The sequence below is a fragment of the Gaetbulibacter sp. M240 genome (assembly GCF_043876815.1).
In the GTDB taxonomy this organism is placed as follows: domain Bacteria; phylum Bacteroidota; class Bacteroidia; order Flavobacteriales; family Flavobacteriaceae; genus Gaetbulibacter_A.
In genome coordinates this window covers 1-102593 of the sequence record NZ_JBAWKA010000006.1, presented here as the reverse complement: position 1 = coordinate 102593, position 102593 = coordinate 1, and the positions used below count along the sequence as shown (strand labels likewise).

Genomic DNA, 102593 nt, shown 5'->3' with positions numbered 1-102593 from the left:
ATAGAGATGCTTCGCTGGCGCTCTGAATGACATGTTGCTGGGAATGACCGCCGCAGCTTAGACCGCGTTAGGGATAGCAGCGGATAGCCCACAGCGAGGTACGAGCGAGGACTTGTAGCGAATAGCCCGACCCGAAGGGAAACGCCCAAATACTAATTAAAAGATTACAGAAAGAAATTCCAGACTACCCCGAAACGCACGATGAAGTCGCGATAAGGGTTGCCGGGAGCTGAGAAATAATCGTAACCAGTAAAGCCCGCATTGAAATGTTCAGCTTTAACAAAAATTCGCGTTTGACGGATCTTGGCGTTTATGAAAAAATCGAGACGTGGGAAGCCACCGAATTTGTCGTCATTCTGCACATAAAATTCGGCCAGAACTGGGTTATAGGCGTCCATGTAATATGTAGTGAAATAATTTAGAGTGATACCGGTTTGCAAATACAAGGCCTTTTGGAACATATTTGTTGAAAAATACAGTGTATTGCGGGTAATTATTTCGGGTACGTTAAATATGGTATCGGTGTCCTGCGCTGTTTGATACATGACGGTATTATCGAGGGCAAACTTACCGAATTTGATCTCCTTTTGAAGTTTTACCCGAAGGTAATTGATGGTTTTATCCGACTGAAATGGGCGTACCTGATTGGTTGCCTGGTCTTCCTTAAAATAGGTATAATCGTTGATAGTTGTATAATCTACACTGATATTGGCAATGCGACTAGACTTGAGTTCGAAAGCTAACTGATCGGTCTCTGTGTTATTAAAACTGTTCTGCCAGTTATATTTGGTGTAATCACTTTGATATAATAAGGTATTGTAATTGGGCGCCTTGCTACTATGATTTAAAGAGGCGATGGCCTTAAAATCCTTATTTAATTGAAAGGAAGCTTGTGCTTTGAGAAAATTACCATCAAAATCGCCAACTAAATTAATACCTACCTGACCCTCGAGCTCAAAGCCTTTATATTTTTTATGGTAGCTTCCTCCGGCTGCATATACATTACCTTTTAAGCGGTTTGTTATTCGGGAGCCATCTGCAAGTACAACCACACGATCATAACCATAATTAAAACTGTTTGCACTGGCATTGAACTGCACGTCGCCCAGTAGATCATTACTGTAGTTTACTTGAAATTGATTGTAAAAATTCCGAAGATCGGCCCGATCTCTTAATCCTGAACTTTTAAAGGTTGAACCGAAATAACTGGTTTCAGCTCTGGCTTGATCGAATTGGAAATTTTTATCTTCGAAGGACATCATATGCCCTACACTTAATTTATTTTTACTAAGAGAATCTTTTTTACGGATAATATTGTACTCGTGCTTTAAAAATAAGCGCTTGCCCTTCAGGATACTTTCGGCGTTTTCGAATTTTACTTCCAGAATAGAACGATCAAGGAATTCAGGTGCTCCGCTTATAAAGTTTTGCACACTTTCTTCATTTAAACCTCCGTTTTCTTGATTAAGAAGGTCTTGGGTTACAATATGCATCCACATGTAATACCGTTTATTCCGGCTTTGGTAATTTGTTGTAAACCTAAAATTTCCTGTACTGGTAAGCAAATGCTGGTACTTACCTATAGACCTGAGTCCTTTGTAGGCTATAGAAAAATTAAACTGTGGCGATGTATTTACCGTAAAGAATGAATCGGCCAGCTGTCCTTGTTCGAAAGCTGTTTTATACATGAGTTCGGTAAGTGGCGTTGGAACTCTGTAATAATTAATGTCCTCGATCTCCATGTAATTAAAATGGCGGGCGCGGGCACCAAATTGCGGCATTAAACGGGTACTCTCAAAATTGTTTGTTAGCGTATTATAAGTCTGCCCCATATTTGAAAACGGCTGGAGACCGAAATTATCCTTTCGCAGGTAATTAAATTTGTAATCCTTTTTTATGGTTAAGGTTGTATCCACATAAGTGGTATCATTTTGATATGATATAATAAGGTAATCTTCAATTTTAGTGACCGGCTTATCACTTTTTGTGACCTTTTGTCGCCTCGTTAGGGTAGAATCCTGTGCGTCGAAGGTTTCACGAGGCGAACCAGAACGCCCTAACTGTCTTTGGGCATGAAGCCCTCCTGCTAGTAGAATAAATAGAAAAACAAAAATTAGTTTTTTCATTGCGAGTTTTTTCTCGAGGCAAAAGTAATTATTTGAACGTAAAGTGCCGTGAATTATTTTAAATAAAGAAAGCCAGCTTAAAAGCTGGCTTTACTTTATACTGATGCTATTTTCTTAATAACAACAATAATTTTGAGTTAGTCGATTGCAAACATCGAAATATTATTTCAATTACGCAACTAATTTATGGTAATAAGGCAATAAATTTTGCATTTTTATTAGTGAAAAATCACAAAAACAAGCTTTTAGGTGATTTATTTGCAACGATTTTTTCTAAGTACTGATTTTTCTTCAAGGCTTGCCTTTTAAAATTTAAGTTGTTTTCTGATTTTGAAATCCTAAATTAGTATGTATTTTTAGGTCATGCTACAAAAAACTTTTTCGGATGGAGATTTTGAATGCGGAACAGATGAAGCCGGGCGCGGATGTTTAGCTGGTCCGGTAACTGCCGCGGCCGTTATACTTCCTAAAGATTTTGAACACGAATGGCTAAACGATTCCAAACAACTATCTGCCGCAAAACGTGACGTTTTAAAACCCATTATTGAAACTCATGCTCTTTCCTTTGGTTTTTCGCATGTTTATGAAGAAGAAATTGATTCGATAAATATTTTGAACGCCTCTATTTTAGCCATGCACAAATCGGTTGCTGCCTTGAATCCGCAACCCGATTTTATTATAGTTGATGGCAATAAATTCAAACCTTACAAAACGGTAAAGTATCAAACCATTGTTAAGGGTGATAGTAAATATTTAAGTATTGCTGCGGCATCTATTTTAGCCAAAACCTATCGCGATGCCTATATGGAAAAAATTCATGAAGAATTCCCAATGTATCACTGGAATCAAAATAAAGGATATCCGACTGAAGCCCATCGAAAGGCTATAAAAAAATACGGTATTACCAAATATCACCGAAAATCTTTTCGCTTATTACCAGAACAACTCAAGTTAGCTCTCTAGACGCTATTAATTCTTTTTAAAAATATGTAGGTTTGTAAAAAATTAATCCATTTATGAGGTTTTTTTCTGCGTTGTTTTTAATCGTTTTTTTGGTAGGTTGTTCCAACTCGAATGAAACCCGAACAGGTCTTGTTGATTATATACCCGAAAACAGTTTTTTAATTGTTGAAAGTCCCAATGCAGCACAGTTTAGAAGTGGGTTGAAGAATAATGATTTCATTCGAAAATTATCGAAATCAGAATCTTATAATATCCTCGAGACGCAGTTAAACTTTTTATCCCTTTTACAAACAGATGCTCCCTTTTTAATATGTCTTTCTAATGATAATTCAGATAGTATTGCTTACACCCTAATCACCAAATATAAAGTAGGTAGTTTCAGAACGGATTCCTTACCGAATTACAGCGAGGAAACTTTTGAATATGGAAATAAGAGTATCACAAAAAGCACCTATGAAGATCAGGTATATTACAGCGCGGTGAGTGATAGTATTTTGGTAGCCTCGACCTCTCAAAAAATTATTGAATCTGTTTTTGATCGCTATCAGGTTGATCCTGAATTGCAAAAACTTTATAAAGCTACTGATAAGCAAAAAACTTCCTTAATATTCGACCTGAAATCGGAACGTATTGATCGGCTTTTTGTTTCGGATTCACTATACCCCAATAGATTTAGTGATTACTTCGCATTAGACGTAACCATGAATCAGGATGCTCTTTACATGCATGGCATTACCCGCGCCGAAGATTCTACCAAACTCATCCAGGTTTTTAGAAATACCATCCCTCAGGAAAATACCCTGGCCGAGATCTGTCCGTCCAATTCGGATGGCTTTATAAGTGTAACCTTTCAGGATTACGGGCTGATCCTAAAAAGTTTATCGAGACTACGACCCATCGACTCCACCCTTTACTCAGAGCCTTTATTTAAAAATATTTCTGAGACCGGAGTTATTTATCAAGGTAACAGCCGTGCGATAGTTTTAAATTCCCTAGATATTATTGCCTCAAACGATGCATTGGTAAGTGAGCAAAATAAAATAGATACTTACAGACAAACCGATATTTTTAGTTTTTCTAAGCCAGACCTCTTTTCAAAGGCTTTAAATCCGTTGATTACTTTTGATAATGCCGACAAATATTGTGTTTTGGATCAGTATTTTGTGTTTTCAGACTCTATGGATCTGCTGCAAAATATTATCGCAAATTATCAAAACAAAACAACCTGGTCTGAAAGGGATGATTTTAAAACGATAAAAACCCACCTCAGTGACGCCTCCTCCTTTTTGCAAGTTATTAAACCTGATCTGATAAAGGACATTTTAAAGTCGAACGCTCTGGATACAAGTGGTGATTTTAGTAAATACCCAACTACCGCGATTCAATTTATTTATGACACAGATTTCGCCCACGTTCACGCGGTTATTCAAAAAAATAAGGCTAAGGCTACGGCGCATTCTGTTAGCGAAGAACTCAATATCAAGTTGGATGCCGATGTTCTGATGCCTCCACAATTTGTTATCAACCATATCACTAATCAGAAAGAAATTGCTGTTCAGGATATCAATAATAACCTATATCTGATCGCCAGCAATGGTAATATCCTTTGGAAGAAACAATTGAACGGTGCTATTCTAGGAAAGATCGAACAGGTAGATATGTATAGAAACGGAAAATTACAGCTTGCTTTTGCAACTAAAAATCGCTTGTATGTGATTGATAGGTTAGGTCGTGATGTGGCGCCCTTCCCGGGTAAATTTGAGGATGACATTACGGAACCACTAGCCGTTTTTGATTATGAGAATAATAAAAAATACCGCCTGGTCGTAACACAAGGCAGGAATATCCTGATGTATAATATGGATCTGAAACCAGTTACAGGGTTTAAATTTAGTGGTGCCGATAGTTATTTACTTACCAAACCTGAACATTTTAGAATAGGTTCCAGAGACTACATTATTCTGAAAACAAGGGATAATATTTACATTTTAAACCGACGCGGCCAAACCAGGGTGACCCCAAAGAACAGCTACAAATTTTCTCAAAATCCGGTTTATTTGTATTTAGATAAATTTACTACAACAACTTCAGATGGCGATTTAGTAAGTATTGATCCAAAAGGTAATACAGCACTTGAAAAATTGAATCTGGCAGTAAATCATAGTCTTGTTTCCACCAGTAAAACCTTGGTGACAGTATCTGAAAATAACTTGACCATTAAAGGAAAAACAATAGCTCTGGATTATGGAAATTATTCCGAACCCAAAATATTCTATATCAACGATAAAATCTATGTAGCTATAACCGATTTGCAGGCGCACAAAATATATTTATTTGACAGTCTTTCCAATTTACTTCCTAATTTTCCGGTTTATGGTAATTCTGCCATAGATCTAAGTCAAATGGATGGCGACAGGAAATTAGAATTCACCGCGCAAGGCGATAATGATGCCGTGATTATTTATCAAATAAATTAGTGTTTGTTAATTTTATTAAAACGCCTTTTGTCGATAAAAAGTAATTTTTATCTTTACAACAGCTATTAATTACTATTTGACACCCTCTCTCAAGAGCAGATTTTTTTTAGATACACATTAATTATGGAACTGAATGGTTTTTAATAAGGCCTTAGGTTACCATTTTTTACGATAACCAAGTCGCAAGTCCTCGAATCTTAAGTGGGAACGTCAAAGATTAGTCTTTGGCGTTCTTTTTTTAGCGGATATTCCTCGCTTGATTTTTATCAGCTTTTTCAAATTTTTTAATCTAATATTTCAGGAGATTTAATAGTATTGCAATTCAAACAAAAAATCTTATGATCTCAAGAAAAAACGCTGCCATTTCAAAATGTATCATCCACAAAGTGGGTAACAAATTTAACAGTACCCGAAACGCCTTTTCTGAGCAACCTGTAGATTTTGATGAAGCCAGCTATGATCTGATGCTTTCCTTCCTATTAAAACCTTTTGGTAATCTGGTACAAAGTCATCGTTTTAATCATCACGCCGATATAAGTTTAAATGAAATCAATAGTTACTCCAAACAGGTGTTCATGGATGAGAAGGCCTTTATCGAGGCCTCAAAGCACATGGTGATGCATTTGTTTGAGCAATCAAATTCGGCCCAGATAAAAACCGGTGATGTTTTGGTTGTATTGTTTGATGGTATTGGATTCAACGATTTTGAAACACAAGCTCTAGGAGTCTTTAAAATTGAAACGAAGGTTAACTTTTTTCAAACCTTTTTAGAAAACAATAGCTATGACATTCTGGTTCAAAAGGGAATTAGCTCCAGAAAACTAGATAAGGGTTGTTTAATATTAAACCAAAGTGATACCGAAGGTCCCGTGGTATTTAGTGTGGATAATAATAGTTATGATGCGCAATACTGGACCGATCATTTTTTGAATATTAAATATGCCGATGATGCCAACAATCATACCCAACAATATTTGGAGCTGTGTAAACATTTCTCTACCGATATCATCAAATCGCAGTATGGCGCCCATGAACACAGTAACTTTTTAGCCAAGACCATTGATTTTTTTAAAGAACATGAGGTGGTAAATGTAGAAACTTTTAAAGAAGACCTGTTTCATGAAGAGGCCCATATTCGTGAGTTTGAAGATTACAAGAAAAGTTACGAAAGTGAACAAAATTTGGTAATGCGCAATCAGTTTGACGTGGCTGAAGCCGTTGTTAATAAAGAAAAACGTAAGTTTAAAACAGACATCAGGTTAGATACGCACATCCAGATAAAACTTGATATTGATGCACCGGATGCTTCCGAGGAGTACTTGGAACGTGGGTATGATGAAGAGAAAAAAATGCATTACTACAAAGTGTTTTTTAATGCGGAAAATTAAAGGACGCAACCTTTTTAGTTGGTGTGTATCTTGTAAGAAAATAACGTGCTATGAAAATATCTTCTCTTTTGTCAACCGCATTATTTATGTTTTTAATTCTATGTGAAAGTATAGAATCACCCCGATTGTTTTGTGGGGTTTCTAATCCCGTTGAAGAACTGATCTGGCTAAAACAGAAAACAGAGGAATTAAAACAAACGGGGCTTTACGAAACCGGGCAAGTTTATATTTGGTATACCGAATACGATGGGGAAACCTATTTTATTATTGATAATTGTTGTCCGAATTGCAACTCCGTATTGCTCATTTATAATTGTATGGGCGAGTATGTTAGTGCGAACACAACGATTTCTGAGTACATAAATAGTTATGACAAAGACATCAATAACGTCATCTGGAATCCAGAGAACTTTAGTTGTAATTTATAAATTCAGCCTCGAAAAGGGCTTTAAAATGTTTTAGAAGTTTCTGTTTTACTTCGGCCTCATTTACTGTTTCTACATCCAGTTCAACATTTAGCGAGGTTACTGCTTTGCCGCGAATACCACAGGGAATAATATTATCGAAAAAGCCCAGATCAGCATTCACATTTAATGCAAAACCATGCATGGTTACCCAGCGACTGGCACGTACCCCCATAGCGCAAATTTTGCGCGCAAACGGGGTGCCCACATCCAACCAAACGCCGGTTTCACCGGGACTTCGCTCGGCTTTTAAACCATATTCGGCCAGGGTTAAAATAATCATTTCTTCAAGAAAACGCAGGTACTTATGAATGTCTGTGAAAAAGTTCTCAAGGTCTAAAATGGGATAACCTACAATTTGTCCCGGTCCGTGATAGGTAATATCTCCGCCCCGATTGATCTTATAATATGTAGCGCCTTTAGCTTTGAGTTGCTCTTCATTAAGAAGCAGGTTCGACTCATCGCCGCTTTTCCCTAAAGTATAGACATGCGGATGTTCGACAAATAAAAAGTAATTCTCTGTCTCGTCTTCAGAATCGCTACGTCGGTTTTTAATCTTGGTGTCGACAATAGATTTAAAAAGATCTTCCTGATAGTCCCAGGTTTCCTTATAATCTTTTAAGCCTAAATCCTGCAGTTTGATACGCTTGTTCATAGGCTGCAAAATTACGACATTTTTAGCGTTAATTTTTAGGATTATTGAGAATAACTAAAGCGGCAATAACACCGGGAACCCAACCGCAAAGCCATAGTAAAAAGACAATAAAAATAGAGCCACAACCTTTATCGATTACGGCTAAAGGTGGACAAATTATAGACAATAAGACGCGCCAGAAACTCATGTGATAGTTAGATTTATGATTGATGTGCTTATACGACGTGATTTTTATGGATTTGTTACAGGATAAATATCGGGATTATTATTGAATTGCTACATTGGTTTTTTTATAGCAGGGTGACGCGTTAGGGATAGTAGAGGAAAGCCCGCAGCGCTTGTCGCGAGGACTTGAAGCGTATAGCCCGACCCGCAGGGTAACGCCCAAAAAATTTTGGAATTGGAAAATGTTAAAACCGCCTACAATTGATTATCTTTGCCGCATTAATTTTTAGATAGCATTTGAGATGTCGCAATTATCAGAACAAGAACTTGTAAGACGAGAAAAATTAGGAAAAATCCGGGAACTAGGTATTAATCCTTATCCGGCCGATTTATTTGAGGTAAAGAACAGTTCGAAATCGATCAAGGATCATTTTGTAGAGGGCGAAACAGTGGTGATAGCCGGACGTTTGATGTCGAGACGGATTCAAGGTAATGCGAGTTTTGCTGAATTACAGGATGCTGAGGGACGCATCCAATTATACTTTAACCGTGATGAAATATGCCCGGGTGATGATAAGACACCATATAATACGGTGTATAAAAAATTACTTGATATTGGCGATTTTATTGGCATTGAAGGCACCCTTTTTAAAACAAAAGTGGGTGAAAAAACCGTGATGGTTAAAAACTTCACCTTGTTAAGCAAGGCTTTAAGGCCTTTACCGCTGCCAAAACTTGACGCCGAAGGTAATATACATGATAAATTTGATGATCCTGAGTTACGATACAGACAGCGTTATGCCGATTTGGTGGTTAACCCTCATGTGAAAGAGGTATTTGAAAAGCGTACCAAATTATTTAATGCCATGCGTAAGTTTTTTAACGATGCGGGGTATTTTGAAGTAGAGACACCTGTACTGCAACCCATTCCGGGTGGTGCAGCGGCGCGTCCGTTTGTAACCCATCATAACGCTCTAGACATTCCTTTGTACATGCGTATTGCGAACGAATTGTATTTAAAGCGTTTGATCGTTGGTGGATTTGATGGGGTGTATGAATTTTCTAAAAACTTTAGAAATGAAGGTATGGACCGCACACACAATCCAGAGTTTACGGCTATGGAAATTTATGTAGCCTATAAAGATTACAACTGGATGATGGATTTTTGTGAGCGCCTTTTAGAGCATTGTGCTTTAGCAGTAAACGGTACTACCAAGGCCACTTTTGGCAAACACGAAATAGACTTTAAAGCACCTTATCCGCGCGTTACCATGGCGGAGGCTATTAAAGAATTTACCGGTTTTGATATTACCGGGAAAACGGAATCCGAGATACGTCAAGCTTCTGTAAACATGGGAATCGAGGTTGATGACACCATGGGTAAAGGTAAGTTGATCGACGAAATTTTTGGTGAAAAATGTGAAGGCAATTACATTCAGCCAACATTTATAACGGACTATCCAAAAGAGATGAGCCCATTATGCAAGGAACATCGCGAAAATCCTGAATTGACCGAGCGTTTTGAACTGATGGTTTGTGGTAAGGAGATTGCGAATGCCTATTCGGAACTCAATGACCCAATCGATCAAAGAGAACGTTTTGAGCATCAATTAAAATTGGCTGCCAAAGGGGATGACGAAGCTACCGAATTTATTGATTTTGATTTTTTAAGAGCGTTGGAATACGGTATGCCTCCTACATCTGGTATGGGTATTGGTATGGACCGTTTGGTCATGTTCTTAACCAATAATCAATCCATCCAAGAAGTACTGTTCTTCCCACAAATGAAGCCTGAGAAAAAACCTTTAGCGATAAGTGAAGATGCCAAAGCTGTTTTGGAATTATTGAATAAGTCTGAAAACATAACCTTAAACGACCTAAAATCGCAAAGTGGTTTGAGCAACAAAAAATGGGACAAAGCCATAAAAGATCTTACAAAAAACAAGGTGGCTAAAGTTGAAAAAACATCGGATGGCTTAATTGTGAGCAAGATTTAAAAACGAATCTTTTAATGTGAATTTTATATTTCCGGGCTAACATTTATTGATTTAGCCCGGATTTTTTTGGTCTAAATTTCTATCAATTAATATAAATCTTCCAATTCCAACACCATAATCCATAGGTAAAAAACATCGGAACAAAACTTTTCGACAAAAAGATAAAGGTATAAAGTGCTACTATTTAATTTAATAAAGAGTTGATTTACAACGAACTAGTAAATCTATACAAATTCAATAATATAGATAAAGTGTTAATTTTTATCGATGTAATGCATTTTTTGTTGTGTGTTTATAATAAAAAGACTACTTTAGGCGTGATTTAAAATGACGATCCCTGAGTTACCATGGCCAAAAAAAAGTTTTTAGATATTAGTATACCATTGATGGTTTTTGTAGTTCTTACAACCATCATTTCACTTATCTATATAATTGCTTTAAATAAACATCATGATGTCATAGACGAGCAAGTTCATGATACCGGAAAATTGTTGTCTAAGGAATTTCATGGCCAATTTATTACTGAGGTTTCAAAACTTGAAAATTTAAAAAAGCGCTTAGAGTATACTGAGGGTTCTTATTTTTCAAATTGGGAATATGATGCCAATTTGTTGCTTGAGCAGAGCAGCTCCTTCAAGTTTATTGAATGGATCGACAGCTCTATGGTGATAAGAAAAATAGTGCCGTATTTTGGGAATGAAGCTGCTATAAATCTGGATATCTCAAAAATTGAATATCGCCGTGACGAGTGGTTACATCATAGTTCAATGGGAAGAACTAATATCACCCCTTGGGCCAAACTTACTCAAAAAGGATATTCCTTTTTGGTAGATGTTCCCGTATACTTCAGCAATGATTTCCAGGGCACGATATCCGCAGGTATGGATTTTACACTAGCGTTTGATCGCTTGGTAGATTACCAAAAGAATCAGTATTCTGTTGAATTATATGATCATGAAGGCACTCTTTTTTACAGCGTAAATAAAGACATAAAACTTGAAGGGGATAAAACTATTTTTGATGATTCTTACATTGAAGTAGATATGTTAGACCACCAAAAATGGCATTTAAAAGTATACCCTTCTGAAAATTTGATGCTTGCTGAGGGACGTGATATTATTGATACCGCATTTATTTTTGGAATCGTTCTTTCACTTTTAATTACAGGGTTGTTTTATTTTTATATGCAAGCAAGAAGGGGAACCCGACTAGCCTTTAATGCTTATTCGAAACTCATGGATACGAATAAAATCCTTAATATGGAACGGGACCGTGCTCAAAAAGCATCTCAGGCCAAAACAGACTTTTTATCAAATATGAGCCATGAGATCAGAACACCACTTCATGCTATTTTGGGTTTTATCGAATTAATAAAAAGTAGTCAACTTAGTAAAACAAATAGAAATTATTTGAAATTGATGGAAAAATCATCAACGAACTTATTGAGTATTGTTAATGATATTTTAGACATTGAAAAAATTGAATCAGGAAAATTAGAGTTACATAAAACACATTTTAACCCTTGTGAAAAAATCAAAGAGTTAATAGATGTAAATCAATTCATATTCTTGAAAAAAGACCTTTATCTTAAAGGGAAATTTCCTAAGGAGTCCCATAATTTCGTTCTAGGCGATGAGACAAAACTGCAGCAAATCATTAACAACCTCCTTAAGAATGCCCTTAAATTCACAAGTATTGGTGGCGTTACTTTAATTTATAATGAAACTAAAACCATTAATAACGAGTTAAATCTTTCAATTACGATCAAAGATACAGGCATTGGTATCCCTCAGGATAAACTTCATGATATTTTTGAACGATTTACACAAATTGAGAATAGCATAAAAAAAGAGTATCAAGGAAGTGGTTTAGGCCTTTACATATGTAAAACCTATGCCAATATGATGGGTGGTAATATTTCTGTTAAGAGCGAAGTAAACAAAGGAACCTCATTCACTTTTCACGTGATTATGCCGCTTGCTGAAAATCTTGAAAGAACAAAAACGATATCTCAAAAATCAGTAAAATTTTCAGATCTCGAGGTATTAATTGTAGATGATAATAGTTTGAATGTTATTGTGCTTAAAAAGTTTTTAGAGGATTTTGGTATAATCCCTGAGGTAGCCAATAATGGTCTTGTAGCTATTGAAAAGTTTAAAGAGAATAGACCTCAGCTTATTTTTATGGATATCCATATGCCTACAATGGATGGTTGGGAGGCTACGCGTGAAATACGAAAATTAGATAAAGACGTTATAATTTTCGGTCTATCTGCAAATGTAACTTCCGAAGCTATCGATAAAGGGATCGAAAGTGGTATGAATAATTATTTATCAAAACCTTTCAAAAAAGAATCGCTTCAAAAACTTTTACATTTTCACTTTGAAAGTAACGAGTTTATTATAAGAGCCGTTTAAATTTAATTTTTAATTCTTTACCTACCAAGTACATTATTTTCAAATCACCTTACTTCTTTCCAGTTTTTATGGATCTGTTAAAAACCCGTTAAAAAATCTTCGGGGTTAAACCTTTTTAAATTTTTCAAGTCCTATATACAAATTAAAAAACGTAAGACATGAAAAAATTAATTCTGTTAGCTGTTCTAGCCATAACTGTTCAGGTTTTTGGACAAGATGCGCCAAAAGCGGAACGCCAACGCGAAGGGAGAGCCCAAAAAATGATGCAACTTTCAACGGAAGAAATAGCCACGCTTCAAACCAAAAAGATGACGTTATTATTAGATCTAAATGCTACCCAGCAGGATCAGATCCAAAACGTAAATTTAGAAAACGCCAAACAAAGAAAGGCTATGATGGCAGACCGCAAAGCGAAAAGAGAACGTGGAGAAAAACCAACTACTGAAGAGCGCTATGCTATGGAAAATATAAGATTAGATCATCAAATTGCTATGAAAGAGAAAATGAAATCTATTCTTAATGCTGAACAATACGAAAAATGGGAAAAAGCACGTGCCCGCATGGCGATGCAACAAAAAGGTGGTATGAAAAAACATATGAAAGAGAACAGACCATAATAATTGGTTAGTTTAGTTTGATTAGTTTGTTGAAAAAACGCATCTCAAATTGAGATGCGTTTTCCTTTTTACAAGGTTTTAGCAACCTCATTTACGGCATTTATTGTAAAATCCAGATCCTCGTAGCTCAGCGCATCTGTAATAAACCAGGTTTCGAAGGCACTTGGCGCAATATAAACGCCTGCATTCAGCAAGCCGTGAAAGAATTTTTTAAAAGTATCATTATTACCCTTAGCTGCAGACTCAAAATCGATTACGGCATCTGGATGAAAATGCACCGAAATCATCGACCCAACGCGGTTAATGGTATGGTCTATTTTACAGTCCAATAATACTTTATGCAAACCTTGGTGTAAATATTCTGTTTTAGCAGCCAGTCTATCAAAAACCTCATCATCGGAATCTAATGCCTTTAACATCGCTAAGCCGGCAGCCATTGCCAAAGGATTTCCACTCAAGGTTCCGGCCTGATATACCGGACCTAAAGGAGATAAATAATCCATTATTTCACTTTTTGCTGCAAAAGCCCCAACTGGTAATCCACCACCAATAACTTTGCCGAAACAAATAATATCAGCTTTCACATTATACAGTTCCTGCGCACCACCTTTGGCTAGTCGGAATCCTGTCATTACCTCATCAAAAACCAGTAATATATCATGCGAATCACACAGATCGCGAAGTTTTTGTAAAAAGTTATTTTTAGGCGGTATACAACCCATGTTTCCCGCAACAGGTTCTATTATGATACAAGCTATTTCACCGGTATTGGCATCAATTAAGTTCTGAACACTATCCAAATCGTTATAGGTCGCTAGTAGGGTGTCTTTTGCCGTCCCTTTTGTCACTCCAGGACTATTAGGTATTCCGAAGGTACTGGCACCACTTCCGGCCTGAATTAAAAATGAATCCGAATGCCCATGATAACATCCGGAAAACTTGATAATCTTATCTTTTCCCGTGAAACCGCGCGCTAATCGTATGGCACTCATGCAGGCTTCAGTTCCAGAATTCACAAATCGAATTTTATCAATATTAGGCACCATAGAAACCGCTAGCTGTGCAATTTTAGTTTCAATCTCTGTTGGCATTCCGAATGAAGTCCCTCTTTTAGCCTTTTCAACAACTGCATCAACCACAGGTTTATAGGCATGACCTAAAATCATTGGGCCCCAGGAATTAATAAAATCTATTAAACGATTTCCATCTTCATCATATAAATAGGCGCCTTTCGCCTCTTTCACAAAAATGGGTGTTCCTCCAACACCTTTAAAAGCCCTAACCGGAGAATTAACGCCACCCGGAATGACTGTTTCAGCTTCTGCGAAAAGTGCACTACTTCGTTTGTAAATCATAAATTGTATATCTAGGGTTTTATAATTAATTCTTGTCCTATGTTTATAGTCGTTCCGGCCAGATCATTTACTCTTTGGATGTTTTCTACCGTAGTATTGTACTTTTTTGCAATAGAATATAAGGTATCCCCTTTAGAAACCGTGTAAACAGTTTCATCAATTTCGGCGATTTCAACATGACGATCATAATCCTGCCCTAAAACTTCTTTGTCAAATTCATATAACTGATACCGTTCAATAAGTGAGATTAATTTCTGAGGATATTTCCTATCCGTGGCATAACCGGCATCTTTTAAGCCCCTGGCCCAACCTTTATAATCTCCTTTTTTTAATTTGAAAAGTCCGGCATAGCGTTTACGTTCCGATAAAAAAAGCGAATGATCCCGAAACGAATATTTTGGATCTTTGTATTTTCTAAAACACTCTTGTCGCTCATCGTCATCGTGATATATTTTTTTACCCGTCCAGCCATGACATTTTATACCAAAATGATTATTGGCCTCGACTGAAAGTCGGCCATTTCCAGACCCCGATTCTAAAATCCCCTGAGCTAAGGTTATACTCGCCGGAATACCATATAAGGCCATTTCACTTTGTGCTATCGCTTTGTAAACATCAATATATTTTTCCGTGGCACTGGCATATACCTTCGGTGTTATTTCAGGAGTTTCGCTTGTATGGCTTTTATCCGAAGTATCCTCAGAACTAATAACCACAACTGGCTTTTCAGGATGATCCTTTTGGCTCACAATACTTTTTCTGGATTTACAGCTGAAAGCTAAAACACACACCAAGAACAAAAGGTAAATTCGTTTCATTATTTTATATTATCAATGGTAAATTTTTCTTTTTTAATTTTAAGTTCATTCCTTCTATACCTTGTAAACCTCCAGTATGCACAGCGAGAATGTTTGACTGTGGTGGAAAATATCCCTTTTTAATCAGATCTATAATACCGAACATCATTTTCCCGGTATAAACAGGGTCGAGTGGAATATCATTTTCAGCCTTAAACCGATTCATAAACTCAATAAGCTCATTATTTATTTTAGCATAACCACCGAAATGATAAGCCGTTTGTAATTCCCAGTTCCGTTTCATTGCAAATTTACTAATTATGTCGCTTAAAAAATCACCTTTCAAGGCTGGAAATCCAAAAATATGCTGATGGGGTTTAGATGCATTAATTATTCCGGAAAGGGTACCTCCTGTCCCGACGGAGCAACAGATATAATCAAACATAGAATCCTCCGGTTTTAAAATTTCCTCACAACCTTTTACGGCTAAAGCATTTGTACCGCCTTCGGGAACGGTGTAAAAAGATCCAAAAGTTCTCTTTAGTTCTTCTAAAAAAGTCTGCGCCGTTTTATTTTTATAAACCTCACGTGATATAAAATGCAATTTCATCCCTTGCGCTTGGGCAAATTTTAAGGTTGGGTTATAATCCTTTTTTGATCTTAATTCATCCCCACGAATAACCCCAATAGTTTTAAAATGATGTAATTTTCCGGCTGAAGCTATCGCAGCAATATGATTTGAATATGCCCCTCCAAAAGTTAATACGGTATCGAAACCCAATGAAGCGGCCTCAATCAAATTATATTTCAATTTTCGATATTTATTTCCCGAAACGAACGGATGAATTCTATCCTCCCGTTTTATAAACAACCGAACCTTTGACGATTCAGGAAGTTTCACCTCTTCATTACTAATATCTTTTAATTCCGGCAACATCATTTATGGTTTAAAAAATCGCATTAAAGCCTTCAATTATAAAAATTTAGAATATTAATGCCGTGTTATAAAAGTATTCCATTTTGTTCAAAATTACAGTATCTTTGTATAACTATGAAACGAATTTTACCTCTGGAAGAAGGTGATTATTATATAACCCCGGAAGGCTACAGGTGTTTTACCGAGCAGTACTTATTAAAACGCGGGTATTGTTGCGAAAGTGGCTGCAGGCATTGCCCCTATGGATATGATAAAAATACCAACAGGCAATATCGTTGAATTTTGAATGATTTTGTTGGTATGATTATTGAGGCTATTGGTAATGAGAACTTTATAATAACCGCTCATTTTGAGAGCCAAGTAAAACTATAACGCTATGAAGACACTATTTAAAACTTTACCACTTATTGTACTATTCCTAACAATAAGTTCCTGTAGTAGTATCAGAGTTGCATCAGACTATGATACTAGAGCCAATTTTGATCAGTATAAAACTTTTGCCTTTTTCAAAACGGGCATCGATAAAGCCGAAATAAACGATCTTGACAAACGCCGAATTTTAAGAGCTATTGAACACGAACTTTTAGCGAAAGGCCTTACCAAATCTGAAACACCTGATCTTTTAATAAGTATTTTCACTAAATCACAGCAACGTGTAGATGTTTACAACAACACCTGGGGAATGGGTGGCTGGGGCTGGGGCGGTTTCGGACCTTGGGGCTGGGGTGGTTTCGGACCCTGGGGCTGGGGCAGCAATTGGAATCAACCCAATGTTTCAACCAGTGTTCAAGGTCACTTATATGTTGATCTTCTTGATGCTGAGAAAAAAGAATTGGTTTGGCAAGGAATGGGCACGGGCCATTTACCTAAAAACATGGAAAAAAAGGAACAACGCATAAAGGAGTTTGTTGCAAAAATCATGGAACGCTTTCCTCCTAATGCTCAGCAATAATTTAGAAAAGCAATTCTATCCGAATTGCTTTTTTTATGCCATATTCTTTTATTTTAAAAACCAAGTTTAAGTTTTCTACAAAAGGCATTAAAAACTCGTTTTTATTAAAAATTTTCATTAATTTCTACGAAGATTAAAGAAATTTCTATTTTTACTTGAGATAAAACCACGAAAAAAATGAATACTGCAATTGAGACAAACCCTATTTTAGATCGCTTACCCAAGCATTTGAAACAGTTTATAAAACCTCAAAACTATGAGCATTATTCTGCCATCGATCAGGCCGTTTGGCGATACGTTATGCGCAAAAATGTTAATTTTTTAAGTAAGGTAGCACACAAATCATATTTAGAGGGTTTGAAGCAAACGGGCATATCTATTGACAGCATTCCTAATATGTACGGTATGAACCGAATTCTTAAAGATATTGGTTGGGCCGCAGTAGCCGTTGATGGGTTTATTCCACCGAATGCCTTTATGGAATTTCAGGCCTATAATGTTTTAGTTATTGCAAGTGATATTCGCCAATTAGAACATATTGAATATACTCCTGCCCCCGATATCATCCACGAAGGTGCAGGACATGCCCCGATTATTGCAAATCCTGAATATGCTGAATATTTAAGACGCTTTGGCGAAATAGGATCAAAGGCCATATCATCAGCAAAAGATTACGAATTATATGAGGCTGTTCGTCACCTTTCCATTATTAAAGAAGCTGAAGACACTCCTGAAAATGAGATCGAAGCAGCTGAAAAAAAGGTAGATGAACTTCAAAAAAATATGGGAGAGCCCAGTGAAATGGCTCTCATCAGAAATTTACACTGGTGGACAGTGGAATACGGATTAATAGGCACACTGGAGCATCCAAAAATTTATGGTGCTGGATTGTTATCCTCTATCGGTGAAAGCACCTGGTGTATGACTGATGACGTTAAAAAGCTACCCTATTCCATAGAAGCTGCATTTCAAGATTTTGATATTACCAAACCACAACCACAACTCTATGTAACACCAGATTTTTCCCGTTTAAGTTTGGTTTTGGAAGAGTTCGCTAATACCATGTCACTTCGTAAGGGCGGTTTGTCCGGTATAAAAAAACTGATTCACTCAAAAGCATTAGGTACCATTGAGCTAAGTACCGGGCTTCAAATTTCAGGAGCATTTAACTATGTGATTGAAGAGCAAGGAAAACCCATTTATATCCAGACAACAGGTAAAACCGCTCTCGCTTATCGCGAAAAGGAATTAGTAGGCCATGGAACCCAAACCCATCATAATGGTTTCGGCTCGCCCATTGGCAGATTAAAAGGCATTAATCTTGCTATAGAAGATATGAGTCCACGGGATTTAGTTGCATATGCCATTTATGAGGAGCAACAAGTGAGTTTGGAATTTGAGGGTGGCATAACGGTATCCGGAGAAATCATTACGGGGAAGAGAAATCTACAAGGTAAGATCATTTTAATAAGTTTTAAAAATTGTAACGTTACTTATAACAACAAAGTGCTTTTTAAACCGGAATGGGGCATTTACGATATGGCTGTAGGGAAAGAAGTTGTCTCAGCTTTTGCCGGACCTGCCGATGTAAATAGCTTTGATCTCATTACCCATAAAATTTCGTCTCAAACTATTAAATCCAAGAAATCAGATGAACGCATCGAACTCGAAAGTCTTTATCAGCAGGTTAGAGATTATAGAAATGGAACAAACAAAACTATTTCTAGAACTAAAGTTTTAGAACTTTTAACGCAAAAATTTCCAAAAGATTGGTTATTAAGTGTTGAACTTTTCGAGTTAGCCTATTTAGCAGATGAAGGTCAGTTATGTAAACAAATCCTGGATCATCTGGAAACCATAAAACAGGAGCGCCCACAAGTGGGGCATCTCATTGATGACGGCATTAGTATCATCAAGCAAAACGTAAAAGTATAGTGCTTTTTATTTGAATCGCTTAAGGGTGTTTTTTGTAAATTCACTCAAAACCAAAGCGCCACTAATTTTCGCTCTTTCTTGAAGCAAATCTTCCCAATGTTCTGTACCTTCCCAAATCACCCGTTTCATTTCAGTCAGAGCCTCAGGATTATAAGTGCTTAATTTTTCAACTAATGCCAATACCCCCTTATCTAGGGATTCATTGGTCTCAAAGACCTCAGCATATAGGCCATGGGTTTCGGCAAATTCGGCAGAATAAAAAGCCTCAGCATTTATGGTCATTTGAGCCATTGTAGGTTTTCCCATCTTTCGTGATACGGCTGGTTCAATCACAAACGGACCTATACCTATGCTTAATTCACTTAACTTTATGGAGGCATACTTAGAAGCCAAACAATAATCTGTTGCTGCTGCCAAACCAACACCACCACCCACAGCCTTACCTTGGACGCGCCCAATAATTAATTTAGAACAGCTTCGCATGGCATTGATCACATTAGCAAACCCGGAAAAGAACTTTTCACCGGTCTTGGCGTCTTCTATAGCAACTAATTCATTAAAACTGGCACCGGCACAAAAGGTTCTATCGCCACCACTTTGAAGAACTATAACCCGAATATTCTGATCTAGATCAGCTTTTTGGATCGTTTCAACCAGCAGATCCAATACCAAAGTAGGCATCGCATTTTTGTTTGGGTGAAAAAACTCGATAGTTCCAATACCATTTTTGGTTTTGAGGGTTACATAAGGCTGATCCATGTGAAAGAATATAACAGTTTTAAAGTATGAAGATACATAAAAGTTAAGAACCTGATGAAAAGAAAATGCTTTACACGAAAGCAAAAAAACATTCGTTTTATTCGACTTAGGTAACCTAAAACTAACCTAATTCAATTTTTGACTTATAGAAACTACAGTTACCACTAAGTCCTCTTTTTAACTTAAGGTTAGATTAACTTTGGATATCAGCGAATTTCTTGTACCCATTTAAAGTTTCAAAAACAAAAACACCAAACTAAAACGGTTGTTTTAAGTCTGGTGTTTTAATATGAACTGATTAATAGCAGAACTAATGTACTTCAAAATCCCTTTTTTTGGGTAAAATTTTCGACTAAATGTTATTAAAAAAGTTCAATCGCAATCTTTTAACACTCCTTGCAGCCCTATATCACGGGTAAGCTGTTCCAATTAAACTACTCAAATAATTAATCAGAAGCGATGATCAAAAACTGATCATCAGAAACTCCTGTGGCGGAACTTTTAGGTATTCCTAACTAAAACTACTGGAATTTACTACATATAATGTAGTCAAACAGCAACCCAATTTTACAGTAAATCTGAGGTGTTGAAATTAGGGCTGGGAGTGTTTCTGGGAGAATAATAGCAATCACTTTTTCATAGCATACTTTTTTAGTTCAATGGATGAATTTTGAGGGATTATCTTTTAATTAATTTTTCTAAAGCATAAACCTTGTTAGTTAAAAGCTTCAGCAAATACTCACCCGAGGGAAGGTCTTTTAGAGAACGCTGAAGCTTTTGAAATTAATTCCTCTTTTTGGTTTTGATTTGGGGCAAAAAAAACCGTTACTGGATTAACACTACGTTTTTGATAAAATTATTTTTTTTATTCTAAACGCATTTTGTTTACTAATTTTTAAAAACTACATACTAAACTTTAACAATAACTATATTCTGAAAAACATGAATTTCTTGTTTCCATGGTGAAATTATATAAAATATTGAGTACTCCTTTACGGTAATCCTCAATAGGAGGTATTTAGTCCTTTTTTAAAAGAAAATATTTCGTCGAAACGCATAATTTAAGTGTAATTCCTTCAAAACGAAATTCTTAAAATTGTGAAATATCTAAAATTTTATGTGCTGATAACGCCTTTGAAGTATGGCCTTTTGTGTTTCTAATTTTTGAAGAAATGCCTTATGAGCAATAGAATCGGCATTAAAAGGTTTGTGTTGCAGACCCCTTTGTATTTTTGAAACGGCTTCCATTGTTTTTTCGGCTTCCGGTGAGAGCCATACCGATTTAAACCGATCCCAAATATATGCAATTGCAGTTTTATTGGGGTGGATCATATCTTCTTCATAGAATCGATAATCCCGAAGCTCGTCCATCATCAATTCATAGGCCGGAAAATAAGAAACCTCCTCTGTTTTAATTTGGTGTATTGCAGCAATTAAATGAGCTTTGCTTTGCATGTTTTCAACAAAACCATCCTTTAAATGTCGGACCGGTGACACTGTAAATATGATACTGGCTTTTTGATTGACAGATAGAATGAGATTCACCATATTCGTTAAAGACTGTTTAACCTCTTTCACCTCAAAAAGTATTTTGCTGAACTGATCTTGTGGCAACTTATGACAATTTGCCACAAGTCGATTGGTTTCATTAAAGCGGTATCCCCGGGCAGTTCCTAGAGTTAGGATGATGTGTGTTGCTTCTAAAATGGCCGCTTTCCCGGAAACACTTTTCGAATTTAAATTTTCAATAAGCACCTCTTTAACAGGTGTGCTAAGTCGGGAGTGTGCGTCTAAACAGTGCCATCGTTCGTTATGGAAAAAAACATCTTTAGCATCATAATGATAATCATCAAGTGACCGCTGAATAAAACGCTCAATAGCTTCGGGATGAAACAAGATCCCAAATGGATTTTGAACCGTTTGAAATTGAAACTCCGAAAAAATTGTTCCAATATTTTCAGAAAAACAAGACCCCAATAATACCAAACGAGAATCGTAATCTATCAGATTTGACGCCTGTTTTAAAGGTATTTTGGTCTGTAGTTTCATATCAAATTAAAATCGCGTGCTTTTTATTGGATATAGGCCAGCGCCTTCTCGAGCACTTCAGGAATGCCGGCTGGATTTTTTCCTCCCGCCGTTGCGAAAAAGGCTTGTCCGCCGCCGCCGCCTTGAATATATTTTCCTAAATCGCGCACAACCTGTCCTGCATTAAGATTTCGTTCTTCCACTAAAGATTTAGAGATATAACAGCTCAACAATGCTTTTTCACCTTGTTCAGAAGCCAAAAGCAAAAAGGCATTTTCGTATTGACTACCAAGTTCAAATGCAACATCTTTTAAGCCTCCGGCATCCAGATCTAGTTTTTTAGCCAAAAACTGCACTCCGTTTACATCTTTGAGTTCTTGCTTCAAGTTGTCTTTAATATTTCCTGCCTTCTCTTTGAGCAAGCTTTCAATTTCTTTTTTAAGATCGGTATTTTCGTCTTGAAGATTCTTCACGGCCTTAACTGGGTCTTTAGTGTTGTTTAGTAAAGCTTTTACCTCAGCAAAAGCCTGACTGTTTTCCACGTAAAAATCTTTGGCAGCTGCATTAGTAATGGCCTCTATTCGGCGTACCCCTGCAGCAACGGCGCCCTCCGATAATATCTTGAAATGCCAAATATCACCAGTGTTCTCCACATGCGTCCCACCACAAAGTTCGATGGATTGTCCAAAGCGGATCGTGCGCACATTATCTCCATATTTTTCACCAAAGAGGCTCATAGCACCTTCAGCTAAGGCTTCCTCTTTTGGAATATTACGGCGCTCCTGAAGTGGTAAATTTTCAGCTATACGAGCGTTTACAAAATTTTCAACTTCCTGTAATTCCTCAGGGCTAACCTTCGAAAAATGTGAAAAATCAAAACGCAAATATTTATCATGAACGGCACTTCCTTTTTGTTGTACATGGGTACCTAGAACCTCGCGCAATGCCTGATGCAATAAGTGTGTTGCACTGTGATTACAAGCTGTGCGGAACCTTGCTGTTTCATTAACTACTGCTGTAAAGCTTTCATCTAAATGCTTAGGTAGGTTTTTAGCCAAATGAATGATAACATTATTCTCTTTTTTAGTATCGAGGATATAAATCACATTACCACGGGCATCTTCCAGATAACCCTTGTCACCAACCTGACCACCACCTTCGGGATAAAACGGCGTAACATTAAATACCAGCTGGAACATATCACCTCCTTTTTTCGAACTTACTTTTCGATATCGAGTAATATTAATATTGGATTCCAGAGTGTCATAACCTACGAAGTTTTCATCAGTATCATCGATAAGCACGGTCCAGTCATCGGTATTCATTTCACTTGCAGCACGTGAGCGATCTTTTTGTTTTTTAAGTTCTTTTTCAAATCCAACCTTATCCAACTTCAAACCTTTTTCAGAAAGGATCAAAGCGGTTAAATCAATAGGAAAACCGTAAGTATCGTATAATTCAAAGGCTTTATCACCTGATACGGTATCACCTTTTGTAGCGTCAACAATACCTTGCAACAAAACCAGTCCTTGGTCGAGTGTTCGTAGAAATGAATGCTCTTCTTCTTTGATCACGTTTTGAACTAAACTTTTTTGATCGCTGATCTCAGGAAAGGATTCGCCCATTTGACGACTCAAAACGTCCACTAATTTATAAATGAACGGCTCCTTTTGTTCTAAAAACGTGAATCCATAACGCACAGCACGACGCAATATACGTCGGATCACATAACCGGCACCCGTGTTGCTTGGCAACTGCCCGTCGGCTATAGAGAATGCCACAGCGCGCACATGGTCGGCAATCACACGAATCGCCACATCAGTTTTGTTATCACGACCATAACCTTTTCCTGTAAGCGTTTCTAATTCCTTGATCAAAGGGGTAAACACATCGGTATCGTAATTAGATTGTTTTCCCTGAAGCACCATACACAAGCGTTCAAAGCCCATACCGGTATCGATATGTTTATTAGGTAAAACCTCAAGTTTCCCACTGGCCTTTCGATTATATTGCATAAATACGAGATTCCAGATCTCTACAACTTGTGGATGATCCTGATTGATCAATGCCTCCCCCGGAATTTTGGCCTTTTCTTCCGCGGAGCGAATATCTACATGAATTTCACTACATGGTCCGCAGGGTCCCTGATCGCCCATTTCCCAGAAATTATCGTTTTTATTACCTTTTAAAATCCGATCTTCAGCGATATAACGCTTCCAGATATCATAAGCTTCAGTATCTAAAGGTAAACCATCTCCTTCATCACCTTCGAACACGGTTACATATAAAATACCTTTATCGATCCCAAATACTTCAGTAAGGAGTTCCCACGCCCAGGCAATGGCTTCTTCTTTAAAATAATCACCGAAACTCCAGTTCCCCAACATTTCAAACAAGGTATGGTGGTAGGTATCATAACCAACTTCCTCCAGGTCGTTATGTTTTCCTGAAACACGTAAACACTTTTGCGAATCGGTAAGTCGGTTACTTTTTGGCTTTGCATTACCCAAAAAATATTCTTTAAAAGGGGCCATTCCAGAATTCACAAACATAAGGGTTGGATCGTTTTTTACCACCATAGGTGCTGATGGTACGATCGTATGTTGTTTATCTTCAAAAAAACTTAAAAACTTTGAGCGAATTTCCTTTGATTTCATTCGTGTTTAATGCTTGGCTATTTTATGATATATTGTATATTTCACAAAACAATGATTATCTTTACTATCTCATTTTTTAAATGAGTGGTAAAAGAATTCTTTTTTTGTTCGTATTACGGTTTTACTCCGAAATACTATTTAAAAAGTTTCATCGTTTGCTTATCGATAAGCTGCTAAATGCATCTTATTTTTCAGCAAAAATACTATAATTTAATGAGTAAGGTAAAATATTATTACGATTCTGAAACATTATCCTATAAGCGGATTGAACGAAAAAAAAGAACAACGTTCAAATACGCCGCAATGTTTTTACTGGCCTCGGCTTTATTTGCCTTTCTGTTTGTTTTTATCGCAGGACAGTATGTAGAATCTCCTAAAGAAAAGGCCCTAAAACGTGAACTGCAAAATATGCAGTTACAATTCAATATTTTAAATAAGAAAATGGACGAAGCAGAGGCTGTTTTGGCTGATGTTGCGGACCGTGATAATAACTTATACCGTGTTTATTTTGAGGCAAATCCGATACCGGAAGAGCAACGTAAAGCCGGATTTGGTGGTGTAAATCGTTATAAAGACCTCGAAGGTTTTGATAACTCGAAACTCATCATTCAAAGCAGTAAGCGTCTGGATATTTTACAAAAAGAGATCGTAGTGCAATCAAAATCTTTGGATGATATTGCCAAGCTTGCTGCTGAAAAAGAAAAATTATTAGCCGCAATACCTGCGATACAACCCGTAAGTAATAAGGAACTTTCGCGTATTTCTTCTGGATATGGCGTAAGAACAGATCCGTTTACCAAAGCTAAAAAAATGCATTTGGGTATGGATTTTGCCGCACCGCGAGGCACCCCTATTTATGCTACAGGTGATGGCGTCGTGATACGCGCTGATTCACGTTCTAGTGGTTACGGAAAGCATATCCGCATTGATCACGGATTCGGTTATGAAACCTTATACGGCCACATGTATAAATTTAGTGTACGCCGAAATCAACGTGTAAAACGAGGCGACTTAATTGGATTTGTAGGAAGCTCAGGACGATCGGACGGGCCTCATGTACACTATGAAGTTTTTAAAGATGGTAGACGCATAAATCCAATAAACTTTTACTACGGCAGTTTAACCGCTGAAGAGTATAACAAAATGATACAACAAGCCTCATTGGAAAATCAATCTTTAGATTAATGCATATAGACTTACCAGAAAAACGATATTATGCCATAGGCGAGGTCGCCAAGGCCTTTGGGGTAAATACCTCATTGATCCGTTTTTGGGAAAAGGAATTTGATGTATTGCAGCCCAAAAAGAACGCTAAGGGAAATCGGAAATTTACACCTGAAGACATTAAAAACCTCAAATTTATTTATCATTTGGTAAAAGAACGAGGTTTTACACTGGAGGGTGCGAAGATCCATTTAAAAGAAGAAAAAAAACAAGCCCTAAGTACGTTTGAAATTATCGACAAGCTCGAAAACATCAAATCAGAGTTGATTAAAATTAAAAACCAGATGTAACATTTTGGTAAGATAATCAACTAATAAGATACGCAACTCACACAAAAAATTAACATAAAACAAATCGAAAATGAAAAAATGGCTTCCATTAATTATTATTGCTGTAATCGTCTTTGGAATTTATTCCTGGGCTAAAGGCTTCAACAACAAAGCTGTTGATTTAAATGAAAATGCCACCAAAACCTGGGGTAATGTAGAAAGCAGTTACCAAAGAAGGAGTGACCTTATTGGTAATCTAGTGAATACGGTGAAAGGTGCAGCAGATTTTGAAAAAAGCACACTAACACAAGTTATTGAAGCAAGAGCAAAAGCTACCTCAACAACGATTGACCCTAGCAACATAACTCCTGAACAGCTAGCCGCTTTTAATCAGGCTCAAAGTGGATTGAGCTCTGCTTTATCGCGTTTACTTGTAACTGTGGAACGCTATCCGGAACTCAAGGCTAATCAAAACTTTCTCGAATTACAAAGTCAATTAGAAGGCACTGAGAACAGAATAAATGTCGCTAGAGACCGCTTTAATGAAGCCGTTGAAAATTATAATAGCCACGTTAAACGTTTCCCTAACTCGCTACTGGCCGGTATATTTAATTTTGATCCAATGGATTATTATAAAGCAGAAGCCGGTGCCGAAAAAGCACCTGAAGTAAATTTTGATTAAAACATAATTTATGTCAAAAGCCACAGAGTATATTTTAAAACCACTTGAAGAAGAGGAGATTATTCAAGCCATTCAGGCTGCCGAATTAAGAACTTCTGGGGAGATCCGGGTTCATATTGAAAAGGAAGCTCAAGGTGACGTTTATGAACGTGCTCTTGAAGTATTCCACCTTCTTAAAATGGATCAAACTAAACTTAGCAACGGGGTTTTAATTTACTTGGCTGTTGCCGATAAAGCTTTTGCCATTTGTGGCGATAAAGGTATTCATGATAATGTTCCTGATGATTTTTGGGATACAACCAAAAATCTGATGCAATCTCATTTTAAAGCCGGTAATTTTAAACAGGGTCTTATAGAAGGCATCCATAAATCAGGGGAGCAATTAGCAAAATTCTTTCCGTGGAAGAAGAATGACGAAAACGAGTTACCTAACGCCATTTCTAAAGGATAATCAGTATGCAAGGCACATTCTTAATAAAACATGTTGTAAAAACGAAACGTCTTTTACTTCTATGTACAACTTTTTTATTTTTTAATGTTGTATTTGCGCAATACAAAATTCCTGATAAACCAGAATTTCAAACTAGTGTTTATGATTACTACCATCTTTTAGATGCGTCTCAAAAAAAACAATTAGAGCAAAAACTCATACGCTATTCAGATACCACTTCAACTCAAATTGTTATCGCTATCATTGCCTCAACGCAAGGTGAAAATATTAATTATTTAGGCGCACAATGGGGAGAAAAATGGGGTGTCGGACAGGCTAAAGAAGATAATGGTATTCTTATTTTACTTGCCAAGGACGATAGAAGAATAGCAATTAATACTGGCTATGGCATTGAGCACCTATTAACTGATGCCCTGTCAAAGCGAATTATAGAAAATGATATCATCCCTTATTTTAGAAATGATGATTATTACGGCGGACTTGTTCGTGGCTCTGATGCTATTTTTGAAGTATTAACAGGCGCTTACGAAGGAAGCCGAAAACCAACAAAAAATAGAAAAGGTAGTAAATTCCCATTTTTCCTTATTGTCGTTTTTATTATCATTATAATCGCAATATCCAAGAATAAACGCAGAGGCGGTGGTAATCGAGGTAGCAGACGGCGTGGATTTGATATTTGGGATGCTATTATTCTAAGCAATCTGGGACGCGGTGGTTTTGGTGGAAGCTCCGGTGGTGGCAGCTTCGGCGGCGGCGGCGGATTCGGTGGAGGATTCGGTGGCGGTGGCTTTGGAGGCGGCGGTGCATCTGGTGGATGGTAATGTTTTAGGGTAAAGTTTAAAAAAAATAAATGGCCTTCCCCTATTATTTTTTCTTGTGAGGAATAGACTTGTTCGAGACCTTACAGCCAGTTAAACACTAAACATTACGGCCCAAAATATAGTCTATTCTAAAATTTTAAAAGCCTTACTTTTTCCGCATATATACGCTTACCGGAACACCTGTAAAATCAAAGTTTTCGCGTAGTTTATTTTCCAGAAATCGTTTGTAGGGTTCCTTAACATATTGTGGCAAATTACAGAAAAAAGCAAACTGTGGCTGTGGTGTAGGCAACTGCATCACATATTTAATTTTTACGTATTTTCCTTTATAAGCCGGTGGCTGATAAGCTTCAATTAAAGGCAACATAACCTCATTAAGTTTACTTGTCTTAATTCGTTTGGTGCGGTTTTGATAAACCTCAACAGCAGTTTCAATCGCTTTATAAATACGCTGTTTGGTAAGCGCTGACATGAATATCACAGGAACATCAGTAAAAGGTTCCATTTGTGCTTTAATTGCTTTCTCGTAAGCTTTTAACGATTTGTTGTCCTTTTCTACAAGATCCCATTTGTTTACCAGAATAACAATACCCTTTCGGTTACGTTCGGCCAACCAAAATATATTTTGAACCTGCCCATCGAATCCACGTGTAGCATCTAAAACGACCAAGCATACATCGGCATGTTCAATAGCACGCACGCTGCGCATTACCGAATAAAATTCCAGATCTTCTTTAACTTTTGATTTTCTTCGAATTCCGGCTGTATCTACCAAATTAAATTCAAAACCAAAACGATTATATTTTGTATCGATCGCATCTCGTGTGGTTCCTGCTATATCGGTAACAATATATCTATCCTCACCAATCAAGGCATTAATAAAAGATGATTTTCCTGCATTAGGGCGGCCAACTACAGCAAACCGCGGTAAGATATCTTCCTCAACTTCCGGTTTTTCGGGTAATGCCTCAACAAGATCATCCAGTAAATCACCCGTACCACTGCCGCTAATACTAGCGATGGTATAATAGTTCCCTAAACCAAGGGAATAAAATTCAACAGCGTCTGCTGCGCGACCTGCATTATCTACTTTATTCACAACCAGAAATACAGGTTTATCAACCTTTCGTAATAGGGCAGCAACATCTTCATCCATACCGGTAACACCACTTTCAACATCAACCATAAAAATAATGGCATCGGCTTCATCGATAGCCAATTCCACTTGTTTATCAATTTCAGCTTCAAAAACATCATCACTACCTAAAACATAACCCCCAGTATCGATAAGGGAAAATTCTTTCCCATTCCAATCCGTTTTACCATAATGGCGATCTCTAGTAACGCCACTAACGGCATCAACAATAGCTTCGCGTCGTTGAATTAAACGGTTGAAGAATGTGGATTTACCAACATTGGGTCGTCCTACAATGGCTACTATATTACTCATTTATAAGGTGTTTACCCCGAAAAACCTAAAGTTTCAACAGGGGTTTAAATTTGTCGCAAAAATATAAAATATAAAGGGACGAGACGTCCTTTTATGGAAAGATTATTTTTTACTTAAAAAAGGCTTGATTTTATTACTGATTGTAACCGAAACGTTTCAACTGGTTTTGATTACTACGCCAATTCTTATTGACTTTAACGTACAGTTCCAAATGGATTTGCTTATCAAAAAATATTTCGAGATCTTTTCGGGCCTCAACTCCTACCAGCTTTAAGGCCGATCCTTTATGTCCAATAATGATCCCTTTCTGAGTCTCACGCTCCACCATGATCACGGAGCGAATACGAATAATTTTTTCTGATTCCTCGAAAGATTCTGTTTCCACCTCAACAGCATAAGGAATTTCCTTTTTGTAGTGCATCAATATTTTTTCCCGAATCTTTTCATTTATAAAGAAGCGCTCTGGTTTATCAGTGAGTTGATCTTTTGGGTAGAATGGTGGCGATTCCGGCAATAATTCAATAATGCGATCGAAAACCAGTTTTACCTGAAAACCTTTTAGGGCCGAGATAGGAATTATTTCAACTTCAGGTAATTTTTCTTTCCACAACTGTACTTGTGTTTCCAGTTGCTCCTGGTTTGAAATATCAATTTTATTTAAAAGGAGCAAAACCGGAATTTTAGAGTTTTTTATTTTATTGAAAAATGCCTCATCTTTTAAAGACTCTTCCCCGATCTCTACCATGTATATAAGGATATCGGCATCTTCAAAAGCCGACTTCACAAAACCCATCATCGACTCCTGTAATTCATAAGCAGGTTTAATGATTCCGGGAGTATCACTTAAAATCACCTGAAAATCATCACCATTAACAATACCTAAAATGCGATGTCTAGTAGTTTGTGCCTTGGAGGTAATTATAGACAACTTTTCGCCTACAAAGGCATTCATCAAGGTAGATTTACCCACATTCGGGTTTCCAATAATATTTACAAAACCGGCTTTATGACTCATTTATTCTTTTTGTATTCGCCACAAAGTTACAACCAATTTTTTTAGTCCAGACTACAAATAAAAAAAACAGGAAGCTAGGACTTCCTGTTTTTTTTAAAAATTAGTATGGTTAACCCTAACTTACTTTTTTACAATATCAACCAATTCAACTTCGAAAACCAAAGCCGAAAAAGGTTTGATCAGCTGACCTCTTTGTTGAAATCCGTAAGCTAATTCTTGTGGGATATAAAATTTATATTTTGAACCTATTGGCATTAATTGCAGTCCTTCTGTCCATCCCTTAATCACCTGATTTACTCCAAATTGTGAAGGTTTACCACGATCGTATGAACTATCGAACACCGTACCATCTATTAACATGCCTTTATAATTAACTGATACAGTTGAGGTTGCGTTTGGCATATCGCCAGAACCTTCCTCGATAACTTCGTATTGAAGTCCGCTATCAGTAACTTTTATACCTTCTTTCGTTTTATTTTCTTCTAAGAATTTTTCTCCTGCAGATTTATTTTCACCAAATTCTTCTGCAGCTTTTTTCTCTGCATCTTCACGTTGCTTTTCCTGAGCTTCCATTTGTTTTTTCTGAAAGTAAGAAGAAATAATTGGTTGTACCTGATCGGCAGCTATTTTTTGGTCAGAGGAATCTAAAACATTCATTAATCCTTCCATGATTAGATCTTTATCCAGTTCAGAAGCATTGGATTTAATGCCACTACCAATATTCGCTCCTAAAGCATAACTCACAGAATCAATCTCTGTTTTTAATGGTTTGTTTGATATTGTTCTATTGTTACATGATGACAAAACAAGGGTCACCATTAAAAAACTCAATACTTTAATTAGTTTCATTGTATTTCTTTGATTTTAAATTGGTCGTAAAAATAACAAATTAAAGCACAGCACAAAATAGGTTTAACGGTATTTTAATAAAAGACTTTGAACGCCTTGATTTCAGTGGAATCTTAGGCTTCAAACCAATTTTTAATGATGTTTTCTTCTAATGCGGGAACGGTTTTGTGAATAAATTCATTTTTTTCAGAATCATATTTATAATCTTTAGCCCAAACCTGATGGTTCTCAGCCACATGTTTAATTGCCTCCGTAATATAATGAGCTTCCTCATTGGTCATTGTTGGATGTATTGACATTCGTATCCATCCCGGGCGTTCGATCAAACATCCCTCCAGAATTTTTTGTTCTATTGATTTTGAGGTGGCCTGGTCTACATTGAGTAAATAGTGCCCGTAAGTACCTGCACACGAGCAGCCACCACGGGTTTGTATTCCAAAACGATCGTTCAGCAGTTTAACTACTAAATTGTAATGTATGTGTTCAATAAAGAATGAAAACACCCCAAGGCGTTCTTTATGCTCAGGTGCAAGAATACTTAGATTTTTAATTTTAGAAAGCTTGGAAAAAATAATGTCATTCAGCTCATGTTCCCGAGCCATAATCTTATCAACTCCCATGGTTTCTTTGAGCTGTATTGCCAAAGCAATTCGAATAGCCTGTAAAAATCCTGGCGTACCTCCATCTTCGCGCGTTTCAATATCGTCAATATAATCATGGTCGCCCCAGGGATTCGTATACCGTACCGTACCTCCACCGGGATTGTCTGGCACGAGATTCTTATACAGTTTTTTATTGAAGATCAAAACACCTGAAGCTCCTGGCCCTCCTAAAAATTTATGCGGTGAAAACGTTATGGCATCTAAATAATCATCTGGATTCTCGGGGTGCATATTGATCGCTACATAAGGTGCCGAGCAGGCAAAATCAACAAAACACAATCCATTATTCTGATGCATCAAACGAGCGATGTCGTGATAGTTGGTTTGAATACCCGTAACATTGGAGCAACCTGTAACCGCTGCTATTTTTATGGGCCGGTCACTATGCTTTTCTAAAAGATGGTCCAAGTTTTCTAAACTTGGCAGTCCGTCATCCCCAGAGGGTATCACAGCTACCTCTGCTATAGTTTCCAACCAGGAAGTTTGATTGGAATGATGTTCCATGTGGGACACAAAGATGATAGGTCGTTTTTCATCGGGAATCTCAGTGTGATCTTTTAGATTTTCAGAAATCTTAAGTCCTAAAATACGTTGAAATTTATTGATTGCACCCGTCATACCGGTACCCACCGTTAACAACACGTCATCTTTTGAGGCATTTACATGGCGCTTAATAATTTGTCGTGCCTCATGGTAGGCTCTTGTCATGGTCGATCCAGTAACTGAGGTTTCCGTGTGTGTATTAGCGACATATGGACCAATAGTTTTGCTCAGCTTTTCTTCTATTGGGTGATATAAACGACCACTGGCTGTCCAATCTGCATAAATGATCTTTTGTTCCCCATACGGTGATTGAAACGTTTGATCAACACCAATGATCTGATCTCGAAACGGTTTAAAATAGGCTTCTAAATTACTAGTTTCTATTGCAGTTTTTTTACCCATGTTAAGGCATTTGAAACGTTGGTTTATTCATTTGTTTGAACACTTCCAATCCACAATTTAGAAAAGCTTCATAATCATCTTCATCCGGAGTATAACCCACCGGTTGATTTAATACTTTTGTTCCATCACTGTTCAGCAGAACATAATACGGCTGTGTATTGGTTTGAAAGAACTGGGTTTGAAAATTAGCCCATTTATGACCATAATTATCAAGTTTTCGCGTACCTCCATTCACCTTGTTCACCATCACTTGCTGATCTTCAGGCAGGACCTTTTTATCGTCAACATATAAAGAAATCAACACATAATCATTTCGTAAAAGCTTATCGATTTTATCTTTAGACCATACGTGCTCCTCCATTTTTCTACAGTTCACACAGGCATAACCGGTAAAATCCAACATAATAGGTTTGTTAACTTTTTTCGCATAAGCAATTCCAGTTTTGAGATCCTTGAAACAGTTTAGGTTATTCGGGCATTCCTCAGGAAAAATAAAACTGTAACCAACAGGAGGCGCCAGACCGCTTAAAAGGGTTAAGGAGGTAAACGTATTTGTTTCTTTATTCACACGGAATCCGGAAATTAGATATAAGGTAAATGCCGCTATTAAAATACCCAATGATATTCTGGAAAATGATAATTTTTTTAACGGGCCGTCATGTGGAAACTTAATTTTTCCAAAAAGATACAGTGCCAATCCACCGAAGATCACGATCCAAATAATCAAGAAAGGTTCAATTTTCAAAATTCCCCAATGCGCTACCAAATCGGCATTCGATAAAAATTTGAAAGCCAGCGCCAATTCCAGAAAGCCTAAAAATACTTTTGTGGTGTTTAACCAGCCTCCCGATTTTGGTAAAGCGTTCATCATATTCGGGAACATCGCAAACAAGGCAAAAGGAAGTCCTAAGGACACCCCAAATCCAGCCATCCCCGCAGTAAGCTGCCAGGCACCGCCATCGGCAGATAAGGATCCTGCTAATAAGGAACCTAAAATAGGTCCGGTACAAGAAAAAGAAACGATGGCCAGTGTTAAAGCCATAAAAAAGATACCTATTAATCCTCCGGCATTTTCCCCTTGCGTGGTTTTATTCGTCCAGCTGGCAGGTAAGGTAAGCTCGTAATATCCAAAAAATGAAAATGCAAAAAATACAAAAATAACAAAGAAGACAATGTTGAGCCAGATATTGGTTGAGATCTCATTTAATATATCCGGATTTACGGAATCCAAGACATGGAATGGTACACTTAAAAGAATATAAACCGCAAAAATAAAGAAACCATAAAGTAAGGCCTTCGATGTTCCAGAGCCTTTACTTTTATCCCCTTTTTTGGTGAAAAAACTAACGGTTAATGGGATCATTGGGAAAACACAAGGCGTTAATAGAGCCAAAAGCCCTCCCAAAAATCCTAATCCAAAAATACGCCACAAGGACGTGTTTGCATCGGTTGGACTCATTTGAACCGTATCACAGGAATTCGAAAGTGTGCTTAATTCCTCCGGATTCAACCCATAAAGAAACTCATTAACAACATCATTATTACCGGTAATAATAGGCTCACTTTCATAATTTAAATTCGCTTCAGTAGGTTTAATGTTGAAAAACAAATCGATAATTGTTGGTGGCAAACAACGACTGTCATCACAAACCATAAACTCGACCTGCCCTTTAACAAAACTCAGATCATCGTTTAGTTTTATTGTTTGTTTGAATACGGCTATTTCCTCAAAATATTTAATTTTCATTTGGAACACAGGATCGTTCACCGTGTGACCTTCCTCTTCGGTAGTTGTGCCCACTAGATCAAAAGCCTTTTCAGGATTTTGATAAGTAAAGGTGGTTGGAATAGGACCACCATCCGGTACATTCTGAGAATATAAATGCCATCCCGGTTCAATTTTGGCAGTACTAATTAATTCGAGCTCTGTGTCAGATATTTTATTAATAGAAGTTTGCCATTTTACAGGCTCTAATATTTGTGAAAAGCCAAAAGTGCTTATGAATAAGAGAACTAATAAAATTATTTTTTTCATTATTGTGTATTATCGATGAGCCAAAATTACACTTTATTCGCGTTTTTGGTGTTCTTTTAAGATAGTTTTAATGTTTACAAATCTAAGGCATTAATTTTAAATTGACTGTAACACTTGTAGCATAGAGAACTCTTTATTAACGCTAGCACCCCTTAAATTTGAACGGAAAAACACCCCTTAGAATCATTCTTTTTGAACATCTTTGAGATTCATAATTGACACTCAATGAACCTATTTTTAAAATACATTACTTTTTCTCTTGCAGGCCTTTTTGGAATCGTTCATACAAGCTGCCAAAATGGAACAAAAAATCCCAGTAAACCAAATGTTATCATTATTCTGGCAGATGACCTGGGTTATGCCGACGTAGGCTTTAATGGAAGTCCGGATATCAAAACGCCTTATATTGATCAAATTGCCAAAAATGGTATTCACTTTACCAATGGTTATGTGAGTTATGCGGTATGTGGGCCTAGTCGTGCGGGATTAATAACCGGGCGTTATCAGGATCAGTTTGGGTTTAGCAGAAACCCGCTTTTCGCGCCAAAAGATGTATCTCAAGGTCTGCCTCTATCAGAGCAAACTTTAGCAGAAGCCCTACATACGGTAGGTTATAAAAATATGGCCATTGGGAAATGGCACTTGGGAGCCCATAAAACACAGCGCCCATTAGAACGCGGGTTTGATGAATTTTTTGGATTTTTGAGTGGTGGTCATAGATACTTTCCAAAAGATCTTAATAGAAATGATATTTCAGAAGTTACGGCACAGTTTGATGCTTACAACACGAAAATTTTACAAAACAACACCCGAATTGATGAGCAGGAATACCTTACGGATGCCTTTTCACGCGAAGCGGTAAACTTTGTAAAAACGAATGCTCATCAACCTTTTTTCCTGTATTTGGCATATAACGCTCCTCACACTCCACTTGAGGCTACCGAAAAATATTTATCACGTTACCCCGAGATAAAAAATGAAAAGCGTAAAACCTTCGCTGCTATGGTAAGTGCCGTAGACGATGGTGTTGGAAATATTTTAAAAACCTTGAGAGAATTGGAAATTGAGGAAAACACGATGATCTTTTTCTTGTCAGATAATGGCGGTAATGAATCAAAAGGTGCAAATAATGGTTCACTTCGAGAAGGAAAAGGCTGGCTTTATGAAGGCGGAATTCGCGTCCCGTTTGCCATGCAATGGCCGAGCGTTATTAAAAAAAGTCAAAAGTTTGAACACCCTGTAATTTCACTAGATATTTTTGCCACGGTAGCTGCACAATCGAAGATTAACCCTAAAAATCCTTTGGATGGTGTAGACCTGATCCCTTATCTAACGGGCCATATGAGTCAGCCACCACACGAGGCCATATTTTGGCGCCATTATGATAGAGATGCCTTTGCTGTTAGAACCGGGGCTTCAAAATATGTAAAGGACAGGAACGGAAAAAAAGGACTATTCGATATCACGAAAGATATAAGTGAATCGAATGCCGTGCCTGATAGTCTGGAAATTCAAAAATTAAAAGCACAGTATGACGCCTGGAATAGCAGTAATATTCCACCTCAGTTTGATGGCCTCATGCAAAATAAATCATATAACCAAACACACCCTAATCGTTTTAAAGATGTTGAAAAGTATTAGTTCTTTTTACACGTGTCTGTTGGTCTTTGCCTTGGTTATCATCAGTTGTCAAAATAACCCTGATAAAACCTCTCATTCCTATTATTTTCATCCTGTTCTGGGAACAGATACCAATTCTGGATTAAGCGAAGATGCACCTTTTAGGTCTTTAAGTACGTTAAACAGGCTGAACTTAAAAGCAGGTGATCATATTTATTTAGCCTCGGGAGAAACCTTTAACGAATCCCTTATCCTCAAAGAAGTATACGGTTCAGAAGCACAGCCAATTGTTATAAGTACCTACGGAGATTCAAAAAATTCATCGGCTTCGATATATGTCAAAGGAGAGTTGAATGGTGTACTTATTGAAAATTGCCGAAACTTAATAATCGAGCACTTAACGATTTCCGCGAAAGCGACAAAAAATAACATAAAATCATCCAAACAAATGATGCGCTGCGGTATTTTGATGCAGATCACCAAAGATGAGATCTATGAAAATATTGTATTAAATAACGTGCAGGTTAAGGATGTTTTTTATGAAGAAGAAGGATTTACCCGTTCTAAAAAGGAGGTAAAAACAGCCAACGGAACTCAAAATTATGGTTGGGGAATTCGTATAATAAATCAAACTCAGAATGGAAATATCAGAAATATTAAAATTCAAAATTCCATTGTGGATAATGTAGCGCATACGGGTATTAAACTAACATCTCGTAATCATAACGACGCCTATGGTATTGAGAACTTTGAAATTTCTGATAATACCGTTACGAATACCGGAGGTCCGGGAATACAAATGTCTGGAGTAAAGAACGGACATATATTTAATAACACAGTGGACCATTCGGGAAGCACTGATGATACTAGAAAATGGGGACGCGGTAGCGGTCTATGGACCTGGGGTTCGAGCGATATCCTTATTGAAAAAAATCGCTTTACTAATGCCAATGGTCCCGGGGATTCTGCTGGTGCCCACATAGATTTTAATTGTAAAAATGTGGTGCTTCAATATAACTTTAGCGCTAACAATGCCGGTGGGTTTTGCGAAATCCTGGGTAATAATTACAATTGCGCCTACCGGTATAATATCAGTGTGAATGATGGTTACCGCGTTAAGGGTGAAAATGATGCCTTTCAAGAAGGGAAAATATTTTGGCTGAGCGGTTATAGCGGAAAAAAACGGCGCGGACCTTACAACAGCTATTTTTACAACAACACTATTTATGTGAAGGATGCAATAACAGCTAAAATAGCTATAGACCGGTTAGCGAAGGGCATTTTAATTGCGAATAATATATTTCAAATTGAAGGCCCCTCAATAGTGGTAAAAGGCGATCAATACAATCCTGAAACGGAAGGTGCCTGGTTAGCTGAGGATGTTATATTTAAAAATAATTTATTTTTCATGGAAAGTAGTTGGCCAAAGGCTTTACAATTACAAGATGCGCATCCCTACTTTGGAAACCCGCAATTTATAAATCCAAATGGCTTAACACCAGAAGATTATATTCCCAAAAACAGAGATCTGGTTCAAAATAAAGGGATATCTATTCCAAAACTCCCTCATGATTCTATTGGAATAATTTATGGATTACAATTACAAAAAGATTTTTTAGGAAATAAAATTATCGACTCACCAGATCTGGGAGCCATAGAAATACAATAAATAAAATTAAGTATCAATGAAAAAAGTAAGTTTAATCATCGTATTATTAAACATATTAACTCTATATCACGCTACATCTCAAAATGTTCCTGATTGGGAAAATCCAAATGTTTTAAGAGTAAACGCAGAGCCTTTAAGAGCCTCCTTCGATCACTTTAACGATCAAGATTTAAAACTGGAACGAAGCGATCTGTCCCATTATCAGGTTTTAAATGGTACGTGGAAATTCAACTGGGCTTCAAAACCTGCTGAAAGACCCACAGATTTTTATAAAAATGATTTTGACGTTTCAAATTGGGACGATATTGAAGTGCCATCTGACTGGCAAATGAAAGGTTACGGTTACCCTATTTACACGAACGTAGAGTATCCATTTCCTAAGAACGCCCCTTATATTCCTCATGATAATAATCCCGTAGGCAGTTACAAAAGAACATTCATTATAGATAAATCATGGGATTCGAAAGAGATCTTTGTTCACTTTGGCGGTATAAATTCGGCATTTTATCTTTGGGTTAATGGTGAAAAAGTAGGATACAGTCAGGGATCGAAAACCCCGGTAGAGTTTAATATAACTTCATTCGTTAAAGAAGGAGAAAATAATATAGCAGTTGAAGTTTACCGATGGTGTGATGGATCATATTTAGAAGATCAGGACTTTTGGAGATTAAGCGGCATTGAACGTGATGTTATTCTCTATGCAACTCATAATCAAAGAATTTTCAATGTTGAAACAGAGGCTAGCCTAAACAAATCAAATTATAAAGAAGGTTTATTGAAGGGTACTATTTCTGTAAAAAATGGAAATAAAAAAGAAGGTAACTTCACAGTCCAATTGAAATTAAAAGATGGTTCGAATGAAATTATTTCAAGGAGTAAAGAAGTTAAAATATCCTCTAATACCATCGAAAGTGTGAATTTTGAATCTACTGACTTGGATATTATACCCTGGTCTGCAGAAAACCCTAAGTTATATAACCTTGAGATCACCATAAGTAATAGTAAAGGTCTTCAATTAGATGCAACAAAATTAAAAGTAGGATTTCGAACTTCCGAAATAAAAGATGGTCAACTGCTGGTGAATGGGCAACCCATTTTACTTAAAGGGGTAAATCGCCATGAACATGATCCCATTGCCGGTCATGTGGTTACAAAAGAAACGATGCTGAAAGATATTCAGGACTTCAAAAAATACAATATCAATGCTGTTCGTACCTCGCATTACCCTAATGATCCTTTATGGTATGAACTCTGCGATACTTACGGAATTTATGTTATCGATGAGGCTAACATTGAATCTCATGGTTATGGTTATGAAAATGGTGTAACTCTCGGCCAAGATCCTCAATTCGAAAAAATGCATCTGGAAAGAATTCAAAGAATGGTAAAAAGGGATATCAACCATCCTTCCGTTATTCTTTGGTCATTGGGTAATGAAGCTGGGAATGGTATTAATTTCCTAAATACTTACGAATGGATAAAATCCTATGACCTTTCAAGACCAGTGCATTACGAACGTTCCGGCCGAAATGGCAAGTGGGATTATAAACCAAGAACAACCGATGTTATTAGTTGGATGTACGCCCCGATATCAAAAATAGAAGAAGATCATCTTAATCATCAAAAAGATTTTTCCAACGCCGACAAACGACCATTCTTTTGGTGCGAATACAGTCACGCTATGGGTAATAGTAACGGTAATTTTGCAGACAATTGGAATTGGATTAGAAGTAACCCTTTAGCACAGGGTGGTTTTATTTGGGATTGGATGGACCAAGGCCTGGAAATGAAAGCGGAAGATGGTACTGTATATTACGGTTATGGTGGTGATTTTGAACCAGAAGGTGTACATCACGACAATAATTTTTGTGCCAATGGCATTATTGGAGCCAACAGAGAACCACATCCAGCAGTTTGGGAGATAAAGAAAGCGCATCAGCCGATTCATTTTGAAAAGGTCGACAATGAAACTTTTAAAATATTTAATGAAAACTTTTTCATAGATACTGCGAATTTGATTTTCACTTACAACGTAATTGAAAATGGATTAGTAATAAAACAGGACACCATACTAATTCCTCCTATCCCTGCACAGCAAACAACAACGATAAAAATAGTTCCGATCGATAATAAGCTTCCAGAAAAGGAATACTTCATAAATTTTAATGTCATGTTAAATAATGATGAACCATTACTTGATAAATACCATGAATTAGCAAGCGATCAATTTTTACTACAAGCACCGGCAAAAGCCCTTCAAAAAGTGGTTGATGGTAAAAAACTCCAGGTAAAATATGATTCAAAATCAGATCAATATACGGTATTCGGTTCAGACTATGAATATGTCTTCAATCGCCAAGGTTTGGGCTTGCAATCTATTAAGTTTAATGGCAAAGAACAGTTATCTGAACCTTTAGACCTCAGTTTTTGGCGTGCTCCTACGGATAATGATTTTGGAGCTTGGAAAGCTAACAGAGATAATGATTCCCATTACTTTAAATGGAGAGACGCTGCAAAAAATCCTAAATTAAAAACTTTTACTTTCGTAAAACCTAAAGGTAAAATTAAGGGCGAAAAGCTTGGGAAAGATGAATGCCGTTTTATATATGAGTTCTATTATCCGCAAATTGAATCAAATAATATTATCACCTACACGGTAAATTCAGCCGGACAAATACACATTGAATCTGAATTGAAAGCCCAAAACCCTGAAACTTTAGAGTTCATGCCTCGTTATGGCCTCCGGTTGGCTATTCAACAAGATATGGATCATGTTGAGTATTATGGAAAAGGCCCTTTTGAAAATTATTCAGATAGAAATACCGCTGCTCATGTAGGGCTTTATAAGGCTAAGGTTGAAGATTTCTATGTGCCCTACATCCGACCTCAGGAGAACGGTTATCGTACTGATGTTCGTTGGGTATCTTTTCAGAAAAAAGAAGGTCAAGGGATTCGTTTTACAGCAAATAATTCCATCTCATTTTCAGCTCACAAAAATCCATTGGAAGAATTCGATCCCGGTAATACGAAAGGGCAAAGGCACACCATAGACATCACTCCAAAAAACAAAGTATGGTTACATATTGATTATAAACAAACCGGAGTTGGTGGCGATAACAGCTGGGATAAAAGAGCTTTGGCTCATAAGCCTTATCGAATAGATGCCAAAAACTGTTCATTCTCATTTACTATTAATCCCTTTTAATAAATGCTTAGAAAAATTGGGGTCATTATTGTTTTAATATTTCTTTTATTAGGGTGTGGTGAAACAGAAGAAAAAAAACATATCTCCTTCCACCCGGGAGCGCTATGGCCCGATACAGAAGGTAATCATATTAATGCACACGGTGGTGGTTTCTTAATTTATGATGACACCTATTATTGGTTCGGAGAGCACAAAGGAATAAACTCTAGAGCCCAGGTCGGTGTTCGCGTGTATGCCTCGAAAGATTTGTATAATTGGGAAAACAAAGGCGTAGCCTTATCAGTGGTTGATGATGAAAATTCTAAGTTACAACGTGGGTGCATTCTGGAACGACCTAAAGTGATCTTCAATAAGAAGACCAACAAATTTGTTATGTGGTTCCACCATGAATTGAAAGATCAAGGCTACAGTAATGCACTTACAGGTGTAGCTATTGCCGATAAGGTTACTGGGCCTTATGAGTATCTTGACAGTTTTAGAATTCACGCTGGCGTATTACCTTTAAATTTTAGCGAAGATGATTTTGAAAAAGCTGAACTAATTACAGATGAGAACACGGAAGAACGCAAAGAAAAAGTAATTTCGGGCGCCTATTTAAAACGGGATTTTGAAGTGGGACAAATGTCGAGAGACATGACACTTTTTGTGGATGAGGATGAAACTGCTTATCATATCACGGCCTCGGAAGAAAACAGAACCTTACTAATTTCTAAACTATCCGATGACTACACCTCAGTTACAGATGAATATATACGAGTACTCCCCGGCGGAAGAAATGAGGCTCCTGCGATCTTCAAAAAAAATGGTAAATACTTTATGTTCTCTTCAGGCCTAACCGGTTGGAAACCCAATCCCGGAAAATTGGCTGTTTCGGATGATATGATGGGACATTGGACCTCATTAGGAAATCCCTGTGTTGGAACCGAAGAAGAAATGAATACGACCTTTTGGTCGCAAAGCACATATGTCATTCCGGTTCTTGGAAAGGAAGATGCCTTTATTTTTGCGGCAGACCGTTGGAACCCAAAAAACCATATTGATGGTCGGTATGTTTGGCTTCCTGTGCAATTTAAAAATGATATTCCGTATATTGAATGGTTCGATTCCTGGAATCTTTCATTTTTCAACCATGATAAGAAATGAGAATTATTAATATAAGTTCCTTAATACTGTTTTTTGGCCTTTTCTGCCTAGCGGGCTGCCAAAAAAACAACCAAGAAGTGGCAAAACCCAACATTGTATTGTTCCTCGTAGATGATCTGGGCTGGAAAGATTTAGGATGCTACGGTAGCGATTTATATCAAACTCCAAATACAGATGCACTCGCAGACTCCGGTATTATGTTTACCAATGCCTATGCAGCCGCACCGGTTTGCTCACCTACCAGAGCAAGTATTTTAACAGGAAAATATCCGGCCACTATTAATACAACCGACTGGATAAAAGGACACCACAAGCCCTTTGCCAAATACCTGCCTCCAAAATGGGATATGCACATTAAGGCCAATGACACGACACTTGCAGAAGTATTACAGAAGATGGGATATCGAACCATTCATATCGGAAAATGGCATTTGGGTGAAGCCGAAACAGACTGGCCCGAACACCATGGTTTTGATAAAAATATTGGAGGTTGGAAAAAGGGCATGCCAAACAAAAAGAAGAATAAAGGAGGCTATTTCTCCCCCTACTTTAATCCCCGGTTAGAAGACGGGCCCGAAGGTGAGTATCTTACTGAGCGTTTAGCCAAAGAAGCATCGAAATTTATTGATAGCAATAAGGACAAACCGTTCTTCTTAAATTTTTGGCTCTATAATGTGCACACCCCATTGCAAGCTAAAAAAGAAAAGATAGCAAAATATAATGGTATTGTGAAGGAAGCATCCTTACAGTCGAACCCTACCTATACCGCTATGGTTGAACATATGGATGATGCTTTAGGGGTTGTAGTGAGCCAATTGAAAAAATCCGGCATATACGATAATACCATAATCGTATTTGCAAGCGATAATGGTGGTTTATTAGGCACAAAAGGTAAAGATATAAAACCCAAAATTACGTCTAATTTTCCTCTGCGTTCCGGGAAAGGCAGTATATATGAAGGTGGGGTTCGTACACCTTTTATTATAAGTTGGCCTAAAAAAATTAAGGCAAGAAAAACGGATGTTGTATCGATTTCTCCAGATATTTTCCCAACACTTATAGGTTTGATTAACAACAAAAATGAGACAAATAACCTCAATTTTGATGGCATAGATTTATCACCATTCTTACTGCAGAACCTACCTGTTAACCGAGACGCCATTTTTTGGCATTATCCACATTATCATGCCCAGGGTGCTAAACCATTTAGTGCCATCCGAAAGGGATCATGGAAGCTTATTCAGGTTTATGAAGAACCAACTTTAAAATTATATAATCTTGAAACAGATATCTCGGAGAAAGTGAATCTTATTCAGGAATATCCCGCGAAGGGTCATGAACTATTAAATGAATTAAATACATGGAAGCAGGAAGTAGGTGCACAGGAGCCCATTTTAAACCCTAACTACGATCCAAAAAAAAGTTAATAAAATTAGTTGGATGCCATTAGACCGAATTCCTTTTTTTTAAACCCTAAGCGATTACTTATTATGTATTCAAAACAATTCTATTTACTTATACTTTTTAATATTGGTTTAGTTTGCTCTGCGCAAGAACAGTATCTGTATAAACAAGTTGATACCACAAAATTATTCGTAGAGGTTTATTCCCCAAAACATAAGGATTCATCTAAAACATATTCTGCTTTAGTTTTCTTTTTTGGTGGAAGTTGGATAAACGGAAATAGATACCATTTCCTAAACCAAGCAAAATATTTTTCAAAACGGGGAATGGTTTGTTTTCTTGTAGATTATAGAACAAAAAATGCCGATCTTTTTGATATTGATCCAAATAAAATTGTTGCTTCTGTTAGTTCTGCGGGAGAACATCTTGCTGCTGCATCTGCTCTAATTGAAGATTACAATGTGGATACAAAAACTGTTTTTCAAACAGATCAATCTTTAGGTTACTTAAGTGAAATATCATTTATATAAATTAAATAAATTCATAAAACTAAACCCAACAAGGAACAATAAAGGAGGCTAAAAACAAAAAACACCAAATGGATAATAATCATTTTGCGAAGAACACCAAAAAACGCTTTAAATTTTAAAAACCTTGAAGAATCATAAATTTAATTCCAACAAAAATATATTATACAATTGGTCTTAAAAATAAAACCAATAAACATAAAAAATTTATATATTTCATTTTTAATAGTACCTTAACACAGGTATTAAAAAAACAAAATCTAATCCTTCTATTCTCATTATTAAGACTTGTTTCGATGACAAAATTCAGTAAAATAGCTTTACTTGTTTTTCTGTTTGGAGCTCTAAATATTTTTGACTTGAATGCTCAGAAGTTAGATAATGCCCAAAAAATCGAATACATAAACTCAGACGTTGGTCTTTCACAAAACGAGGTTACTTCAATTTTAAAAGATAAAAAAGGATTTATTTGGGTAGGTACCAGAGGTGGATTAAATCGTTATGACGGTAATTCAATTAAGGTTTTTCAAAATGAAATAGATAATGCGAATAGCCTTATTAATAATTCTATTGAGGTTCTTTTTGAAGATAGTCAAGGCATCATCTGGATAGGCACAAAATCTAATGGGGTTAGTTTATACAACCCAAAAACAAATCAATTTAATCAATTAAAATCTAAGGATGGCACCATCCATTTGGAAGATAAGCGTGTTATTTCTTTAACAGAAAATGTAAAGGGCGAAATTTGGATAGGCACCTGGCAAAATGGTTTATTCATTTATAATCCGAAAACGAGAAAGTTGCGCCAAGCAGGAAATCTTTACAAAGTTAACGACATTGTACAAGGCAAAGAGGGTAATATGTGGATCACTACGGGAAAAGGTCTGTTTAGCTTTAATGTCGATGGAACTCAATTAGAATATATAACCTTTAAAGAAAGAGCCTTAGAAATGACCTCCGTTGTAGAGGTTAAATCAACAGGTCTTATTTATATGGGAACCTGGGGAACTGGCCTTTTAGAATACAATCCAAAGACCGGAATAATAACCCAGTACAACGGCAATAAGGATAAGAGTTTTGCCATCGCTTATTATTATTTACATGAAGACAATAAAAATAATTTATACATAGGAACCTGGGGAAGTGGCGTACACTATTTTGATACTGAGACCAAAACCTTTTCCTATTTAGACCTTCATACCAAAAACAAAAAGGGTGGTAAAGAACTTTATCAGGATGTTTTATGTGTATTTCAGGATAATTTAGATATTCTATGGTTTGGCACCAATGGTGGTGGTTTATGTAAGCTAGACAAAACCAAAAATTATTTTGAGGATACCGAGGACTCCAATTTACCTAATGAACCTATTCGGTCTCTTATGGAAGACGAGAACAACTATCTCTGGGTAGGAATTAAGGGAAATAGAAATCTTTACTACACTTTAGACCGAAAATCTTTTTACGGATTAAAGGTGCCTAAGGTTCCACCCTATGTAGCCAATAACACGAAAGATGGCGTTCGTGTTATTTATGAGGACCTCAACAAAAGGCGATGGTTTGGTAATAACAGTAGTTTATTTGAAATAAAAAAAGAAAATTCAGATTACAACATTATACCCGTTAAAATAAAAGATGAAGTTGGTGAAGGAAATTTTCTGACAAAGATATCTTCTATTTACCAAACTACGGATAGTATTTTTTGGATTGGCACGCAACAAAAAGGGTTACGAAAATCCATGGGGCCAGGTAACCCAGAAAATCAAAATTTTAAAAGTTATTTAAATAATGATCGAATCAGTAGTTTTTTAGAAGATTCCAAGGGTCGATTATGGGTAGGCACTTATCAGGGTCTAAAATTATATGATAAAAAAAGTGATAGTTTTCAAGTTTTCACTAAAATCCATGGCGACCCTAATACATTAAGTAGTGACATTATCATTAGTTTGTTTGAGGATAGTGAAGGAGAACTTTGGGTTGGTACACCCAACGGTTTAAATAGGGTTATGGAATCTAGAGATCATACTTTTATTTTCAAATCCTTCCAGGAAAAAGATGGCTTATCCAACAGTTATATTCACGCTATTTTAGAAGATGATCAACATAATATATGGATTAGTACCAACAAAGGTCTTGTGAAATACAACAAAAAAGACAATTCATTTTATAGCTACGATATTAATTCCGGTTTATTATCAAATACGTTTATGGAAGGCGCGGCCATAAAAGACCATCAGGGGAAATTGTATTTTGGGAGTATTTATGGTATTAATAGTTTTAAACCCAAAGCCATAAAAAGCTTAAATGTTCCCCCAGTTGTACTTACGGCATTACGAATTTCTGGTCAAGAAATTTTGCCCGGTGAAACTTATAATGATCAAAAAATATTAGATAAAGCTATAGAATACAGTCCGGAAATCACCCTAAAACATAATAACAATTCTTTTACCATTGAGTATACCGCACTGGATTTTTTATCAAATTTAGGATATACCTTTAAATATAAATTGGAAGGTCTGGATAAGGATTGGAATACCACCTCAACAGAAAAGAATATTACCTACTCCAATTTAAATGCTGGAAATTATACATTTAAAGTAAAAGCCACGAATGCCGAAGCAGATCTGGAATCGGAACCAGCTATGTTAAGCATTGAAATACTCCCGGTATTCTGGAAGACCTGGCAGGCGCTATTAATTTATGTTATTATTTTTATTGGCTTGCTTTATCTCTATCGTTACATCATTACGAAACAAAGTGACTTGAAAAATAAATTGGCCTTATCCCGATTAGAGCGTAAAAAAGAGGAGGAACTTATTGAGATGAAAACGCGATTTTTCACCGATATTGCTCATGAATTTAGAACACCACTTTCTTTAATATCAGGTCCTTTGGAAGTATTAATGGACGATACGGTCGATCAAAATCTGAAAAAGAGTCACTTATCTACGATCTATTACCATACCCAGCGGCTTTTGAATCTGGTAAACCAACTTCTTGATTTCAGAAAAATTGAAGGCGGCAAAATGCAGCTTGAGGTAGCAACAGGGAATTTTAAGAAATTTGCTAAAGAAATATTCCTTTCGTTTAAAGAACTTGCCGACAGTAAAAAGGTCGACTTTAAATTTAATGTAAAAGATTCAGAGATCCCACTTACCTATGATAGAAATCGCATGGAGATCGTTTTGTGCAACTTATTGTCTAACGCTTTTAAATATTCTACATCTAAGGGCCAAGTTACACTGAGTATAAAAAATGTAAAGAGCACTAAATTAGATTCCAAATTCCCACAAGGTTATTGTGAAATATCAGTAAAAGATACCGGTCCGGGAATATCAAAGGAAAATCTGAAACTTATTTTTGATCGCTTTTATCAAACCTCTCAGGCTAAATCATCCAATTTGATCGGCACAGGAATTGGCCTGGCCTTGGTAAAAAGTATCGTAGATCTTCATAAAGGAAAAATTAAGGTGCATAGCGTATTGAATAAAGGCAGTGAATTTATCGTGAAACTGCCTTTGGGAAAAGATCATTTTTCAAAAGAAAACTTTATTTCAGATTTCAAAACAGCTGAAGACCCAATCCATTACAAGGTTGAACGTGTTTTACAACCAGATACAGGTGCCACGACTGAATCCGAGTCACAACAAAAGAAATTATTAATTGTAGAAGATAATCCTGAGATAAGAGCCTTTATCAAATCTGTTTTCGCTCATAATTTTGAAATTTTTGATGCTTCAAATGGAAAAATGGGCTTTGAAATGGCTCTTAAAATTATTCCCGATCTCATAATAAGCGACCTGATCATGCCTGAAATGGATGGGTTAGAACTTTGTAAAAAACTACGCGACACTGCAGAAACGGCCCATATCCCTATTATCATTCTTACCGCACGTACCAAAACGGTTTTTCAGAAACAAGGCTACAGTTCTGGAGCCGATATTTATGTAACAAAGCCTTTTAACCCATCGGTGTTGAAGGCTCAAGCGGAAGGTTTATTAAATAACCGGATAAAACTTAAAAATTATTTTTCTAAAAAAGTAACACTGCAACCAACAGATACGGATATTACCTCATTCGATGAAGAATTCATAAACAATGCCATGAAGGTGGTAGAAGATAATTTAATGAACGACAATTTAAATCGTGATTTTCTAGCCGAAAAACTAGCTACCAGCCCGTCTACCTTGTATCGTAAGATCAAATCCTTGACCGATCAGGATACTACAGAATTTATCCGCTCAATTCGCTTGAAGCGAGCCGCCCAAATGATCCTTAAAAAACAAGATAATATTAGCTCGATTGGATATGCCGTTGGATTTAATGATCTGAAATATTTCAGAAAATGTTTTAAAGATCAATTTGGAGTCACTCCTTCTAAATTCAAAAATTCAAATTAGTCACGTTTTTATTTCTCATCATTAGGTGCTTTAACGCGTATTGAGATAAAAAGTATACTTCACTAGCTGTTTTTAACTTCTTAAAATTAAGATAAACACCTACAATTAGTTCACAAAAGAGGGGTTATGAGATCATAGCCTTTTTCTTAATCTGATTACACCCTTATTTTGAACGCGTTACACCTAATACAAGCGACAATAATTATAGAGCTTTGAGTAATAATAAAATGATAAAATGCATAAAAACACAGAAAAAGAGGAAAGTAAGATCAAGTTTCAGGCCTCTATAATTTTTGTAGTGCTCCTAATATTTTTTTCAACCATGCTTTATGTTTTTATGAGGTCATAACAACTAAAAAAGCTAGGGAAATAGTAGGTCACACCAAACCTTAATAAACTAAACTCAATTAATAACTAACACAAAACTAATTTATGAATTATCAAATGACATTTTTTAGTAAACACAGAAATACCTTAATGTGTTTACTGGTAGTTTTTTTAAGTTCGTCTTTTTCGTTTGCTGGAGTTACAGCGGCACCACCAGACGAAGCCAAGGCTTTAACGCAACAAACCATTTCAGGTAAGGTTACAGATGAAACCGGCTTTCCTCTTGCAGGCGCTAATGTTATCGAAAAAGGAACCTCAAATGGTGTGCAAACCGATTTCGACGGCAATTTCAGCTTAACCGTATCCAATAAGGCAATTCTTGTGGTGTCCTATTTGGGCTATGTCACTAAAGAAATTCCGGCAGGAAACCAAGCAACTTTAAACGTTGTCCTTCAGGAAGATCTTTCTCAACTTGAGGAAGTTGTTGTAGTGGGATATGGTACTCAAAAGAAAGTAAACTTAACAGGATCTGTGGAGATGGTAACCTTTAAAGATGAGGTAAATCAGCCGGTAACAAATGCTGGTCAACTTTTATACGGTCGTTTCTCAGGAGTACAACTCACTCAAACATCGGGTAACCCGGGTGCAGATGGTTCCTCCATTACCATTAGAGGTATTGGAACCTTTGGAGGCCAGGCTCCTTTAATTGTTATAGATAATATCCAATATGATGATCTGGCAGCCTTTAACAGTTTAGCCCCTTCAGACATTGAAAGCATCACGGTTCTTAAAGATGCTGCGGCACTTTCTATTTATGGATCGCGTGCAGCAAATGGTGTTGTTTTAGTAACCACTCGTAAAGGTGAGGCTGATAAATTTGAAATAAGCTACAACACCTATTATGGGCTTCAGGATCCTACCGTTAAGCCCGAATTTTTAGGGGCTTACGATTACGCCATTCTGATGAATGAAAAATTCAGAAATGAGGATGGCCCCGGTTTTATACCGCGATATACTGAGGAACAATTAGAGGCTATTCGAACAGGTTCTTCACCAAATTATTTTGCCGATACCGATTGGGCAGATGCTGTATTAAGAACGGCATCTATTCAGAATCATAACCTGTCATTCTCGGGGGGTAGTAAAAAGTCAACCTACCGCGTGTCTCTTGGTTATTTAGGCCAAGACGCGATCGTAAAAAGTAAATTTAAATACGAACGTTATAATTTAAGTTTCAATATTAATTCGAAAGTTAAAGACTGGTTCAAACTAAGCAGTGTAACCAATGCCTTTTGGAGTCATAATGAAGGCCCAACAGGTGGCCAAAATGCCTTTAGTGGGGATAACGGGATCATTTTTCAATTTCAGAGATCAGCACCAACTATCCCTCTATTTTATAGTAACGGAGACTATGGTGTTGCAGATGGTGCTTGGCTGAACGCAAATAATTCTCTGCCAACTCAAAATGCTTTAAGACGTGGTTTTTTAGGGAATTATGAAAGTGACAACATCAATGTAAGTCAAAGAATAGGAGCCACAATTAATTTATCTAAGAATCTAAGTTTCGAAACAAGTGGAAGTGCGAACATTATATACAGAAACACTTCAGATTTCAATCCACGTCAATTACAACGTAACTTTGATGGTGATATCGTGATCCAAGGACTTAACAACAATTTAGATAACTCTACTAACTTTGAGTACACCTTATTAACAGAGAATATCTTAAGGTATAATAAAACGTTTAACAAGGCGCATAATTTTGGAGCATTATTAGGTTATTCCGCGACCTACGTCAAAAATGACGGTTTCAGTGGTACCTTAAGTGGTTTCCCAACGGATAATATTGAAGAATTTAACGGTGGCGGTATTTTAGATCCTGCTGTATCCGGTGGCGCTTATGAAGATACCTGGCAATCCGTTTTTGGAAGGGTAAATTATAACTTTAAAGAAAAATACTTTCTTGAATTTAATTTAAGACGTGACGGATCATCACGATTCGGTCCGGATAACCCTAATAGTAATTTTCCATCGGCTTCTGCAGGTTGGAGAATTTCCAAGGAGGATTTCATGAAAGACGTTGATGCGATTAGCAACTTAAAGCTTAGAGCGAGTTGGGGTATCACCGGTAACGACAGAATTGGCAGAAATATTTGGGAGCAAACCTATAACCCAAACCAAGATTACGTCTTAGGTGATGATACAAGCGTCGTAGGATTGGCTATAACCAGTTTAGCGAACTCAACTATCCGATGGGAAGAGACGGAACAAATAGATATCGGTTTAGATGTCAGCCTTTTGAAAAATAAAATTGAGCTGGTTGCCGATTATTTTAAACGAGACAGCAGAGATATCCTCTATACGAATTTCCCGGTTCCAAATACACTTGGCGTTTCTAATATTGGCGCACAAAATTCTGCCTCTATGGTCAATGAAGGGTTGGAAGTCAGCTTGAATTATAGAGGAAACATCGGCGAGGCCAATTTTAGTGTAGGTGGTAATATGACCAAGTTCTTGAAAAATGAAGTAACCGGACTAGGCGAAGGTGGCGAAGAAACCATTACAGGCAATGATATTATCAGGATAGGCGTACCATTCAGATCTTATTTTGGCCATCAGGCCATTGGAGTATTCCAAAGTTTGGAAGAAATAGCTAACTCGCCAACACAGTTCGGAAATCAGAACACGGCTCCCGGTGATCTGAAGTATGCGGATATATCTGGTCCTGATGGGGTTCCTGACGGTATAGTCGATCAAGATGACAGAACCATTATCGGAAATCCAAATCCTGATTTATTGATTAATTTCAACGGGTCTATAGCATACAAAGGTTTTGATCTGAACATCTTACTTCAGGGCGTAAGTGGTATAGACCGCCTCTTAATGGGTAACGGTAATTTACCAATACCTGATAACAGAAGTAATGTTTTAACCTATTGGATTAATCGTTGGACACCAGAAAATCCTAGTACCAATCTACCTAGAGTTGGAGGTATTGGTAATGAGCGGGTTTCATCATTCTATATTCAGGATGTTTCCTACTTGAGAGTAAAATCGTTAGAATTAGGATATTCCTTGCCTCAAGAGGTTCTGGATAAAATCAACATGTCTAAAGTACGTGTTTTCCTAGGAGCGCAGAACTTATTTACTTTTACAGGACTACAATATTTTGACCCTGAGGGAGCAAGAGGAAGTCAAAGTAACAGAAATGCGCCACTTTATAAAACTGTAACTTTTGGTATCAACTTAAAAATATAAAAAATGAAAAAGATAATATTATTAATATGTATAGTATTCGCATTTAGTTGTAATAACGACTATTTGGTTACTCCTTCATTAACTCAAGTAGCCGAAGGTAATTTTTGGCAGAGTGAAGAAGATGCCTATTTAGCTTTGAACGGAGTGTATTCACAACTTCAATCACGATCTATGTACGGTGGGTGTTTAAACTGCTGGCAAGGATTTCCAGGATTTGATAATTTAGGTGATAATGCCTTTAACCAATATAAGTGGGAAGGTCCCGGAGTTTTTATGGAAGGTAACTATGAACCTTCCGGAGGACAATTCAGAGCCGTTTGGAACGACCATTATCAAGGTATAGCCAGAGTAAATGCCGTAATTAAAAATGTAAAGGAAATTTCTGAAGATCTGATCCCTGCAGAAAATAAAGAAGCCTTGTTAGGGCAGGCCTACTTTTTAAGAGCCTTAATGTATTTTAATTTAGCTGTTTATTGGGAGGATGTACCACTAATTACCGAGCCACAAACGCTAGAAACTGCGTATGTTGCAAAGAATACTTATGAAGAGATCACCGAACAGATCAGAGAAGACCTTACCTACTCTATAGGTACCCTTCCTGAAAGTTACCCTGCTAACTTATACGGTTATGCCACCAAAGGTGCGGCTTTAGGTTTGTTTGCACGTGTACAACTATATAATAAGCAATATGATGGTCCAACCGGAGTACTTGCACTTACTCAGGAAGCCATAGGACTAGGATATTCCCTCCACCCTGATTATGCCGCCCTATTTAAGCCTGAAAACGAGACTTCTCCTGAAATCGTATTCTCCGTGCGTTTTTTAAGAGGTCCCGACACCAACAATGGCGAAATTTTCTCTGGAACTTATGGAGGATCACCAAAAGTAGATCAACGTCCGATGCCGAATCTGGTAAATGATTACTATTGTACCGATGGTTTACCAATAACAGAATCCCCACTATACAATCCTAGTAATAAGGGTTTAAACAGAGATCCTAGAGCAAAGGGTACCATATATTTTGTTGGCGATCAGTTTTTCGATAATCCTGTTCGAAACTTCACTGGGAACTCACCCACAGGATTTGGTATGCGCAAATATATAAGAACTGGTCCCGATGCCGATGGAAACGGTTCTGCATCAGAAGGCTCTCAGGACTTTTATGTGATCCGATATGCCGACATTTTATTAATGCGAGCTGAAGCAATGGCTGAAACAGGCGATGTTGCAGGTGCCATGTCCATGGTGAATCAGGTTAGAGCACGAGTAAATATGCCAAGTGTAGAGAGTGTAGAGGGTGCTGTAGGGCAACAGGAAATGATAGACATTGTTCGTCATGAAAGACGTGTTGAACTCGCATTAGAAGGCTTACGTTTTATGGACCTGAAACGATGGGGAGAAATTGAAAATGCATTCAGCAGAGCGATCGCTGATCCTGTAGGACCTTATAACCCACAATATTTAGGACCTCGATCCGAAGTATTCCCAATTCCACAAGACGAAATTGACGTTAACCCGAATTTAATTCAAAATCCGGTATGGCAATAAATAATTTAAAAACACATAGAAAGATGAAAAAGTATATATCGATAATCATATTTTCAATACTACTTATAGGATGCGAAAAGAACGTTATAGGTGATTTTGGTGGTGAGGCCGCAATACCTGTTGATTTAGAAGATGGGTCGAATCAGATTTCCGAGGAAGCCAAATTAAAAAAGAGAGGTGCTTCTTTCACCAGCGGGAGTAAAGATTGGTCTTATAAGACCAGTGACCTTAAAGCCCATTGGATGTATAGCTGGGGAAGACTACCCCAAGAGGAAATGCCTGCCAATGTAGAGTTCGTGCCAATGTTCTGGGGTAAAGGATCTGTGAATGATGAGAACCTTGCTAATGTTAAGCAATATATTGACGATGGCACAGTAAAGTATGTTTTAGGCTTTAACGAACCAGATGGCGCAACTCAGGCCAATATGTCTGTAGACGAAGCCATTGCCCTTTGGCCTAAATTAGAAACTCTAGGTGTTCCCCTGGGATCCCCTGCAACTGTCGACCCACTAAATGGTTGGATGGACGAATTCATGAGACGTGCAGACGAATTGGGATTACGTGTAGATTTTGTAGCAGTTCATAGCTACGGAGGTCCGAATACTTTAAGTTTGATCAATAAACTGAAAAACACCTATAACGCTTACAACAGACCCATTTGGATCACAGAGTTTGCGGTAGCCGATTGGAGTGCAACTTCACCAGAAAACAATAGGCACAGTGACCAGCAGGTTCAGGATTTCATGACAGAGATCTTACCAACACTTGACCAGATTGATTACATCCATCGTTACTGTTGGTTCCCATTTAGTGGAAATGCACCTCAGGGGACCTCATCTGCGCTTTTTGATGAGGAGTCTAATCTGACACCATTAGGAAATATTTATGCTAATCACAACCCTAATTTGGAAATAGGACCGGGCCAAAACACTGATTATGTACCCCCAGTAGATCTGGGACAGTTGATTATAAACGGAGGCTTTGAATCAGGAAGTACAGACCCTTGGGGAGGTTTTAAAAATCGAATATCAGGTAAAACTCCAAAATCAGGAGCCTTTTGTGGTGAAGTTGAAAATGGTGATGGATCCTTGTTTACGGTAGCACCAGTAGAGGCTGGGAAGACCTATGTTCTAAAATTTTCCTCAAGATGGTTAGAAACCGTTGCAAACTCCTTCCAACCTGTGTTAAGAAATAATGATGGTAACGCATTGCTACTTAGATTGGACCCTGTTCCACTCGGCGACTCCTGGGCAGATACCGTTTTTGAATACACAGTACCCGATGGAGTTAGCGAATTAAAAATTGTGTTCTATAAAGGACAAGGATTCCCTCCTTTCTTTTTAGATGATGTGTCATTGAAGGAAAAGCAATAAAAAAATTTAATCTAGTGCAGCTTTTACAAGTTAGTTTAGTTTGTAGAAAGCTGCACTTTACCTAACTAATTAATTAACCATTAAATACGATTATTATGAAAAAAATTACTTTATTACTATTAATGACCATCGGACTGTTCATGTTTTGTAATGGACAAGTCGTTGTATGGGATGAAAACAATGAAAGCCCCGCCACGGTTGGTGATGGTGCCAATACTTTAGGCTATCAAACCAGTGGGGGTAGTGCTACTATTGAGCTTGGCACTGCAACAGGATTAAATTCAGGCGGAAATCAAGTTGTAAAAGCGATACACGCTACAAGTAATGATTTATATCTAAGATCTAAAAATTTAGCGGTAGCCCCGGGCGACGTTTTTACTGTACAATTTGACATTTCAACCACCAATGGCGTTCATGTGGTATCCATGAGATACACCACCGATGATTCTGCTGTCGGTGCCTTTGCCAATCAACCTGATAGTCCCGCAACGACAACGAATGGTATGCAAAGTGGAGCAAATATTGGTAGAATAGTTGAAAACAATCCGGGAGAAGTTACAACAACTTCAGCTACCTTTACGGCCCCGGCAGGGACTTATAACAATTGCAGAATACAAATTTACAATTTTGGTACTGCAAACACCGTAGAAGTCGACAATTGGAGAATTGAAAAAACATCCGCTTTATCGATCACTGATCTTGAAAAATTCAACTTTAAATCCTATCCAAATCCAACAACAGATTACATTTCTATATCTGCAGCTAAAAACATAAATAAAGTTGAAGTTTATGATCTATTAGGCAAACAAGTACTAACTAAAACCATTACAGACACCAGAGATAACATTAATGTCTCAAATTTAACTGCCGGTTTATATATCATGAAAGCTTATATTGAGGATGCTCAGGGCACCTTCAAATTTGTAAAACAATAAATATATTGAGGTATTAATAGCGTCAATTATTCTGATAGAGGTTTCTCATTTACAGAAACGGAAACCTCTATCTTTTTTAATCCAAAATCGAAAATTAATTCATGTCAAAATATCTTTATCTGTTATTTTTTGCTGTTTTAATGGTTTCCTGTATCAAAAACGTAAAACAGGAATCTTCAACAGCCACAGGTGAAAATAATAAACCAAACATTATCATCATTCTGGTTGATGATGCCGGTTATATCGATTTCGGTTTTATGGGGAGTAAGGATTTGGAAACCCCACATATAGACACTTTAGCTAAAAACGGAGTGACATTTACGGATGCGCATGTGACATCTACTGTATGTGCGCCATCTCGCGCTGGACTTATGACCGGAAAATACCAACAACGCTTTGGTTTTGAAGCTAATGGTACGGGCGACAAAAATACCGGAGATGTTGGTTTATCTGAAGGTGTTACTACAATGGCAGACGTATTTAAGGAACATGATTACAGCACCGTAGCTATCGGAAAATGGCATTTAGGTGCTAATCCATCAGATCAACCTAATCAGAGAGGATTTGAAGATTTTTATGGATTTCTCGGAGGAGGCAGGTCGTATTTCCCGCTGGAGCAGCCATCTGAAGAACATATGTTACAACACAATGGTAAACGCATCTCCTTTGATGGTTACCTCACAGATGTTCTGGGCGATTATTCTGTAAATTATATCAAAGATCATAAGGATACACCCTTTTTTATGTATTTAGCTTACAATGCCGTACACACGCCGATGGAGGCTAAAAAAGTTGATCTAGAAAAATTTAAAGACCACCCGCGCCAAACTCTGGCCGCCATGACCTGGTCCTTAGACGAAAATATTGGAAAACTATATAATAAACTTAAAGACCTTAAGCTTCTGGATAATACCTTGATCTATTTTTTAAGTGACAATGGTGGTGCAGCAAATAACAGGTCTGATAACGGTGAATTAAAAGGTTGGAAAGGCAATGAATTTGAAGGTGGGCACCGCGTGCCTTTTATTGTGAGTTGGCCAAAAGCTTTTAAAGGAAATCGAAAATTTAACGGCTTAAGTTCTTCACTCGATATTTTTCCTACAGCTCTAGCAGCAGCTGAAATAAAAAAGGACAGCAGTATGATACTCGATGGCGTGAATTTACTTCCTTTTTTGAAGAACCAAAAAGAAGGCAATCCACATCGCGAATTATATTGGCGAAAGTTAGATGACGCCGCCGCTCGTTTAGATGATCTCAAATTAATTCGATTGGATAATTACGGAGCTGTTATGTATAATTTATCTGATGATATTGGGGAAACCCATGATTTATCATATCAGGATTCTGTATCCTTCAACCTTCTTAAAAACAATTTACAGACTTGGGAATCACAAATGGAAGCTCCAAAATGGGATGAGGGGAAAGCCTGGATGGATGTGACGTATCACATTCATAAACAACTGATGCAAAACAAAAAGGTCAAATACAAGAGTCCGCGAGAAAAACACGAATAATATTTATGAGAAAAGTTCTAATTTTTAGTCTTGTATCATTGGTATTTTTGTTCTGTAAAAAGGAATCAGCCGACTCAAAGACCTTCACAGAAAAATCCAAACCAAATATCATTATATTTTACGTCGATGATTTAGGTTACGGCGATTTGAGTTGCTACGGTGCTAGTGAAGTTCAGACACCTATTGTGGATAGTTTGGCGAATAATGGCATTCGATTTACCGATGCTCATTGTACTGCTGCTACGTGTACACCTTCAAGATATTCATTAATTACAGGTGAATACGCATTCAGAAAAAATGCCGCTATTTTACCGGGTGATGCACCATTGCTGATTAGCCCGGAAGCTCCTACCTTGCCAAAAATGTTACAAGATGCCGGATATAAAACCGGTGTCGTCGGGAAATGGCATTTAGGTCTTGGAAAAGGTAATGTAGACTGGAATACAGATGTTAAGCCAGGGCCTCTGGAAATTGGCTTTGATTATAGCTTTTTAATTCCCGCAACTCCGGATCGTGTGCCTACTGCCTTTTTAGAGAATCACAAGATCATTAATTTAGATCCGAATGATTCCTTAAAAGTCAGTTATAAAAAGCCTTTTAACAACGAGCCAAGAGGTTTAAAAAACCCTGACATGCTGCGAGTAGAAGCTGACAGAGAACATAGCCAGGCCATCGTAAATGGTATTAGCCGAATGGGATATCAAACAGGAGGAAAATCTGCCCTTTGGACCGATGAAGATTTCCCAATTATTTTAAGTAGTAGAGCCAAGGATTTTATTGAAACGAATAAAGATCAACCTTTTTTCTTGTACTTCGCCTTTCCTGAAATTCATGTCCCGCGCTTACCGCATAAAAAATTTCAAGGTGCTACCGATATGGGAAAACGTGGCGATGCTATCGTTCAAATGGACTGGGTAACAGGTACTATTATGGCAGAATTGAAGCGTTTGAATCTGGATAAGAACACGCTGGTTATTTTCTCAAGCGACAATGGCCCTGTTTTGAACGACGGCTATGAAGATGGCGCCATAGAACTTCTGGGCGACCATAAACCAGCAGGTCCCTTTCGTGGTGGTAAATATAGTGCTCTTGAGGCTGGTACAAGGGTCCCTATGATTGCATACTGGCCTGATAAAATTAAATCTCCCGGTGTTAGTGATGCTTTAATATCTCAAATTGATTTATATGCCTCGATAGCAGCTTTACTGGAAGAACCGCTAGAACCGGGTGAGGCTATCGACAGCAAAGATGAATTGGACGCGCTACTCGATGCTTCTAAGCCGGGCAGAACTATTTTACTGGAGGAATCTTTTACCATGGGTCTCAGAAAAGGTGATTATAAATACATTCAACCTATCGGTGAAAAAGATAGTCCCGGTTGGATGGACACCAAAAAAATACCTCTGGGCTTTAAAAAAGTACCACAGCTTTATGACCTTTCTAAGGATCAAGCTGAAATACAGAATATAGCCGAAAGTCATAAAGACCTTGTGAAAGAAATGCAGGCCAAGATTGATAGTATTATAAATGTGAAATAAGTTTTTGACCTAAAAATTTAAAATCTTAGACACAGCCTTTTCAGTATAAGATATTTTAAAACTAAAATCTTTTAATTGAACCTCTAATTGGGCCTTATCTTCACCATGGGTCCAGCTAAAGACCAATTGATCATCAGAAACATTTGGAAGGTCTAATGAACCATTAAAAGCATTCAATGTATTTCTTAGCCGGATAATCTCCAGTTGATTCAATACAACATCTTGCTTTAAACCTTCCTGAATATCCTCCAAAGAAAGCGTTGTCCGGTTAATTTCTTTATGACCGCCACTTCCCCCCTGGTCTGCTGCTTCGTAATTGTTTTTTCCAGCGAAAATATCCAAATACCAAATTTGCGGAATTCCCGGCATAAATAGTTGGATAGCACGAGCTAACAGTAATTTTTTTGGGTCTTCACCTAAAGCACTAAAAAAGGTCGCATTAACCTGATAATACGAAATTTTCTTTCCTGAAGGGTCGTACAGATTCTTTACGCGGCCGCCGCGAGCCATAACAACATCCATAATAGCCTCAATATCCTTATCCTCTAAAAGCCCTTCGTGATATGAGCCATTAAGGGTCTTACCTTTTAAATCCAAAACAGGAATACCATCATGGCACCCCAACATATTCACTGTTTTATAGTTTTTTTTAATAATTTCTTGTGCCCACTTTTTTATTGCGGTACCAGATTTCGTTTCCAGAGTGTGGATCATCAAACCCGGTAAAAAAAAGTCATAAATCTGATAACCCTCCTGAGCGACTTCATCATGAAGATGAACACCATATTCAGCATGAATTTCAGGCAAAAGGGTTAATTGGTGTTTATCTGCAATCCGTCGAATCCGTTCTAAATAGTCCCAGGTACCGGGAATATTAAAAAAATTAGATTGCCCAACCTCTTTATGCAAATATGCAAAGGCATCTAGGCGTAAAATTTTACAGCCATAACCGGCCAATTTTGCTAGAGTCTCTTCGTAGAAATCCCAAACCATCGGCGATTTAGCATTCACATCCATTTGACCTAAATAGCTTCGCTTTTGTTTAACGTTTTGGAGGATCTCAGTTCGAAAAACATTCAAATCCCCAAATTCGATCTCAGCTAAGGGTTTTGCACTATCAATGGCCGAATTGATTTTTTTACAAATCAATTCAGCCCCGTCTAAAGTTAATCCCTCAACATTTTTTAGATCATTGATAGTTATTTTGTTGTTCGTAATTTCTTGGTAAAAAGTATTCCAATACGGTTGTTCTGATCCATCCGGAAAAGGCACTTTCAAAATTGGTAAGCCAGATTTACGCATGAATAATTTATTCAAGTATTGAGGCTCAGGAATAATGATTCCGTCTTCATTCATTTCACCATAACCGTCCCAAAAGTGATTCCAATTAATGAAAAAATCCTTGTATTCCGAATTATTTCCATATTTCAAAAGGTCCTTGAATTGTGGAGAAGCTACCGATAAATGATTGAGAACTATATCAAATTTTAATAATACACCCAAAGCCTCAAGGGTATCAAGATCATTTTGGGAAACTAGTTCTTTATTCAGACCATAATCAATTATCGAAAACCCCCGATCAAGATCACTATTAAAAAATGTAGGTAAAACATAAAATAAGGAAAACGTGTCTTTAAACTCCGGAAGTTTTAACATGGCTATAGTATCGCTTAATTTTGAGCCGATACTATCGGGGTACGCATTCAGCATGACCCCATTTATAAGTCCTGTATTTGTATGCTTTTGCTTCATTATTATGATAATAGTTTTGAGAGAATATTGATATTATCAGGTAATCGTCCAACATTTTGAAGTTTCAATGCAGCTAATTTCAATGCTACTTCGAGGCATTCCTGAATTGGTTTTTCTTTTATTCGAGCGAATAAAAACCCAGACCAAAAGGCATCACCGGCTCCGGTAGTATCCATGACCTTTTCAATTTTAATAGCGGGCAAAGTAATAATCGACTTGTTTGCCTGTGAACATTTAACACCTTCGCTCCCCAGAGTTAAGCAAACCGTTTCTACACCTTCATTATGAAAAAATTCAAATATTTTATCATGAGGTAATTTTTCCTCAAAAAGCCGGAACATATCATCTTCACTGATCTTCACCAAAGGATTAAATTTACAATAGGACTTGATCACTTTTATGGCCTCCTCTTTATCCGGCCATAATTTTTCAGAGTAGTTCATGTCTATACTGAGGGTACAGCCTAAACGTGAGGCTTCTTCTGCCTTTTCAAGAATGGTGCTTTGCGCCGGTTTTTTACATAAGGCGAAACAAGTGGTGTGAAAAACCTGCGTATTTTCAAGGGTTTTTGTCGGTATCTGATGTGGTTCAATACAATAATCGGCCTGGCGGTATGGTAAAAAATCAGGTGTCCCACTGGAGCGTGAAACAAAAATAACACTAGTTGCTTTATCCTTCCGAACTTGAATATGGTCTGTATTAACCTGTACTTCTTTAAGTCTCTGAAAAATATACTCCCCAAAACCGTCATCGCCCACCGTAGCTACTAGTGCAGCATTGAGACCTAATCGCGCCGAATTCATAACCACATTGGTTGGAGATCCGCCTAAATAGCGGTGATAATCCCGTGTATCATTCAATAAAACACCTTCTTGATGCCCTATGAAATCGATAAGCACTTCACCAACACATAAAATATCGATAGCTTTCAAAATTCTTCTTAATATTAAATAATTTAAATCCTAAAGTCTAAAACCTCAACAATATACATCTATCTCTTGTTTGTCCGTTTTTCAAGCAATAGAAAATGGTACAAATGCCATCGAAAACGTTTTCGATTTCGGTTCCTTTTAATGAAAAATCAGCCAATAAAATTATTATGACCTGGTCGTATTTTTCAATTTAATAAATGCTATCAATAAGGCAACAGTTAATAGACACATAAGAAATAAAAAACTGGCCCAAAGACTAAATTGTTTTGAAATAAAGCCCAAACCTACAGGACCTAACAAAAATCCTAAAAACCCCATACCTGAAACAAAAGAAATGCCCTGTGAGGAGGAAACACCTTTTGTATTTCCGGATATTCTGAATAATTCCGGAATAATGACAGAAAGGCCCAGACCCAAAAACGCAAATCCAAATAGAGATACATAAAACTGACCCGTTAAAATAGCCATAAAGGCAAATACAGCGATCAAAATTCCCCAGACTATAATTTTTAACGATCCTAATTTTTCACTTACAGAATCACCAAAAAAGCGCCCTAAAGTCATACACGACGAGAATAAGATAAAGCCTAAACCAATTTGACTGTCTTTAGTAACCTTAATAATCTCAACCAAATATAAAGTGCTCCAATGTTCAATTGAGCCTTCACTACCCATAATCACAAAGGTTAAGAAGGCCACTACGAACAGGGGTTTTAAATGCTTCAAGGAAAAGTGACTTTTTTCTTCAGGATGACTATCTTCCTTCACCTTAAAATAAAATGGTTGCAACAACACATTGGTAAGCACAATAAGTAAAGCCATACAAGCTATATGGTACATCGGGTTTGAAAACAAAGGCATTACTAAACTTCCGATAATAGCTCCGATAGCACCACCAAGACTAAAAAAACCATGTGCAGCCGACATAAAATGGCTTAGGTCTTTTTTTTCGGTAACTGAAACCAAAGCATTCATAGTCACATCGGTAATACCTAAAAAAATACCCACTAAAAACAAGGTTGCGCAAAGCATCACAAAACTAGTAACCACAAATGGAAGGATGTAGGCCACAGAGAACATTACGACTGCAAAAAAGGAGATTTTCCCTAGACCAATGTGTTTACTCAACCAAGGAACTACAGGAATAAAAAGCAATACCCCTAAGGACAAACAAAATAAGCCGATCCCGATCTGCGCATCATTCAAGGTCAGTTTTTCTTTTATATATGGAATATAAAGTACCCAGGTTCCTACCATAAGATTTACCGATGCGAATAACCACGTAATTGAAAAGTATTGAATATTCGAGAAAATGACACGAAGTGACCCCATAATGTGTTAGTTTAAAATAAATTTTCAGGTGGTTCTAAGCGGTTTAGTGCATCCACATAGCGTTTGTCCATAAGGGATAAGCCATATTGGTAAGAGGCATTCATCCACCCAAAGCCTTCCTGTGACATATATTCAAAATCGGTTCCTACATTACCATATTCTGAAAACACTTTGTGTGTCGCTTCAACCACATCATATTTCTCAGGAATGGTTCCATTATAATCCACGGCATTTTTAGTAATCATAAATAACCATCGGTATATGAGTTCCTGAGCCTCCGCATTAAAGCCATAATTCATTAAGCCTTTCCAAATCATTATTTGATGCGGGGCCCAACCATTAGGGTAATCCCATTGTCTGTGCGGACGAGTTTCACTAATTTCTCCTCTGCTTTCCTCTGTGCTTCCGGCAACTCCACCTTTTTCTTTAATCAGTGGCAAAGCATTCTCAACCAATTTTTTAGCTTGATCAGCACTAGCCATCCCACACCACATGGGAGTAAATGTGGTTGCAGAGACAAATGTAGATTGGCTTTTTATAATGTGATTAAAATCAAAATACATGCCTCTACTTTCATTCCAGCAAAGTTCATCCATATGTTTTTTTCTTGCCAATGCCTTTTCTTGCCAATAACTACTGGTATAAGTTTTTAGTGGTGATTCGAATGTATCATCAAAAACACCGCGTATCAGCGCTGCAAAATCCATTTCATATTTAAAAAGCATAGCATTTAGTTCTACTAAATTCAAGTCGGCACAATTACCTTCAATTCGATATGAGGTATCATGCCCGGATTCGCGAACCGTGCGATCATGAAGAAAATATATATCTAAAAAATCATTTTGAATTTGTCTTGACTGATAACTGCGGATGTAAGCATTGATGGATAAACCTTCCTTTTCTGCAAACGGTTTTAAAACGGCATCAAAATGCCCTTCCTCGGCTTCCGGACTTATGCCGATCCCTTCTGCCAAATACCGATTTAAACCATTTTTTGTCAAGCGCTTTCCATCTACCATCCAAACAGTCTCATATTCTTTTATGGCGGTTTCCAGATGAGATGCTAACCAGCTCTTGTCTTGCGTTATCTCGAAAACCTCTCTTATTAAAGTAGAATAAAAAGGTGGTTGTGTTCGAGTTAAATAATAGGAGCGATTTGCATTTAAAATTTTTCCGTAGTGGTTTATTTCATACTGAAAGTTATCTGCCATGGCTTTGGCTAATTCGACCTTTCCATCCAACATTAAGCCAACCGACTCAAAATAACTATCCCAACCATACATTTCATTAAAGCGCCCACCGGGCACCACAAAAGGCACGCCTTCCATTTTACCATTATGATCTTCTAATTTTAAAGATAATATACCGGGCTTGTGATTAATTGATTTTACATATTCCGGTGTGATATCCTCCGGTAATTTTACGGTAACAATGGGAAGATCATTTTCCAGAACCTTGTAATAATCATAAGCTAATGAATCTTTATAAGGCACATAAATAGGTAGTTTCTCTGCGGTAAGGGAAGCGTTCTTCGAGTCGGACACCAGACTTTTAACACCTGTTTTATCCATCCTTCTGGTTAAGCCATCCCAATAATAATCACGGATCATTCTGGAAATACGATGTACCGGTAACTCTTCAATTTTATCCAAAGAAATTTCGGCTTGAACTTGACCACGTTGTTTCGCTATGACGAGCTCTTGTAAAAGGTTCGATAAATGATACGTGCCTTTAACCTCATACACTTCTCCGGACTCTGAGGTAATCTTAAAGACTTTTGGCCCTTGATCTTCAACGGTAATTTTTTTATCCTGATCGGTATCTTCCTGGTCTAGTAACGCATGAAGCGTATCAGCTATTGGTAATTTAAAAATCATGATAGTATTTCTACTTTATGTTTCGACATCTTATCAATTTTTATTACAAAAATTATGAGCAAGACCATGGGGATCAACAAGAAATAAAAAGCGTTTGCACCACCAATATGTTGGAATAATTCTCCAACAATTCTTGATCCCAGGGTTCCGCCAAGAGCGGAAAAAATAATAATTAGTCCTGACATTGGTGAATGTAAACTTTTTGGTAATGAACTAAGAACGGTAGAATTTAAGAGTGGATAGATAGGTGCTATAAACAAACCTATTAAGGGTAAAATAAAACCTAAATATGGCACATCTGTTATACTGGTTATTTCTGTGGTAATGGCGTTATCTATTATTAATTGTGGCAACACATAAACCAGAATGGAACCTGAAATTACCACACAAATGATCACGAGATAGACCCATTTAATGTATTTAGTTAAAAAACCTGCAATAAAACGGCCTAAAGCTAAAGATAAGGCTAATATACTGGCCATTTGGGTACTTAGAACAGAATCAAATTTAAATATTTTCTTATTGAATGTGGGTAACCATGACATAATCCCCTGTTCAATCATCACAAATAAAAATGCAGAAATAATGAACACTAAAACCAAGGGTACCACAATTAATTTTCCCGATTGTTTGATATCTTCGATGAGGGTGGTTCCAATGGCTTCAACTTCATAATCGAGCTTTGAAAAAAGCAAAAAGATAAAGGATACGGCAATTATACCGCACAATACATAATAAACGTTTAACCAGGAATCCATATCTGATTTATCATTAAAGAAGGCTGGAAACAAAAAATAGGCACTGGCTATACCTACCATGAAAAACCCTTCAATGGAACTCATCATCGCAGCGTGTTCTTTTTTTGTTTCGGTAAGTATCCCTATTAAGGAATAAACAGATAGTTTTATAAGCGCAAAACTAACGCCGATCGAAAGAAATAAAATTTTTGTGTAATAGAATGAATTCCCGGAGATCATAAGTAAACAACCCAGAAATACTACAGCCAAACCTGCAAGCATGGCTTTCTTATATCCAAAACGAGGTAAAAATGATGCCACCAAAAACGACACAATAGCAATTGGCAAGTCCTTAAAAGCCTCTAGAACCGAAGCCTGAGACTCTGTGACCTTATAAACCGTAATAGAACGTTCAATCACAATGCCGACACTATTTAATAAAATGGCGAAGACAAAGTAATTGAGATACACAGAAATTTTAATCCCTAAATTTTTCATAGTGCTTTGGTTTTAATGTCCTCCTCCTACAGGTAGTATGGGTTCATCATCATCCAAATCAGAACTGGGGTCTTTAATCCTAATAGCCAGGAAGGCCGATATAATAAAAAATACACCAGCAAAAATAATAGCATTGACAGCACTATTATTGAGTAAGTATTTTTCGATCGGACCGAATGTTAAGGTCTGGATGAACATGGGAATCACGATCATCATATTTAAAATACCCATATAAACACCACGACGATCCTGTGGAACTACTTTAGAAACCATGGAGTAAGGAATTCCCATCATAGCAGCCCAACCTATACCGAATAAGATCATAGGCAAAATCACGTAGAACGGATCATGAATATAAGGAATGCTTAGAAGCGCCATCCCTGTTAAAAACAAACTTAAAACATATACCTTCTTACCTCCATACTTTAAAGCCAGTGGCACTAAGATCATAGCGAATACCACCGTTGATATGTTATAGGTTGTATTCATTTTAGCCGCCTGGCTCAAGGCCTGAGATTTATTGAACAGCATACTTTCCTCGAACATCGGCGATATAAACTGCCAATAGACAAAGAGTGCGTACCACTGAAATAAATATACAGCAGATAGCTTCCACATTAATTTTGGCATATCTTTTATAGCTTCAATAATTTCAAAAAACGGTGTTTTAACACGATCTATAAAAGGCATTGCATTATGTTTTTTGATCACCTCATATTCCTCATCCGAAGGTGGTATTTCCGGTGTTTTTAACACGGACCATAATATGGTAATGACTGACAAGGAAGCTCCAATAAAAAAAGAATAATATAGCCATTTTGGGATTCCTATTGCCGCTTTTGCAGCAACCTCAGCACCACCAAACCAGTCCTGATATAGAAAAATAGAGACATTCGCTAAAACGATTCCAGCACCTACAAATAAACTTTGCATTTGATATCCAAAACTCAACTGTTTATTTGGTAATTTATCCCCAACAAAAGCTCGGTAAGGCTCCATAGCCATATTATTACCCACATCTAAGATCCATAACAATCCTACGGCAAACCAAAGTGAAGGACTATATGGAAATGCAAATAGACATAAACTTCCTATAAGGGCGCCGATTAAAAAGAAGGGTTTCCGCCTCCCCCACCTTGGCGACCAGGTCTTGTCTGAAATGGCACCTACAATGGGTTGTATAATTAATCCGGTTATCGGGCCTGCCAAATTTAACAAAGGTAGTTCATCGTGATGTGCTCCTAAAAATGAAAATATAGGATTAACTGCGGTTTGTTGTAACCCAAAGCTAAATTGAATGCCAAGAAATCCGACATTCATATTAAAAATTTGCCAAAAGGTCAACGCGGGTTTTTTTAGTGTCATCTTGAAAGGTTGGTTTTTCTTTAATTAATTATTGCATAATACTAATGGCAAAACCACCACCTGGCGCCATATGAATATCAATAGTACTTTCGTTAGTAACTTCCATTTTTTCAATAGTATAACTTTGAGGATTATTATCCCAATGGGCATTAGGCCCGTCCTTATAAATCGTGGCTTGGTAGGTTTTCCCGGGCTCAAGAAAATCGAATCTAATCGATTGATCTCTAGCATTTTCATCAGTAATACCACCAACAAACCAATTTCCGGTTTCGCGTTCCTGACGTGCAATGACCACGTAGTCTCCTACTTCACCATCTAAAACATTTGATTTTTGCCAATCAACACCAACATCCGATATAAACTGGAAAGCGGGATGAATTTTCCCGTCAACCATATAGTGTTCGGGTAAATCGCAGGCCATTTGAATAGGAGAATAAATGACCACATAAAGCGCTAATTGCTGAGCCAAGGTGGTATTAACCTGATTTTCAGTTTTGTATTCGTTGAATTTAATATTGAAAACACCGGGTGTAAAATCAATTGGGCCTGATAGCATTCTCGTAAATACGATATTAGGCAAATGGTTAGGCGGATTACCTCCAAGCTTTCCCCAGGCATTAAACTCCTGACCACGTAAACCCTCTCTGGCAATAGCATTAGGGTACGTTCTGCGTTTTCCTGTAGCTTTGATCGGTTCATGAGCATTTACTGCTATTTTCATTTTGGCCGTTTCAATAAGCACCTTATGGTAGTGATTTACCATCCACTGCCCGTGGTGATATTCTCCCTCAGGAATAATCTTACCAACATATCCGGTCTTAACCGCATGGATATCATTATCTGCCATAAATGCATAAGCCTTGTCCATTTGCTTTTCATAGGTCATGGGTGCGGCAGAGGTTTCATGATGCATAATGAACTGAACACCTTTTTCCTTGGCGTAGGCCATTACTTTATCGAAATCAAAATCCGGATATGGCGTAATGAAATCGAAAACACCCTCGCGATCGTCATTGATCCATTTATCCCAACCGGTATTCCAACCTTCAACCAAAATACCTTTTATATTGTTCGCTGCGGCAAAATCAATATACTTCATGGTATTTTCAGTATTAGCCCCGTGCCGAGAAGTACCCGCTTTCCCTGTAGTGAAGGTATTCATATCCTGACTACCCTCGAGGTCCCAAGTGGATTTTCCAATATGCATTTCCCACCAAATACCGACGTATTTCATTGGTGTAAAATAGGATACATCCCCAAGCTCATTGGGCTCGTTTAAATTCAAGCTTAGTTTGGATTCAATAAGATCACCCGGTTTTTCTTCAATTTGTATGGTTCTCCATGGCGTATTGAATGGTATCGTAACTTTGGCTTTACCACCTAAGCGTTTAGAACCAACCAACTCGCTTACCATACTGAGATTCTCAACATCAACCTTCAAGGTCATCCCAGCGTAGTTAGTTAGATCTGCTTCATGAAAACTTAAATACAAGCCTTCAGCTGTTTTCATGGTTACCGGAGTATTTACAGCATTTTCAGGAATATAAGTTGATTTTAAATTTGGATTATCGCGATAGGCTATCGCATCAATTTCAGAGAATTTAGTATTGTTATACAGATGCTCATAAATGTCCCAGTCACCGGGCTGCCACCACACCTGGTGGTCACCGGAAAGTTTAAATTGTGTATTTTCATCGGTAATTAGAACCTCCTTCATATTTGGTTGTTCTGGGAATTCATATCGAAAACCTAAACCATCATCATAGACTTTAAAATGAATATTCATTTTTCGCTGTTCATCAAATTGTTCCTCTAAGTAAACGATCAATTCATTGTAATGATCTCGAACTTCAAGCTCCTCACCCCAAGGCATTTCCCAGGTGCTATCGGCACTTCCAGAAGTTGTGTTTATCACCTTAAAATTTTCCTTAAGTGAAGGCGCCGAATTCAAGTCGAAGCTAATATATGAGGTATCAATAACCGCTTTATTCTTATAATTTAACAGATACATGGGTTGCCCAGTATCTGATAAGGCGAATTCGACTTCAATATTATTATCGGGGGATTTAACAGAATAGGTATGTTCTGATTTACTACAAGCTGATAAAACAAAAAGGCTCATAACAACCAGAAGAAACCTGGTATAAAAAAGTTTCATATCTAATTAATTTAGTTAGTTTTTAATTCATAAATCACGGCTTGATACGGTTTGAGTGTCACCATATCATCGGTTTTAGCCAGACTTTCGTAATTATTTATTAATTCGTTTTGCATGTTTTTAATTTCAGGTAAAACCACGTCAGAATCATGGTCTGTGAAATTAAGGAGCACTAATAATTTTCTCTCCCCATGTGTCCGAATAAAAGCATAGGTTTCCTCATTTGCTTCGTCCAAAAGTTGATATTTCCCGTAAACCAAAATTTTATTATCGTTACGGAGTTTTACCACTTTTCTGAAATGATTTAAAACACTATTTGGATTTTCCTCTTCTTTGGCAACATTTATGTCCTCGTAATTCGGATTTACTTTTTTCCATGGTGTTCCGGTAGTAAATCCGGCATTAAGGGAATCGTTCCATTGCATTGGTGTACGCCCATTTTCTCTGGAATTATAGTTAAGTTCTATCATAAACTTATCCAGATCATCACCCCTATTCTTGGCCATTTGATACTCGCCGAGGGCGGAAACATCCACATATTCATCAATATTTGGCATGTCGATATTTGTCATTCCTAATTCATCGCCGTAATAGGTGTAAGGGGTTCCACGCATACTCATAAGAAATGTGTTCAACATTTGAGTAGATACGGTTCTGAATTCCGGGTTCGGATTACCAAAGCGATTTACCATTCTCGAATTATCATGATTCGATAAAAAGATGGATAACCAACCTTCTTCCGCAAAGGCTTTATCCCATTTGGTAAATACCTTTTTAAAGTCGGTTAGTTTAAAGCCATCAGTATTTCTTGATAAGCCTACATAATCAAAATGATAAGCCATTTGAAGTTCCTTACGATCGGCATCAACCAGATCGTGTGCATCTTGAAATGTACTTCCGGCACCCTCAGAAACACCAAACACATCATATTTACTGAACACCTGATCGTTCATTTCCCTTAAATAATCATGAATGGGAGGATTCATACCATACCATTTAGCAAAGTCCTTTTCATGACCTTTGGGCCACTCCGGAAAAGTTGTATCCTTACTGGCATACTGGAAAGCATCCATCCGGAAGCCATCCACACCTTTTTCGGCCCAGAATTTCATAATATCATAAACCTCCTGACGCACTTTTGGGTTTTCCCAATTGAGATCGGGTTGTGCATCAGAGAAATAGTGTAAGTAATAGGCATTGGTCTTTTCATCGTAGGTCCAGGCACCATCAGGATCAAAAAGACTGTGCCGAAACGGTGGCTCCCCTTTTTCAGCTGGCCACCAGTGATAATAGTCTCTGTAAGGATTATCTCTGGAACTCCGTGATTGCTTGAACCATTCATGCTCATCACTACTATGGTTCACTACCATGTCTAGAATAAACTTGATCCCATGCTCATGCATGCCATCCAGCATATTATCGAAGTCCTCCATAGTTCCGTAGCGCGGTAAAATACCACGGTAGTCCCCAACATCATAACCGTTATCTACCATTGGAGATTTAAAAAACGGATTCATCCAAACCATTTTAATATTCAGGCTTTCCAGATAATCCAGTTTTTCAATAACGCCCTTAAAATCCCCAAAACCATCACCGTCTGTATCTTTAAAGCTTTGCGGATAAATTTGATACAAAACACCTTCTTTCCACCAATTAGCCGCTTCCTCTGCCTGAGCAATTGGTTCTGCTTCCTTGACCTCTTTTTTACAGCCCAAAAGGACAAACGCAACGAACATTGCGGTGATTAGTTTTTTCATAATTGAGTTTAGTTAGTTAGCTTAATTTGTTTTCTTCTATTCTTATATCTTTAATTTTTTAGCCACATAATGCCCTAAATCCAAGCCCTGTTTCAATCCATTATCTATGGCCGCTCTGTAATGTATCCCTCCATAAAGCCTGCTTAAAGCGGCCTCTTTTGAGGCTTGATAAAAGGAGTCGAAACTTCGTATGGGTAATCCAAATTGTGTTTCTGTATCATCATTAAAATGAAAGTCAGGACCAAAAAGCTCAGTTAAAACTACTGAAGCAGCTCCCGATACCACAGAATGTCCACTGGTATATTCGGGAAATGGCGGGGTTTGTAATACGGGTAACCAATCGGGGTCAATATATTTATTGATGACGGTTTCAGGGCGGATTAAATTACTTCGATATTTTTCATCCCAGCAGCTTATGAATGCATCTGCAATGGCTAATGAGGTTTTAGTGTAGGCGTTTACGGTTTCTTCAACATTAGAATTCTCCATTTTTGTTGCAATTTTAACGATCCCTATCCAATGCGCACCCGGAGATATTTTTTTAGTTGCGAACATAAAATGCCCGCGTGTTACGGAAACAAAAGGATTACAGTCCCAAAATTGTGCTACTTGAATACCTTCAGAATCATCCCCTTCCATGGTAATATCATTTCCAACCTCGTAAACCTCCATAAGCTCTTTATAAAACTGGGAATCTTTTTCCATAGAAAACTCCGGCGGTCTTTCCGGTTTGAACTGTGAGGCCGAGTCGATTACGAAGGGCCGAATCAAATTCCAATGCGGTTCAATACCATCCATATAAGCAGGAGGCGTTGGTTGCCACCTCGAAGGGTCGTCTGTATTTACAGTGAACTTCGACATGGTTCGTGTTTGCGCATAATTATCTTTGCTCATGTATTTTTTAATAGCATCTCGAACTTCAAAAGCATAAGCCTTTGATTTTTCGAACTCATCCTCATTTACATTTTTCCAAACGGTGTATAAACTATCCTGCAAAGTTTCCATACGATCTTCAGAAAAAATAAGATCCTTGCTTAATTCCATATGGGCTATTATTGCCGATAATTCCAGATTAACATTTTGGGTAGTATCTACGGTAGGAATGGGTTCTAATTGGTTAACCTTACCTACCAAAGACTCCAGATTTGAGCTTTTTTGTGCTAAAATTTCATAAGCTGCAATATTGGGATAAGCAAAAATACGACTTGCAACCGGGGGCGAAAAGATGTCATGAATTTGAATTTCCATAACCTTGTCTACCGATTTATAAAATAATTCCGGGGAAACTTCAATATGCTTTTCAGGTGCACTACAAGCTGAAAATATGGCTAGGATAAAAACCGAAAGAAGTTTAAATTTTAATTGTTTCATTACTTTCTTTGTCTAATTATTTTGTGTTAAATTAATGACGTTATTCACATTTGAAAAGGCACTATAATTTAAGAATTTTTTCTTTAATGACGGGATTTGCTGCGTGAGCTCATCTTTAGAAGCAAAAGGAACATTCGTTCCAAAGAAATCATAAAATATGAGCTGATCGAGTTGTTCGTTATTATCAAAATCATCAACGTTTATATCTTTAAAAGTTGATGGATAGATTTGACACAAAACTACTTCTTTCCAGCAATTCGTTTTTAATTCCGAGGTATCATTATCACCGATCTCACTTTTTTTGTTAGAACCAGAAATCTGTGTTATTAGCAGTAAAATGGATAAAATTAGCTCATTCATCTTTAGTTATTATTTAGTGGCATATATATTTCGGCTTTCCACTCACGGTCGTTACCACCTTCATGTGGATCATTAAAAAATATCTCCGTAGGCAATCTTTCAATATCAATATTTTTTTGTTCAGCAAAGTCAATTATTGAAAACCAGGCACAATCAGAAATTCTATAATTACCATTAAAAATGGTTTTTAATGCCGGTTTTTCCTGTGTCATTTTAAATTTAATATCTTCCGTTGATTGATAATCTTCATTGTGTGCAACTGGAAAACAAAAATTAAAGGTCATTGAACCTTTTTCTTTATTCCATTGGCTAACTTCTACAAATGGGTGACCCATAATGGCGATATTATTGTCTTCTAAATATGTTAAAATGTAAGCGTTACTCGCCATCATTTTAGAAGCCTTTTCCCCTAGCTTTGATTCTAAACTTATGTAAGCGCAATATTGTTTTGGAATTTTTGAATTTTCCATAGGTCCAACTTTATACTCTTTACTAAGTGCATTAAGTTCCTTTTGAATTCGTTTTACAGTGGCTATCATTCTGTTGACGAAATCTGTTCTTACGAAGGGCACTTTTAATTTTTGAATAAGGCTATGATTTTTATCTTTAACATAAGCAGTTACTACTGTAACAGAATCTGTGCGCTTAATTTCCCATTCTATATTTATAATGGAATCTGAAACCTGTAATTCCTGATTCAATTTTGAATAAGGCACTGCAGAATAGGTCTTAACCATTTTATTACTTGGAGGTTCCCAATTATTCCAAGCGGCAAGGGTATTAAAAACCACACCTGTGGGATTTTTTGTTTTAAAGGTTATGTGATAATCATAACTTTTTAAAAAAAAATACCAGCTAAAAAAACACAGTAACGCAAGAAAAATAATAAATTTGATTCTTTTCACCCTAACATTTGATTGTATCCTATTTGACTGATTAACTCCGGATTTCGTAAATTTCAATTTCATCATTATTTATTGTTACTAATAGGTAGTTACGGCCTTTAAAAGTAAAACTGTTCAACCCCCTTACTACTTTTTCGTAAAAATCAATACCTAGCTGGTTCGATGTAACAACTTGACCATTGTTTTGTAAAACGGCCCCTGAAAAACTATCAAATTTTCCATGAAATGGGGAAATGCCAAAATAATTACCCGCTAATAAAATATCTGTTTTTCCATCAGCATTAAAATCATTCTCAAGCATCTCTGTAATTGGGGCCAATTGCAATTCAACGTTTTTAAATGGTTGAAATGAAAAGGCACCATTAGTATTTTCCAAATACCCTGAGGCCAATGTATTTACAGTAAGCAAATCTGCCTCATTTAAAACATCATCTCCAAAGATGTCCTCAACAGTTTGTCCTGCAAAATCCTTGTATGAAGTATATTTTTTTTTCAAATAATTTAGCTGTCCTGCCAATTCATCTAAACTAGATTGAGTATAATACTTCCCATTTTTTTCTGTTACCACAATAGTTTCAATTGATTTATTGTTATCAAAATCTCCAACATACATTTTCATGGGAAATTTATTGGTTGCTTTAAATTTTGAATTCAATCCAAAATTTCCCAATATATAATCATCGTCCCCATCATTATCAATATCAAAAGCAGCTATACTTTGCCATAATCCGTTCAACTGACCTTTTACAATTTTTGATGTCACATCCTTAAAGGTCCCGTGATTATTTAGCAAAAAAACAGGGTGCATCCACTCGCCGACAGCAATAATATCCGTTTGGCCATCCCTATTGAAATCTGTAGTAATGGCATCGGTTACCATTCCTAATTTCTCAACTAACTTTAAGGTAAAATTGTTTTTTTCATTGATAAGGAAATATGAATCTGGTAATTTCCCGAAATTCAATGCATCAACATGATTACCAACAAAAAGGTCTAAATCACCATCATTGTCAACATCAATAGCCTTAACAACAGATGCGTTTCCAAAATAGTGCGGTAGCTGTGCTTTTTCAAAATCCAAATTGCCATTATTTTGATAAAGTATATCTTGAATTGGTTTTGCTTCATTATAAAATTCACCCCCACCGGTAGCCACAAATAAATCATTTTGACCATCTTTATTAAAATCAGCTATTGTCGCGGATACATCCTCAGTTAATTTGTTTTCTTCATAAACATGGAGATCTTTTTTTATGAAACCATCATTTGTTTGAATAAATAGTTGTGATGGTTGGTTACGAGAACTACCAAAGAAAATATCCTGTTTACCATCATTGTTTAAATCGCCAATAGCTGTAGCCGGCCCGCGATCTGAAACTTGATAAGGAATTAATTTATGAAGGTTGAAATCAATAAAATTATTCTCTTTATGCCTAAAACGTAAGCCTTTTATGCTATCAACTTTGGTTAACCAAGCCCTTGTTTTTATTAATAATCTTGAATAGTCAAAAGGGAATCGCTTGCTTAATGCGGTTATTTTCAAGGTTTGATTTGTCTTAATATCTTCAACTGTTTGGAAAGTATTATCAGGCCAAATAATAGTGATTGAATCCACTTTTCTAACTGCACCATATCCGAAATGTATAACAGGTTCTGAAGATGATTGGAATCCTTTCGAATTAAACAACTGTTTGTATTGTTTTATCCCGTTATGATAGGATATGACTTTGGTGCCTATACCAAAGCTATTGCCTTTCTTATATCTCAATTTGAGTTTTAAATAATGCGCAGTCGAATCAATGTTATTCTTGTAAAAAGAAGCCGGTGTATTAATATTATTTGTGACAATATCTAAATCGCCATCATTATCAAAATCAGCATAAGCACTTCCTGTTGAAATCAAGGCCTCATTTGAAATCCAATTTCCAGATTGATCTTTAAACGATAAGTTTTTATTCCCTTCATAAATACGGTTAGCCACCGCTCCTGAAGGCATTAATTTTAAAACCTCTTTGTCTAATGAACGGGAATCTTTTAATGATTCTTTTATTTCTTCATTAGATGTAAATTTTATATAATCTAAATCATTAGGTCGTTTAGGGATTCCGTTTGAAATAAACACATCTTGTTCCCCATCTTGATTAAAATCACCAAACAAGGCTGACCAACTCCAATCAGTAGCTGACAACCCACTGAACAGAGCCATTTCAGAGAAATTTTCACCCGTATTAATCTGTAACATATTACGAGTATATTGATAGTGGTATCCTAAGTTTTTTGTTCGCAAATTTAACATATCAACCGTTTCATCACCCATTGAAGATTTTAAAACAGTTTCATCTTCAGGTGCCATATCCAAGGTTAAAATATCCGTCAGGCCATCATGATTTAAATCAGCCACATCACTTCCCATGGAGAAACGACTTGTTTTTCCAAATTCGCTCTTAAGTTTCTCAGTAAAGGTGCCATTGCCATTATTCAAATAATAATAATCATCTTCATGAAAATCATTACTGATGTATAAATCCACAAATCCATCATTATTAAAATCCTGAGTGGCAATGCCCAGTCCGTAACCATTTGCGCCACCAAAAATTCCAGCTTCTTCGCTTACATCAGTAAATGAGCCTCCATCATTTCGCAATAATTTATCCCCGCTATTTAGATCACGTTTATAACGAATATCAGCCTTACCAAAGGAATTTTGACTATGAATTGCATGATTGAGTAAGTACATATCAAGGTCGCCATCGTTATCATAATCAAAAAAGGATACTGTAGTGCTGTAATTTTTAAAACTAAGGTTATATTTTGTAGCTTGCTCCGAAAAGGTCCCGTTTCCATTATTTATGAAAAGTTCATTGGCTCCCTTCAGACCGTGAATACCTACAACCGCACAAACATAAATATCCAAAAACCCATCACCATTAACATCTGCCATTACAGTTCCGGTATTCCAGTCTGAAGCACCTTCAACACCAGCTTTATCAGTAATATCCTCAAAAACAAAATTACCTTTATTGAGATAAAGTTTGTTTTTACCCTGATTTGAAGTGAAAAACACGTCAACAAGATTATCATTATTAATATCACCTACAGCCACGCCTCCTCCGTTATAATAATATAAATAATCTAAAATGTTCAGGGAGTCTGTTGGTCTCAAAGTATTTTGAAAATCAACTCCGGTATGTTTTTTATCTACAATGGATAATAAATAATCCTGCTTGGCACGGCTGCACGCAATCGTTAAAAAAAACAATATCAGAGCGACCTTTTTATTCATTTACTTTAAATATTCTTGGTTTATTGTTATTGATACCGACGATTAAATATTTTCTATCAGACTTATCTCTAAACCAGTCTATAACTTTTACTTCGCCTACAACCTTAAATCCAGTGCTTGTTTGAGTTTTGAAATTTCCTTTCGCATCTCCAAACAACACCAATCCTTCATTGGCATCTAAGCGGGAAAACTGAGGTTTAAAGCCAAAATCGTTTCCTCCCACGATGAGATCAAGATTACCATCTTCATTGATATCCTGACATTCAATATCACATATACAAGAAAACTGAGCTTCAGCCGGTAATTGCTTTATTGTGAAATTACCATTGCCATTATTATAAGCTATATAACTCGAAAATGTCGTGACCTCTTTTACTTTAGAAGCATCAAGAACACTTTTTGAAAAAAGCTCGTCAATTGATTTCGTGGCATATTCACTAAACTTTAAATTTTGTTTTTTAAGCGATACGATTTGACCGGTGAGTTCTTTTTTTAAATGAATTGGAACATCTTTTCCATTGATGGTTCTTGTGAAAATCTGTTCAATAGTGCCATTGGCATCAAAATCGTTAATGTACATTTTAGCAGGATGTTCTTTATCCGCTTCATAAATTGAATTTAAACCACGATTTCCCAAAATAAGGTCCATATCGCCATCATGATCCAAATCTTTCGCTTCTACCGTATTATACCAGCCGGGATAATCACTTAAGCTTGTAGCATATTCTTCTAATTGTGCTCCTGTATTCTTAAATATTTTAGGAGACATCCATTGTCCAACCACAATTAAATCCTTTATTTTATCACCATCAATATCCTGCCAAATGGCATCTGAGGACATTCCTATTGATTTTGTTTTAGGCGCCTTTTCATTGGTGACATTAGTAAAATTGCCTTTACCATCGTTTTCCAGAAGGGCATTTTGTGGGGTCATACCATAAGTTCCTACAACACTTAAACTGGAAACAAATAAATCAACATCCCCGTCACCATCAAAATCATGAGGAGCAATAGAAGAAATATTTGTATTGGTTCTCATTAAAATTTTATAATCGCTAAATTTTCCATTTCCATCGTTAACATAAGCTCTTACACCTGTTCTTGCGCCATGAAAATTACCCCCTGACCCAACAACCAAATCCAAATCGTTATCATTATCAATATCAATAAAAATTGCGCAGGTATCTTCAAAAAAAGCTTCAGTAGTAAAACTTGAAGGTGTTAGTTCACCACTTTTTTTCTGAAGGTACAATTGTCCTGTTTGATTATTGGCGCCACCTATAAAAACGTCGTCATTTCCATCAATATCAATATCGCCTATGGCTATTGCAGGCCCTTCTCTTGAAAGCATTTTAGGAATGAGACCTTCATAATTGAAATCTATATAGATGTCTTCTTTATGAGGTTTTATAGCACTTTCAACTTCAATAAAGTATTTTTTGGGGACTTTAACTTTATTTGGTTCATATTTATCCTTAGCATCTTGCATTTTAAACACCACAGATTGATTAGCTTTTGTCGCACCAATATGCTGTATGTTTTTATTAGGCCAAATGACCTTTATTGAATCTGCTTGTTTAGCGGTTCCTAATCCAAATGTCATGGTGTATTCAATAGATGATTGAAACCCACGAGAGGGTATTAATTCTTGACGAAGTGTTTTTCCATTTACAAACAATTCAACAATACTTCCTACAGCGAAGGTATTTGGTTTTTCGCCTTTTAAATAAACCTTTAAGTAGTTTTTATTTGAATTGTTTTCGTATACAAATAGTGGCATATTCAAATTATTGACAATGAGGTCAAGATCGCCATCATTATCCAGATCGCCGTAAGCAGCACCATTTGAAAAACTGGGATGGCTAAAACCCCATTGTTTTGTTTCATTAGTGAATGTTAAATCGCGATTATTTCTATAAGCATAGTTAACCACCGGCGTGGATGGCATAATATTTATAATTGAATCCTGAGAAGTCTTAACTCCCGAAATAGCCATTTTTTGATACATTTCATTGGCAAAAAATTCAATAAAATCCTGATTCGTTAAGTCTTTATAAATACCATTGCAAACATAAATATCTTTGTAACCATCATTATCCATATCAAAAAGCAAGGCACCCCATGACCAATCCGTCTCCGCCACCCCACTGTAAAATGCAATTTCTGAAAATGTATTGTCTCCATTATTCAACTGCATTGTATTCTGCATGTATTGATTATAAAAGTCTTTCCCTTTTTTAAGCTGAAAGATATCATATCCATCAAAATTACTGGTGTTTTTAAGTCGGGCATCTCCTTCTGGGAGCATGTCAGTAACAAAAATTTCCGGTTGACCATCGTTGTTGATATCGGCCATGTCTGCGCCCATAGATGACATGCTTAAATGGCCCATGCGATTCTTTATATCTTCCGTAAAAGTCCCATCGCCATTATTGATATATAAATAATCGCGTTCATAAAAATCATTTGAAACATATATATCTGGCAACAAATCATTGTTAACATCACCCACGGTAACTCCCAGACCAAACCCTATTAAACTGCCATAAATCCCGGCTTCTTCGCTTACATCTGTAAATTTACCATTGTCATTTCGCAATAACTTATCTCCACCTCCTTTAAACATTTCAGGCACATCCCAGTTATTACCTCTTAAATCTCTTTTGTTGGAATATCCCAAACTATTAACTGGAATAAAACTATTATTCAAAATATAGGCATCAAGATCGCCATCTTGATCATAGTCAAAAAAAGCTGCATGGGTAGTAAAACCGCTATCAGCCAAATTATATTCTTCTGCATTTTCCGTAAAAGTCAAATCGCCATTGTTGATAAACAGTTCATTTTTTTGAAGATCTTCTTTTGAATTTCCGGCATTACATACATAAATATCTAAAAAACCATCACCATTTATATCAACCATAACAACTCCAGTAGACCATGACTTACTACCACCAGCATTTGAACTTTGTGTGATATCTTCAAATTTAAAGTTACCTTTATTGAGATATATTTTATTTTTGGTTCGATTCGCGGTTAAATAAACATCAGGCAAACCATCATTGTTAATATCCCCAATAGCAACGCCTCCGCCATTATAAAAATTCCGATACTTAAAAATATTAAAATCCTTTTCGTTCTCGACCTTGTTTATAAAGTGAATTCCTGTTTCACTTGTGTCCTTTAAGGTGAATAAGGTATTTTCAAGTTCTTTATCGATGGTTTCCTGCTGTTTATTTGATTCACATGAACTAAAACAAAAAGCAATAACTAAAACTATTAATAATTTGATTTGTTGCGATGGTATTTTCATTTCGCTATCATTAAAGGGTATAATTATGATTTAATTTAGACTAGAAAGTTATTAATAATTTCATTGAAATTTTGTTCCAAATTAAAGATATTCGAATTGTGATATTATCGAAAATTCATTTAAAATTATGGTATAGTTGCTTTTTAAAAACATTCACACGTAACATTTTCAAGAGTTCAAGTCTGATATAAACAAACAAAGAGGATGTATTTTAAAATATCCTCTTTGTTTAAACAATCAAATTTTAAGTTATTAATATCCTGGATTCTGAACTAAATTAGGATTAGATAAAATTGCATTTGTAGGTATCGGGAATAAACTTCTAGTTTCATCCGTACTTTCTTTAAGTTCCCAAGGTGTCGCAAATTTGTTAAAACGAATTAAATCCATTCGTCTCACATGCTCATCGTATAATTCCCTTCCTCGTTCAGCCAGCATATCATCTTCAGTAACACTTCCAAGTGGTTGTGCCTTTCTTAAGACTCTTAAATCATTTACCATTTGAGTAACGTCATCACCACTACGCATCATGGCCTCAGCTTTCATCAAATAGGCGTCAGCATATCTAAAAAGAAGAACAGGAGCTGAAAATGCACCATTTGCAGGTGAATATTTCAACACTCGGATACCGGTAACATCACTATTACCTACCAATCCAGGTAACTCTCTGGTGAAAATTAGCTTTTTACCTCCTCTAGCATCTAATTCTTGACCAGCGGCATTATACTGTTGCCCTATTAAGAATCCATATCCAAAACCATTATTATCAGAATTGGCTGTAGTAGCATCAGGCACCCAACCTCTGCGTTCTTCTTGACCATCACCCACATAATTAGAATTTGGATTACCTTCGAAAGAATCATAAAAAGCAGCTAAGGTTGTAAAACCATTCCAACCACCACCAGGGTTATCAGGATGACCTTGACTATAATGCAAACCTTTCCACATTCTACTGCCCTGACCGGCATTACAATAAAAAATTCTTTCACTACTTTCTGCATCTGCGTCAAACATTTCAAAGTAACCATCATTCAATTGAAAACCTTCACTTGTAATAGCATCAACTGCTGCGATTACCCCGGGCATATCGCTTGCTTCTGGACTTGTGCCTCCTCTATAGATACCAGCATTCAACAATACTCTGGCTTTTAAAAAATAGGCCGCAGCTTTACTTGCCCTATTTGTTGCTCCCAAAGGACCTACTGAAGGTAGATCTGGAAGAGCAGCATCTAAATCATCTAAAATGGCTGTTAAAGCTTCGGTACCTGATAGTACTTTTGGGTTAACTTCTGGCCCTTCATCTACTTCCCTAAATGGCACTTGACCGAAGTTATCCAATATCTGCCACATAGCATAGGCTCTTATAAACTTTGCTTCGGCAATTTGTTGAGCTGAGGACCCACTTCTCGAATCAATAATCTCATTACAGTTATATGCCATTTGATTAAATGAGTTCCAAGTATCTAATATGAATTTATGTCCTGCAGTCCAACTATGAAGGTGCAAAGTTCTCCAAATACCATTATCTCCCCAATCCGTCCCACGAGTAGGAACCAAATATTCATCGGAAGATACTTCTGATAAGGCATACACGTTTTCTTGCGTGCCGTAAATTCCATTGAATTGATTATAAACGTTGTTCAAGGAACCTGCGGGATCTTCAACACCCGTAAATCCTCCTCCACTATCTTTCGATATTATTGAGTCATCTGCGATCAATTCCAAATCTGTACAAGATGACATCATTACTAAAGCTATTAAGCTAAAAAGTAAATTTAAATTAATTGATATTTTTTTCATTTTTCTGTTTTTTTAAAATTTAGCATTAAGCCCAAACGTAATTGTTATTGGTCGAGGATACGATACATAATCAATTCCTGCCGTAGGAAGATTATTTAATGTACCCTGCGCTTGAGTGCTAACCTCAGGATCTGGCCCACTATACGGTGTAATAACGAAAAGATTTTGACCCGTTAAAGACAAACGCAATATTTTCAGAAAAGAATCTTCTTTTAGGTCAAAATCGTATCCTAAAGTTAAATTTTGCAAACGAATAAAATCACCGCTTTCTAAAAATCTTGTTGATACTGCGGCTTCAGCATTTCCACCTTCACCCGAAGTTAATACATCAGGAGTTACATTACGTCCTCCTGCAATAGCACCTGCTGTAAAGAATGCATTTCTGGTATTGTTATAAATATAACCTCCAAATTGACCTGCAAAATAAGCCGATAAACTCCAATTCTTATAATTTGCATATGTAGAAAAGCCAGCTGTAATATCCGGCAAAGCAGATTTACCAACGAAGTCTTGAATATCTCCTATAGGCTGACCATTAGCATCAAATCCCTGGAAATCTCTCAAAAAATACGAGAACAATGGATATCCGCCTGCAAGCATTTGTGCAAAAGCATTTGACAATCCCTGGCCATAAATAGTCCCAGCTTGGATTTGACCTGCAAAATTTTGTAATTCGTTTTTATTATAAGAAATGTTAAAACTAGCATCCCAAGTTAAATCTTCCTGCTGTAAAATACCGTAATTCAATGAAAATTCGATACCCTGATTCAACACAGTTGCATCTAAATTTCTAAAGTAAAAAGGTTGAGGAGATGGTTGCGCCGCTGTAACAGACAGTAGTAAATCATTAGTTTCTTTTCTGTATAAATCAATACTACCTGTTAAACGTTCATTCGCAAAACCAAAATCAAGTCCAATACCGTAGGATGTGGTTTGCTCCCATTTTAAATCTGGATTTGCAAAAGCAACTGCCGTCAAACCAGGAACATTTATGTTTCCTCCATTTTCAATATTAGGCGCTCCGTAACGTTCTCTACGCAAATAACTTCCATAACCTAAACCATCTTGATTACCTGTAATACCGGCACTAAGACGTAGTTTAAGAGTAGAGAATAAGTCTCCCATAAAATCTTCTTCATTAATTTTCCATGCGAAAGCTCCAGAAGGAAAATATCCATATTGATTATTTGAACTAAAACGAGAAGAACCATCGGCTCTAACAGTCGCAGTGAATAAATATTTATCGGCAATAGTATAGTTAACCCTCGCAAAAAAGGATTGGATTTCATCTGTAGTGTCAAAGAAATCTCCATAAATACTTGTGACTCCCAAATTAGCAGGTGCCGTTAAATTATCTGTAACTGGTGTTGGAAATAATCTATTTATAAAGTTACCATTTGGTGCTATCCCATATTGCTGATAACTACCGCTAATATTTGATTCAATCAAGTCAGCTGATTGTCTAATAACATCCCACATAGCACTAGGGTCTTCAACACTGCCAAAACCACGGGCTAAAACATTTTTCCCACTTTTTCTAAAATCTTGAAATGAATATCCAACCAAGGCATCTAGTTTAGAATTAGAAAAGTCTTTTTTGTAGTTAACGGTAAGTTCTAATAAGTGATTAAGATTATCTACAGTTCCTAAAAAGCCTCTACCTACTCCGAAAATATCATCAGCAATATTTCTGGCAAGACCACTACCTGCAATGTATCTATCCGAATTAGATTGATCATAACCCAAGTTGAGTTTTGCTGTTAATTCAGGAGTAACTTTATATTCAGCAAACCCATTTAGTAGAATTCTATCTGTGTTTGTTTTATTTTTAACATAATTTGCAAACGCCGCAGGACTTGCCAAACCTCCAGGGTCTGAAAAGGTAGGATCTGTTGGCCAGGTTGGATTTGCAGAATAAGCAGAACCTAATAAATCACCTCGATATCCAGCACTGGAACTTAAACCAGGTCCTTTGTTATTTTCTCTCGAGTAGGTGGTTTGAATCCCAATTTTAAGCTTATCATCAAAAAAGCGATGCTCGGCATTAATACGACCTGTAATTCTTTCTAAGCCCGAACCAATAATAACACCTTCTTGATCGCTATAGCTAAAAGTGGCTCGCACTGAACCCTTCTCAAAACTATTGCTATAAGCTAAATTATTATTGAAGGAAATTGGTGATCTAAAAATATAATCCTGCCAATCTGTATCTGAACCTGCATCAGCCGTGACTGCATCACCCCCAAATTGGGTTACAGCACTTAAAAATTGCTCTCTACCTAATAAAGTATATCTGTTTGCAACAGAGGCGGAACTTGCTGAAGCCGAATACTCCCAGGATTCTCCAATTGCCCCTCGTCCAGTTTTAGTAGTAATAATAACCACGCCATTGGCACCTCGGGACCCATAAATAGCTGTTGAAGAAGCATCTTTTAAAACACTTATACTTGCGATATCATTTGGATTTATAAAGTTTAATGGGTTTGAAGCTCCCTTCGATCCAAATCCTATATCTTGAGCACCGGCCGATGTATCATCACCAGCAAGAGGCACACCATCCACAACGAACAAAGGGTTATTGTTAGAACGTATCGAGGCTGTACCCCTAATACGTACAGAAATTCCCGCTCCGGGTTCACCACTTGATTGAGTAATTTGAATTCCGGCAGTTTTACCTTGAATCAATTGTTCGGGCGACGAAATAATACCTTTGTTAAAATCTTCTGCCTGTACAGATGACACTGCTCCTGTAGCATCTTTAACAGTTGTTTGCCCATATCCGATAACCACAATTTCGCTAAGTAGCGCAGCATCTTCTGCCATAGTTACATTAACGGTACCCCCTGAAACAGTGACTTCCTGTGTTTTGTAACCGATGTAGGAAAACACAAGCACGTCTCCATTGGTGGCACCAATTTCAAAATTCCCATCAAAGTCGGTTACAGTACCAACCGATGTTCCTTTTACTAATACGTTTACTCCTGGTAATGGTCCGGAGGCGTCGGAAACAGTTCCTGTTACCGTCTGAGCATAAATAAAGCTTCCAAGCAATAATGCCAAAGGAAGCAAAAGCTTCTTTAGTAATTTGTTTTTCATATTGAGTTTAGTTAGTAATTAATAAATAATTAAGAATATTTATCGGTGATTGTTAAAATACTGTTAATTACAAAACGAATTTAATTGTCTTATTTTGTAATAAAAAAATTTGCTGATAAAAATGGCTGAAATCTTATCGAAAACGTTTTCGATTTAACAATTACCCTTATCTTAACTTCATATTATACCATTAAATATACAATAATTATGAATTAAATCAAGTCTAAATGGTAATATGATAAAAATAAGGTGCTTATTTTATTAAATTGTAAATTTTACATTTAATCTAAACATTACAGAAATTCACCATATCTCGAACTATAAATTTGATTTTGAAAACCAATAATTAATGTAACTTTAGAGTTTTAACCTAATTTTTAACAAACCTTTAAAGGATTAATAGGACAAGCATGAAACCTACCACCCTAAAAGATATAGCGAATCAACTTGGTATTTCGGTAACCACTGTTTCAAAAGCCTTAAAAGATTACGCCGATGTAAGTCCAAAAACTAAAGCTCAGGTTAAAGCCTTAGCGGAAAAGTTGAACTATGTTCCGAATTCCTTCGCTGTAGGACTTCGAAAAAAACAATCTAAAACCATAGGCGTTATTATCCCGACGATGGTACATTTCTTTTTCTCTAGTATCCTTGATGCTATTTTAAAGGAGGCTGAAAGTTATAATTACATGGTAATCATCATGCAATCTAACGAAGATTATGAGCTGGAAAAAAAACAAGTCGATCTTTTATTAAATAAGGGCGTTGATGGCGTTTTAGTTTCATTATCCAACAATACCAAGGATTTTAAGCACCTTCAAAAAATAATAGATTATGGTGTGCCGCTTATTCTTTTTGATAAGATTGCAAAACTCATTCAATGTTCAAAGGTTTACATTGATGACAGGCAGGCGGCTTATAATGCCGTTAGTTATTTAATCAAGAAAGGTCATAAACGAATTTCTCATTTTCGAGGGAGTTTAAATCCGCAAAATTCCATCGATCGGTTTTTGGGCTATAAAAAAGCATTGGAAGATCATGGCATTCCATTCGATCCTAGTTTGGTTTATATATGTGATAAAAATTCGGATTTTAGCGAAGGGTATTTACGGGCCAAACAACTCATTGAAGATCACGGTACTAATGTAGATGCCATTTTTACGGTTAATGACTTGCTAGCTATAGGTGCCATTAACTACTTTAATGAACAAGGTATCAAAATTCCTGATGAAATTGCCATTTTTGGTTTTAGTAACTGGTTTATGGCTTCAGTAATAACACCAAGTTTATCTTCCATTGATCAAAACGCTTATAAAATGGGAGAAACCTCCACTGTTTTATTATTTGATGAAATAGAATGCAAGCAAAAAAATATTCCAGTTACTCATAAGAAAGTTATCATTGACACCGAACTTGTTATTCGGAACTCTTGTTAAAATACCTCATTGGATTATTTATTCCTTTTAATAAAAGTAATCTGAACACCCAAGCTATCACAATTTACTTTACACCCAAATTTTTACAATAAAAAGGCAGACCGGGAAGTCTGCCTTTAAATTCAAATCTAATTAAAACATTGAACCAACTTTAAACCCATGCAGATTTAAAGTGTCCTTTTATCTATAACCTCCGCTCAGGTCATATATTTCCTGAAAACCCATTTGAGCTAATTTTTTTGCCGCCTTATTACTGCGCATGCCACTTCTACAATACAGGTAAACAGGTCTGTTTTTATCTAATTTCTCCAATTTCTTGTCGAAATTTATCCTATCAAAGAAATCAATATTCTCAGCATTTTTGTAATGCCCCTGACGAAATTCGTTCGGGGTGCGCACGTCAACTAATTGTGCTTTTTTGTTTTTCATGCCTTCAATGAAATCCTTCACAGGCAGTACTTTTACAGCATCAGATTCGGGACCTCCCAAACCAAATAATTTTCCTAAAATTGACATATTTAAAAGTTCTTATTTAATATCCACTAACAAAAATACATTGAATACCCGTGGTGGCGCGTAACTATTGTTACAAAAGGAAACTGTTTAGTCGAAAAGAATCTCAACCACAACATGAATTTAACCGGTTATTAATATTAAATTAACACCATAAGGTGATAATATAGTGTAATTCGATCAATATAGCATATAAACTCGTCAATTCGGTTATTGTTGCACCTCATGCCTAAGACTAATTTTGCACTGTATAATTAAAATACATTTAGTTATGAAAACAATTAAAAGATATCCAAATAATTACCTGTCGTATCCCATTATGCATCAACCGCACTTTTGGTATACCAGTGATATGAACACCAAAGAGATAACCTTATTAAATAATGAATTATATAATTCGGGAGTATCCCAACTTGATCTTAGTTTAAGCAGTATTTCAGCTATTGACAGTAAAGGTATGGAGCATAAAATATTGAAAAGCTCAGGCGAAACCGTTATCAGTATCAAAGGATTGGGATCAGGTCAGTTTATTAGAACTCGGTGCCTATCAAAACTTCCGAAAGGCACATATTCTGTTATTCGAATTTATGTAACCAATGATTCTCAAAAACTTATTTTTAACAACAAGGAGGAGAAACTTTTGAAGAACAAAAAGTATTTCGATTTTGAAATAAAAAATAAGCTCCTTGTAAAAAGTGATCAAAACCATGAGTTTAAGTTATGGTTTGATTTAGTGCCATTTCAATTTGGTGTACATCTGATAAAACCGTTCTTAGAATTATTTAGGAAAACAGACCGGTTTGTTCATCGTTTAGCGGGAGCCTACGGAAAGTAAAGATGACATTTTAGAAACAATTTTAAATAAAAAAGCCGAATATAGAAATATTCGGCTTTTTTAGTAGCGGAACAAAAATCTTATTGAATCTTTTAATCTCGAAAAAAAAATTTTCGCCTTTTGAAAAATGAATTATAAGAAAGAATTGAATTTACCCACCTTTACAGATCATTCTCCAAGAAATGGTTTAAAAAATAACCAGGAATTTATTAAAACATCGATTAATCTGTGATATATACAACTATCATAAAGCATTATACAAGCCATTCTGTAGAGAATTGATCACCTTTGTGTTGTAACTTTTCATAACACTTGGTTGGTTATTTTGAAAAGGCCAAAAGTATCCAAGTGATACTTGGCAGTGAAGAGCAGGCTAAAAGTCTGCTTTTTGTTTTTACAAACTCAAAGAATCTTAATCATGGTTTTTTAATAATAAGTGCTATTGCCATTGCAGTGGATAACCCATAAATCATCTATTATAAATGTCAAAAAGAAAAAAAGATTATAGCGACGCTAATAAAACCCCTACAGAAAAAAAAACTGCCCCGAGGCTCGCTTCAATACTTCCAGATGCTATTAAATTGGAACAAGAGAAAGGCAAAACCTTTATTATTTTGGAGATCATTGAGTACATCCCAAATTCGGTAGTTATTAAAACGATAATAAAAAAAACCACGGGGAATGTCACCGTTTCATCATTTGATTCAGGTGAAGCCTTAACGGAAAAAAACTCACCTTTCGACACCTTTATACAGGTGATTGATGGAAAAGCTGAAATTGTAATTAATGGTAAATCGCATGGATTGGATACCGGCGAATCTATTATTATTCCTGCGCACGCAAACAATATTATTAAAGCTAATACGAGATTCAAAATTATTTCGACGGTCATAAAAAGTGGCTATGACGAGATTTCCATTTAAAATAAAGTTTGTCCCTATAGCATAAACGAAGCGACAAAGAAAAATTTGAGTGCTAATATGATATTTATTTAATTGATTTTCAATAAAATAAACCATTAAAACCCCAATTAATCCTTAAATTAGTGTATCCTATCAAAGCTAGAAACAAGCTTTCAATTTTGCTCAAGCACTACTAAAACTTTTTTATGAAATTGTATATAAAATACATGGTAAGTTTAAGATGCAAGCTCATGGTAAAATCTGAGCTAAAAAAATTAGGTCTTCATTTTACTAATATTGAATTGGGGCTAGTTGAAATAGAAGAAACAATTAGCCAAGAACAAATGGAAAAGCTCAAATCAAATTTGGCCGTCTCCGGCTTAGAATTATTAGATGATCGCAAAAGTATTCTTGTTGACAAAATAAAAAATGTAATTATTGAAATGATTCATTATTCTGATGAAATCCTGAAAGTAAATTATTCAGATTATATCAGTGAAAAATTAGGCTATGATTACACCTATCTATCCAATTTGTTTTCGGAAGTTAGGGGTATAACTATTCAACATTTTATCATCAATCATAAAATTGAAAAAGCCAAAGAACTTATTCTTTACGACGAGCTAAACCTAACTGAAATAGCATATAGATTAAATTATAGTAGTGTTTCACATTTGTCAAATCAATTCAAAAAAGTTACCGGGCAAAGACCTTCCTTTTATAAAAAAATAGGGCAAAAAAGGAAATCTAATTTAGAGAACCTGTAACATGTATAACCATAAATTTTTCTTCTATAACACCTTCTGTTCAAATTGGGATTAGCTTTGTTTTGGTGCAATTAAGCACTGTTTTAAACATTAAGATTATGGACAACAAGAATAAAGTTGAGGGAAAAAATTCAGGTGAGCTTTTTAAAGTTCAAGGTGATTGGAATAAACAATCTAATGCTTTAAAATCGAAATATCCAAAACTTACAAGTGAGGATTTAAAATTTGAAGCGGGAAAAGAATCCGATCTACTTCAGAGAATGGAAACGAGATTACAAAAAAATCGTCATGAAGTGGTGAACATTTTAAAGGATAATCAAAAAGTCAATGCTTAACCTAATGTAATTTACCAAACATATGGTTGATAGGAAGAGCTGTTATAATTATAACAGCTCTTTTTTTTACCCCATCTGTGATTTATATAAATCTTAGTCGTTCTTATATAACCTTACTTGTAATTAATTACCAACCTTTACAATGCTATTAATCATTCAGTTAGTTATCAACTATATTTCAAATGAAAGTTTCATTTGGTCTTAGGAAGCAGGCTTAAATGTCTGCTTCATTGGTAACTCGCTTCGAACAAACGTTTAACGATATACAAACACTAAATAAGCAAAATTATGAGAGATTTATTATACATCATTGCAGTCGTATTAGTTATAGGTTGGGTATTGGGGTTTTTTGTTTACAGTGTTGGAGGATTGATTCATATTTTGTTAGTCATCGCTATAATAGCCGTTCTATTTAGAGTTATTAGTGGGAAAAGGCTTTAAAAAACTTACTAAACTGTTAATATAAACCAAAGAACTAAAGAGGTCTTAAAACATATTTTTGATGCTTTTATTGACAAGACCATTCATTCCAACGGATCCGTAAAACAAGAGGGAGAAGAATTGCTAAAGAAAAGAAAGAACCCACGGAAGAAAAATAAATAAAGCTTGAATTTCAAGAGCACTTAAACCCTCCAAGTAAAAAGATGTAAGAATTCGAAAAAGTCGTGAAGCCCTTTGAAACTATCCTATTCTAGCCGAAACATCCAACATTCAATCATATTAAATTAATAACACAAATTGGATTAAGATCATTCTTATTTATGCCCTTAATTCATACGAACATAACACAACTTTTTAACAGTACAACCACTCTAAAGGATCTCATTTATAAACTCATAGAAATTTCTTAAAGCATTTAAAAAATAGCTAGATAATCAAATGAACAAAATTTGAAGCTATTTGGGCTTGCAGTCCAATTTATCGAAACAAAAATAAATTCAAAAAATAATAAAATTCAAAATTATGAAAACAATACCAATTACACTCGCATTTTGCGCGTTAAGCTTTGCCTTCACCTCATGTAAGAATGATAAAATGAAAATGGCCCAAGACCAAGTTGAATCCTATGTAAGTTACGTCGATTCTGTGGCTCGTCTTGATTTAACAGATGCCAATTCCAATTGGGAAAACATTGAGAGCAGAAGCTATGAACATCAAGAAATAGCGATTGCAAATAGCGACATGTTTAAGGAAGATACGACCCTAAGAACGAATATTGAAGATGCTTCAATGCAGTTTGAAACTTTTAAGAAAAAAGTTGTTGCGGAAAGAAATATGAGAGCCACCATAGAAAATACCAATAACTTAAGGGTAGCGCTTTTAGGAAAAAATTATGTTAATGACGATATGGGGTTTGAATGGATTAATAAAGACAACATTCTAAGCGTTTATCAAAATTTTGTAAATACCGTAGTAACAAATAAAGACGAATACTCAAGAGAAGATTGGGACGAAATAAAACTAAGTTATGAAGCTATAGACACCCGAAAAAACACCGTTGAGAAGGAAGGTCTTACAAGTGCTGACAATAACAAAATAGCAGCTTTAAAACTGAAATTTGCACCGATGTACACTTTTAACAGAATGGGCGCAAAATCGGAAGAAAATGCGGAAGCTAAACAGTAAAATCAACTCATCTTTACAAAACCACTAAATATTATGAAAACATTACTAATAACACTAATACTTTTAATTTCCTGTATAAGCATAAAGGCACAAGACATTTCAAAAAACGCCCTTGGTTTACGTTTGGGTGACAATGATGGGTTTGGTGGTGAAATATCATACCAACCTCGTTTAAGTCCCAATACCCGTTTAGAACTCGATTTAGGTTGGAGAAATTCTAATAATGTAGAAGCCTTTAAATTGGTCGGCCTACACCAATGGGTTATGCCTATCGAGAATCATTTTAATTGGTACCTAGGTGTTGGTGGCGGTGTTGGTTCTTTTGATAATGGAAATTCTAATGGTTCTTTTGCTTTGTTAGCAGGAGATATTGGGATCGAATACAACCTAAACATTCCATTACAGCTATCTTTAGACTTCAGACCCGAGTTAGGCTTCAATGATAATTACAGAGATGATTTAGGCTTAGATATTGCTTTAGGGATACGCTATAGATTTTAAGTATTAGGGTGATAATTCTATTTAATATTAATTGCACAAAAACTCATGTTACGATGGTCCATGTCTTTTATAATTCTTGCAGTTGTAAGCGCCATTATTGGATTTACTAAGGCCGCAGGTGTGTTTTCAGAAATTTATCAAATATTATTTTTAATATTTATCTTAATTTTTCTTTCATCGCTTTTGATTGATAAACTCTTTTTCGAGAAGTAACTTAAAAAATATAAAAAGAAAAAAGCCGAACATTAAAATGTTCGGCTTTTTTAGTAGCGGGAACTGGACTAACACAATACATTTCAGCACAATTCACTTCTTTACAAAATAATTCCAAAAACCCATTATTAAAAGGATTTACAATAAATATGTCGTTTTATACATTTCATGAACATTCAAGTTTTTTCGTCATTTTCGGGAATATTTCGGGAAGATTTTGTATATATGCAACATCTCAAAACATTAAAATATGGCATCTGTTAGATTTGAATCTAAAGGCAAAAAGAATCCTTCTCATCTATACGTGAGATTTTATCACAGCAAGGAATTTGATGAAACAACAAAATCAGGTGTTCTAATAAATCCTACTCATTGGAACAATAAGCTTCAACGGTTCAAAAGTATTGCTGATGAGATACCCGATAAAGATGATATAACCAGCGACCTAGAAAAACTTAAGATTTTCATCATTTCCAATTATAATAAGTCATATAAGAAAGGCATGCTAATCACGAGAGAGTGGCTTGACGACATAGTTAACAAATTTAACAACAGACCAACTCACGAAAATGACACATCAGTATTTTTTGTCCCTTTTGTATCTCAATTTATCAAAGACTCTTCTACAAGAATTAATCCTGCCAAAGGAAAACCTATAGAAAAAGCAACAATAGATAAGTATGGAACAACTTTAAAAAGACTTCAAGAGTTTGAGACGAAAGAGAAGACCAGACTAAAACATGTTGATATTGGACTAAAATTCTTTAAAAAATTTGTAAGCTTTTTGTCAATTGATGGAGGTTATAAACCAACCACTATGAATAAATACATTAGCCAAATAAAGATGTTTTGCGATGAAGTAAAAGTGAAAGGCTATAACTATAATCCAGAGTACGAAAGCAGACGTTTTTACGTTAAACGAAGTAAAGTGATTGACACTTATCTCAATGAAGAAGAAATATACAAAATATTTGAACTAGAGATAGAAAACGAAAGACTAGATAAAATCAGGGACTTATTTATACTTGGCTTATGGACAGGTTTGAGAGTGAGCGATTTTAGTGAACTCGATAGGTTACAAATTTCTGGAAACAATATTTTAATTAGTTCCACGGTAAAAACTAATGCTCCTGCCAAAATACCAATCCACCCTCAAATAAGAAGTATTCTCAACAAAAGAAATGGAGAACTACCAAAATTCAATTTGACTCCAAAATCATTGGAAAATCTTTTTAATAAGAAAGTTAAAGAGATATGCAAAGATGCTGGAATTACTACTGAAATTATAGGAGATTTGAAAAATAAAGAGACCAATAGAGACGAAAGGGGTATATATCCTAAATACAAGCTTATTTCATCCCACACATGCAGAAGGTCGTTTATAACTAATCATTTAGGAGTTTTACCCGACAGGGCTATAATGACCATCACAACGCATAGTAGCATAGCTCAGCTACATAAATATGATAAAAAATCAAGCGAAGAATATATTGAGGAAGTAAGAAAACATTGGGAAGCGGAGAAAAGTGAAAATTTAAAAATTGTTTAAATGAAATACTTAATAAAAGATATTGATGACCTTAATAATTCTTTCGTTATTAATCCCTATGAATCTCTATATTTTCAGGGTGTTTTAAAATATAATGAAGGTTTAAGACAATTTAATATAATTACTCGCAGTTACAATTTTCACAAATCAGAAAATGCCATATTTAATTCAATTAAGTTTTTTAATTCGGGTGATTTTAAAAATGAAATAAAGAAAGAATATCATAAGACTGTTATCGATTTATCACCCTTTGAACAGGAAGAAGAATTCGCAATATTAAACTTTACTTTATTAAATGATTTACTTAATAAAAATGAATTCAAAAAAGAATTAGAAGATGCTATTGATAAATTAGAAAAGAGACATATAACCGACATTGATTATGATGTTTTAAACGCTAATACTGATTTTCAAATTAAGTATAATCTTTCGCTTTATATTCAGGATTTGGAGGATAGTATATCAATTTTAAACGCATTAAGCCTTAACAAAATTCAGGAAATTGTTGCTTACAGTTATATTTCTAGTTATAAGCGAATAATAAAGTATACTCACTCTAAATATCCAGAATACATTTCTAAAATTGAGGACGAAAGTCTTAAAAAAATAATTCTTCATAATAAAATCAACAAGCTTTTAAGCATGGAATCTGAATTAATTAATAAAAACTATATCTCGAAATTAGGAAGCAAACTTTATTGGAATCCCGAAAAAGGGTTCAAAGTCAAATTAGTCAAGTTTTGTAGGCTCCTAGAAATTAAAGGCTACATTAATGAATATCTTGAACTTGGAAAGGTAATCACTTTTTTTGAAAATAGATATAATATACAAGTGGGAGACCAAAGGAAACCTAGCAAATTTACTGAAAGCGAAAAATTAATAGAAGCTGATTTCAGTTTTCTAAAATTTTAACCAATTCCCTTTTAATTCCCCTACCCAAATTTTTTTCTTAGATAACATCAAGGGTTTTCAAGTATGAAATTCCCCTAATCTGCATAAATCTGAAATTGCATGTATTTTTGTGTAAACTAAAAAACCTAATGTTATGAACACACAAATTTTATTATCAGGAATAACTCCACTTGAATTAAAAGATTTAATTATTAAAGGTGTCAAAGAAGAGTTAAGTAAAACTTTATTCAAACCAGAACCAGCAAAAAAAGAAGACAGCAGTCTTCTTTCAGTAAAAGAGGCATGCGAATTTCTTAAATGCTCAACTACCAAACTATGGAGATTTCGAAAGAGTAAAAAGCTCCAAGCAAAAAAATGTGGCAGAAACATCTTATTTGTGAAAAAAGACCTAGAAAACCTTTTATCCAATGGAACGAATAGACAAGAAGAAAGTCTTGATTCCTAAAAATAATCTAAATTAAAAAACCACTCTTACAAGAGTATAAATTGTAACTACAAAGCATCAGGAACACATTTGTGTGCCAACCGAGTAAGGGTCAAACCACGGTGGCTTAGAATGCGGACAATCGTCAAAAAATTTAGACTAATCCTATCATTTTATTTTCTGGTGTTTCATTAAATATTTAATAACCCTAATTTAAACTGGGACAAAATTTTTTAGAAATGAAAAAAGAAAACAAAATTTCAAATGAAACTCCAAAATTACCAATGGAGACTTATTTAAAAAACAAGTATGAATTCCGCTATAATGTTTATACAAATGGCGTTGAATTTAAATTAAAGAAAAACAAATTATTTAAGGTAATGACTGACTTTGACCTACACTCTCTAGTAGGAGAACTAAAACGTAATAAGTACAAAGTAGGCAAAGGAAGTTTAGATGATAAATTCAAATCAGATTTTTCAAAGCTTTATAATCCATTAAAGGATTACATAGAATCATTGCCGAAGTGGAACGGCAAGACGGATTACATATCAGAACTTTGTACCAAAATCAAAACGGATGATGATGAATTTTTTGCAGATGCGTTTAAACGTTGGTTCGTTTCTATGGTAGGTTCAGGAATTAATGATACAACTTTTAATCATACCATGATAATTTTTACAGGCAAACAAGGAATTGGAAAATCTACATTCATTAGAAATCTATTACCACAACAATTAAGAAGTTATTCCTATTCAGGGAACATCAACCCCCATTCAAAGGATACTTTAATATTTCTATCAGAATGTTTAATTATTGATTTAGATGAATTATCAAATCTAACAAGGAAACAAAATAATGATGTGAAGAAACTGATTACCAAAGCTAAGATTAAACTTAGAAGACCTTTTGGGAGAACAAATGAAAACTTAATAAGAAGAGCTTCCTTTATAGGCTCTCTTAATGATGACAAGTTCTTGACTGATATGACAGGAAATAGACGGTTTTTGTGCTTTAAAGTGGACCAAATAGATTACAAGAGCCCAATGAACTATGAAGGGATTTATAGTCAAGCATTCGCGCTTTATAAATCTGGATTTAAGTGTTACTTCGACAAAGAGGATATTCAGAAAATTAATGATAGAAATGAAGATTTCAGAACAATTTCTCCAGTAGAAGAACTTATTATAAGCAAATATCAACCTGCTAAAAACAGATATAAAGCTGAATTATACTTAAGTGCTTCTGAATTACTTTCTGAGTTAAGTAAAGTACATTCTGTTCAGATGAGTAATACAAACAATATTCAATTAGGAAAAGTTTTAACGTTGCTCAATTTTCAATCAGTGAAAAAACAGGGAATATCCAAATATGCAATTGATTTAATAAAAAATGATGATTTGGATAATGACCTTAGCTTAAAAAAAGTGTCATGAAAACTGGAGAGAGGTAAGAAGGGTAACTTAAATAAATAAATAACTATATTTTTTTTACAAAAAGAAATAAGCTATAATTCTACACCAAGTATTATAGAATTGAGTTACCTTTCCTGCCTTTTTTGAAAGAGCTAGAAATCAAATACAGGTATGGTTTTAGCTTTTTCCCCACCCCTCAACTTCAATTTAATAAATAATAAGTGCTTGCAAGTGGTTCAAGCTCTATATAAATAAACTACACGAGGCGCTCCAGGAGCCACTTAAAGGAAGAGTCAAGCAAGTACTTACAGCCGAAGTTGGTTACTGATGTTTATTTTTCACTCTCTATAAGTTCAAAAATTTTCCAAATCGGTTCATCGTAAAAATCGGAGATGTCAACTTTATATATCGTTTGTGTCTTCAAAATGATTTTTCTCTTGAAATCTATTGCTTCTGATTCATCATCTGGTTCAAAATAAAGTAAAACAGTACCATCTGAATAAAATCCTTCATAATAGTTCATGCCAAGAATTTTGTCGAAAAAATGAACTGCTGTCTTTTCAAATCTGTCAATATGGTCTGTTGGAGCAAGCTTTAAAGGCACATTTGTACCTGGTCGAGGTAAATCATCGTTATTTTCCTTATAGGCCTTAAAACTTTCTCGCAATGCCTTAATTGCTAATTTCTTTGTTGACCCATCCGCATTCATCATGGTCCAACATTCAATTCCAGCACGAATTGATACTTCACTGCCATTACTGCCGAAAATCTTCCATGTTTTGACGGGGTAGTCCACGAAATCCCAATCTTTCTTAAAATAAGATTTTAATCTCTTGGTTATTATATTAAAAAGCTCATACTATGCTTGTTGCCGAAGTGTTTGTATATGTTTTGTGTCGTGTTATAAGCACCTCATTTAGCAAGTACAAACCGAATAGAAAATCTGATTGGATTTCCAAACTAGGCGAGAACAAGCAATTACTTATAGCCATTGTTGTGCACAGTATTTTTTAATTAATCAATTGGATTTTCAGTTATAAAATTTAAAAATTTCTTTCCAAATTTCGTTGTTCTAGAAACCATAAGTCCAGAACCAGTCATAGTTGTATGAAGGCCGCTTGTTTTATGCATTCCAGCTCTTTGCAAATCATCCCATATTAAATGATAAAATTCTCTTCTTCCTTTTAGTTCTGGATAAGCAATATCTAGAATGCTAGAAAGTCCAGCACCCATAAAATTCGGTACGGTCTTATTGTTTTTGTCAAACCAATCATTTGGTTCATCAAATAGTTTTAATATTTTGATATGCCAAATAGTAAAGTCAGATATAAAATTTAAGAATATTTGTATTTCAGCCAATTCAGGATTCTCCCCGTTTGCTGTATTCAAGATTGCATTTTGAAAATATTCAATCTTTTCTTTTTCGCTGGTTTTTATTACTTCTTGTGTGCATTGTAAAACTACATCAATAAAAACATCATTTTCTTGAAGGCTTTGAAAGTCAACTGTTTCTTTTTCTTCTAAATCCTTTAATTTTTGTCCGATTTGTTCCATCCATTCTGACCTACGTTTTTCTAATGGTGGTATTACAATTAGTTGCAAAAGTTCAGATGCAGCAGCGCCGACTATTGGAATTGACCCAAGTCCAGCTTTGGCGATTGCATAGCCAATATCTTTTTTCTTGTCTTTATCCATAGTCAGTCATTTATGAATTCCCAAGGGATTTCTTTTTTAAAAGTTTGAATACATTCCTCCATTAATTCAAGTGAAATATTTTCTTTAAAAATCCGTATTGTTCTTGTTTTTTCTGTGTCGTCTCTAAATATTTCCGCAATCAATTCGTCATTTCGATAGATTTCAACTCCAATTCCGTCACGTTCATTTACGTCACTTGCAATTATAACTCTATCTTTATTTTCTTTCATTTTCGTTCTGTTGGGATATTGTGCACAACGTTTTGGCTATGAGTAGTTGCGTGAGTTAGCACTTAACTTTGCAAGTACAAATCAAACTGAAAATCCGCGAGGATTTACAGAAGTAGGCGTGAACAAGCAATTACTTATAGCCATTGTTGTAAAACGTTATTTTATTATTACAGTTCCAACAATGTCAGACTTGTCAATTAGTCCGACAAATCTTGAATCCTCTGAAATATCTCTATTATCTCCTAAAACAAAGACTTTATTAGTCGGTATTTTTAGAGGTCCGAAATTGTCCAAATTCCAATTTTTGTTAAACATTTCTTGAACTATTGAGTTTTCGTCCATTTTATTGGCTGTCCTACGTCTTAATTCCAATCCGTTTTCTTTACTATAATTGTCAGAAAGCAAAATCATTATAGAATCCTTTTTCTCTCCAACTCTTGAAAAGAAAGTTACGTCTGGATTCGTTTCAGGCTTAATTTTCTGATATTCACTCTCTGTCAAAGTATAGAAATGCATAAAATCAATTCCTTTATCAGCATTTTTTCCGTTAATGAATAAAGTTCCATTTTTAATTTCCACAATGTCATTTTCCATTCCACAAAGTCTATGAACTCTGATGTGATTTCCCAATCTTCCATTTTGGTTTTTGTAACAAATAAAATCTCCGTTTTTTGGCTCGAATAAGTTTGAAGACACCATTTTAGAATTCAACGCCAAGTTTGGTAAATTGGATGTTGTAGGATTATTGTAAACTGTAAAAATCCCCGTCCAACTCAACAAATGATATATGACGAATAAAATTCCAATAAATATTAATGTTATTTTCAGGGGTTTCTTCATAATGTTTTACAACGTTTCGGCGATGAGTAGTTGCGTGGGTTAGCACTTAACATTGCAAGTACACACCAAACTGAAAATCCACAAGGATTTTCAGAAGTAGGCGAGAACAAGCAATTACTTATAGCCATTGTTACCTGCTGGCTTTTTTATTCTGTTATTTCTTTTATATGTTTTTCCAAGTCGTCAATTTCATTAAATTTTTTAAAGGTCAAATCCTTTCCGTTTGATTTCAATTCAGCTGTCAATTCCAAAATTAAATCCAGTGGTTCAACTTCATGCCCGAACAAATTTTGGTCAAACTGTGTTCCGATTACTAGCCCATCATTAGCCATTCCAATACACCAGTTTTCCATGAATTCAGCTAATGGAATTTCGGTCACTATATATTCTTTCCATTCGTCTTGTGCACAAGATTGCGCTAGTACTTTTTCCGCCCAAAAGCATATCATTCTGATTGGATTTCCATCGTCATCCTCAAATTGAGTTGACCTTGATGTTGCAAATCCATTTTTACTTTTCAAACCGTAAATAATTCCGCTATTGGAAACTGTTTTTACAAATTTCAGATGTCGGTTTTTTAGCGTTATTGTGTCTTGAAACATGGTTTTTTCAGCTTGCAGGTAACGTGTTTGTATAAGAATAGTTGCGGTTTTGTGTGCGAGGATTTTTCGCAGGAAAATCAGACGTAACAAAAGAGCAACGACCTTTGTTTAAGCCTAAAATAAGCAATTATTTTTATACGTTGTTGGCAACTGTTTTTTTATTCATTAATAGTATTATTCCCAATATAACGAATTGTAAAATTGGAAGGAATGCAAGATAACCTCGCAATATTAAACTTCCTTTATTTCCTTTCGCATAATTCTCAAATTCTGCTGAATATTTTTCCATCAAAAAGTCAGTTCCGAAATAAGTAAATAGAAACTGTAATATCAAAATTCCAAAGAATATAACTATTAAAGATTTCAGAGTTTTTCGTGTGTCAATTTCAGTCAGTTTATTGTATTTCTTTATTCCCCAAACTACAATTGTTGTAAAAAGTAAAAGACTCATTATTTCAGGAAGCCAAATTGTCGTTAATGGTTCTATTCCAGAGATTATTAAAACATTCTCAAATAAATATTCAATTAATCCACAAAATTCACTAATTGAGATATAAGCAAAAGCTCCAATTCCTAATTTGCCAATAAAGTCAGTTTCTTTCAAATTTTAGTTTTTCAGATTATGAGTGAGTAATAGTTGCCAACGGTTTGTGTATGGTGCGTATCCCGAAGGGTATGCACTATACACCTTGTTATGCCCTTTTTTTATTTTCATTTACAGCAGCTATAATACTTTCATTCATTACTTGATAAAGTTCTGCTGATACTTCATCATATCTTTTCGTCAGTTCTTCATCCTTGAACCATCCAATGTCATTCCATGACCCCATTCCTCCGAATACAAATGATTTTGATGCAGCAATAAGCAGTTGAAAGTTTTCAATTGGTAATGAGTCAACTGGTACTAAGTCCATGTGATATTCAATACTTGGACTTATATCCTCAAGGGCTGATTTCGCATTATTAAAAGTCTTTTTCCAACCACTGGTGTTATCATTTGAAGCGGCAAAATCTGCAATTTCGGTTAAGGCTTTATATAATTTTTCTCTCTGATATTTTAAGTCATATACAGGGTGGTTGAAGTGTTTTTGTTTTGGTATTGTCAGACCATATGTGATATTCCAAATTCTATTGTCACTATCTTTTTTATTCGGTTTTACTTCCCACTTTGGTTGCCAAAAATCTGAGAAGTTCGAATGTTTGGCTTCAATGAACCAATTTCCACCGCCACCAACCATTCCAGCAAGTTTATGGTCTAAATCCATTGAATTGTCAGGACGAAAAACTAACAACAGTCTTTCAATTTTCTCGTTTCGTAGATATTGAAACCATTCATTAGTGCTACTTGCAATTTCAACTTCTTTATAACCACCAAAAAACTTCTTTTTAAAGCATACAAACTTTAAAATGTTACAATATTGATAGGTAGAATTATTGTTATACAAATCGCTCTCTATTTGTCCGTAGTTGTATTGAGTGATTAAGTTTATTAATTGAGCTAATTCTCCTGTCATCTTATTTTATTCAATTGGGCATAACGTTTATGTATATGGAAAGTTGCGTGTTTTTGTGCGAGGATTTTCCGAAGGAAAATCAGAAGCTAGCAAACAAAGCAACTAACATTGGTTAAGCATAGAATAGCAATTTTTTATATACTGTGTTGGCAACTGTTATTTTTCTTTCAGAGTTTTCATATATTCTTTAATTTCCTCGTT

The 102593-nt window shown here is 36.1% G+C and carries 78 protein-coding genes and 1 riboswitch; of the genes, 41 read left to right on the top strand and 37 right to left on the bottom strand.

Features of this window, described 5'->3' with window-relative positions:
• Window positions 1-164 precede the first annotated feature (164 nt).
• Window positions 165-2126: a putative porin gene (locus V8G61_RS14875; RefSeq protein ID WP_394876686.1), complete on the bottom strand. Its 1962-nt coding sequence runs from the start codon at window positions 2124-2126 to the stop codon at window positions 165-167.
• Window positions 2127-2489: 363 nt separating this feature from the next.
• Here V8G61_RS14875 and V8G61_RS14870 point away from each other — a divergent pair, with 363 nt between their 5' ends.
• The 4 genes from V8G61_RS14870 (at window position 2490) to V8G61_RS14855 (ending at window position 7382) form a co-directional block, all read left to right on the top strand.
• On the top strand, window positions 2490-3089 hold the full coding sequence (locus tag V8G61_RS14870) for a ribonuclease HII (protein WP_394876685.1): 600 nt from the start codon (window positions 2490-2492) through the stop codon (window positions 3087-3089).
• 53 nt (window positions 3090-3142) lie between these two features.
• Window positions 3143-5566: a ribonuclease HII gene (locus tag V8G61_RS14865; protein ID WP_394876684.1), complete on the top strand. Its 2424-nt coding sequence runs from the start codon at window positions 3143-3145 to the stop codon at window positions 5564-5566.
• A gap of 338 nt (window positions 5567-5904) precedes the next feature.
• Complete coding sequence (locus tag V8G61_RS14860) at window positions 5905-6954, top strand: nucleoid-associated protein (RefSeq protein ID WP_394876683.1); 1050 nt, start codon at window positions 5905-5907, stop codon at window positions 6952-6954.
• A 50-nt stretch (window positions 6955-7004) separates the two neighbouring features.
• The gene (locus V8G61_RS14855; protein WP_394876682.1) at window positions 7005-7382 is read left to right on the top strand and encodes a hypothetical protein; all 378 of its coding nucleotides are present in this window, start codon (window positions 7005-7007) and stop codon (window positions 7380-7382) included.
• On the opposite strand, the gene lipB is transcribed toward V8G61_RS14855, so the two are convergent.
• Window positions 7366-8073, bottom strand: coding sequence for a lipoyl(octanoyl) transferase LipB (lipB, locus tag V8G61_RS14850; protein WP_394876681.1), 708 nt, complete (start codon window positions 8071-8073; stop codon window positions 7366-7368). The genes V8G61_RS14855 and lipB overlap by 17 nt on opposite strands.
• 28 nt (window positions 8074-8101) lie before the next feature.
• On the bottom strand, window positions 8102-8260 hold the full coding sequence (locus V8G61_RS14845; protein WP_209653349.1) for a YqaE/Pmp3 family membrane protein: 159 nt from the start codon (window positions 8258-8260) through the stop codon (window positions 8102-8104).
• Between the two features lie 280 nt (window positions 8261-8540).
• On the opposite strand from V8G61_RS14845, the gene lysS reads away from it, so the two are divergent.
• From lysS to V8G61_RS14830, 3 genes are all read left to right on the top strand, one after another.
• On the top strand, window positions 8541-10235 hold the full coding sequence (gene lysS, locus V8G61_RS14840) for a lysine--tRNA ligase (protein WP_394876680.1): 1695 nt from the start codon (window positions 8541-8543) through the stop codon (window positions 10233-10235).
• Between the two features lie 347 nt (window positions 10236-10582).
• The gene (locus V8G61_RS14835) at window positions 10583-12652 is read left to right on the top strand and encodes an ATP-binding protein (protein ID WP_394876679.1); all 2070 of its coding nucleotides are present in this window, start codon (window positions 10583-10585) and stop codon (window positions 12650-12652) included.
• Between the two features lie 158 nt (window positions 12653-12810).
• Entirely contained in the window at window positions 12811-13269 is a 459-nt protein-coding gene (locus V8G61_RS14830; protein ID WP_394876678.1) for a hypothetical protein, read from the top strand.
• Window positions 13270-13337: 68 nt separating this feature from the next.
• Here the strand turns inward: V8G61_RS14830 and hemL are convergent, their stop codons facing one another.
• From hemL to V8G61_RS14815, 3 genes are read right to left on the bottom strand one after another with little or no spacing between them, the layout of a single operon-like run.
• The gene (hemL, locus tag V8G61_RS14825; protein ID WP_394876677.1) at window positions 13338-14624 is read right to left on the bottom strand and encodes a glutamate-1-semialdehyde 2,1-aminomutase; all 1287 of its coding nucleotides are present in this window, start codon (window positions 14622-14624) and stop codon (window positions 13338-13340) included.
• 11 nt (window positions 14625-14635) lie between these two features.
• Window positions 14636-15442, bottom strand: coding sequence for a glucosaminidase domain-containing protein (locus tag V8G61_RS14820; protein ID WP_394876676.1), 807 nt, complete (start codon window positions 15440-15442; stop codon window positions 14636-14638).
• A gap of 4 nt (window positions 15443-15446) precedes the next feature.
• Entirely contained in the window at window positions 15447-16358 is a 912-nt protein-coding gene (locus tag V8G61_RS14815; protein WP_394876687.1) for a 1-aminocyclopropane-1-carboxylate deaminase/D-cysteine desulfhydrase, read from the bottom strand.
• Between the two features lie 114 nt (window positions 16359-16472).
• Here V8G61_RS14815 and V8G61_RS14810 point away from each other — a divergent pair, with 114 nt between their 5' ends.
• The 3 genes from V8G61_RS14810 (at window position 16473) to V8G61_RS14800 (ending at window position 19245) form a co-directional block, all read left to right on the top strand.
• Window positions 16473-16637: a DUF5522 domain-containing protein gene (locus V8G61_RS14810; protein ID WP_394876675.1), complete on the top strand. Its 165-nt coding sequence runs from the start codon at window positions 16473-16475 to the stop codon at window positions 16635-16637.
• A 97-nt stretch (window positions 16638-16734) separates the two neighbouring features.
• Window positions 16735-17310 (top strand): DUF4136 domain-containing protein, encoded by a 576-nt coding sequence (locus tag V8G61_RS14805; RefSeq protein WP_394876674.1) that lies wholly within the window; start codon window positions 16735-16737, stop codon window positions 17308-17310.
• Window positions 17311-17487: 177 nt separating this feature from the next.
• Entirely contained in the window at window positions 17488-19245 is a 1758-nt protein-coding gene (locus tag V8G61_RS14800) for an aromatic amino acid hydroxylase (RefSeq protein WP_394876673.1), read from the top strand.
• Window positions 19246-19251: 6 nt separating this feature from the next.
• On the opposite strand, the gene V8G61_RS14795 is transcribed toward V8G61_RS14800, so the two are convergent.
• The 3 genes from V8G61_RS14795 to alaS form a co-directional block, all read right to left on the bottom strand.
• Entirely contained in the window at window positions 19252-20004 is a 753-nt protein-coding gene (locus tag V8G61_RS14795) for an enoyl-CoA hydratase/isomerase family protein (protein ID WP_394876672.1), read from the bottom strand.
• 1107 nt (window positions 20005-21111) lie between these two features.
• Window positions 21112-22053 carry a GSCFA domain-containing protein gene (locus tag V8G61_RS14790; protein ID WP_394876671.1) on the bottom strand — a complete coding sequence of 314 codons (942 nt, stop codon included), beginning with the start codon at window positions 22051-22053 and terminating at the stop codon, window positions 21112-21114.
• A gap of 23 nt (window positions 22054-22076) precedes the next feature.
• Entirely contained in the window at window positions 22077-24689 is a 2613-nt protein-coding gene (alaS, locus tag V8G61_RS14785) for an alanine--tRNA ligase (RefSeq protein ID WP_394876670.1), read from the bottom strand.
• A gap of 213 nt (window positions 24690-24902) precedes the next feature.
• Between alaS and V8G61_RS14780 the strand changes: the two genes are divergently transcribed.
• From V8G61_RS14780 to V8G61_RS14760, 5 genes are all read left to right on the top strand, one after another.
• Entirely contained in the window at window positions 24903-25874 is a 972-nt protein-coding gene (locus V8G61_RS14780) for a peptidoglycan DD-metalloendopeptidase family protein (RefSeq protein ID WP_394876669.1), read from the top strand.
• Entirely contained in the window at window positions 25874-26203 is a 330-nt protein-coding gene (locus tag V8G61_RS14775; protein WP_394876668.1) for a MerR family transcriptional regulator, read from the top strand. Before V8G61_RS14780 ends, V8G61_RS14775 begins: the two co-directional genes overlap by 1 nt.
• 70 nt (window positions 26204-26273) lie before the next feature.
• The gene (locus tag V8G61_RS14770; protein ID WP_394876667.1) at window positions 26274-26864 is read left to right on the top strand and encodes a LemA family protein; all 591 of its coding nucleotides are present in this window, start codon (window positions 26274-26276) and stop codon (window positions 26862-26864) included.
• Between the two features lie 10 nt (window positions 26865-26874).
• A complete protein-coding gene (locus V8G61_RS14765) occupies window positions 26875-27315 on the top strand; it encodes a TPM domain-containing protein (RefSeq protein WP_394876666.1) in 441 nt (146 codons plus the stop codon).
• A 5-nt stretch (window positions 27316-27320) separates the two neighbouring features.
• A complete protein-coding gene (locus V8G61_RS14760; protein WP_394876665.1) occupies window positions 27321-28136 on the top strand; it encodes a TPM domain-containing protein in 816 nt (271 codons plus the stop codon).
• A 145-nt stretch (window positions 28137-28281) separates the two neighbouring features.
• Here the strand turns inward: V8G61_RS14760 and der are convergent, their stop codons facing one another.
• The 5 genes from der to V8G61_RS14735 form a co-directional block, all read right to left on the bottom strand.
• Window positions 28282-29586, bottom strand: coding sequence for a ribosome biogenesis GTPase Der (der, locus tag V8G61_RS14755; protein ID WP_394876664.1), 1305 nt, complete (start codon window positions 29584-29586; stop codon window positions 28282-28284).
• 133 nt (window positions 29587-29719) lie between these two features.
• Window positions 29720-30601, bottom strand: a complete 882-nt coding sequence (gene era, locus V8G61_RS14750; RefSeq protein ID WP_394876663.1) for a GTPase Era — start codon at window positions 30599-30601, stop codon at window positions 29720-29722.
• Between the two features lie 120 nt (window positions 30602-30721).
• On the bottom strand, window positions 30722-31450 hold the full coding sequence (locus tag V8G61_RS14745) for an FKBP-type peptidyl-prolyl cis-trans isomerase (RefSeq protein WP_394876662.1): 729 nt from the start codon (window positions 31448-31450) through the stop codon (window positions 30722-30724).
• A gap of 113 nt (window positions 31451-31563) precedes the next feature.
• The gene (locus V8G61_RS14740) at window positions 31564-33057 is read right to left on the bottom strand and encodes an aminotransferase class V-fold PLP-dependent enzyme (RefSeq protein ID WP_394876661.1); all 1494 of its coding nucleotides are present in this window, start codon (window positions 33055-33057) and stop codon (window positions 31564-31566) included.
• Between the two features lies 1 nt (window position 33058).
• Window positions 33059-35092, bottom strand: a complete 2034-nt coding sequence (locus V8G61_RS14735) for a cytochrome c biogenesis protein CcdA (RefSeq protein ID WP_394876660.1) — start codon at window positions 35090-35092, stop codon at window positions 33059-33061.
• A gap of 225 nt (window positions 35093-35317) precedes the next feature.
• On the opposite strand from V8G61_RS14735, the gene V8G61_RS14730 reads away from it, so the two are divergent.
• The 13 genes from V8G61_RS14730 to V8G61_RS14670 all read left to right on the top strand — a co-directional run bounded on the left by V8G61_RS14730 (window position 35318) and on the right by V8G61_RS14670 (window position 59550).
• Window positions 35318-36733, top strand: coding sequence for a sulfatase-like hydrolase/transferase (locus V8G61_RS14730; RefSeq protein ID WP_394876659.1), 1416 nt, complete (start codon window positions 35318-35320; stop codon window positions 36731-36733).
• A complete protein-coding gene (locus V8G61_RS14725; RefSeq protein WP_394876658.1) occupies window positions 36717-38381 on the top strand; it encodes a right-handed parallel beta-helix repeat-containing protein in 1665 nt (554 codons plus the stop codon). Before V8G61_RS14730 ends, V8G61_RS14725 begins: the two co-directional genes overlap by 17 nt.
• Before the next feature lie 16 nt (window positions 38382-38397).
• Window positions 38398-41586, top strand: a complete 3189-nt coding sequence (locus V8G61_RS14720) for a glycoside hydrolase family 2 TIM barrel-domain containing protein (protein WP_394876657.1) — start codon at window positions 38398-38400, stop codon at window positions 41584-41586.
• 3 nt (window positions 41587-41589) lie between these two features.
• On the top strand, window positions 41590-42729 hold the full coding sequence (locus V8G61_RS14715; RefSeq protein ID WP_394876656.1) for a glycoside hydrolase family 43 protein: 1140 nt from the start codon (window positions 41590-41592) through the stop codon (window positions 42727-42729).
• 77 nt (window positions 42730-42806) lie between these two features.
• Window positions 42807-44156, top strand: coding sequence for a sulfatase (locus tag V8G61_RS14710; RefSeq protein WP_394876655.1), 1350 nt, complete (start codon window positions 42807-42809; stop codon window positions 44154-44156).
• Between the two features lie 63 nt (window positions 44157-44219).
• Window positions 44220-44663, top strand: a complete 444-nt coding sequence (locus tag V8G61_RS14705; protein WP_394876654.1) for an alpha/beta hydrolase — start codon at window positions 44220-44222, stop codon at window positions 44661-44663.
• 293 nt (window positions 44664-44956) lie between these two features.
• Entirely contained in the window at window positions 44957-49057 is a 4101-nt protein-coding gene (locus V8G61_RS14700) for a two-component regulator propeller domain-containing protein (RefSeq protein WP_394876653.1), read from the top strand.
• A 432-nt stretch (window positions 49058-49489) separates the two neighbouring features.
• Window positions 49490-52642, top strand: a complete 3153-nt coding sequence (locus V8G61_RS14695) for a SusC/RagA family TonB-linked outer membrane protein (RefSeq protein ID WP_394876652.1) — start codon at window positions 49490-49492, stop codon at window positions 52640-52642.
• A 3-nt stretch (window positions 52643-52645) separates the two neighbouring features.
• The gene (locus tag V8G61_RS14690) at window positions 52646-54190 is read left to right on the top strand and encodes a RagB/SusD family nutrient uptake outer membrane protein (RefSeq protein WP_394876651.1); all 1545 of its coding nucleotides are present in this window, start codon (window positions 52646-52648) and stop codon (window positions 54188-54190) included.
• 23 nt (window positions 54191-54213) lie between these two features.
• The gene (locus tag V8G61_RS14685; protein WP_394876650.1) at window positions 54214-55563 is read left to right on the top strand and encodes a glycosyl hydrolase; all 1350 of its coding nucleotides are present in this window, start codon (window positions 54214-54216) and stop codon (window positions 55561-55563) included.
• Window positions 55564-55658: 95 nt separating this feature from the next.
• On the top strand, window positions 55659-56498 hold the full coding sequence (locus V8G61_RS14680) for a T9SS type A sorting domain-containing protein (protein WP_394876649.1): 840 nt from the start codon (window positions 55659-55661) through the stop codon (window positions 56496-56498).
• Between the two features lie 101 nt (window positions 56499-56599).
• Entirely contained in the window at window positions 56600-58012 is a 1413-nt protein-coding gene (locus V8G61_RS14675) for a sulfatase-like hydrolase/transferase (protein ID WP_394876648.1), read from the top strand.
• Between the two features lie 5 nt (window positions 58013-58017).
• On the top strand, window positions 58018-59550 hold the full coding sequence (locus V8G61_RS14670; RefSeq protein ID WP_394876647.1) for an arylsulfatase: 1533 nt from the start codon (window positions 58018-58020) through the stop codon (window positions 59548-59550).
• 9 nt (window positions 59551-59559) lie between these two features.
• Here V8G61_RS14670 and V8G61_RS14665 read toward each other — a convergent pair whose 3' ends face one another.
• From V8G61_RS14665 to V8G61_RS14595, 15 genes are all read right to left on the bottom strand, one after another.
• Complete coding sequence (locus V8G61_RS14665) at window positions 59560-61302, bottom strand: glycosidase (RefSeq protein ID WP_394876646.1); 1743 nt, start codon at window positions 61300-61302, stop codon at window positions 59560-59562.
• 2 nt (window positions 61303-61304) lie between these two features.
• Window positions 61305-62234 carry a carbohydrate kinase family protein gene (locus V8G61_RS14660; RefSeq protein ID WP_394876645.1) on the bottom strand — a complete coding sequence of 310 codons (930 nt, stop codon included), beginning with the start codon at window positions 62232-62234 and terminating at the stop codon, window positions 61305-61307.
• A 165-nt stretch (window positions 62235-62399) separates the two neighbouring features.
• The gene (locus V8G61_RS14655) at window positions 62400-63566 is read right to left on the bottom strand and encodes an MFS transporter (RefSeq protein WP_394876644.1); all 1167 of its coding nucleotides are present in this window, start codon (window positions 63564-63566) and stop codon (window positions 62400-62402) included.
• A gap of 11 nt (window positions 63567-63577) precedes the next feature.
• A complete protein-coding gene (locus tag V8G61_RS14650; RefSeq protein WP_394876643.1) occupies window positions 63578-65443 on the bottom strand; it encodes a trehalase family glycosidase in 1866 nt (621 codons plus the stop codon).
• Window positions 65440-66678 (bottom strand): MFS transporter, encoded by a 1239-nt coding sequence (locus tag V8G61_RS14645; RefSeq protein WP_394876642.1) that lies wholly within the window; start codon window positions 66676-66678, stop codon window positions 65440-65442. The genes V8G61_RS14650 and V8G61_RS14645 overlap by 4 nt, the downstream gene beginning before the upstream one ends.
• A 12-nt stretch (window positions 66679-66690) precedes the next feature.
• Window positions 66691-68043: an MFS transporter gene (locus tag V8G61_RS14640; RefSeq protein ID WP_394876641.1), complete on the bottom strand. Its 1353-nt coding sequence runs from the start codon at window positions 68041-68043 to the stop codon at window positions 66691-66693.
• A gap of 28 nt (window positions 68044-68071) precedes the next feature.
• Window positions 68072-70201, bottom strand: a complete 2130-nt coding sequence (locus V8G61_RS14635; protein WP_394876640.1) for a glycoside hydrolase family 97 protein — start codon at window positions 70199-70201, stop codon at window positions 68072-68074.
• Window positions 70202-70212: 11 nt separating this feature from the next.
• Complete coding sequence (locus V8G61_RS14630) at window positions 70213-71958, bottom strand: alpha-glucosidase (RefSeq protein ID WP_394876639.1); 1746 nt, start codon at window positions 71956-71958, stop codon at window positions 70213-70215.
• A gap of 42 nt (window positions 71959-72000) precedes the next feature.
• Window positions 72001-73329 (bottom strand): vanadium-dependent haloperoxidase, encoded by a 1329-nt coding sequence (locus V8G61_RS14625; protein WP_394876638.1) that lies wholly within the window; start codon window positions 73327-73329, stop codon window positions 72001-72003.
• A 12-nt stretch (window positions 73330-73341) separates the two neighbouring features.
• Window positions 73342-73689 (bottom strand): hypothetical protein, encoded by a 348-nt coding sequence (locus V8G61_RS14620; RefSeq protein WP_394876637.1) that lies wholly within the window; start codon window positions 73687-73689, stop codon window positions 73342-73344.
• 2 nt (window positions 73690-73691) lie between these two features.
• Window positions 73692-74480: an AraC family transcriptional regulator gene (locus tag V8G61_RS14615; protein ID WP_394876636.1), complete on the bottom strand. Its 789-nt coding sequence runs from the start codon at window positions 74478-74480 to the stop codon at window positions 73692-73694.
• Between the two features lie 145 nt (window positions 74481-74625).
• Window positions 74626-77877 (bottom strand): VCBS repeat-containing protein, encoded by a 3252-nt coding sequence (locus V8G61_RS14610; RefSeq protein WP_394876635.1) that lies wholly within the window; start codon window positions 77875-77877, stop codon window positions 74626-74628.
• Window positions 77870-81190, bottom strand: a complete 3321-nt coding sequence (locus tag V8G61_RS14605) for a VCBS repeat-containing protein (protein ID WP_394876634.1) — start codon at window positions 81188-81190, stop codon at window positions 77870-77872. The genes V8G61_RS14610 and V8G61_RS14605 overlap by 8 nt, the downstream gene beginning before the upstream one ends.
• A gap of 252 nt (window positions 81191-81442) precedes the next feature.
• Window positions 81443-82990: a RagB/SusD family nutrient uptake outer membrane protein gene (locus V8G61_RS14600; RefSeq protein ID WP_394876633.1), complete on the bottom strand. Its 1548-nt coding sequence runs from the start codon at window positions 82988-82990 to the stop codon at window positions 81443-81445.
• Between the two features lie 12 nt (window positions 82991-83002).
• The gene (locus tag V8G61_RS14595) at window positions 83003-86086 is read right to left on the bottom strand and encodes a SusC/RagA family TonB-linked outer membrane protein (protein WP_394876632.1); all 3084 of its coding nucleotides are present in this window, start codon (window positions 86084-86086) and stop codon (window positions 83003-83005) included.
• Window positions 86087-86496: 410 nt separating this feature from the next.
• Between V8G61_RS14595 and V8G61_RS14590 the strand changes: the two genes are divergently transcribed.
• Window positions 86497-87519 carry a LacI family DNA-binding transcriptional regulator gene (locus V8G61_RS14590; protein WP_394876631.1) on the top strand — a complete coding sequence of 341 codons (1023 nt, stop codon included), beginning with the start codon at window positions 86497-86499 and terminating at the stop codon, window positions 87517-87519.
• Between the two features lie 180 nt (window positions 87520-87699).
• On the opposite strand, the gene V8G61_RS14585 is transcribed toward V8G61_RS14590, so the two are convergent.
• Window positions 87700-88035 (bottom strand): rhodanese-like domain-containing protein, encoded by a 336-nt coding sequence (locus V8G61_RS14585; protein ID WP_394876630.1) that lies wholly within the window; start codon window positions 88033-88035, stop codon window positions 87700-87702.
• Window positions 88036-88303: 268 nt separating this feature from the next.
• On the opposite strand from V8G61_RS14585, the gene V8G61_RS14580 reads away from it, so the two are divergent.
• The 12 genes from V8G61_RS14580 (at window position 88304) to V8G61_RS14525 (ending at window position 97532) form a co-directional block, all read left to right on the top strand.
• Window positions 88304-88867: a hypothetical protein gene (locus V8G61_RS14580; protein ID WP_394876629.1), complete on the top strand. Its 564-nt coding sequence runs from the start codon at window positions 88304-88306 to the stop codon at window positions 88865-88867.
• Window positions 88868-89349: 482 nt separating this feature from the next.
• Entirely contained in the window at window positions 89350-89790 is a 441-nt protein-coding gene (locus tag V8G61_RS14575) for a cupin domain-containing protein (RefSeq protein ID WP_394876628.1), read from the top strand.
• A gap of 185 nt (window positions 89791-89975) precedes the next feature.
• Window positions 89976-90536 (top strand): helix-turn-helix domain-containing protein, encoded by a 561-nt coding sequence (locus tag V8G61_RS14570; protein WP_394876627.1) that lies wholly within the window; start codon window positions 89976-89978, stop codon window positions 90534-90536.
• Between the two features lie 98 nt (window positions 90537-90634).
• Window positions 90635-90871, top strand: a complete 237-nt coding sequence (locus tag V8G61_RS14565; protein WP_394876626.1) for a hypothetical protein — start codon at window positions 90635-90637, stop codon at window positions 90869-90871.
• 288 nt (window positions 90872-91159) lie between these two features.
• The gene (locus V8G61_RS14560) at window positions 91160-91312 is read left to right on the top strand and encodes a lmo0937 family membrane protein (protein ID WP_394876625.1); all 153 of its coding nucleotides are present in this window, start codon (window positions 91160-91162) and stop codon (window positions 91310-91312) included.
• Window positions 91313-91834: 522 nt separating this feature from the next.
• Window positions 91835-92497 (top strand): hypothetical protein, encoded by a 663-nt coding sequence (locus V8G61_RS14555; RefSeq protein WP_394876624.1) that lies wholly within the window; start codon window positions 91835-91837, stop codon window positions 92495-92497.
• Window positions 92498-92530: 33 nt separating this feature from the next.
• The gene (locus V8G61_RS14550) at window positions 92531-92998 is read left to right on the top strand and encodes a hypothetical protein (protein ID WP_394876623.1); all 468 of its coding nucleotides are present in this window, start codon (window positions 92531-92533) and stop codon (window positions 92996-92998) included.
• 45 nt (window positions 92999-93043) lie between these two features.
• Window positions 93044-93211, top strand: coding sequence for a DUF1328 family protein (locus V8G61_RS14545; RefSeq protein WP_394876622.1), 168 nt, complete (start codon window positions 93044-93046; stop codon window positions 93209-93211).
• 250 nt (window positions 93212-93461) lie between these two features.
• On the top strand, window positions 93462-94760 hold the full coding sequence (locus V8G61_RS14540) for a tyrosine-type recombinase/integrase (RefSeq protein WP_394876621.1): 1299 nt from the start codon (window positions 93462-93464) through the stop codon (window positions 94758-94760).
• Complete coding sequence (locus V8G61_RS14535; protein ID WP_394876620.1) at window positions 94761-95672, top strand: hypothetical protein; 912 nt, start codon at window positions 94761-94763, stop codon at window positions 95670-95672.
• A 133-nt stretch (window positions 95673-95805) separates the two neighbouring features.
• Entirely contained in the window at window positions 95806-96117 is a 312-nt protein-coding gene (locus V8G61_RS14530; RefSeq protein ID WP_394876619.1) for a helix-turn-helix domain-containing protein, read from the top strand.
• Window positions 96118-96166: 49 nt separating this feature from the next.
• Window positions 96167-96259, top strand: a riboswitch (SAM-I-IV-variant riboswitch).
• Between the two features lie 76 nt (window positions 96260-96335).
• Window positions 96336-97532, top strand: coding sequence for a VapE domain-containing protein (locus V8G61_RS14525; RefSeq protein WP_394876618.1), 1197 nt, complete (start codon window positions 96336-96338; stop codon window positions 97530-97532).
• Between the two features lie 310 nt (window positions 97533-97842).
• Here V8G61_RS14525 and V8G61_RS14520 read toward each other — a convergent pair whose 3' ends face one another.
• The 7 genes from V8G61_RS14520 to V8G61_RS14490 all read right to left on the bottom strand — a co-directional run bounded on the left by V8G61_RS14520 (window position 97843) and on the right by V8G61_RS14490 (window position 102392).
• Window positions 97843-98307, bottom strand: a complete 465-nt coding sequence (locus V8G61_RS14520) for a hypothetical protein (RefSeq protein ID WP_394876617.1) — start codon at window positions 98305-98307, stop codon at window positions 97843-97845.
• 218 nt (window positions 98308-98525) lie between these two features.
• Window positions 98526-99206 (bottom strand): hypothetical protein, encoded by a 681-nt coding sequence (locus tag V8G61_RS14515; protein WP_394876616.1) that lies wholly within the window; start codon window positions 99204-99206, stop codon window positions 98526-98528.
• A gap of 2 nt (window positions 99207-99208) precedes the next feature.
• On the bottom strand, window positions 99209-99436 hold the full coding sequence (locus V8G61_RS14510; protein ID WP_394876615.1) for a hypothetical protein: 228 nt from the start codon (window positions 99434-99436) through the stop codon (window positions 99209-99211).
• Window positions 99437-99592: 156 nt separating this feature from the next.
• Window positions 99593-100276, bottom strand: coding sequence for a signal peptidase I (lepB, locus tag V8G61_RS14505; RefSeq protein WP_394876614.1), 684 nt, complete (start codon window positions 100274-100276; stop codon window positions 99593-99595).
• Window positions 100277-100422: 146 nt separating this feature from the next.
• Complete coding sequence (locus V8G61_RS14500; protein WP_242206726.1) at window positions 100423-100878, bottom strand: DUF2750 domain-containing protein; 456 nt, start codon at window positions 100876-100878, stop codon at window positions 100423-100425.
• 133 nt (window positions 100879-101011) lie between these two features.
• Window positions 101012-101482, bottom strand: a complete 471-nt coding sequence (locus V8G61_RS14495) for a hypothetical protein (RefSeq protein WP_394876613.1) — start codon at window positions 101480-101482, stop codon at window positions 101012-101014.
• Between the two features lie 88 nt (window positions 101483-101570).
• A complete protein-coding gene (locus tag V8G61_RS14490; protein ID WP_394876612.1) occupies window positions 101571-102392 on the bottom strand; it encodes a hypothetical protein in 822 nt (273 codons plus the stop codon).
• Window positions 102393-102593 lie beyond the last annotated feature (201 nt).

Bases quoted from the DNA above. Each gene is read 5' to 3' on its own strand.
- V8G61_RS14855 (WP_394876682.1), top strand. From the start codon at position 7,005: ATGAAAATATCTTCTCTTTTGTCAACCGCATTATTTATGTTTTTAATT.
- V8G61_RS14730 (WP_394876659.1), top strand. From the start codon at position 35,318: ATGAACCTATTTTTAAAATACATTACTTTTTCTCTTGCAGGCCTTTTT.
- V8G61_RS14665 (WP_394876646.1), bottom strand. From the start codon at position 61,302: ATGAAGCAAAAGCATACAAATACAGGACTTATAAATGGGGTCATGCTG.
- V8G61_RS14815 (WP_394876687.1), bottom strand. From the start codon at position 16,358: ATGTTGCCGGAATTAAAAGATATTAGTAATGAAGAGGTGAAACTTCCT.
- V8G61_RS14805 (WP_394876674.1), top strand. From the start codon at position 16,735: ATGAAGACACTATTTAAAACTTTACCACTTATTGTACTATTCCTAACA.
- V8G61_RS14515 (WP_394876616.1), bottom strand. From the start codon at position 99,206: ATGGATAAAGACAAGAAAAAAGATATTGGCTATGCAATCGCCAAAGCT.
- V8G61_RS14525 (WP_394876618.1), top strand. From the start codon at position 96,336: ATGAAAAAAGAAAACAAAATTTCAAATGAAACTCCAAAATTACCAATG.
- V8G61_RS14720 (WP_394876657.1), top strand. From the start codon at position 38,398: ATGAAAAAAGTAAGTTTAATCATCGTATTATTAAACATATTAACTCTA.
- V8G61_RS14810 (WP_394876675.1), top strand. From the start codon at position 16,473: ATGAAACGAATTTTACCTCTGGAAGAAGGTGATTATTATATAACCCCG.
- V8G61_RS14835 (WP_394876679.1), top strand. From the start codon at position 10,583: ATGGCCAAAAAAAAGTTTTTAGATATTAGTATACCATTGATGGTTTTT.
- V8G61_RS14570 (WP_394876627.1), top strand. From the start codon at position 89,976: ATGAAATTGTATATAAAATACATGGTAAGTTTAAGATGCAAGCTCATG.
- V8G61_RS14600 (WP_394876633.1), bottom strand. From the start codon at position 82,990: ATGAAAAAAATATCAATTAATTTAAATTTACTTTTTAGCTTAATAGCT.
- V8G61_RS14625 (WP_394876638.1), bottom strand. From the start codon at position 73,329: ATGAAACAATTAAAATTTAAACTTCTTTCGGTTTTTATCCTAGCCATA.
- V8G61_RS14765 (WP_394876666.1), top strand. From the start codon at position 26,875: ATGTCAAAAGCCACAGAGTATATTTTAAAACCACTTGAAGAAGAGGAG.
- V8G61_RS14715 (WP_394876656.1), top strand. From the start codon at position 41,590: ATGCTTAGAAAAATTGGGGTCATTATTGTTTTAATATTTCTTTTATTA.
- V8G61_RS14680 (WP_394876649.1), top strand. From the start codon at position 55,659: ATGAAAAAAATTACTTTATTACTATTAATGACCATCGGACTGTTCATG.
- era (WP_394876663.1), bottom strand. From the start codon at position 30,601: ATGAGTCATAAAGCCGGTTTTGTAAATATTATTGGAAACCCGAATGTG.
- V8G61_RS14500 (WP_242206726.1), bottom strand. From the start codon at position 100,878: ATGTTTCAAGACACAATAACGCTAAAAAACCGACATCTGAAATTTGTA.
- V8G61_RS14640 (WP_394876641.1), bottom strand. From the start codon at position 68,043: ATGACACTAAAAAAACCCGCGTTGACCTTTTGGCAAATTTTTAATATG.
- V8G61_RS14510 (WP_394876615.1), bottom strand. From the start codon at position 99,436: ATGAAAGAAAATAAAGATAGAGTTATAATTGCAAGTGACGTAAATGAA.
- V8G61_RS14705 (WP_394876654.1), top strand. From the start codon at position 44,220: ATGTATTCAAAACAATTCTATTTACTTATACTTTTTAATATTGGTTTA.
- V8G61_RS14770 (WP_394876667.1), top strand. From the start codon at position 26,274: ATGAAAAAATGGCTTCCATTAATTATTATTGCTGTAATCGTCTTTGGA.
- V8G61_RS14650 (WP_394876643.1), bottom strand. From the start codon at position 65,443: ATGATTTTTAAATTACCAATAGCTGATACGCTTCATGCGTTACTAGAC.
- V8G61_RS14535 (WP_394876620.1), top strand. From the start codon at position 94,761: ATGAAATACTTAATAAAAGATATTGATGACCTTAATAATTCTTTCGTT.
- V8G61_RS14575 (WP_394876628.1), top strand. From the start codon at position 89,350: ATGTCAAAAAGAAAAAAAGATTATAGCGACGCTAATAAAACCCCTACA.
- V8G61_RS14620 (WP_394876637.1), bottom strand. From the start codon at position 73,689: ATGAATGAGCTAATTTTATCCATTTTACTGCTAATAACACAGATTTCT.
- V8G61_RS14635 (WP_394876640.1), bottom strand. From the start codon at position 70,201: ATGAAACTTTTTTATACCAGGTTTCTTCTGGTTGTTATGAGCCTTTTT.
- V8G61_RS14545 (WP_394876622.1), top strand. From the start codon at position 93,044: ATGTTACGATGGTCCATGTCTTTTATAATTCTTGCAGTTGTAAGCGCC.
- lepB (WP_394876614.1), bottom strand. From the start codon at position 100,276: ATGAAGAAACCCCTGAAAATAACATTAATATTTATTGGAATTTTATTC.
- V8G61_RS14490 (WP_394876612.1), bottom strand. From the start codon at position 102,392: ATGACAGGAGAATTAGCTCAATTAATAAACTTAATCACTCAATACAAC.
- V8G61_RS14725 (WP_394876658.1), top strand. From the start codon at position 36,717: ATGTTGAAAAGTATTAGTTCTTTTTACACGTGTCTGTTGGTCTTTGCC.
- V8G61_RS14630 (WP_394876639.1), bottom strand. From the start codon at position 71,958: ATGAAAAAACTAATCACCGCAATGTTCGTTGCGTTTGTCCTTTTGGGC.
- V8G61_RS14540 (WP_394876621.1), top strand. From the start codon at position 93,462: ATGGCATCTGTTAGATTTGAATCTAAAGGCAAAAAGAATCCTTCTCAT.
- V8G61_RS14860 (WP_394876683.1), top strand. From the start codon at position 5,905: ATGATCTCAAGAAAAAACGCTGCCATTTCAAAATGTATCATCCACAAA.
- V8G61_RS14870 (WP_394876685.1), top strand. From the start codon at position 2,490: ATGCTACAAAAAACTTTTTCGGATGGAGATTTTGAATGCGGAACAGAT.
- V8G61_RS14670 (WP_394876647.1), top strand. From the start codon at position 58,018: ATGAGAAAAGTTCTAATTTTTAGTCTTGTATCATTGGTATTTTTGTTC.
- V8G61_RS14580 (WP_394876629.1), top strand. From the start codon at position 88,304: ATGAAAACAATTAAAAGATATCCAAATAATTACCTGTCGTATCCCATT.
- V8G61_RS14605 (WP_394876634.1), bottom strand. From the start codon at position 81,190: ATGAAAATACCATCGCAACAAATCAAATTATTAATAGTTTTAGTTATT.
- V8G61_RS14585 (WP_394876630.1), bottom strand. From the start codon at position 88,035: ATGTCAATTTTAGGAAAATTATTTGGTTTGGGAGGTCCCGAATCTGAT.
- V8G61_RS14740 (WP_394876661.1), bottom strand. From the start codon at position 33,057: ATGGGTAAAAAAACTGCAATAGAAACTAGTAATTTAGAAGCCTATTTT.
- V8G61_RS14695 (WP_394876652.1), top strand. From the start codon at position 49,490: ATGAATTATCAAATGACATTTTTTAGTAAACACAGAAATACCTTAATG.
- V8G61_RS14735 (WP_394876660.1), bottom strand. From the start codon at position 35,092: ATGAAAAAAATAATTTTATTAGTTCTCTTATTCATAAGCACTTTTGGC.
- V8G61_RS14655 (WP_394876644.1), bottom strand. From the start codon at position 63,566: ATGGGGTCACTTCGTGTCATTTTCTCGAATATTCAATACTTTTCAATT.
- V8G61_RS14530 (WP_394876619.1), top strand. From the start codon at position 95,806: ATGAACACACAAATTTTATTATCAGGAATAACTCCACTTGAATTAAAA.
- lipB (WP_394876681.1), bottom strand. From the start codon at position 8,073: ATGAACAAGCGTATCAAACTGCAGGATTTAGGCTTAAAAGATTATAAG.
- V8G61_RS14645 (WP_394876642.1), bottom strand. From the start codon at position 66,678: ATGAAAAATTTAGGGATTAAAATTTCTGTGTATCTCAATTACTTTGTC.
- V8G61_RS14800 (WP_394876673.1), top strand. From the start codon at position 17,488: ATGAATACTGCAATTGAGACAAACCCTATTTTAGATCGCTTACCCAAG.
- hemL (WP_394876677.1), bottom strand. From the start codon at position 14,624: ATGATTTACAAACGAAGTAGTGCACTTTTCGCAGAAGCTGAAACAGTC.
- V8G61_RS14780 (WP_394876669.1), top strand. From the start codon at position 24,903: ATGAGTAAGGTAAAATATTATTACGATTCTGAAACATTATCCTATAAG.
- V8G61_RS14845 (WP_209653349.1), bottom strand. From the start codon at position 8,260: ATGAGTTTCTGGCGCGTCTTATTGTCTATAATTTGTCCACCTTTAGCC.
- lysS (WP_394876680.1), top strand. From the start codon at position 8,541: ATGTCGCAATTATCAGAACAAGAACTTGTAAGACGAGAAAAATTAGGA.
- V8G61_RS14555 (WP_394876624.1), top strand. From the start codon at position 91,835: ATGAAAACAATACCAATTACACTCGCATTTTGCGCGTTAAGCTTTGCC.
- V8G61_RS14675 (WP_394876648.1), top strand. From the start codon at position 56,600: ATGTCAAAATATCTTTATCTGTTATTTTTTGCTGTTTTAATGGTTTCC.
- V8G61_RS14690 (WP_394876651.1), top strand. From the start codon at position 52,646: ATGAAAAAGATAATATTATTAATATGTATAGTATTCGCATTTAGTTGT.
- alaS (WP_394876670.1), bottom strand. From the start codon at position 24,689: ATGAAATCAAAGGAAATTCGCTCAAAGTTTTTAAGTTTTTTTGAAGAT.
- V8G61_RS14790 (WP_394876671.1), bottom strand. From the start codon at position 22,053: ATGAAACTACAGACCAAAATACCTTTAAAACAGGCGTCAAATCTGATA.
- V8G61_RS14685 (WP_394876650.1), top strand. From the start codon at position 54,214: ATGAAAAAGTATATATCGATAATCATATTTTCAATACTACTTATAGGA.
- V8G61_RS14875 (WP_394876686.1), bottom strand. From the start codon at position 2,126: ATGAAAAAACTAATTTTTGTTTTTCTATTTATTCTACTAGCAGGAGGG.
- V8G61_RS14760 (WP_394876665.1), top strand. From the start codon at position 27,321: ATGCAAGGCACATTCTTAATAAAACATGTTGTAAAAACGAAACGTCTT.
- V8G61_RS14700 (WP_394876653.1), top strand. From the start codon at position 44,957: ATGACAAAATTCAGTAAAATAGCTTTACTTGTTTTTCTGTTTGGAGCT.
- V8G61_RS14560 (WP_394876625.1), top strand. From the start codon at position 91,160: ATGAGAGATTTATTATACATCATTGCAGTCGTATTAGTTATAGGTTGG.
- V8G61_RS14565 (WP_394876626.1), top strand. From the start codon at position 90,635: ATGGACAACAAGAATAAAGTTGAGGGAAAAAATTCAGGTGAGCTTTTT.
- V8G61_RS14745 (WP_394876662.1), bottom strand. From the start codon at position 31,450: ATGAAACTAATTAAAGTATTGAGTTTTTTAATGGTGACCCTTGTTTTG.
- V8G61_RS14820 (WP_394876676.1), bottom strand. From the start codon at position 15,442: ATGAAACGAATTTACCTTTTGTTCTTGGTGTGTGTTTTAGCTTTCAGC.
- der (WP_394876664.1), bottom strand. From the start codon at position 29,586: ATGAGTAATATAGTAGCCATTGTAGGACGACCCAATGTTGGTAAATCC.
- V8G61_RS14830 (WP_394876678.1), top strand. From the start codon at position 12,811: ATGAAAAAATTAATTCTGTTAGCTGTTCTAGCCATAACTGTTCAGGTT.
- V8G61_RS14590 (WP_394876631.1), top strand. From the start codon at position 86,497: ATGAAACCTACCACCCTAAAAGATATAGCGAATCAACTTGGTATTTCG.
- V8G61_RS14550 (WP_394876623.1), top strand. From the start codon at position 92,531: ATGAAAACATTACTAATAACACTAATACTTTTAATTTCCTGTATAAGC.
- V8G61_RS14610 (WP_394876635.1), bottom strand. From the start codon at position 77,877: ATGAATAAAAAGGTCGCTCTGATATTGTTTTTTTTAACGATTGCGTGC.
- V8G61_RS14795 (WP_394876672.1), bottom strand. From the start codon at position 20,004: ATGGATCAGCCTTATGTAACCCTCAAAACCAAAAATGGTATTGGAACT.
- V8G61_RS14865 (WP_394876684.1), top strand. From the start codon at position 3,143: ATGAGGTTTTTTTCTGCGTTGTTTTTAATCGTTTTTTTGGTAGGTTGT.
- V8G61_RS14595 (WP_394876632.1), bottom strand. From the start codon at position 86,086: ATGAAAAACAAATTACTAAAGAAGCTTTTGCTTCCTTTGGCATTATTG.
- V8G61_RS14775 (WP_394876668.1), top strand. From the start codon at position 25,874: ATGCATATAGACTTACCAGAAAAACGATATTATGCCATAGGCGAGGTC.